Source organism: Paraburkholderia sp. 40, assembly GCF_050434105.1.
GTDB lineage: Bacteria > Pseudomonadota > Gammaproteobacteria > Burkholderiales > Burkholderiaceae > Paraburkholderia > Paraburkholderia tuberum.
This window is the reverse complement of record NZ_JBNPVY010000002.1, coordinates 2,417,405-2,530,842: the sequence shown is the minus strand read 5'-3', so window position 1 is coordinate 2,530,842 and position 113,438 is coordinate 2,417,405. Positions and strand designations below refer to the sequence as shown.

Annotated in this window: 106 protein-coding genes and 6 pseudogenes (2 of these 112 running past the window's edge); 51 read left to right on the top strand and 61 right to left on the bottom strand. The window is 63.3% G+C overall.

The window, feature by feature from the left end:
* The 6 genes from sdhD to OKW28_RS12965 form a co-directional block, all read left to right on the top strand.
* A protein-coding gene (sdhD, locus tag OKW28_RS12990) for a succinate dehydrogenase, hydrophobic membrane anchor protein (protein WP_429446040.1) crosses the window boundary here: on the top strand, positions 1-314 show its 3' portion. The gene continues 55 nt to the left of window position 1, outside the view; the window shows 314 of its 369 coding nt (coding positions 56-369); its start codon lies beyond the left edge, outside the window; the stop codon is at positions 312-314.
* 3 nt (positions 315-317) lie between these two features.
* Positions 318-2,093: a succinate dehydrogenase flavoprotein subunit gene (gene sdhA / locus OKW28_RS12985; protein WP_429446038.1), complete on the top strand. Its 1,776-nt coding sequence runs from the start codon at positions 318-320 to the stop codon at positions 2,091-2,093.
* A 30-nt stretch (positions 2,094-2,123) separates the two neighbouring features.
* Complete coding sequence (locus OKW28_RS12980; RefSeq protein ID WP_429446036.1) at positions 2,124-2,828, top strand: succinate dehydrogenase iron-sulfur subunit; 705 nt, start codon at positions 2,124-2,126, stop codon at positions 2,826-2,828.
* A gap of 1 nt (position 2,829) precedes the next feature.
* Complete coding sequence (locus OKW28_RS12975; protein WP_429446033.1) at positions 2,830-3,102, top strand: succinate dehydrogenase assembly factor 2; 273 nt, start codon at positions 2,830-2,832, stop codon at positions 3,100-3,102.
* A gap of 136 nt (positions 3,103-3,238) precedes the next feature.
* Positions 3,239-4,645: a class II fumarate hydratase gene (fumC, locus tag OKW28_RS12970; protein WP_429446031.1), complete on the top strand. Its 1,407-nt coding sequence runs from the start codon at positions 3,239-3,241 to the stop codon at positions 4,643-4,645.
* Positions 4,646-4,723: 78 nt separating this feature from the next.
* Complete coding sequence (locus tag OKW28_RS12965; protein ID WP_429446028.1) at positions 4,724-6,082, top strand: NAD(P)/FAD-dependent oxidoreductase; 1,359 nt, start codon at positions 4,724-4,726, stop codon at positions 6,080-6,082.
* Positions 6,083-6,171: 89 nt separating this feature from the next.
* Here OKW28_RS12965 and OKW28_RS12960 read toward each other — a convergent pair whose 3' ends face one another.
* On the bottom strand, positions 6,172-7,257 hold the full coding sequence (locus OKW28_RS12960) for a hypothetical protein (protein WP_429446026.1): 1,086 nt from the start codon (positions 7,255-7,257) through the stop codon (positions 6,172-6,174).
* Positions 7,258-7,645: 388 nt separating this feature from the next.
* On the opposite strand from OKW28_RS12960, the gene OKW28_RS12955 reads away from it, so the two are divergent.
* Positions 7,646-8,680 carry an FUSC family protein gene (locus tag OKW28_RS12955; protein ID WP_429446024.1) on the top strand — a complete coding sequence of 345 codons (1,035 nt, stop codon included), beginning with the start codon at positions 7,646-7,648 and terminating at the stop codon, positions 8,678-8,680.
* A 544-nt stretch (positions 8,681-9,224) separates the two neighbouring features.
* Complete coding sequence (locus tag OKW28_RS12950; protein ID WP_429446022.1) at positions 9,225-9,650, top strand: hypothetical protein; 426 nt, start codon at positions 9,225-9,227, stop codon at positions 9,648-9,650.
* Positions 9,651-9,929: 279 nt separating this feature from the next.
* Here OKW28_RS12950 and OKW28_RS12945 read toward each other — a convergent pair.
* Positions 9,930-10,115: pseudogene (locus tag OKW28_RS12945) on the bottom strand (BMP family ABC transporter substrate-binding protein); the annotation flags it as partial.
* 489 nt (positions 10,116-10,604) lie between these two features.
* Here OKW28_RS12945 and OKW28_RS12940 point away from each other — a divergent pair.
* The gene (locus OKW28_RS12940) at positions 10,605-12,017 is read left to right on the top strand and encodes a two-component system sensor histidine kinase NtrB (protein ID WP_429446020.1); all 1,413 of its coding nucleotides are present in this window, start codon (positions 10,605-10,607) and stop codon (positions 12,015-12,017) included.
* Between the two features lie 139 nt (positions 12,018-12,156).
* On the opposite strand, the gene OKW28_RS12935 is transcribed toward OKW28_RS12940, so the two are convergent.
* On the bottom strand, positions 12,157-12,543 hold the full coding sequence (locus tag OKW28_RS12935; RefSeq protein WP_429446018.1) for a DUF3331 domain-containing protein: 387 nt from the start codon (positions 12,541-12,543) through the stop codon (positions 12,157-12,159).
* Positions 12,544-13,144: 601 nt separating this feature from the next.
* Between OKW28_RS12935 and OKW28_RS12930 the strand changes: the two are divergent.
* Positions 13,145-13,354: pseudogene (locus OKW28_RS12930) on the top strand (response regulator transcription factor); the annotation flags it as partial.
* A 104-nt stretch (positions 13,355-13,458) separates the two neighbouring features.
* Entirely contained in the window at positions 13,459-13,848 is a 390-nt protein-coding gene (locus OKW28_RS12925) for a DUF6232 family protein (RefSeq protein ID WP_184072498.1), read from the top strand.
* Between the two features lie 113 nt (positions 13,849-13,961).
* On the opposite strand, the gene OKW28_RS12920 is transcribed toward OKW28_RS12925, so the two are convergent.
* Positions 13,962-16,415: a glycogen/starch/alpha-glucan phosphorylase gene (locus OKW28_RS12920; RefSeq protein ID WP_429446017.1), complete on the bottom strand. Its 2,454-nt coding sequence runs from the start codon at positions 16,413-16,415 to the stop codon at positions 13,962-13,964.
* A gap of 778 nt (positions 16,416-17,193) precedes the next feature.
* Between OKW28_RS12920 and OKW28_RS12915 the strand changes: the two genes are divergently transcribed.
* Positions 17,194-18,564 (top strand): MFS transporter, encoded by a 1,371-nt coding sequence (locus OKW28_RS12915; protein WP_429446943.1) that lies wholly within the window; start codon positions 17,194-17,196, stop codon positions 18,562-18,564.
* A 144-nt stretch (positions 18,565-18,708) separates the two neighbouring features.
* Here OKW28_RS12915 and ltaE read toward each other — a convergent pair whose 3' ends face one another.
* From ltaE to OKW28_RS12900, 3 genes are all read right to left on the bottom strand, one after another.
* Positions 18,709-19,716: a low-specificity L-threonine aldolase gene (gene ltaE / locus OKW28_RS12910; protein ID WP_429446015.1), complete on the bottom strand. Its 1,008-nt coding sequence runs from the start codon at positions 19,714-19,716 to the stop codon at positions 18,709-18,711.
* Positions 19,717-19,902: 186 nt separating this feature from the next.
* Positions 19,903-20,706 carry a peptidoglycan DD-metalloendopeptidase family protein gene (locus OKW28_RS12905; RefSeq protein ID WP_429446014.1) on the bottom strand — a complete coding sequence of 268 codons (804 nt, stop codon included), beginning with the start codon at positions 20,704-20,706 and terminating at the stop codon, positions 19,903-19,905.
* A 147-nt stretch (positions 20,707-20,853) separates the two neighbouring features.
* Positions 20,854-21,165 (bottom strand): cupin domain-containing protein, encoded by a 312-nt coding sequence (locus OKW28_RS12900; protein WP_090809381.1) that lies wholly within the window; start codon positions 21,163-21,165, stop codon positions 20,854-20,856.
* Positions 21,166-21,395: 230 nt separating this feature from the next.
* On the opposite strand from OKW28_RS12900, the gene OKW28_RS12895 reads away from it, so the two are divergent.
* Positions 21,396-21,716 carry a hypothetical protein gene (locus OKW28_RS12895; protein WP_184060543.1) on the top strand — a complete coding sequence of 107 codons (321 nt, stop codon included), beginning with the start codon at positions 21,396-21,398 and terminating at the stop codon, positions 21,714-21,716.
* 155 nt (positions 21,717-21,871) lie between these two features.
* Here OKW28_RS12895 and OKW28_RS12890 read toward each other — a convergent pair whose 3' ends face one another.
* From OKW28_RS12890 to OKW28_RS12865, 6 genes are all read right to left on the bottom strand, one after another.
* A complete protein-coding gene (locus OKW28_RS12890) occupies positions 21,872-22,207 on the bottom strand; it encodes a DUF4148 domain-containing protein (RefSeq protein ID WP_429446012.1) in 336 nt (111 codons plus the stop codon).
* 275 nt (positions 22,208-22,482) lie between these two features.
* Positions 22,483-23,892, bottom strand: coding sequence for an NADP-dependent phosphogluconate dehydrogenase (gene gndA / locus OKW28_RS12885; protein WP_184037125.1), 1,410 nt, complete (start codon positions 23,890-23,892; stop codon positions 22,483-22,485).
* 267 nt (positions 23,893-24,159) lie between these two features.
* Positions 24,160-24,768 (bottom strand): DUF938 domain-containing protein, encoded by a 609-nt coding sequence (locus OKW28_RS12880; protein ID WP_184010547.1) that lies wholly within the window; start codon positions 24,766-24,768, stop codon positions 24,160-24,162.
* A 56-nt stretch (positions 24,769-24,824) separates the two neighbouring features.
* A complete protein-coding gene (locus OKW28_RS12875) occupies positions 24,825-25,694 on the bottom strand; it encodes an NAD-dependent protein deacetylase (RefSeq protein WP_184010549.1) in 870 nt (289 codons plus the stop codon).
* A gap of 29 nt (positions 25,695-25,723) precedes the next feature.
* Entirely contained in the window at positions 25,724-25,999 is a 276-nt protein-coding gene (locus tag OKW28_RS12870) for an oxidoreductase-like domain-containing protein (protein WP_429446010.1), read from the bottom strand.
* A gap of 102 nt (positions 26,000-26,101) precedes the next feature.
* Entirely contained in the window at positions 26,102-26,866 is a 765-nt protein-coding gene (locus OKW28_RS12865) for an SDR family oxidoreductase (RefSeq protein WP_429446008.1), read from the bottom strand.
* A 271-nt stretch (positions 26,867-27,137) separates the two neighbouring features.
* On the opposite strand from OKW28_RS12865, the gene OKW28_RS12860 reads away from it, so the two are divergent.
* On the top strand, positions 27,138-27,971 hold the full coding sequence (locus OKW28_RS12860; protein WP_429446006.1) for a polysaccharide deacetylase family protein: 834 nt from the start codon (positions 27,138-27,140) through the stop codon (positions 27,969-27,971).
* Positions 27,972-28,006: 35 nt separating this feature from the next.
* On the opposite strand, the gene OKW28_RS12855 is transcribed toward OKW28_RS12860, so the two are convergent.
* Positions 28,007-29,419 carry a DUF2252 domain-containing protein gene (locus OKW28_RS12855; RefSeq protein WP_429446004.1) on the bottom strand — a complete coding sequence of 471 codons (1,413 nt, stop codon included), beginning with the start codon at positions 29,417-29,419 and terminating at the stop codon, positions 28,007-28,009.
* Between the two features lie 307 nt (positions 29,420-29,726).
* Here OKW28_RS12855 and OKW28_RS12850 point away from each other — a divergent pair, with 307 nt between their 5' ends.
* Both OKW28_RS12850 and OKW28_RS12845 read left to right on the top strand, forming a co-directional pair.
* The gene (locus OKW28_RS12850; RefSeq protein WP_429446002.1) at positions 29,727-30,410 is read left to right on the top strand and encodes a Pr6Pr family membrane protein; all 684 of its coding nucleotides are present in this window, start codon (positions 29,727-29,729) and stop codon (positions 30,408-30,410) included.
* Between the two features lie 181 nt (positions 30,411-30,591).
* Complete coding sequence (locus tag OKW28_RS12845) at positions 30,592-30,858, top strand: CsbD family protein (protein WP_013091250.1); 267 nt, start codon at positions 30,592-30,594, stop codon at positions 30,856-30,858.
* Positions 30,859-30,954: 96 nt separating this feature from the next.
* Here the strand turns inward: OKW28_RS12845 and xth are convergent, their stop codons facing one another.
* Positions 30,955-31,764 (bottom strand): exodeoxyribonuclease III, encoded by an 810-nt coding sequence (gene xth / locus OKW28_RS12840; protein WP_429446000.1) that lies wholly within the window; start codon positions 31,762-31,764, stop codon positions 30,955-30,957.
* Between the two features lie 383 nt (positions 31,765-32,147).
* On the opposite strand from xth, the gene OKW28_RS12835 reads away from it, so the two are divergent.
* Entirely contained in the window at positions 32,148-32,492 is a 345-nt protein-coding gene (locus OKW28_RS12835) for a zinc ribbon domain-containing protein YjdM (RefSeq protein ID WP_187628461.1), read from the top strand.
* Positions 32,493-32,581: 89 nt separating this feature from the next.
* Positions 32,582-33,418: a spermidine synthase gene (locus OKW28_RS12830; protein WP_429445998.1), complete on the top strand. Its 837-nt coding sequence runs from the start codon at positions 32,582-32,584 to the stop codon at positions 33,416-33,418.
* A 25-nt stretch (positions 33,419-33,443) separates the two neighbouring features.
* Here the strand turns inward: OKW28_RS12830 and OKW28_RS12825 are convergent, their stop codons facing one another.
* Together OKW28_RS12825 and OKW28_RS12820 are read right to left on the bottom strand one after the other, a co-directional pair.
* Positions 33,444-33,629 (bottom strand): CopG family transcriptional regulator, encoded by a 186-nt coding sequence (locus OKW28_RS12825; protein ID WP_090809355.1) that lies wholly within the window; start codon positions 33,627-33,629, stop codon positions 33,444-33,446.
* An 81-nt stretch (positions 33,630-33,710) separates the two neighbouring features.
* Positions 33,711-34,478, bottom strand: coding sequence for a YoaK family protein (locus tag OKW28_RS12820; RefSeq protein ID WP_429445996.1), 768 nt, complete (start codon positions 34,476-34,478; stop codon positions 33,711-33,713).
* Between the two features lie 250 nt (positions 34,479-34,728).
* On the opposite strand from OKW28_RS12820, the gene hyfB reads away from it, so the two are divergent.
* From hyfB to OKW28_RS12750, 14 genes and pseudogenes are all read left to right on the top strand, one after another.
* Positions 34,729-36,735, top strand: coding sequence for a hydrogenase 4 subunit B (gene hyfB, locus OKW28_RS12815; protein WP_429445994.1), 2,007 nt, complete (start codon positions 34,729-34,731; stop codon positions 36,733-36,735).
* Positions 36,729-37,679, top strand: coding sequence for a respiratory chain complex I subunit 1 family protein (locus tag OKW28_RS12810; RefSeq protein ID WP_429445992.1), 951 nt, complete (start codon positions 36,729-36,731; stop codon positions 37,677-37,679). Before hyfB ends, OKW28_RS12810 begins: the two co-directional genes overlap by 7 nt.
* Positions 37,680-38,339, top strand: coding sequence for a formate hydrogenlyase (locus OKW28_RS12805; protein ID WP_184010569.1), 660 nt, complete (start codon positions 37,680-37,682; stop codon positions 38,337-38,339). It abuts the gene before it with no gap.
* Positions 38,332-39,795 (top strand): hydrogenase 4 subunit F, encoded by a 1,464-nt coding sequence (locus tag OKW28_RS12800; protein WP_429445989.1) that lies wholly within the window; start codon positions 38,332-38,334, stop codon positions 39,793-39,795. Before OKW28_RS12805 ends, OKW28_RS12800 begins: the two co-directional genes overlap by 8 nt.
* A 3-nt stretch (positions 39,796-39,798) precedes the next feature.
* The gene (locus OKW28_RS12795; RefSeq protein WP_429445987.1) at positions 39,799-41,358 is read left to right on the top strand and encodes an NADH-quinone oxidoreductase subunit C; all 1,560 of its coding nucleotides are present in this window, start codon (positions 39,799-39,801) and stop codon (positions 41,356-41,358) included.
* Positions 41,358-41,867, top strand: coding sequence for an NADH-quinone oxidoreductase subunit B family protein (locus OKW28_RS12790; RefSeq protein WP_429445986.1), 510 nt, complete (start codon positions 41,358-41,360; stop codon positions 41,865-41,867). Before OKW28_RS12795 ends, OKW28_RS12790 begins: the two co-directional genes overlap by 1 nt.
* Before the next feature lie 268 nt (positions 41,868-42,135).
* Complete coding sequence (locus OKW28_RS12785) at positions 42,136-42,858, top strand: (2Fe-2S)-binding protein (protein ID WP_429445984.1); 723 nt, start codon at positions 42,136-42,138, stop codon at positions 42,856-42,858.
* 11 nt (positions 42,859-42,869) lie between these two features.
* Positions 42,870-43,871: an FAD binding domain-containing protein gene (locus tag OKW28_RS12780; RefSeq protein ID WP_429445982.1), complete on the top strand. Its 1,002-nt coding sequence runs from the start codon at positions 42,870-42,872 to the stop codon at positions 43,869-43,871.
* Positions 43,868-46,081, top strand: a complete 2,214-nt coding sequence (locus tag OKW28_RS12775) for a xanthine dehydrogenase family protein molybdopterin-binding subunit (protein ID WP_429445980.1) — start codon at positions 43,868-43,870, stop codon at positions 46,079-46,081. The genes OKW28_RS12780 and OKW28_RS12775 overlap by 4 nt, the downstream gene beginning before the upstream one ends.
* Positions 46,082-46,212: 131 nt before the next feature.
* Positions 46,213-46,800, top strand: coding sequence for a nucleotidyltransferase family protein (locus tag OKW28_RS12770; RefSeq protein WP_429445978.1), 588 nt, complete (start codon positions 46,213-46,215; stop codon positions 46,798-46,800).
* A gap of 89 nt (positions 46,801-46,889) precedes the next feature.
* Positions 46,890-47,050 (top strand): annotated as a pseudogene (locus OKW28_RS12765) (LysR family transcriptional regulator); the annotation flags it as partial.
* A gap of 55 nt (positions 47,051-47,105) precedes the next feature.
* Positions 47,106-47,369, top strand: a complete 264-nt coding sequence (locus OKW28_RS12760; protein ID WP_429445976.1) for an alpha/beta fold hydrolase — start codon at positions 47,106-47,108, stop codon at positions 47,367-47,369.
* 289 nt (positions 47,370-47,658) lie between these two features.
* Positions 47,659-48,366, top strand: a complete 708-nt coding sequence (locus OKW28_RS12755; protein ID WP_429445974.1) for a PIG-L deacetylase family protein — start codon at positions 47,659-47,661, stop codon at positions 48,364-48,366.
* A gap of 128 nt (positions 48,367-48,494) precedes the next feature.
* Positions 48,495-48,647, top strand: a complete 153-nt coding sequence (locus OKW28_RS12750) for a hypothetical protein (RefSeq protein WP_429445972.1) — start codon at positions 48,495-48,497, stop codon at positions 48,645-48,647.
* Positions 48,648-48,692: 45 nt separating this feature from the next.
* On the opposite strand, the gene OKW28_RS12745 is transcribed toward OKW28_RS12750, so the two are convergent.
* From OKW28_RS12745 to aepX, 3 genes are read right to left on the bottom strand one after another with little or no spacing between them, the layout of a single operon-like run.
* On the bottom strand, positions 48,693-49,760 hold the full coding sequence (locus OKW28_RS12745) for a 2-aminoethylphosphonate aminotransferase (protein ID WP_429445970.1): 1,068 nt from the start codon (positions 49,758-49,760) through the stop codon (positions 48,693-48,695).
* 23 nt (positions 49,761-49,783) lie between these two features.
* The gene (gene aepY / locus OKW28_RS12740; protein ID WP_429445968.1) at positions 49,784-50,947 is read right to left on the bottom strand and encodes a phosphonopyruvate decarboxylase; all 1,164 of its coding nucleotides are present in this window, start codon (positions 50,945-50,947) and stop codon (positions 49,784-49,786) included.
* Positions 50,944-52,674 (bottom strand): phosphoenolpyruvate mutase, encoded by a 1,731-nt coding sequence (gene aepX, locus OKW28_RS12735; RefSeq protein WP_429445966.1) that lies wholly within the window; start codon positions 52,672-52,674, stop codon positions 50,944-50,946. The genes aepY and aepX overlap by 4 nt, the downstream gene beginning before the upstream one ends.
* A 548-nt stretch (positions 52,675-53,222) precedes the next feature.
* On the opposite strand from aepX, the gene OKW28_RS12730 reads away from it, so the two are divergent.
* Together OKW28_RS12730 and OKW28_RS12725 are read left to right on the top strand one after the other, a co-directional pair.
* Positions 53,223-54,764, top strand: coding sequence for a methyl-accepting chemotaxis protein (locus OKW28_RS12730; protein WP_429445964.1), 1,542 nt, complete (start codon positions 53,223-53,225; stop codon positions 54,762-54,764).
* A gap of 321 nt (positions 54,765-55,085) precedes the next feature.
* A pseudogene (locus OKW28_RS12725) lies at positions 55,086-56,826 on the top strand (peptidoglycan D,D-transpeptidase FtsI family protein).
* Positions 56,827-56,853: 27 nt separating this feature from the next.
* Here the strand turns inward: OKW28_RS12725 and OKW28_RS12720 are convergent.
* Complete coding sequence (locus tag OKW28_RS12720) at positions 56,854-57,969, bottom strand: diguanylate cyclase (RefSeq protein WP_429445962.1); 1,116 nt, start codon at positions 57,967-57,969, stop codon at positions 56,854-56,856.
* Positions 57,970-58,314: 345 nt separating this feature from the next.
* Between OKW28_RS12720 and OKW28_RS12715 the strand changes: the two genes are divergently transcribed.
* Positions 58,315-58,569, top strand: a complete 255-nt coding sequence (locus tag OKW28_RS12715; protein ID WP_018424737.1) for a DUF2866 domain-containing protein — start codon at positions 58,315-58,317, stop codon at positions 58,567-58,569.
* Positions 58,570-58,578: 9 nt separating this feature from the next.
* Here the strand turns inward: OKW28_RS12715 and OKW28_RS12710 are convergent, their stop codons facing one another.
* Complete coding sequence (locus OKW28_RS12710) at positions 58,579-59,214, bottom strand: 2-hydroxychromene-2-carboxylate isomerase (RefSeq protein WP_429445960.1); 636 nt, start codon at positions 59,212-59,214, stop codon at positions 58,579-58,581.
* Positions 59,215-59,448: 234 nt separating this feature from the next.
* Complete coding sequence (locus tag OKW28_RS12705; protein ID WP_429445958.1) at positions 59,449-60,075, bottom strand: LysE family translocator; 627 nt, start codon at positions 60,073-60,075, stop codon at positions 59,449-59,451.
* 209 nt (positions 60,076-60,284) lie between these two features.
* On the opposite strand from OKW28_RS12705, the gene OKW28_RS12700 reads away from it, so the two are divergent.
* The gene (locus tag OKW28_RS12700) at positions 60,285-60,647 is read left to right on the top strand and encodes a GtrA family protein (RefSeq protein WP_429445955.1); all 363 of its coding nucleotides are present in this window, start codon (positions 60,285-60,287) and stop codon (positions 60,645-60,647) included.
* Between the two features lie 57 nt (positions 60,648-60,704).
* Positions 60,705-61,970, top strand: a complete 1,266-nt coding sequence (locus OKW28_RS12695; protein ID WP_429445953.1) for a glycosyltransferase family 87 protein — start codon at positions 60,705-60,707, stop codon at positions 61,968-61,970.
* Here the strand turns inward: OKW28_RS12695 and OKW28_RS12690 are convergent.
* The 16 genes and pseudogenes from OKW28_RS12690 to OKW28_RS12615 form a co-directional block, all read right to left on the bottom strand.
* Positions 61,942-63,003, bottom strand: a pseudogene (locus OKW28_RS12690) (glycosyltransferase family 2 protein); the annotation flags it as partial. The gene OKW28_RS12695 and the pseudogene OKW28_RS12690 overlap by 29 nt on opposite strands.
* An 8-nt stretch (positions 63,004-63,011) precedes the next feature.
* Positions 63,012-64,292 carry a glycosyltransferase family 87 protein gene (locus OKW28_RS12685; protein WP_429445951.1) on the bottom strand — a complete coding sequence of 427 codons (1,281 nt, stop codon included), beginning with the start codon at positions 64,290-64,292 and terminating at the stop codon, positions 63,012-63,014.
* A complete protein-coding gene (locus OKW28_RS12680; RefSeq protein ID WP_429445949.1) occupies positions 64,289-66,043 on the bottom strand; it encodes a hypothetical protein in 1,755 nt (584 codons plus the stop codon). The genes OKW28_RS12685 and OKW28_RS12680 overlap by 4 nt, the downstream gene beginning before the upstream one ends.
* Before the next feature lie 156 nt (positions 66,044-66,199).
* Positions 66,200-66,928 (bottom strand): TadE/TadG family type IV pilus assembly protein, encoded by a 729-nt coding sequence (locus OKW28_RS12675; protein ID WP_429445947.1) that lies wholly within the window; start codon positions 66,926-66,928, stop codon positions 66,200-66,202.
* Positions 66,916-67,434: a TadE/TadG family type IV pilus assembly protein gene (locus tag OKW28_RS12670; protein WP_429445945.1), complete on the bottom strand. Its 519-nt coding sequence runs from the start codon at positions 67,432-67,434 to the stop codon at positions 66,916-66,918. The genes OKW28_RS12675 and OKW28_RS12670 overlap by 13 nt, the downstream gene beginning before the upstream one ends.
* On the bottom strand, positions 67,431-68,240 hold the full coding sequence (locus OKW28_RS12665; RefSeq protein ID WP_429445943.1) for a tetratricopeptide repeat protein: 810 nt from the start codon (positions 68,238-68,240) through the stop codon (positions 67,431-67,433). The genes OKW28_RS12670 and OKW28_RS12665 overlap by 4 nt, the downstream gene beginning before the upstream one ends.
* 65 nt (positions 68,241-68,305) lie before the next feature.
* Positions 68,306-69,238: a type II secretion system F family protein gene (locus tag OKW28_RS12660; protein WP_429445941.1), complete on the bottom strand. Its 933-nt coding sequence runs from the start codon at positions 69,236-69,238 to the stop codon at positions 68,306-68,308.
* A 35-nt stretch (positions 69,239-69,273) separates the two neighbouring features.
* Positions 69,274-70,260 carry a type II secretion system F family protein gene (locus OKW28_RS12655; RefSeq protein ID WP_429445939.1) on the bottom strand — a complete coding sequence of 329 codons (987 nt, stop codon included), beginning with the start codon at positions 70,258-70,260 and terminating at the stop codon, positions 69,274-69,276.
* Positions 70,257-71,672, bottom strand: a complete 1,416-nt coding sequence (locus OKW28_RS12650) for a CpaF family protein (RefSeq protein ID WP_429445937.1) — start codon at positions 71,670-71,672, stop codon at positions 70,257-70,259. The genes OKW28_RS12655 and OKW28_RS12650 overlap by 4 nt, the downstream gene beginning before the upstream one ends.
* A complete protein-coding gene (locus tag OKW28_RS12645; RefSeq protein WP_429445935.1) occupies positions 71,672-72,313 on the bottom strand; it encodes an AAA family ATPase in 642 nt (213 codons plus the stop codon). Before OKW28_RS12645 ends, OKW28_RS12650 begins: the two co-directional genes overlap by 1 nt.
* Positions 72,294-72,899 (bottom strand): hypothetical protein, encoded by a 606-nt coding sequence (locus tag OKW28_RS12640; protein WP_429445933.1) that lies wholly within the window; start codon positions 72,897-72,899, stop codon positions 72,294-72,296. Before OKW28_RS12640 ends, OKW28_RS12645 begins: the two co-directional genes overlap by 20 nt.
* Positions 72,900-72,935: 36 nt before the next feature.
* The gene (locus tag OKW28_RS12635; protein WP_429292383.1) at positions 72,936-73,310 is read right to left on the bottom strand and encodes a CpaD family pilus assembly lipoprotein; all 375 of its coding nucleotides are present in this window, start codon (positions 73,308-73,310) and stop codon (positions 72,936-72,938) included.
* An 11-nt stretch (positions 73,311-73,321) separates the two neighbouring features.
* A complete protein-coding gene (locus OKW28_RS12630) occupies positions 73,322-74,683 on the bottom strand; it encodes a type II and III secretion system protein family protein (protein WP_429445931.1) in 1,362 nt (453 codons plus the stop codon).
* Between the two features lie 136 nt (positions 74,684-74,819).
* Complete coding sequence (cpaB, locus tag OKW28_RS12625) at positions 74,820-75,764, bottom strand: Flp pilus assembly protein CpaB (protein ID WP_429445929.1); 945 nt, start codon at positions 75,762-75,764, stop codon at positions 74,820-74,822.
* Between the two features lie 24 nt (positions 75,765-75,788).
* A complete protein-coding gene (locus OKW28_RS12620) occupies positions 75,789-76,316 on the bottom strand; it encodes an A24 family peptidase (RefSeq protein WP_429445927.1) in 528 nt (175 codons plus the stop codon).
* Positions 76,317-76,375: 59 nt separating this feature from the next.
* The gene (locus tag OKW28_RS12615) at positions 76,376-76,696 is read right to left on the bottom strand and encodes a Flp family type IVb pilin (protein WP_429445925.1); all 321 of its coding nucleotides are present in this window, start codon (positions 76,694-76,696) and stop codon (positions 76,376-76,378) included.
* 417 nt (positions 76,697-77,113) lie between these two features.
* Here OKW28_RS12615 and OKW28_RS12610 point away from each other — a divergent pair, with 417 nt between their 5' ends.
* The 4 genes from OKW28_RS12610 (at position 77,114) to OKW28_RS12595 (ending at position 80,326) form a co-directional block, all read left to right on the top strand.
* Entirely contained in the window at positions 77,114-77,695 is a 582-nt protein-coding gene (locus tag OKW28_RS12610) for an IMPACT family protein (protein ID WP_429445923.1), read from the top strand.
* Positions 77,696-77,844: 149 nt separating this feature from the next.
* Complete coding sequence (locus OKW28_RS12605; RefSeq protein ID WP_429445922.1) at positions 77,845-78,426, top strand: hypothetical protein; 582 nt, start codon at positions 77,845-77,847, stop codon at positions 78,424-78,426.
* Positions 78,427-78,535: 109 nt separating this feature from the next.
* Complete coding sequence (locus OKW28_RS12600; RefSeq protein ID WP_429445920.1) at positions 78,536-79,156, top strand: LysE family translocator; 621 nt, start codon at positions 78,536-78,538, stop codon at positions 79,154-79,156.
* Positions 79,157-79,348: 192 nt separating this feature from the next.
* The gene (locus OKW28_RS12595; RefSeq protein ID WP_018424732.1) at positions 79,349-80,326 is read left to right on the top strand and encodes a 2-dehydropantoate 2-reductase; all 978 of its coding nucleotides are present in this window, start codon (positions 79,349-79,351) and stop codon (positions 80,324-80,326) included.
* Between the two features lie 85 nt (positions 80,327-80,411).
* Here OKW28_RS12595 and OKW28_RS12590 read toward each other — a convergent pair whose 3' ends face one another.
* The 3 genes from OKW28_RS12590 to oxlT all read right to left on the bottom strand — a co-directional run bounded on the left by OKW28_RS12590 (position 80,412) and on the right by oxlT (position 84,319).
* Complete coding sequence (locus OKW28_RS12590; protein WP_429446941.1) at positions 80,412-81,863, bottom strand: aldehyde dehydrogenase family protein; 1,452 nt, start codon at positions 81,861-81,863, stop codon at positions 80,412-80,414.
* Between the two features lie 92 nt (positions 81,864-81,955).
* On the bottom strand, positions 81,956-82,939 hold the full coding sequence (locus tag OKW28_RS12585) for a LysR family transcriptional regulator (RefSeq protein WP_429445917.1): 984 nt from the start codon (positions 82,937-82,939) through the stop codon (positions 81,956-81,958).
* 30 nt (positions 82,940-82,969) lie between these two features.
* Positions 82,970-84,319, bottom strand: coding sequence for an oxalate/formate MFS antiporter (oxlT, locus tag OKW28_RS12580; protein ID WP_429445915.1), 1,350 nt, complete (start codon positions 84,317-84,319; stop codon positions 82,970-82,972).
* Between the two features lie 371 nt (positions 84,320-84,690).
* Here oxlT and OKW28_RS12575 point away from each other — a divergent pair, with 371 nt between their 5' ends.
* Positions 84,691-85,638, top strand: a complete 948-nt coding sequence (locus OKW28_RS12575; RefSeq protein ID WP_018424728.1) for a LysR family transcriptional regulator — start codon at positions 84,691-84,693, stop codon at positions 85,636-85,638.
* A gap of 96 nt (positions 85,639-85,734) precedes the next feature.
* On the top strand, positions 85,735-86,055 hold the full coding sequence (locus OKW28_RS12570; RefSeq protein WP_429445914.1) for a hypothetical protein: 321 nt from the start codon (positions 85,735-85,737) through the stop codon (positions 86,053-86,055).
* A gap of 90 nt (positions 86,056-86,145) precedes the next feature.
* On the opposite strand, the gene OKW28_RS12565 is transcribed toward OKW28_RS12570, so the two are convergent.
* The 6 genes and pseudogenes from OKW28_RS12565 to OKW28_RS12540 form a co-directional block, all read right to left on the bottom strand.
* Positions 86,146-86,904: an NAD(P)(+) transhydrogenase (Re/Si-specific) subunit beta gene (locus OKW28_RS12565; RefSeq protein WP_429446939.1), complete on the bottom strand. Its 759-nt coding sequence runs from the start codon at positions 86,902-86,904 to the stop codon at positions 86,146-86,148.
* A gap of 33 nt (positions 86,905-86,937) precedes the next feature.
* Positions 86,938-87,720 (bottom strand): annotated as a pseudogene (locus tag OKW28_RS12560) (fumarylacetoacetate hydrolase family protein); the annotation flags it as partial.
* A gap of 9 nt (positions 87,721-87,729) precedes the next feature.
* A complete protein-coding gene (gene frc / locus OKW28_RS12555; RefSeq protein WP_429445912.1) occupies positions 87,730-88,977 on the bottom strand; it encodes a formyl-CoA transferase in 1,248 nt (415 codons plus the stop codon).
* Between the two features lie 24 nt (positions 88,978-89,001).
* Positions 89,002-90,765, bottom strand: a complete 1,764-nt coding sequence (locus OKW28_RS12550; RefSeq protein ID WP_429445909.1) for a thiamine pyrophosphate-binding protein — start codon at positions 90,763-90,765, stop codon at positions 89,002-89,004.
* A gap of 457 nt (positions 90,766-91,222) precedes the next feature.
* Positions 91,223-91,942: a GntR family transcriptional regulator gene (locus OKW28_RS12545; RefSeq protein WP_013091210.1), complete on the bottom strand. Its 720-nt coding sequence runs from the start codon at positions 91,940-91,942 to the stop codon at positions 91,223-91,225.
* On the bottom strand, positions 91,920-92,138 hold the full coding sequence (locus OKW28_RS12540) for a hypothetical protein (RefSeq protein ID WP_184010619.1): 219 nt from the start codon (positions 92,136-92,138) through the stop codon (positions 91,920-91,922). The genes OKW28_RS12545 and OKW28_RS12540 overlap by 23 nt, the downstream gene beginning before the upstream one ends.
* Before the next feature lie 374 nt (positions 92,139-92,512).
* Between OKW28_RS12540 and shiA the strand changes: the two genes are divergently transcribed.
* From shiA to OKW28_RS12525, 3 genes are all read left to right on the top strand, one after another.
* Positions 92,513-93,832, top strand: a complete 1,320-nt coding sequence (shiA, locus tag OKW28_RS12535) for a shikimate transporter (protein WP_429445907.1) — start codon at positions 92,513-92,515, stop codon at positions 93,830-93,832.
* 414 nt (positions 93,833-94,246) lie between these two features.
* The gene (locus tag OKW28_RS12530) at positions 94,247-95,650 is read left to right on the top strand and encodes an L-lactate MFS transporter (protein ID WP_429445906.1); all 1,404 of its coding nucleotides are present in this window, start codon (positions 94,247-94,249) and stop codon (positions 95,648-95,650) included.
* A 10-nt stretch (positions 95,651-95,660) separates the two neighbouring features.
* Positions 95,661-95,789, top strand: coding sequence for an MFS transporter small subunit (locus OKW28_RS12525; protein ID WP_429445904.1), 129 nt, complete (start codon positions 95,661-95,663; stop codon positions 95,787-95,789).
* A gap of 74 nt (positions 95,790-95,863) precedes the next feature.
* Here OKW28_RS12525 and OKW28_RS12520 read toward each other — a convergent pair whose 3' ends face one another.
* From OKW28_RS12520 to OKW28_RS12510, 3 genes are all read right to left on the bottom strand, one after another.
* On the bottom strand, positions 95,864-96,898 hold the full coding sequence (locus OKW28_RS12520) for an SGNH/GDSL hydrolase family protein (RefSeq protein WP_429445902.1): 1,035 nt from the start codon (positions 96,896-96,898) through the stop codon (positions 95,864-95,866).
* A gap of 131 nt (positions 96,899-97,029) precedes the next feature.
* On the bottom strand, positions 97,030-97,455 hold the full coding sequence (locus OKW28_RS12515; protein WP_429445900.1) for a DUF3830 family protein: 426 nt from the start codon (positions 97,453-97,455) through the stop codon (positions 97,030-97,032).
* A gap of 300 nt (positions 97,456-97,755) precedes the next feature.
* A complete protein-coding gene (locus tag OKW28_RS12510) occupies positions 97,756-98,667 on the bottom strand; it encodes a helix-turn-helix domain-containing protein (protein ID WP_429445898.1) in 912 nt (303 codons plus the stop codon).
* A gap of 182 nt (positions 98,668-98,849) precedes the next feature.
* Between OKW28_RS12510 and OKW28_RS12505 the strand changes: the two genes are divergently transcribed.
* On the top strand, positions 98,850-99,851 hold the full coding sequence (locus OKW28_RS12505) for an autoinducer binding domain-containing protein (protein ID WP_429445896.1): 1,002 nt from the start codon (positions 98,850-98,852) through the stop codon (positions 99,849-99,851).
* 76 nt (positions 99,852-99,927) lie between these two features.
* Here OKW28_RS12505 and OKW28_RS12500 read toward each other — a convergent pair whose 3' ends face one another.
* From OKW28_RS12500 to OKW28_RS12485, 4 genes are all read right to left on the bottom strand, one after another.
* On the bottom strand, positions 99,928-100,689 hold the full coding sequence (locus OKW28_RS12500; protein ID WP_184037297.1) for an ABC transporter permease: 762 nt from the start codon (positions 100,687-100,689) through the stop codon (positions 99,928-99,930).
* On the bottom strand, positions 100,686-101,612 hold the full coding sequence (locus tag OKW28_RS12495; RefSeq protein ID WP_429445894.1) for an ABC transporter ATP-binding protein: 927 nt from the start codon (positions 101,610-101,612) through the stop codon (positions 100,686-100,688). The genes OKW28_RS12500 and OKW28_RS12495 overlap by 4 nt, the downstream gene beginning before the upstream one ends.
* 257 nt (positions 101,613-101,869) lie before the next feature.
* Complete coding sequence (locus OKW28_RS12490) at positions 101,870-103,564, bottom strand: tannase/feruloyl esterase family alpha/beta hydrolase (RefSeq protein ID WP_429445892.1); 1,695 nt, start codon at positions 103,562-103,564, stop codon at positions 101,870-101,872.
* Entirely contained in the window at positions 103,561-104,676 is a 1,116-nt protein-coding gene (locus OKW28_RS12485; protein WP_429445890.1) for an OpgC domain-containing protein, read from the bottom strand. The genes OKW28_RS12490 and OKW28_RS12485 overlap by 4 nt, the downstream gene beginning before the upstream one ends.
* Positions 104,677-105,060: 384 nt before the next feature.
* Between OKW28_RS12485 and OKW28_RS12480 the strand changes: the two genes are divergently transcribed.
* Positions 105,061-106,185, top strand: a complete 1,125-nt coding sequence (locus OKW28_RS12480) for an acyltransferase family protein (protein WP_429445888.1) — start codon at positions 105,061-105,063, stop codon at positions 106,183-106,185.
* Positions 106,186-106,386: 201 nt separating this feature from the next.
* Here OKW28_RS12480 and OKW28_RS12475 read toward each other — a convergent pair whose 3' ends face one another.
* The 3 genes from OKW28_RS12475 to OKW28_RS12465 all read right to left on the bottom strand — a co-directional run bounded on the left by OKW28_RS12475 (position 106,387) and on the right by OKW28_RS12465 (position 109,540).
* Positions 106,387-108,285: an ATP-dependent metallopeptidase FtsH/Yme1/Tma family protein gene (locus OKW28_RS12475; RefSeq protein ID WP_429445886.1), complete on the bottom strand. Its 1,899-nt coding sequence runs from the start codon at positions 108,283-108,285 to the stop codon at positions 106,387-106,389.
* A 587-nt stretch (positions 108,286-108,872) separates the two neighbouring features.
* Positions 108,873-109,199 (bottom strand): hypothetical protein, encoded by a 327-nt coding sequence (locus OKW28_RS12470; protein WP_429445883.1) that lies wholly within the window; start codon positions 109,197-109,199, stop codon positions 108,873-108,875.
* A 53-nt stretch (positions 109,200-109,252) separates the two neighbouring features.
* Positions 109,253-109,540: a hypothetical protein gene (locus OKW28_RS12465; RefSeq protein ID WP_429445881.1), complete on the bottom strand. Its 288-nt coding sequence runs from the start codon at positions 109,538-109,540 to the stop codon at positions 109,253-109,255.
* An 82-nt stretch (positions 109,541-109,622) separates the two neighbouring features.
* Here OKW28_RS12465 and OKW28_RS12460 point away from each other — a divergent pair, with 82 nt between their 5' ends.
* Complete coding sequence (locus OKW28_RS12460; protein ID WP_429445879.1) at positions 109,623-110,471, top strand: shikimate dehydrogenase family protein; 849 nt, start codon at positions 109,623-109,625, stop codon at positions 110,469-110,471.
* Positions 110,472-110,599: 128 nt separating this feature from the next.
* Positions 110,600-111,223: an ABC transporter ATP-binding protein gene (locus OKW28_RS12455; protein ID WP_429445877.1), complete on the top strand. Its 624-nt coding sequence runs from the start codon at positions 110,600-110,602 to the stop codon at positions 111,221-111,223.
* Between the two features lie 48 nt (positions 111,224-111,271).
* On the opposite strand, the gene OKW28_RS12450 is transcribed toward OKW28_RS12455, so the two are convergent.
* Positions 111,272-112,279, bottom strand: coding sequence for a zinc-dependent alcohol dehydrogenase family protein (locus OKW28_RS12450; RefSeq protein WP_429445875.1), 1,008 nt, complete (start codon positions 112,277-112,279; stop codon positions 111,272-111,274).
* Positions 112,280-112,407: 128 nt separating this feature from the next.
* Positions 112,408-112,722: an antibiotic biosynthesis monooxygenase family protein gene (locus OKW28_RS12445; RefSeq protein ID WP_184040496.1), complete on the bottom strand. Its 315-nt coding sequence runs from the start codon at positions 112,720-112,722 to the stop codon at positions 112,408-112,410.
* Between the two features lie 190 nt (positions 112,723-112,912).
* Here OKW28_RS12445 and copM point away from each other — a divergent pair, with 190 nt between their 5' ends.
* Positions 112,913-113,308 (top strand): CopM family metallochaperone, encoded by a 396-nt coding sequence (copM, locus tag OKW28_RS12440; RefSeq protein WP_429445874.1) that lies wholly within the window; start codon positions 112,913-112,915, stop codon positions 113,306-113,308.
* Positions 113,309-113,321: 13 nt separating this feature from the next.
* On the opposite strand, the gene OKW28_RS12435 is transcribed toward copM, so the two are convergent.
* Positions 113,322-113,438, bottom strand: the end of a protein-coding gene (locus OKW28_RS12435) for an MFS transporter (protein ID WP_429445873.1). It continues 1,125 nt past the right edge of the window; only the last 117 of its 1,242 coding nucleotides appear in the window; its start codon lies beyond the right edge, outside the window; its stop codon occupies positions 113,322-113,324.

Here is a 113,438-nt window from a genome sequence, read left to right as displayed (position 1 = left end):
GTCTGCGCGACTGGCTCGCGCAGCGCGTCACCGCGGTCATCATGGCGGTCTACACCGTCATCCTGCTCGTGTGGTTCTTCGGCGCGCAGGACTTCTCGTATGAAGGCTGGGCGTCGATCTTCGCGACGCAATGGATGAAGCTCGCCACGTTCGTCACGCTGTTGTCGCTGTTCTATCACGCGTGGATAGGGATACGTGACATCTGGATGGACTACGTGAAGCCGGTCGGCGTGCGGCTTACCCTTCAAGTGTTGTCGATCGTCTGGCTGGTCGCGTGCGCGGCTTTCGCCGCACAGATTCTCTGGGGAGTGTAAAGAATGGCTGCAATCAGGAATTCTCTGCCGCGTCGCAAGTTTGACGTGGTCATCGTCGGCGCGGGCGGCTCGGGGATGCGCGCTTCGCTGCAGCTCGCACGCGCGGGTCTGTCGGTCTGCGTGCTGTCGAAGGTGTTCCCGACGCGTTCGCATACGGTCGCCGCGCAAGGCGGCATCGGCGCGTCGCTCGGCAACATGAGCGAAGACAACTGGGAATGGCACTTCTACGACACGATCAAGGGCTCCGACTGGCTCGGCGACCAGGACGCGATCGAGTTCATGTGCCGCGAAGCACCGAACGCCGTCTACGAACTGGAACACATGGGCATGCCGTTCGACCGCAATGCGGACGGCACGATCTATCAGCGCCCGTTCGGCGGCCACACCGCGAACCACGGCGAAAAGCCGGTGCAACGCGCGTGCGCGGCAGCTGACCGTACCGGTCACGCGCTGCTGCATACGCTGTACCAGCAGAACGTTGCTGCCAAGACGCAATTCTTCGTCGAATGGATGGCGCTCGATCTGATCCGCGACGCCGACGGCGACGTGCTCGGCGTGACCGCACTGGAAATGGAAACCGGCGACGTCTACATCCTCGAAGGCAAGACCACGCTGTTCGCCACGGGCGGCGCGGGCCGGATCTTCGCGGCATCGACCAACGCGTTCATCAACACCGGTGACGGCCTTGGCATGGCCGCGCGTTCGGGCATCGCGCTGCAGGACATGGAATTCTGGCAATTCCACCCGACCGGCGTCGCCGGCGCGGGCGTGCTGATCACTGAAGGCGTGCGCGGCGAAGGCGGCATTCTGCGTAACTCGGACGGTGACCGCTTCATGGAGCGCTACGCACCGACGCTGAAGGACCTGGCGCCGCGCGACTTCGTGTCGCGTTCGATGGGGCAGGAGATCATTGAAGGGCGTGGCGTCGGTCCGAACAAGGATCACATCCTGCTCGACCTGTCGCACATCGGCGCCGAGACGATCATGAAGCGTCTGCCGTCGATCCGCGAAATCGCACAACGGTTCGCGAATGTCGACTGCATCAAGGAACCGATCCCGGTCGTGCCGACCATCCACTATCAGATGGGCGGCATTCCTACGAACGTTCATGGCCAGGTGGTCGGCACGTCGCAGGGTTACAAGGATCCGGTCAACGGCTTCTACGCTGTGGGCGAATGCTCGTGCGTGTCGGTGCACGGCGCGAACCGCCTGGGCACGAACTCGCTGCTCGACCTCGTGGTGTTCGGCCGCGCGGCCGGCAACCACATCGTCAAGCACGTGAAGGAAATCAAGGAGCACAAGCCGCTGCCGGCAGATGCCGCTGATTTCGCTCTGTCGCGTCTGGACAAGCTGGAAAAGTCGTCGTCGGGCGAATACACGCAAGTGATCGCGGGCGACATCCGCTCGTCGATGCAGAAGCACGCTGGTGTGTTCCGCACCTCGAAGCTGATGACTGAAGGTGTCGAGCAGATCAAGACACTGGTCGAGCGCGCGAAGCATGTGCATCTGAAGGACAAGTCGAAGGTGTTCAACACCGCGCGCGTCGAAGCGCTTGAACTCGCCAACATGATCGAAGTGGCGCGCGCCACGATGGTGTCGGCCGAAGCGCGTAAGGAAAGCCGCGGTGCGCATGCGCCGAGCGAGTACCCGCAGCGCGACGACGAAAACTGGCTGCGCCACACGCTGTGGTTCAGCGAAGGCGACCGCCTCGACTACAAGCCGGTTCAATTGCAACCGCTGACCGTCGCAACGGTTCCGCCGAAGCCACGAACCTTCTAGGCGACACTCCCGGACTTAAAGGAAACGACCATGGCAAAACGTACCTTCGAACTCTTCCGCTACGACCCGGATAAGGACGCAGCACCGCGCATGCAAACGTACGAGATCGAGATCAACTCGCACGAACGCATGCTACTCGACGCGATCGTCAAACTGAAAGCTGTCGATGAAACGCTGGCGTTCCGCCGCTCGTGCCGCGAGGGCGTGTGCGGTTCGGACGCGATGAACATCAACGGCAAGAACGGTCTGGCGTGCCTGACGAACATGAACGACCTGCCGCAGAAGATCGTGCTGCGTCCGCTGCCGGGGCTGCCCGTCATTCGCGACCTGATCGTCGATATGACGCACTTCTTCAACCAGTATCAGTCGATCAAGCCGTATCTGATCAACGACACGCCGCCGCCGGAGAAGGAGCGCCTGCAGTCGCCAGAAGAACGCGACGAGCTCGACGGCCTGTACGAATGCATCCTGTGCGCGAGCTGCTCGACGTCGTGCCCGAGCTTCTGGTGGAACCCGGACAAGTTCGTCGGTCCGGCAGGCCTGCTGCAAGCCTATCGCTTCATCGCCGACAGCCGCGACCAGGCGACGGGCGAACGTCTCGACAATCTGGAAGACCCGTACCGTCTGTTCCGTTGCCATACGATCATGAACTGCGTCGACGTGTGCCCAAAGGGCCTCAATCCGACGAAGGCGATCGGCAAGATCAAGGAACTGATGGTGCGCCGAAAGGTTTGACATGAACGAGACCCCACACCAGTCCGACCCGCTGCGCCGCGCGCGACTTCGCTGGCGCGCCCGGCGCGGCCTGCTGGAAAACGACCTGATTTTCGAGCGTTTTTTCAGCCGACACGAGCATGACCTCAGCGACGCCGACGTGGGCGCTCTCACGTGCCTGCTCGAGTTGAGTGACAACGACCTGATGGACTTGCTGCTCGCGCGCAAGGAACCGGAGGGCGACCTTGCCGACCCGGACCTCGTTCGACTGCTCGCGCTGCTGCGCTCCGCTTGAGTGCGTCGGTCTCGCATCAGGCGAGCCCACTGGTGACGGAGCCGATGTAGCGCCACTTGGCAGTTCAAGTTCAGTAGTCTGCCGGATTGCTTCATATGAACGGCATGGCCACGCTTTAAATGAAGGATAACTTACGATGGACAATTTTCGCACGGAGGCCGACAGCCTCGGAGAAGTCAGTGTTCCGGCCGACAGGCTTTGGGGCGCCCAGACGCAGCGTTCAATCGAGCATTTCAGCATCGGGCGCGAGCTGATGCCACGGGAAATGATTACCGCCTATGCCTTTCTCAAGAAGGCGGCGGCCAACGCAAATCACGCCGGAAAGCGTCTCGACGACCAGGCACATAAACTGATTACCCAGGTCTGCGACGAGATCCTGGCCGGCCAGCATCACGACATGTTCCCTTTGCACGTTTGGATGACGGGCAGCGGTACGCAGTTCAACATGAACGTCAACGAGGTGATCTCCAATCGCTGTTGCCAGCTCGCGGGCACACCGCTCGGCAGCAAGAAGCCGGTTCACCCGAACGATCACGTCAACATGTCGCAATCGTCGAACGACTCCTTTCCTGCCGCGATGTACATTGCCGCCGCGCTCAACACGACGCAACTCCTGATTCCCGCCGTCGCGGCATTGCATGGCGCGATCGCGGCCAAGGCTCACGAATGGGACGACATCGTCAAGATCGGCCGTACCCATATGCAGGATGCGACACCGCTCACACTCGGCCAGGAGTGGTCGGGCTATGCCGGCATGCTTGCAGACAATCTCAAACGCATCGATGCTGCGCTTGAGGGAGTGTATTGCCTCGCGCTGGGCGGTACCGCGGTCGGAACCGGGATCAATGCAGCACCGGGCTTCGCAGAAGCAGCCGCCGCCGAAATTGCAAGGCTGACGGGACTGCCGTTTGTCAGCGCGCCGAACAAGTTCACGGTGCAAGGCGCCCACGATGCGCTGGTGCAGCTTTCCGGCACGTTCCGTACGCTCGCAGGGTCGCTCTACAAGATCGGTAACGATATTCGCCTGATGTCGTGTGGCCCGCGCGCTGGATTCGCGGAACTGCTGATCCCCGAGAACGAGCCTGGCTCGTCAATCATGCCGGGCAAGGTCAACCCCACCCAGGTGGAGGCGCTGACGATGCTCGCCGTGCAGGTCATGGCGAACGACGTGGCGGTCGGCTTTGGCGGCGCCGGCGGATTTCTGGAGATGAACGTCTATAAGCCACTGATGATCTTCAATCTGACTCAGTCGATTACGCTCGTGACCGACGGCTGCACGAATTTCCGGCTCTTCCTGGTCGAGGGCACCAGGCCGAACTTCAGAAAGATCAAGGAATACGTCGATCGCTCGTTGATGCTGGTCACCGCGCTGGTGCCGGTAATCGGCTACGACCGCGCTTCAGCGATCGCTCACCATGCGGCGGAGCATGACCTGACGTTGAAGGCCGCCGCACTGGAACTCGGTTTCGTCGACGAACAGACGTTTGACCGCGTCGTCGACCCGGCCAAAATGGTCAGGCCATATGTCGCCACCGTAGGTTGAGGCCGCGAGCCTCGAACAGTATCGCTCGCCCACGCCTTCCGTTCCGGACGGCGAATTGCAAATACGGAGAGTCTACGCATGCATCGTTTCATCGTCGTAGGGGGAGGCGCGGGGGGGCTGGAGCTCGCGACGCGCCTTGGCGATCGTTATGGCAAGCGCAAGCGGAACAGGGAGCCGCGCGCGCTCGTCACGCTCGTCGATCGTTATCCCACGCATATCTGGAAACCGCTGCTGCATGAGGTCGCGGCCGGCAGCATGGATCCCTTCACGGAGGAACTCGCATATGCGGCGCAGGCGCGCTGGCACGGCTTCGAGTTCCAGCAGGGCGAGCTGGTCGGTCTTGATCGCGCGGCGAAACGCGTCACGCTCGCCCCCGTGCTGGATGATGATGGCGCGGATCTGCTGCCGCTGCGCGAACTCGAGTACGACACGCTCGTCATTGCCATCGGCAGCTCCACGCATTTTTTCGGCGTGCGAGGCGCCGAGGAGCATTCGTTCGCGCTGGATACGGTCTGGCAGGCCGAGCGTTTCCGCAAGCGTCTCGTTGCCGCCTGCATGCGCGCCGAGCACCAGCACCAGGAGACCGACGAGAGCGGGCCGGTTGTGTCGCCGCCAGGCGAACCGCGCATCCAGGTGGCCATCGTCGGCGCCGGCGCGACGGGCGTCGAGCTCGCCGCCCAGCTACGCAACACGGCGCAGGTGCTTTCGGCGTACGGCCTGCACAAGCTCGATCCGAGTCGCGACATCGGCATCGTCGTGATCGAGTCGGGGCCGCGCATTTTGAGCGCGTTGCCGGAGCGTGTGTCTAGCGCAACCTCGGGACTGCTGGGAAAGCTCGATGTGAAGCTCATGACGGGCGAACGGGTGGCGGAGGTCGCACCCGGTCTCGTGCGGACGGCGGGGGGCAAGACCGTGCGCGCCGATTTGACCGTCTGGGCGGCCGGAATCAAGGCGCCGGCCGTGCTCGCGAAGCTCGACGGGCTGCCCGTAACGACCCTCGGCCAACTGGCCGTGCGGCGTACGCTGCAGACGCACACCGATGACGATATCTTTGCGCTCGGCGACTGCGCGGCCTGTCCGTGCTCCGGTAACGAAGGCAATGACCGCAACGTGCCGCCGCGTGCCCAGGCCGCGCATCAGCAGGCGAGCTTTCTGGTGCGTGCGCTAGGCTACCGCCTGGACGGCCGACAACTGCCGGAGTTTACCTATCGCGATTCCGGTTCGCTCGTCTCGCTCGGCCATTTCAGTGCGGTCGGCAACCTGATGGGCGGGCTCGTCGGCGGCAGTATGCTCGTCGAAGGATTGCTCGCGCGTTTCATGTACATGTCGCTCTATCGGCTGCATATTGCCGGGTTGCACGGCTATCCGCGCATGACGCTCGATACCGTCGCGCACTGGCTGAGGCGCACCACGCTGCCGCGCGTCAAGCTTCATTAGTGTTCTGTGGCAACAGCACGTACCGATTAACGCAATCGCCGCGTAAGTGCTCGCGGCGACTGCGTCATTCGGCAAGCAACGTGAGCGCGTTATTGCTGCTCGTCCTCTTGCGCTACGAACGCCATGCCGTGCGGACTGACCAGGTTGGTCACTAACGGAAGGAGCGCCCCGCTGTGCAAATCCAGCTGGCCCACATAGCCCGGCACTGGCGATGCGGCAGTAGCTACGCCCGTGGACGCCGAGAATGCTGCGCCGCGCGGCCAGACGTTGGCGCTGATCTTGTAGATCGTGTTTGTCTTCGTATCGGCCACCAGCAGGAAGCCCCGTCGCGCAGTCGCGAACACCGTGTCGTCAACCAGCACCTGGCCGAGAAGCGGAAGATATTGCACCCGCGGCTCATCGCCCGAAGAGCGCAGCAGAACGAGCTGGCCATCTGCCTGATCATCAAGCAGGACATCACCCGACGGCGTCAGCGTCATCGAATCCGGATCGATCAGGTTGAGGTGCGCCACCGTGCCAAACGGGATGTTGCTGGCGTCCAGTGAGCCACGCAATACCGGCGTGACGTTGATCGTGTGAGTGTTTGCATCCACGTGCACAACGCGGACAATCGCGGGACCCGTATTCTGGCCGCTGCCGTTAAGGGTAGGATTGGACGCGCTGAAGTAGGTCTGACCGTCCTTGAACACAATGTCATCGTAACCGCCGCCGTGCAGCGTCTTGCCAAAGGAATAAGGTGCAGAGGCCTGGCCGGTCGCGGGGTTGATGATGACGAGGTTCGGATTTGCATCCTCATTCTGCATCGCCCAGATCTCACGAGTGTACGGATTGACCTTCAGGCCGTCGTTGTGTCCCGCCACTTCGTAACTCTTCACGATGTTGCCGTCCAGCGAGTACTCAACGATCTCGCTCCTCGCGCCATTCGAGCCATCCGGTGCGCCGAGGTTTGCATAGCCGACCCAGACATGATCATCGAGCACGGCCAGGGAGTCGGGTGCGTTGAACAGTCCTCCGGAACCTGTCGCGAAAACGCTCAGGCTGAAGCCCGGTGTGACCACCGGCTTCGCCGAACTTTGCGCATCGGCGCCGCCAGCGGCGAAACAAAGTACGGTGAACGCCAGCGCGGCGCGACTGACAACACGGCTTAATGCACAAACAGGTTGAATGCTGGGCATGTTTCTCTCCTGAAGCGTGTACGCGGGGAAGCGGCGGCACCGGCATGTGCTGAATGGCCGGTAATGAAACGCAATATATGGAAACACCAACGCATGACGTAACGGTGACGAGCATGGAGCCGCGCCGACCGTCGTACCGCTATGGACGGCGCTGATCTATGACGCCCGACTGTTATTCATAAAATGATATGGAGATCGCTATAACGCGTGCATTGCGTATATGCCGGTGGAAACCGATACTGCTTGCAGTGCTGTCTGACGCAGTAGTGGCCGATCAAACCTTAGGTCGTCAGGCGCGCCAAAGAGCCCTGATAGCAAAGACCCGCATCGACCGGATGCTGGTCCCGTCAGAAGAAGAGTTGTTCATCGACGCACAATTGCCACCTATATGTTCAACGGTCTAATCAATTTCCGGATGCTGTCGCGTGGCGCCATACTGCTTGCGCCGATTTTCATCGCGGGACTCGTGACAGGCGATCCAATGTGGTTTCGCGCTGAGATCGTCACGCTGTCCGTCTTCATTGCCGCGGAACGCTCGCGCCTTGCACCGGTTGGCGTGCTGCTGCATGCGCTCGCAATAGGGTTGGGCGTTGTGGTCATGACCCTGTCGCTTGGAAGACCGGAGACGTTCGTGATGGCGTCCGTCCTGCTCGCCATCGTTTGCGCGGGCATCGCTGCCGCGGGGCCAGGCATGCGCTGGACCGGCAGCTTCACTTTCATTCCTGTCCTCTACATTGCCTTTGCAACGGCGGACCATGCCAATGGACATCGATTAGGGCAGCTCGGTCTGGAGGTCCTCCCGTATCTGCTTTGCTCAGCGATTCCCGTCATCCTCGCTTCGAGCGCTTCCCGGCTTTCGAAGCAGTTAGCGGGCGGATCGGCCGGCCGTGGTTGGCTCGCGCTTCGGCAGGTGACTGAAGCGCCGGCGTCAGGATGTTTCGAAGGGATTGTCGCCGCTGCCCTCGCTGTTGGCGTGGCGGCATCGCTTGTCGAATGGCAAGGCATTCACTACGGGCAATGGCTGGTTTGGTCGGCGGCCAGCGTTGTCACGGGCGATCTCGCGACGGCGCGCGCCAAATGGAACGACCGGATGATCGGTGCAATCGTCGGCGTTCCCGCAGGGATGCTGGTGGGAGTCTTCATGCCCCACGCGCCAGTGTTCTTCGATGTACTGACAGCCGCTACCGTGTTGACGCTCGTCGCTTTCAACCGGTATGTCATTGCGTTCGGTACGAGATGCGCGCTGCATGCGGTCGCGATCATTGTCGCGGGGCACGCTGTTTTCCTGGCCGACTACCGGGCGATAGACGTCGTCGCCGGTAGCGTAATCGGCATCGTCTTCGTCTTGGGGACCCATCTGATTGCCGGCTCGCTCAAAGGCAACCCCACCGATGGCCGGCTCCGGCCCCGACGTATCGAGTGATATTCAACGGAACCCATCCTTTCATCAATTCTGGCGTTCCTGTAACGCGCACCTACGATTGCAGCCGCGGTTGAAGACTTCTTATTCCTGGGGGAAAGCGTGCAAGACCTTGCTGAGGGAGAACGCTTCGGGGTGGACGCTGAATATTATGCCGCCTGATCTGTGTTTTGGTAGGTCGGGAGAAAGTGCTAACGTCGTGAGCCGCAAAAAGACTCCTGAGAGCCTCAGCTTCCAACCATTCTCATGGCCTTCATCGTCCTGGCAACCCAAGTATATTCATGACGCGCTTGAGGTTGTGGGCTAATACCGACGTATGCCTCCGGCAAACAACTGTGGGCACAAGTTCAAACGCTCGAAGAATGGATTTGATACCAACTTTTCTCCTATCCTGGCAAGCATGGACGGCGCTGCTGCGAAGCCTCGTTTGCCTAAAGTCTTGAACGGCCCTGCTCTATTCGGAAGCGATGCGTCCAAGCGGTGCGCACCCGCTACTGCGCGCAGTCCGTGAGTCGTGTTGCGCACACACTCATATTCGTCGGAGCGAATGATGTCGCGGACATATCTTACTCACCAGCAGATTTTTGATCTGGCCGTCGTGCACCTTATCAGTCAGGGTCGCGCGTCACTGATGCCGCGCGGTGGCGGCGCTTACCGCGGCCAATGCGGCGGCTGCCCGGTTGGTGCGCTCGTGCGCCTGAGCGACTACCGGACGTCGATGGAGGGGGTACCTGTGCGCTTCGTTCTAGCCGAAGCCACGCAGATTCCCCCCTACATGGACGCCGGCGTTGCCGCACTAAAGCGTGCACTGCTGCGAGCCAGGGTGAACATCTCTTGCCGCGAGACGGTCGAGCTCCTGAGTTGCCTGCAGAACGTACATGACATCTTTGGCATTTGGGAGTGGAACGACCGCTTGCATTCGATAGCAAGGCAGTTCGGACTGTCGGCGCAGAGCTTGCAGCGCGCTGCTTGATATCAGCGACTGCAAGGCCGGACAGGATGGCTCCATATCGAATGCACTGGCGGTGTCGGGTGTAGACGCATGTCGCCCACGAGTCGCCGCACTGTGATGGCACGCCTAAGATCTACACGATGCCGAGAAGCTCGCCGACCGGCAAGTTCAACTGACGAACGGTAACTTGGCTTCCTGTGCGGCTGCAAGCATCGACAGGGTGATCTTGCGCGCCTCCAGTTTACTTTGCATGATACGAGCGCGCAGCAACAGGCACGCCTCGGCAAGCTTTGCAAGATCAAAAATCTCATGCGTAGTAATCGACGGATCGACCGACTGCGCGCCGAGCGGGAACGCCATTGATGTCGCGCAGCACCTGCGGAATCCGTTTGGCGGCGACGAAGCCGAGCTTCTTCGTCTTGTCGCTGTGACCGGCGACAACGCCAGATACTGGCATTGGTCGATATAACCGAAGCGGGACATCAAAAATAGTCACCGCAGGAAGCATGGATTTCCTGATTGTCCGGTTGCAATGAATCGGAAAGCGAGTGCGGTCCTTAGCCTGGTAGCTAACGACCTACCGCGGCGCACAAGTCACCAACAGGTGCAGCCATCGCGACGTGCACCATATCGCGGTCTTTTGGCCACTGTGGATGACCAGACTACTGCCGACGGATTAATTATGCGCCTCGTTACAAGCTGCCATTACCGGCATATGCGATGTTCTCCGCGCTGTCGGCGACCGTTGTCTTTGCGGCGCAAAGCGATCCGCGGAAACACGGAGCGAGCGACCGTGACCTGTCCGGTCACATGCCGCGCGATCTATACTGTCGCGACTAGACAGATTCATTCGTGCGCCCTCCTGAAGCGTCGATTGAGCGCTGAACCAACGCGGCTTTACGTCCGTCGGTGCTTCGCGCGTCCATCAGAGACCAGACGAAAATGAATGTCCTTCGTTTCCCTAACGGACGGGCAATGATCGCGATGTCGATACTGGCGTTGCTGATCTTCTTCGCCGATACCGTCACGGTTCTCGACATCGCCGTCGCCACGTTGTACGTGCTTGTTGTGCTGCTGTCGGCGAGATTCGGATCGACGCGCACGGTCATGCTGGTGGGCGCAGGCTGCATCGCGCTCGCGGTGATCAGTTGGGGGCTCACCCGCCCTGCCGGCCCCATCCTCGAGGGCATCGTAAATGAGGTGATCAGCAATCTCACGATTGCACTGGCGACCGTTCTCACTATCCGCAGCCTTCGCACAGAACAGCGGCACCGATATCAGGCCAGCCTGCTCGAACTGACGCGCGATGCTTTCTTTACGTGGGACATGAGCGGGAAGGTCCTCTACTGGAACCGTGGCGCCGAAGCACTGTACGGCTTCGACCGGGCAGCGGCCATAGGCAAGGTCGTGCACACATTGCTCAACACGCAATTCGTCGTACCGCTCGAGCAGATCGTTGACCGGCTTCATCAGCACGATAGCTGGGAAGGCCAGTTCGCCAGGCGTCGCGCCGACGGCGCCCCGCGCATCGTGAGTTGCCGTCTCACTTTGCAGCGGGATGCGGCCGGGCGCGCTTCCATGGTCCTCGAGACCAACAATGACATCACCGAGCGCGTACGGCTCGAGGACGCGCTGGAGCAGGCGCGGTCCGACCTGGTTCGAATGAATCGGGTGCTCGTCCTGGGCGAGTTGACGGCGTCGATCGCGCACGAGATGAAGCAGCCGATCGCGGCGATGATGACGAGCGCGACGGCGGCGCTGAACTGGCTCGATCACGACCCGCCGGCGATGCGAAAAGCTGCTCAGGCGATCGCCCGCATCGTCGATGATGGCAACCACGCGGTCGAGGTTATCGCTCGTGTGCGTTCGCTTGTCAAAAAGGCGCCGACGCGTGCTGAGCGCTGGGACGTGAACGAGGCGGTGGACGAAGTGATTGCACTAACCGGCTCCGACGTCGCACGCAACGGCATTCAGTTACGGCGCGAACTCAAGCAAAGGTCCCTCTCGATCAGCGGCGACCGCGTTCAGGTGCAGCAGGTGCTGATCAACATGGTCGTGAATGCCATCGAGGCAATGCATGGCGTCGTCGACAACCACCGCGTACTGACGGTTACGACCGGAGTCGACGGGCACGGCTATGCCTTCATACAGGTTCGCGACACGGGCGTCGGAATAAACGAAGCAGACCTCCCACACCTGTTCGAGTCGTTTTATACAACGAAAGCGGAGGGAATGGGCATGGGCCTTGCAATCTGCAGGTCGATTGCGGAGGCCCACGGCGGACGCATCGACGCTGAGCAAAACCAGCCTCGCGGAGCGGTTTTCCGGTTGACCCTGCCGGTCGAACGGCATGAATCTTCTGGGGCTGCTCCCGCGCATATGGCTTGACCCCCATACGGTCAAGGGTTTCCCCCAAACACTTATACTGCCGAATCCATCGTACGCGAGCCGCGGACACGCTATCCACGCCGCGCGGCCAAAATTGCAGCAGGCATCGTTCGATGCGGCAAAAAACGATGTGCGCGGTTCAGAGAGTCGCCGCGTCGTGCACCACGCAGGCCAGGATCATCGCTTCCGCATTGATGGGCGTTGGGCGTGAGGTCGGCTTGTAGACGGCGTCGCCGGGATTGATCGCTTGCCCGCTCATCGCGCAGAAGCCCGGCATGCGCGCGCGCGCCATGCGCCAGGCCTGGTCGCCGAAACAGCCGCGCGTCGCATCGCGCCAGGCAATCGTGGCCGTCGACGACGTCGGACGGTCGATCAGCGTCACCGCGGCGGTAAAGCATCCATCGGCACAGTGCGCCTTCTGACGGCGCTGCTCGGCCCCTTCCACAGCGGCCAACTGGCGCGAAGGCGTCCCCAGCAGACAGATGGTCTGCGCCCACGGATCCATCACGTTTGCGTTTGCCAGCATGTCGAAACTCCTTGCGAAAGCGATCGGGTTAGCATTGCTTCTGGACTTTGGGACGCGGCGAAGGGCAGCGCGCCGTTCTCCTCCCGCGACGGGCATGCTGGCGACTTATCCACCATTCACAGTCCGCGTCTCGTCAGTCGGTAACAGCGGCTGGCCGCGGCGTTCGTGATGCCAAGCATGCATCGGCCAGGCGCGAAGGTTGTTCTGCATCGTCTGCTGCGCGCCATTGCGCGCGCCAGGTCGGGCCGTGCGGGCCGCGCCTGGCCGCGGGCATAGAGATATGGTCTGAAGCACTCTTGCGATGCGAACGACATATTTCTCTCCATATGTTGCAAGCCAGTCCGGTTTTTATGCTCAACCGCTCGTGCGACTCTTCCAGACGTCGATTCCAGCATACGGATCCCTGCAAGCGGCTGCAAAGCTGCGTTTGGACATTGACCTCATACTTTGGGCTATGCCGTGTCATACTTCTGGGCGTCTCATTGCTTGTTTCGGCCGCGACGCGTCCCGATCGGGCAAGCGAAGGTCTGAACCTTCGGGCGCGCTCTTCACGGAATTTGTTACGGCTACCGATAGGCATGCGCCGCCGTTCACGAGCGGAATCCCCGGCTCCACAGTTTTCGTTGTGGACGACGAAGAGTCCATGCGTCTGGCGTTGCGTGACTTGCTGGAATCAGTGGGGTATTGCGTCGAGCCGTTCGGTTCCGTCCGCGAATTCCTGGATTTTCGCAAACCCGGCGGTCCTAGCTGTCTGATCCTCGATGTCAGGCTGAAAGGCGAGAGCGGGCTGGCCTTCCAGATTGGAATCGCTCTCCCTTGCAACACGGGCCTGAGAGGGGATAGAAAAGTCCGTAACTTTAGGAATTTGAAGGAAGTCTGCTACGCTGCGCGCTTCACCACCCTCGCATTGAAACGATGGAAAGCCCTTTCAACGATCGCGGCGTGTCGGTCACGCGCAACGCCCTCTCATCCGCAGGTCAGGTCTTCCCGCTGCGCGATATCGTCGACGTGCAGGTCGTGACCGTGCAGAAGAACAAGGTCGTGCCGCTCGTGATCTCGGTGGCCGGGCTGATCGGCGCAATCGTCGGGGGCGTGCTGCACTCGGCGTCGGGACTCGTATGCGGGGTGATGCTGATCGTGGTCGGTTGGCTTACGTGGGTGACCCAGGACATCACGCATCGGCTGATGGTCAAGACGGCCGACGGCGAGCGCGAAGCGCTGATGAGTACGGATCGCGAATTCGTCGAACGCGTCGGCGAGGCAGTGCATCGGGCGAAGGCCGCGGCTGCCGCGCCGAAGGCTTGACGCGGGGCGACGATCGAACATGACGAAGCCGTGCGCGACTGATCAGCACCAGTCTCGCACGGCTTTCGATCTGCTTGCCCGCAAGCAACGACTACGTTGCCGTCATCTCGCGCTCAGCCGAGACTGAGCGGACTCACGCGCCAGATATTGCGCGCATACTCGCCGATCGTTCGATCCGACGAGAACTGCCCCATCCCCGCGACGTTCTCGATCGCGCTTTCGGCCCACGCGTGCTTGTCGACGAAACGCGCATCCACTTCGTTCTGCGCCTTCGCAAACGCGTCGAAATCGGCGAGCACCATATAGTGATCGCCCCAGTCGACCAGTGTGTGAAAGATATCCGAGAAGCGCAGCGGATCGTCCGGCGAAAAGAAGCCCGTGCGAATCTGATCGAGCGCGGTGCGTAGCGCTTCGTTCTCCTCGTAAATATGCCGTGGCCGATAGCCGCTTGCGCGCAAGTCGTCCACCTCGTCGGCGGAGTGACCGAAGATGAAGATGTTCTCGCGCCCCACCGCGTCGCAGATCTCGATGTTCGCGCCGTCCATCGTGCCGATCGTCAATGCGCCATTGAGCGCGAGCTTCATGTTGCCGGTGCCCGACGCCTCAGTGCCGGCCATCGAGATCTGCTCCGACAGATCGGCCGCCGGAATGATCAGCTCGGCCACGCTGACGCCGTAGTTCGGCACGAACACGACCTTCAGCCTCTCGCCGACCAGCGGATCATGATTGACCTTCTCGCTGACGTCGCCGATCAGCTTGATGATCGTCTTGGCCATCCGGTACGCGGACGCGGCTTTGCCCGCGAACAGCACGACGCGCGGCACCCAGTCGCGCTCCGGATTCGCGCGAATCTCGTTGTAGCGTACGATCACGTGCAGCAAGTTCAGCAACTGGCGCTTGTATTCGTGAATGCGCTTGACCTGCAGATCGAACAGCGCGTCCGGATCGAAGTGCAGCCTCGTGTGATGCGCGAGTCGGTGCACGAGCCGCAGCTTGCTCTGTCGTTTGGCCTCGCGGAACGCTTCGACGAACTCGTCGTCCTTGCGCAGATTACGCAGCTGCTCGAGCTCGAACAGATTGCTGCGCCAGTGTGTGCCGATGCGCGCGTCGATCAGCGACGACAGCGACGGACTCGCCTGCGCGAGCCAGCGGCGCGGCGTGATGCCGTTGGTCACGTTGGTGAAGCGGTCCGGATAGATGCGCGCGAAGTCGGCGAAGATGTCGCGCGTCATCAGCTGCGAATGCAGCTTCGACACGCCGTTCACCTTGTGACTCGCGACGATCGCCAGATACGCCATGCGCACGCGCCGCTGCCCATATTCATCGACGAGCGAAATGCGGCGGATCATCTCGGCGTCGTGGCCCGAGTGCTCGCTGACGTGTTTCAGAAACTGCGCGTTGATTTCGAAGATGATCTCGAGATGCCGCGGCAGCAGGCGTGACAACATTTCGACATCCCAGGTTTCGAGCGCCTCGGGCATCAGCGTGTGATTCGTGTACGAGAAGATCTGCGTCAAGTGTTTCCACGCCTTGTCCCACGGCACATGATGCTCGTCGACGAGCAGGCGCATCAGCTCGGGAATCGCGAGCACCGGGTGCGTGTCGTTCAGATGCACCGCGACCTTCTCCGAGAAGCGTCCGAACGTGCTGTGCGTGCGCTGATAGCGGCGGATCAGATCCTGCATCGTCGCCGACACGAAGAAGTACTCCTGGCGCAGCCGCAACTCGCGGCCGGCCGGCGTCGAATCGTCCGGATAGAGCAGCCGCGACACGTTCTCCGACATGTTCTTGGTATCGACCGCGTTGCGGTAGTCGCCACGATTGAATGCGCCGAGGTCGAGTTCCTCGGTCGCGCGCGCGGACCATAGGCGCAGCGTGTTGGTCGCGTCGGTCGCGTAACCGGGGATCACGGTGTCGTAGGCGGTCGCGTTCACATGCTCGGTGTCGATCCATTCGGTCTTGTCGCCGCGCTGCACGGTGCGGCCGCCGAAGTGCACCATGTACTTGATTTCGGGTCGCGGAAATTCCCATGGGTTGCCGGCGCGCAGCCAATAGTCGGGCGCCTCGACCTGCTCGCCGTTGACGATTTCCTGACGGAACATGCCGTACTGGTAACGGATGCCGTAGCCGAAGCCCGGAATGCCGAGCGTCGCCATCGAGTCGAGAAAGCACGCCGCGAGCCGTCCGAGACCGCCGTTGCCGAGCGCTGCGTCGGGTTCGAGATCGATCAGCGCGTCCATGTCGACGCCGAGGCTCGCGAGCGCCTCCTTCATCTGATCGTGAATGCCGAGCGCGAGTAGCGCGTTGGTAAAGGTCCTGCCGATCAGAAACTCCATCGACAGGTAGTAGACCCGCTTCACGTCCTGCTCGTATTGCAGGCGGGTGGTCTTCATCCAGCGTGCGACGAGCCGGTCGCGCACGGCCAGCGCGGCCGCGTGCAGCCAGTCGTGCGGGTGAGCGGTGACAGCGTCCTTGCCGACGCCGTACATCATGCGATTCGAAATTGAGCGCCGTAGCGCGTCGACGGTACTGTTGAGCTGCTCGAATTCCAGATCGACGGCTGTCATCGAAGCCTCCGGGAAGTTCGACATGGCAGACGCGAACCGCACGGGAGACGGACGGGAGGCGCGTGCCTGTCGGAGCGGTTTAAAAAAACAGAGTAGGACATTTTAGGGATCGCGCCTACTGGCGCGCGAGCGGACGGTGACGCATACGGCGTGCCCGGCGAACTCGCCCGCTGCCGCGCGACCGAGCCGCGGCGGGCGCCCGGACGCGGTGCAAAGCCGCGTGGCAGCGGCACTCGGGGTGGGCATCGGCGCGCGTGAGTCGGGGGACGAAAGCGGGCTGGGGAAGACAAACGCCCGAAGCATCTGCGAGCCGCACATCGATTATTTTTCCGATGCGTGACGAGCGGATGAAGCTCCGAATAGCCTGATTTTGTGATCGAATCGGGTGGCCCGTTCTGCCGGGCGGTTCTGTCGTATGCGTGTTGGATTTGACACGGGGCGCGTACCGATTCGGAGATGGCGGGGCGGATTGGCGGTTAGTTGCGTTTCATTGAGATCAAAGCGCCTCATCTTCAAGCCGCCTCCCGGTCCCTGCCCGCCTCCCTGCACGATCGTGCCGTCTCTGCAACAATCGCGACGTTGCGCCGCACAAGCCGCCACACTGATCCGCCGTGGACCGACAGCGCGCGCCTCATCCACGACGAAACCGCCGCCCGAGCGCGTCGCCTCTCCGGAAGCGACCGACACCGGCATGCCCAACCCCGCGAGCCACGCCTTGTCCGATAAGCTCAGCCCCGCCGTCGGCGTCCTCACGCCGACTCTCCCCGCCGACGGCCCGATGTCGGCCGCCAACCGCCGCGCGATGGCCGCGATCATGCTCGCCGTCGCGCTCGCCACGCTCGATACCGCGATCGCCAACACCGCGCTGCCCGCGATCGCCGGCGACCTGCACGCGGCGCCGGCCGCCTCGGTCTGGATCATCAACGCATATCAGCTCGCGATGGTCGCTACGCTGCTGCCGCTCGCAGCGCTCGGCGATATCGTCGGACATCGGCGCATCTATATCGGCGGCATCGCGCTGTTCACGCTGAGCTCCCTCGGCTGCGCGATGGCGCCGACGCTGCCGCTGCTCGCCGCCGCGCGCATCGTGCAGGGCTTGGGCGCCAGCGCGATCATGAGCGTCAACACCGCGCTGATCCGCTATCTGTACCCGCCGCATCGGCTCGGTCGCGGGCTTGGCACCAATGCGCTGATCGTCGGCGTGTCGTTCGCGGTCGGGCCGACGGTGGCGTCGCTGATTCTGTCGGTCGCGACGTGGCCGTGGCTGTTCGCGGTCAACGTACCGCTCGGTGTGCTCGCGCTGAGCTTCGCGATGCCGGCGCTGCCGCATACCGCGCAGAGCCGGCACCCGCTAGATCCGGTGGCGGCGCTGCTCAACGTGGTCACGTTCGCCGCGCTGATCTTCGCGCTCGGCGAGGCGGCGCAACGCGCGTCGCTGCAGATCGTGCTCAGCGCCGCGGCGCTCGCCGGCGTGTTCGGGCTGCTGCTGATCCGCCGCGAGGCGGGCCACCCCGCGCCGATGCTGCCTGTCGATCTGTTCAAGCGGCCGGTGTTCGCGCTGTCGGCGGTGACGGCCGTGTGCTCGTTCGCCGCGCAGGGCCTCGCGTTCGTGTCGCTGCCGTTCTATTTCGAGGACGTGCTGCTGCGCAGCCAGGTCGAAACCGGCTTCCTGATGACGCCGTGGCCCGTCGTGGTCGCGCTCGCCGCGCCGCTCGCGGGCGGCCTGTCGGACAGCTACCCGCCGGGGCTGCTCGGCGCGATCGGGCTCGCGGTGCTGTCGGCGGGGATGGCCTCGCTGGCGATGCTGCCCGCCCATCCGCACGTGCTCGACATCGGCATCCGTATGGCGATCTGCGGCGCGGGTTTCGGCTTTTTCCAGTCGCCGAACCTGAAGGCGCTGATGGCGAGCGCGCCGCCGGAGCGCAGCGGCGGCGCGAGCGGCATCGTGGCGACCGCGCGGCTGCTCGGACAGGCGACCGGCGCGGCGCTGGTCGCGCTGTGCTTCGGCATTGCCGGCCGCCAGCATGGGCCGACGCTCGCGCTCGGCCTCGGCGCGTTCTTCGCCGGCGCGGCGAGCCTGGCGAGCGGCTTGCGGCTGCTCGCGCCGTCGCATCGCGCGGGCGTGCAGGCGAAGGCGGCGGTCAAGTGAGATATGCGCCGGACGGCGCGTGAGGCGGGGATGAAGCCTGAATGAAGCGCGGCTCGAACGAGCGCGCCGCACGAGTTGAAGCCAGTGCGGGAAGACGAGGCGGCAACCACGCGAGCCGCCTCGCTTACGACCCATGCGGCGCGATCAACGTGCCGCGAAATACCCCTTCACCGCGGCAATGAACGTGTCGATATCGTCGCGCGACACATCCATGTGCGTGACGAAGCGCGACGCATACAGCATCTGCGTGAGGATGCCGCGCTCCTTGAGCCACGCCTCGAGCGGCGCGCAATGCGGCTGCGGAAACTGCGCGAACACCATGTTCGTCGCGACCGACTGCACCTTCACCTGCTCGATCGTCTCCAGCCCCGCCGCCAGATGCGCGGCGTTCGCGTGGTCGTCGGCGAGCCGCTCGACGTTGTGATCGAGCGCATACAGGCACGCCGCCGCGAGCACGCCAGCCTGGCGCATGCCGCCGCCGAGCACCTTGCGCCAACGATGCGCGACGTCGATCAGCGCGCGGCTGCCGACCAGCACCGAGCCGACCGGCGCGCCCAGTCCCTTCGAAAAACAGATCGACACCGAATCGAACGGCTCGGCGAGCGCCGCGACCGGCTTGCCCGACGCGACCGCCGCGTTGAACACGCGCGCGCCGTCGAGGTGGGTCGCGAGGCCGCGCTCGCGCGCGAGCCGCGTCGCATCGGCGACGTACTGCGCCGGCAGCACCTTGCCGCCGATCGTGTTTTCCAACGCGAGCAACCGCGTGCGCGCGAAGTGATCGTCGATCGGCTTGATTGCGGCGGCGATCTTGTCGAGCGGGATCGAGCCGTCGGCGGCGTTTTCGAGCGGTTGGGGCTGGATGCTGCCGAGCACGGCCGCGCCGCCGCCCTCGTATTTGTAGGTGTGCGCGAGCTGGCCGACGATGTATTCGTCGCCGCGCGCGCAGTGCGCCATCAACGCGGCGAGGTTGCTTTGCGTGCCGCTCGGGAAGAACAGCCCCGCTTCCTTGCCGGTGCGCTCGGCCAGCGTTGCCTGCAGACGCAGGACGGTGGGGTCGTCGCCCCAGACGTCGTCGCCGACTTCGGCCGCCGACATCGCCGCGAGCATCGGCGGAGTCGGACGGGTAACGGTATCGCTGCGCAAATCGATCATTGTGTATCCCTGTGCGTCCATGAATGACAGCCTACGGCAACCGGCCGCCCGTGCGTTCCGGGAGGAACGCGCGCGCCGGCAAACGAGCCATACAGTGTATTCAATTCAGACGACGCTGAAAATTGGCGCATCCCCGAGAAGCGCGCCGGTCCGGCTGCGATGAGCCAACAGTCGCGACGGGGACGCTCAACCGCCAGGCTTCGGCAACCACTGGAGCGGATCGACCGGCTGGCCGTTCTCGCGCACTTCGAACTGGATCGACGCGACGCCGCGGCTATCGACACCGACCTCGCCGATCGTCTGCCCTTGCGCCACCGCGTCGCCTTCCTTGACGAGTAGCTGGCTGTTCTGGCCGTACGCGGTGATCAGCGAATCGTTGTGCTTGATGATGATGAGCGGGCCGTAGGCTTCGATGCCGGTGCCCGCGTAAACCACGCGGCCGGTCGCCGCGGCCTTGACCGGATCACCGGGTTGGCCGCCGATCACGATGCCGTTGGATTTGCCCGGCGCGAACGCGCGCAGGATCGGTCCGCGCAATGGCCATTGCAGCACGCCCTGCTGCGGCATGGCGGTAGGGGCCGGCGCACCGGGTACGGCACCCGGCGGCACGTTCGCCGTCGCGCCCGGCGCGGCTGGCGCACCCGGCGCCACCGCGACCGGCGGCGTGACCACGCTGCCCGAGGTCATCGGCGGCGAAACGCGCAGCACCTGGCCGGGCGCGACCGCCGCGTTGACCGGCAAGCCGTTCCAGGCCGCGATTTCCTGCGGCCTTCGTCCATAGGCCGAAGCGATGCCGGACAGCGTATCGCCCGGATTGACGCGATAGTAGCCGGCGGGCACCGGGACGGTCGCGAGGCTGGTCGTGCTCGACGGCGCGTTGCTGTAGAACGGCGTGCTTTCCCACGGCATCGTCGTGCAGCCGCCGATCGCCACGCCGAGCGCCGCCGCCATCAGCAGGCGGATCGCCGTCGGTTGCCATTGTTGTGTCATCTGATTTTCCTCGACGTGTGTCTCAATCCGATTCAATCGACGCCGTAGCAATTGCCGTGCCGTCATGCTTGCACGGTCGCGGCTGTCCGCTGCCGCCTGGATATTGTGCGCGACCGCCACACGCGCGCCGTCAAACTGCCGTGTTCTTCAGACGCTGCCCTGCTTTTCGACGACGAGCACGCGTGCCGCGCCCAGCGGATGCGCGACATGCTCGGTGCCGACCGAGGCATGGAACACGTCGCCGGTTTCGAGCACTGTCGTGCGTTCGACGCCGTCTTCGCGATAGCGCATTTCGACGCGGCCGTCGAGCACGGCGAATACCTCCTCGCCGTCGTTCACGTGCCACTTGTACGGCTGGTCGGTCCAATGCAGACGCGTGGTGATGCCGTTCATGTTCGCGATGTCGAGCGCGCCCCAGGCACGCGACGCGGTGAAGCTTCTGCTGCGGATGATCTTCATGGTCGGTGAGCAATTGACAAGCGCGCAAGCCCGGCGGGCGGCGCCGTGCGCCCACGGCGACGGCGCTCGCGCGGCTGGCCCTATTATAGGTCGCGTGGCCCGCGCGTCTGGGCGAGCAAGCCGCCACGGCCGTTCCGTCCGATCATTGCAGGCGATCGACCATCGCCTATACTCAGTCAAGCCGCGCGGAGCAGCTCACGACAACGTTGGGATTCTGGGAGGAATCGAGGATGAACAAAGCCACCTTTCTGGCCGTGCAACTCAACGTCGACGATGTGGCGGCGTCTGCCGGCCTCGTCGAACTGCTGAACACGCATCTGATCTTCGCCGCCGAAGTCGCCGAGGCCGCCGATGCGCTCGTGCAACTGGCGAGCATCGCGGGACTGTCGAGTGGGGTCGAGGCGAGCGTCGAGCTGCCTGCGGTGGCGCTCGAACGGCTGCGCGAGGCGCTCGACAACCTGAGCGACTACGACGAATCGTGGCTGCTCGCGCTGGAGCCGAGCCGCGCGCTGTTCGATGACATCGGCCGGCGGCAGCGAACGCTGCATTGACGGGAACGTCGCAGAACGGCGCCGTAAACGACAAAACGCCATCCGATCGAACTGGATGGCGTTTTTTCTTGCCCGCCGCGTTCGCGCTGTTCCACGAAACGGCGTATCTACAGCGCACTACAACTACCCACTACATCTGCGGACTTCTACTGCGATTAGTTGCCGAAGTACACCGAGTCACGGTCGGCCTTCGCCGGGATGACAGCGTGGCCAGCTTGCGACGTGCCGGCAGCCGGAGCGCCATAGCCGCTGGTGTCTGCGGGGTTGGCCGCGATGGCCGTGCCGCGTTGCGCATCGACGCGTGCTTGCGCTGCCTGGATGTCGGCCGGGTAGTTCACGTCGCTGGCGCTCGGGTTGTAGCCGGCCTTTTCGAGTTGAATCAGTTCAGCGCGAACCTGAGCACGGGTCACCGGCTGACTCGCTTGAGCGAACGATGCGACCGGAACAACGAGGGCGGCGGCGATAGCAACAGCGGAAATCAGGGTCTTCATGATTAACCTCCAAAGGACTTGTTGTGTGGTGCGCTTCGGGTTTCTGCTTATCCCTCAGCGATTGAAAACAAGTTTAGAGGTGTCTCGATCTAGGGAAAACCCTTAAACCAGTGAAACTCTATTGCCGCCGTCGCAATAATCATTTGGCATTCTTTAAGTCCGCGTTTAACCCGCGAGACATTTGGTAATAATGCGGCGTTTCCTTGCTGATCCAAACGGAGCAACGGCCCGGCGCGCCCTGTCACCATGGCGCGCCGGGCCGTTTTTTCAACCGCTCAGCTCCACTGCGCGTGGAAGCTGCCCGGCTTGTCGATGCGTTCGAACGTATGCGCGCCGAAGAAGTCGCGCTGCGCTTGCACGAGGTTCGCGGGCAGACGCTCCGAGCGGTAGGCGTCGAAATACGCGATTGCCGACGCGAATGCCGGCACCGGCACACCCGCGTTGACCGCGGCCACCACGACTTCGCGCAGCGCCGCCTGGTAGTTCTTCGCGATGTCGCGGAAGTACGGGTCGAGCAGCAGGTTCGCGAGCGCCTTGTCCTTCGAATAGGCGTCGGTGATTTTCTGCAGGAAGCGCGCGCGGATGATGCAGCCCGCGCGGAAAATCTTCGCGATCGTCCCGTAGTCGAGATCCCAGTTGTACTCTTCCGACGCGGCGCGCAACTGCGCGAAGCCCTGCGCGTACGAGATCACCTTGCTGAAGTACAACGCGCGGCGCACCGATTCGATGAACGCGTCCTTCGCGCCTTCGAGCGGCCTCGCCTGCGGACCTTCCAGCACCTTGCTCGCGGCCACGCGCTGCGTCTTCAGCGACGACAGCACGCGCGCGAACACCGCCTCGGTGATCAGCGGCAACGGCGCACCGAGGTCAAGCGCGTTCTGGCTGGTCCACTTGCCGGTGCCCTTCTGCGCGGCACGGTCGAGAATCACGTCGACGAGGTCCTTGCCGGTTTCGTCGTCCTTCTTGCCGAAGATCTTCGACGTGATTTCGATCAGATAGCTGTCGAGTTCGCCCTGGTTCCACTCGGTGTAGACCTTGCCGAGTTCCTCGTTCGACAATCCGACGACCTGCTTCAACACCGCGTAGCTTTCGGCGATCAGCTGCATGTCGCCGTACTCGATGCCGTTGTGCACCATCTTCACGAAGTGGCCCGCGCCGTCCGGTCCCATGTACGCGACGCAGGGCTCGCCGTCCGGCGCCTTCGCGGCGATCTCGGTGAGGATCGGCGCGACGAGGTCGTACGCGTCGCGCGGGCCGCCCGGCATGATCGACGGGCCTTTCAGCGCGCCTTCCTCGCCGCCCGACACGCCGGTGCCGATGAAATGCAGACCCGCCTTCGCGAGTTCCTGGTTGCGGCGGATCGTGTCGGTGAAAGGCGTGTTGCCGCCGTCGATCAGGATGTCGCCTTTTTCGAGCAGCGGCTTGAGCGAGGCAATGGTCGCGTCGGTCGGTTCGCCGGCCTTGACCATCATCAGAATGCGGCGCGGCTTTTCGAGCGAGTCGACGAACTCTTCCAGCGTGAAAGCCGGCACCAGTTTGCGGTCCGGAAATTCGGCGATGAGTTCGTCGGTTTTCGCGCGGCTACGGTTGTAGACCGACACCGCGTGGCCGCGGCTCTCGATGTTGAGCGCCAGATTGCGGCCCATGACCGCCAGCCCCACCACGCCGATTGCCTGTTTGCCCATTTGAATTCTCCAGAGTCCAAAAAAATGTCGTGGCGCCGCGCCATGAGAACGGCGGCGCGGCGTCGAGGGTGAAAGGATAAAAGAAATGCGCGCTTGCCGCTTGGGAGGGGGCAAGCACGCCAGTTGCTCGTGCTCCTGTCGTGCTCATGTTTGCGCGTGACGACAGGTATTGTGCGCGCGTCGGCGTTTGCGCGGCGGGTTCGGTTTGGGATCGGACAGAGGTTTGGCGGAAGGCGTGGACGAATGCGCGACCCGTCGGTGCACCCGCTACCCTGCCCGCTTCGTGAACACCAGGCTGAAGTTGTTCGCCGGCATCGCGACCACCCGTTCGCAGGTGAGCCCCGCCGTGTCGCCGAGCGCGACAACCGCTTCCATATCGCGCACGCCCCATTCGGGATCGCGGCTCTTCAACCATTGATCGAACGCTTCGTTGCTCGGCGCCGTGTGCGCGCCGCCGCGCCGGTAAGGACCGTATAGATAGAGCACGCCGCCATCGACGAGGCGCCGCCCCGCGCCGTCGAAAAGTGCCTGCGCCGCGCTCCACGGCGAGATGTGGATCATGTTGATGCAGACGACGGCGTCGAGCGCATCGACGCCCCAGTCCGGCTGATGCACGTCGAGCGCGAGCGGCGCGCGCACGTTCGCGAGCCCCGCGTGCGCGGTCCACGCGGCAATCGACTCGCGTGCTTCTTCGTCGGCATCGCTCGGCTGCCAGTCGAGACCGGGCAGCGCGCCGGCGAAGCAGATCGCGTGCTCACCGGTGCCGCTCGCGATTTCGAGCACGCGGCCGCTCGCCGGCAGCGCCTCGCGCAGCACCGCGAGGATCGGTTCGCGATTGCGTTCGGCGGATGGCGAATGTTGCCGGGAGTCGGTCATGGTCGGCCTTGCGTGTTCCTCAGGTTTTGACGGTAATGCGCGGAGTCTACTCATTCTCAATCGCCAGCCAGCAGACCGGCGAGCGCGCTCAAGGTATCGCCGCACGGCGCGGCCACCTTCAGCGACAGCAGCGGATCGGCGCGCGTGCGGCCGAGGTTGATCGCGGCGATCGGCTTGCCCTGGCGCTGCGCCCACACGCAGAAGCGGTAGCCGGAATACACCATCAGCGACGAGCCGGCCACGAGCACGGCGTCGGCCGCATCGAGCGCATGCGACGCCGCTTCGACGCGCGCCTTCGGCACGTTCTCGCCGAAGAACACTACCGACGGCTTCAGCAACCCGCCGCAGTTCGCGCATGCCGGCACGCGAAAACCGCCGAGATCGTGCCACTCGAGATGCGCGTCGCCATCGGCGGCGGCTTCGGCCGTGACGTCGAGCAGAGCGGGGTTGTCGGCTTCGAGCGTCTGCTGGATCGCCGCGCGGGAGTGCTGCATGCCGCAGTCGAGACAACTGACGCCGTCGATGCCGCCATGCAGCTCGATCACGTCGCGGCTGCCCGCGCGCTGATGCAAGCCGTCGACGTTCTGCGTGACCAGCGTCGGCACGTGACCGGCCGCTTCGAGCCGCGCGAGCGCGACATGCGCGGCATTCGGCTGCGCGCGCGCGACAAGCGGCCAGCCGACCATGCTGCGCGCCCAGTAGCGCTGACGCATCGCCAGCGTGCCAAGGAACTCCTGCAGCGTGATCGGCGGCGAGCGCTTCCATGCGCCGTTGTCGTCTCGGTAGCCGGGGATGCCGGAGTCAGTGCTGATGCCCGCGCCGGTCAGCACGAACAGGCGCGGATGACGCTGCACGAAGCGATGCAGATCGTCGAGCGTGTGCGGATCGGTGAGAGATTCGGTCGGCGTGAGCTGAAGGTCGGTCATAACGGGGACAGTGGACGATCGTGCGCGAATCAGCTGCGAGGGCTCGGTTTGCCGCGCGTGGGTGTCGAGCGACGCGCGTCCGTTTGCGGTTTCGACTTCGCGCCCTGCGTGTCCGGTCGCCGCGCTGGCCGCGCCTTCTGCGCCTGCCGCTTGTGCCACGCAGCCAGCGCGAGCTCGTAGCGCTCCAGCGCTTCATCGTAGAGATCGAACACACACTGCGTGCAGCCGCTATGACAGCAGTCGTCGAGATCGGGCCGCACGGGCGGCTGCGGCGGCGGGTCGTCGCTGGGTGTGGCGCGGGGCACGGCGGCTTGCTTTGCGTGGAAAGACGGCGGAGCGCCCAGTATAAGTTGAACGCGCGCGCCCCGCACCCCGCCCCGGCGTTGTGAGCCGGTGCTGCGCGCCGCTCAGCCGCGCCCGACGAACGGCATCTTGCTCGCCATGATCGTCATGAACTGCACGTTCGCCGACAGCGGCAGGCTCGCCATATGCAGCACCGCGTCGGCGACGTGCTGCACGTCCATCAGCGGCTCGACCGCGATCTCGCCGTTCGCTTGCGGCACGCCGCGTGCCATTCGCGCGGCCATCTCGGTCCCCGCGTTGCCGATGTCGATCTGACCGCACACGATGTCGTATTTGCGGCCGTCGAGCGACACCGCCTTCGTGAGTCCGGTAATCGCGTGTTTGGTCGCCGTGTACGCGGCGCTGTTCGGACGCGGCGCATGCGCGGAGATCGAGCCGTTGTTGATGATGCGGCCACCGCGCGGATTCTGCGTCTTCATCAGGCCAAACGCCGCGCGCGTGCACAGGAACACGCCGTTCAGATTGGTATCGACGATGGAACGCCATTCGTCGATGCTCACTTCGTCGAGATCGACGGGCGAGCCGTTGCGTCCCGCGTTGTTGAACAGCACGTCGAGCCGGCCGAAGCGCGCGCGGATCGTGTCAAAAAGCGCGGCGACGCTGTCGGCGTCGGTCACGTCGCACGACACCGCGAGCGCGTCGCCACGCAGCGCCCGCGCTTCCTGCGCGACCGCATCAAGCGCGGCCTGGCGGCGTCCGGCGAGCACCACGCTATAGCCGTGCTGCGCGAGCGTCAGTGCGCACGCGCGGCCGATGCCGCTGCCCGCGCCCGTCACCAGCGCCACTTTTCCGTTTCCTGTTTCCGACATCACGCATCTCCTGTTGTGTTGGGTAGCGACGCGAGTAATGTGCGGCGATCGGTCCGATTGCCATCGACACGCGCGACGCTTTTCGCCCCGCACCATACAACAGCGAATCGGCGATCGCAAACCGCGCGACGTCTTTCAGCGCGCTTTCACCGGATACTTGGCCGCCGAACGGCACGTCGACTAGCGCAACAGTGGTATCGTTCGCGGTTGCGCATCGCGCAAGATTCACGGCCTTCCCGGGACGGAGGAAGGCGTACTGGAAGCACGTTCGATGAATGAATGCCCGAACCCGCCGCGCCGCTGGCCGCGTAGCCGCAACTCCGCACTGCTGAACGGCACGATCGGCTGGCACGTGATCGTGCTGATCGGCGTGGCTGTCGCACCGGCCGCATGGCCATGGTGGCTCGCCACGATCGTCGCGAACCACGCGCTGTTCACGGTCGCCGGACTATTGCCGCGCACCACGCTGCTCGGGCCCAACTGGACCCGCCTGCCCGCGAACCCCCGCAACGCGGATGCAATCGCGTTGACCATCGACGACGGTCCCGATCCCGCCGTCACGCCGCAAGTGCTCGATCTGCTCGACGCGTTCGACGTGCGCGCGACGTTCTTCTGCATCGGCGCGAAGGTGGAGCGTTATCCGCAACTCGCGCGCGAAATCGTCGCGCGTGGGCATGGGCTCGAAAATCACTCGCAGGTGCACGTGCATACGTTTTCGGTCACGTTTCCGCGCGCGTTGACGCGCGAGATCGCCGCCGCACAACGCACGCTCGAAACCGTCAGCGGCGCGCGGCCGATGTTTTTCCGCGCGCCCGCCGGCCTGCGCAACCTCTTCCTGGAGCCGGTGCTGCGCAAGCTCGATCTGCGTCTCGCGGCCTGGACACGGCGCGGCTACGATACGCGCGAGCGTGACCCTCACGTGGTTGCGCGGCGGCTGCTCGATGGTCTCGCCGCGCGCGACATCCTGTTGCTGCACGATGGCAACGCCGCGCTGACGATCGAAGGCCAGCCGCTGATTCTCGCGGTGCTGCCGAGCGTGATCGAAGCGGCACGCGAGCGCCATCTGCGTTTCGTCACGCTGCGCGAAGCGCGCGCCGATGCGTGACGGTGCGCGTGAAGTGACACCACGCGCACGCAGCGTTACACACGGAAATCCGCCGCCATGTCCTCGTCGGTGCGCGCTTCGAGCTTGCCGTCGCGGCACGCTTTCATGAACCCGTCGTAGTCGCGCTCGACCTGATCCGCGTAGGCGCTCGCGTAGCCGCTCAGCGCTTCGCCGAACTGATCGCCGCGGCCGATGTACGCGCTGATCTCGATCGCCTGGCCGCTCGCCTTCGCATGCGCGCGCGCCATGATCCAGCCGCATAGCCGCGCATAGCCGTCGAGCAGATCGCTGTCGAACAGCTCGATATTCGCGGACAGCTTCATGTCGCGCAGTTGGCGGAAATAGAAATGCCGCCCGAGCGGCCCGGTCCCCCAGCCGAGGAAGACGTCGCTCGCGGCCTGCAGCAGCCGCTGTCCTTGCACGACGCGCTCGCCCTGATGCTTGACCGCCGGCGACTTGTAGAACTGCGTGATGACCGACGGCCGCGCCTCCTTCAATTGCAGGAGCAACGGCTTGCCCATGTGATCGACGAGCAGCACGACCAGACAACGCGTGCCGACGCTGCCGACGCCGACCGCCTTGAACACGACGTCGTGCCTCGTGAAGTGATCCAGCAGTTCGCGCCGATCGTGCGACATCGTCTTGCGGTACTCGTCCCACACTTGCTCGACCATCTTGTCGACGTTGCCGGTCCGGTAGGTTTCGATTTCCTCGGCCGTCAACAACGTGTTCGCACCGTGCACGTGAAACAGCGCGGGCGGCGCATCGTGGATGGTCCAGCGATTGCCGTCGAACGAGGCCATTTTTTCGAGCAGGCTTTCATGCGTGCGGCTCGCGGCCTTCTCCATGCTGCGCCGCACCGCGCGCCGGCGCTCGGGCGTCAGTGCGATCTCGGCCATGCGGTCGAACGTGATGCGGTCGTACCACAGGTCGAGCGCGCCGAACTGCGCGTATTGCGCGACACGATCGCGATACGAGCCGACCGCGGTCATCACAAGACTCTCGGCGGTGCCGCGGCTCAGGCGCATCTGGCGCGCGGCCACGACGAGGCTCGCGCACAGGCGTTTCAGGTCCCATTCGAACGGGCCGATCGAGACTTCATCGAAGTCGCTCAGGTCGAAGACCAGTTGCCGCTCGGGCGTTGCGAAACCGCCGAAATTCATCAGATGGCCGTCGCCGCAGATCGGCATGGTGAGGCCGGTGTCGTGCACCTTGCTCAGATCGTGCGCCTGCAGAATCGCGCTGCCTCGAAAGAACGAGAACGGCGAGGCAGCCATGCGCCCATAGCGCAGCGGCACCAGATTCTCGACGCGCTCCGCGCTGCTCTGTTTCAGCAGCTCGATCGGATCGCGGTGCAACTCGCCGACCGCCCGGTGACTCGAGCGTTTCGAATGCTCGCGCGCGGCGCGGCCGCGCGCTTCCCGTTCGGCAATGGTGCTGGCTTTCATGCTTTCTCTCCGTTTTGCGAGTCTTGAACCGGCGCTGACAGAGACTGCTTGCCGCGCACGGCGTCGTTAACATCGAGGGCTGCAGTCGCGATCATAACGGGTCGAAACACACGATGAATCGCCGCTAGTGAGCGCGGCGCTTGCAGCCGTGGCGGCGAGCTTGCAACCCGCTTTGCAACCCGCTTTGCAACCCGCTTGACAGCCAGCCAGTAGCTCGCGTAGTACGCCGTAGTATTTTGCCAACGCCGGCGCGCGAGGGCGCGAAAGCCCATGCAGCCGCGCGCGCACCGCGCGTAGAATCGAGCGCATGCGCCCTACCCTCGTTCCGCAGCGCGAGCCCGAGCTGCCGCTGCATACGCCCAGTGTGTCGTCGCTGACGTTGGCGGCGGTCATTGCGCTGATCGCGTGGATGGCGATCCTCGCGCAAGCCGACCTGACGATCGATCGCTCGCTCGCGCGCGGGCTCACCGTGTTGGACGCGCTCGCGCGCATGAGCAGCTACCTGACCAATCTGACGGTGCTCGCCAGTGCGCTCTGCTTCACCTGCATCGTGCTGTGGAAGCACCGCTCGCCGCTCGTGCGCTTTTTCCGGCAGCCCACGGTCGTGACCGCGGTGGTCGCGTACATCGTGTTCGTCGGCCTCGCGTACAACCTGCTGTTGCGCGGACTGTGGCCGCTGTCGCCCTACCGGCGCCTGCTCAACGAGTCGCTGCACAGCGTGCTGCCGATGCTCGCCGCGCTCTACTGGGTGCTGTTCGTGCCGCGTTTTCATCTGCGGTTGCGCCACGCTCCGCTGTGGCTCGTCTATCCGCTCGCCTATCTCGGCATCACGTTCTGGCGCGGCAGCCTGTCGGATTTTTATCCGTATCCGTTCATCGACGTCGAAACGCTCGGGCTGCGCCAGGTGCTCGTCAATGCCGCGCTGCTGTTCGGCGGTTTTCTGATGCTGCTGGCCGTGTTCGTCGGCATCAATTTCGGGCGCCGACGATGATGTTCCAGCACGTCCCGTTTGGCCGGATGCATGGCGTCCCGTCGCCGGGCGCACTTCTTGCACCCCTTTCGTCACTGACGCAGGCTTACGCCGCACTGGCACGGCTTGCGCGGCGCCCTTGTGCGAGCGCGTTGCAATTGCAGCGGGCCCGCACGTAAATATGACAACAGGAGCGATGCATATGGATACGAATTCAGCGGCAGGCGCGGTAAAGGAAGTCGCGGGCAAGGTGCAAAGCGCGGTCGGCGATGCCGTCGGCGACACCAGCGCGCAGGTGGCGGGCAAGGCGCGCGAATTGAGCGGCAAGGCGCAGCAGTTATGCGCGAATACGACGAGCCTCGTGCGCGATACGACGGCCGAAAACCCGTTCACGACGCTGGCCGTGGTTGCTCTCGCCGGGTTCGTGATGGGCGCGCTGTGGTCGCGCGGCGGTCGCGACTACGACTGAAGCAGGCACGGCGCCGGATCATAGGCGCCGATCAACAGGGCGCGGCAGTCGCGCCAAAGCGGGCGATCCGCCGCAAGCGGATCGCCCGCCGCTTCACTAGCCGCTCTTCTTCTTGCGGCCGGCGCCCATTTCCAGTTCGATCCACGTCGGCGCGTGATCGCTGGCATGCGGTTCGCCGCGTACCCAACGGTCGACGCCCGCATCGCGCAGGCGCGGCGCGAGGTCGGCGCTCAGCAGCAGATGATCGATGCGCAGCCCCGAATTCGTATCCCAATGACGGCGGAAATAATCCCAGAACGTGTACACGCGTTCGTCGCCGAAATGCGTGCGCAGCGCATCGGTCCAGCCTTGCGCGAGCAGCCTGCGATAACGCTCGCGGCTCTCCGGCTGCAGCAGCGCGTCCTTTAGCCACGAGCGCGGGTTGTAGATGTCTTCGTCGGTCGGCACGACGTTGAAGTCCCCAGCGATCACGACCGGGTGGCCGCTCTGGTAGAGCCGCGCCGCATGCGCAATCAGATGATCGAACCACGCGAGCTTGTAGTCGAACTTGGGGCCGGGCTGCGGATTGCCGTTCGGCAGGTACAGACACACGATCAGCACGCCGCCGACCGCGGCCTCGATGTAACGGCTATGCGTGTCGTCTTCGAAACCGGGCAGACCGCGCCGACGTTCGAGCGGTGCGTCGCCTTTGGCCAGAATCGCCACACCGTTCCATGCGCTCTGGCCTTGCCACACGGCGCCATAACCGGCGTCGCGCAATGCGTCGACTGGAAATGCGCTATCCACCGCCTTCAGTTCCTGCAGGCACACGACGTCCGGCGCCTCGCGCTCGAGCCATTGCAATAGCGCCGCCTGCCGCGAGCGGATACCGTTGATGTTGAACGTCGCAATGCGCAGCTTCGCCATGATCATCCCTCCCTCGCCTATTGCTCCGCGACGTCGCGATACCCGGTCGCCCGCGAACGCGCGCGGCAATCAGGGTGTTATCCCCGATCGGTTTTGCTCATAGCACCGACTCCATTTTGGCCCGGTTGGCCAGTTCCCAATTTATCACCCGCAAAGCGGACATTTTCCATCCAGTTCAAACCTGTCGACATCCGCGGCGAAGCTACCCGTAAGTCTGGTGAATGGGACTGAAAGTCCGATGATAATTGGACGGTAAGAGCATGTGTATTGCATTATAATTTTGTGCACCCACGAGCCACCGGCACGACGACCGGCTCAGGGCTGGCGGGTTGCTCGCCTGTTTTTTTACTGACTGACTCAAAATCGTTTCAATGGAAGCTGCAATGAACGCTGCCCCTTCATGCCCGCAATGCGCAATGGAAAACACTTACCCTGACGGCACGCTGTACGTGTGCGCGGACTGCGGTCACGAATGGTCGGCGAACGCTGGCGCCGACGCGAGCGATGAACCGGCGGGCAGCGTCGTCAAGGATGCGAACGGCAACGTGCTGTCGGACGGTGATTCGGTCGTGCTGATCAAGGATTTGCGCGTCAAGGGCTCGTCGATCACGCTGAAGATGGGCACCAAGGTGAAAAGCATCCGGATCGTCGGTGGCGATCACGAAATCGACTGCAAGACGGACGCCGGCAGCTTCATGCTCAAGGCCTGCTTTCTGAAGAAGGTCTGACGGGCCGTTCGCCGTTGGCGGCCCCGCCCGGAAGCGCGGTCCGCAGTGCATGATTCAATCGACTGTCTGGCTACCCGAGCATACCGAGAATGGCTGAGGATCGAACATCGTACGACGCGTTCGTCAAATTCATGTCCACGCCGATCAGCAATGAGCAACCGCTTGTGCTGGAGACGCAGCACGCGGTGTCGCTACACTTCGATCACTTCGCCACTCAGAGCTTCATGTCGCTCAGGAATCCGGAGAAGCTCACCCTCGGTTATACACGCGCGATGATGGGATTTCTGCTGCTGCAGCCAGCTCCCACGCACATCTGCATGATCGGACTAGGCGGGGGATCGCTGGCAAAGTATTGCTATCGGCATCTGCCAGAGGTCACGATCGACGCAGTCGAGATCAGCCCCGAGGTGATCGCGCTGCGTGACGTGTTCAGGATTCCGGCGGACGACGCGCGGTTCAAGGTGGTTTGCGCCGATGGCGCGGACTACTTGACGAAGGATCACATCCGCACGGACGTGATCCTGCTTGATGCGTTTGGTGCGGAAGGGATGGCGAGCCGGTGTGCGGACATCGCGTTCTTCGCCGCCTGTCGCGAGCGTTTAACCGAGACGGGCGTCCTCGTCATCAACTTTACGGACGATGATCCGGCCATACCGCGGCACCTCGAGCGGCTGAAATCGCTATTTGGCGTTTCCTATGCGATCGTTCGGTGCGGCGACGACAGCAACTTCGTCGCGTTTGCCTGGAAAAGCGGGCGTCGTTTGCCGCCCAGACAAGTCCTGTTCGAGCGCGCCCTCTCGTTTGCCTTTGCAGGCGAACTCAAGCTGTCCGTCACTGCTCGCCACCTGAAAGCGGGAGAGCGCCTCGATCCGAAGCGGCTGATCTGGCATGCGCAAGGGCAAGGGCACTGGGGAATCGGCGGTTGACCGGCACCACGCCTCGACCTGGGCGTTACTTTCCCCGCTTGGCGAGTGGGCTCTTGGTCTTGTAGGTCACGCCGTGACGCTCGAGATACTCGCGGATCAGTTGGCGGACGACTTGTGACGGCGTCAGATCTTGCGCCGAGCAGAGCATTTCAAATGCTTCTTTCTTGGCGGGGTCGATCAGGACGGTCAGGCGTGCGGTTTTGGTTTCCATTGCGAGGGCGGGTCGGCGAATATGCTAACCAAATTATAATGCATTTGCTTTCGACGAGGATTCACCCCGCCTCGTATGAGGTCAGTGCCTGCGCTCGAACCGATAGAGATAGGCCAGCACATCGTCGGCGACGGGGACGATCGCGAGTGTGACGAGCGCGCCAGCGAGCGGCACAGTCGACACGTAGCCCACATGCTTGAAACCGATTGCGCCGATCAGGCCGCCCACGAAAAACGACGCGAGCATCGTGCCGTGGATCTTCAGCTTCGCGCGGTTTGCGATGACCGCGTGCGCGTCGTCAATGAGCGCCGATCGATTCCAGTAAAAAAGCTTACCCAACTCAATTCCGAGGTCCGTGACGATGCCGGTCATGTGTGTGGTACGGATCTCCGCGCCCGACAGCTTGGTGATCATCGCATTCTGCAGCCCCATGATGAAGCACAGCAGGATCACGGTCACGGGGACGAAGAACGCTTCGCGTAGCGCGAGGTGGCTGCCGAGCAGACCGAACAGGAGCAGCAGCGCGGCCTCGACCGCCAATGGCAGCACGTACTGGCTTTGCAGGCCGCGGCGGCGCCCCCAGTTGACGAGCACTGCCGAGCACCCCGCTCCGACGACAAACGATGCCAGCGAACCGATGCCAGCCAACACGAGCCGGATGTCCCCGAGCGCCGTCTGGTCCGCGATCGCCGACACGATGCCGCTCATATGGGACGTGTATTGCTTGACCGCGAGGAAGCCGCCGGCATTGGTGGCGCCGGCCACGAAGGCAAGAGAAAACCCGAGCTGACGGTTCGCGCTCGTGCTGCGGTGTTTTCCCGTCAGGCTTCGAAAGTACTGCGCAGGCATAGGATCTTCACTCAATCGCTCGGAACAACAGCAAAGACGCGGCGAATAGACGCTTCGCGCACCGCATGCAGGCGAGCTGCGCACAGGGCCGCCGATTCGCTCGAACATGTGGCTCACATGATAATGCCATTATCATATCCTGTTATCCAGATTGGTTTTCTGATGTCATAATGCAGTTCGAGTGAGCCCGGCAAGCGGGAGCTCATTCCATGCTCCTCGTCCCAATCCGAGCGTACTGGAGACATTCCGGATGGCACCCTTCACGGTCGTCCATTTCGTCCTGCTGGTCGCGGCCGCCTGGCTTGCGACCGGCACGCTGGGTCTCGGAGTTCTGCATCGCACGCGATTCGTTGCACACGGGCTGTTTCCGCTCGGCGCGCTGGGAGGGCTGCTGCTGGGCGCGGCGGGACTCGCCGGCATCTTCTCCGAACCGACCACCGCGGTGCTGCCGATCGGACTGCCCGGGTTGCCGTTCCATCTGCGCGTCGATGGGCTATCCGGCTATTTCCTGTTCGTGCTTGGTGTCGTCAGCGCGGGGATCGGCGCCTTCTCCGCCGGTTATTTCCGTAAGGGCGAAGGGTCCGCGCCGGGACTCATCTGCTTCGAATACCACGTTTGCATCGCGAGCATCGCGCTCGTGCTCATCGCCGACGATGCGTATGTGTTCATGGTCGCCTGGGAAACGCTGACGCTGTCCGCGACGTTCCTCGTGATGACCAACCATCGGATCGGCGAGATCCGCCGCGCAGGTTACCTGTATTTCCTGATCTCCCACGTCGGCGCGCTCGCGCTGCTGCTTTGCTTCGGCATCCTGCAGGCGCGCACCGGTGACTACACGTTTGCCAATCTGCGCGCGCAGTCGCCCGACGCGTTGTGGGCATCGCTCGCGTTCCTGTTCGCGCTGGTTGGATTCGGTGCCAAGGCGGGCGTGTTCCCGTTGCACGTGTGGCTGCCGGACGCCCATCCCGCGGCGCCGTCCCCCGTATCGGCGCTGCTCAGTGGATTCGTCCTGAAGGTAGGCCTGTATGGCCTGATCCGGACCGTGTTCGACCTGCTGCACGTGCAGTTCGCCTGGTGGGGCGTGCTGCTGCTCGTGCTGGGTATCGGCACCGCGCTGCTCGGCGTGGTGTTCAGTACGATCCAGGTCGATATGAAGCGCCTGCTCGCGTATTCGTCGATCGACAACGTCGGCCTGATGATCGTCGCGCTCGGTCTCGCGGTGCTGTTTCGCGCGTACGGGATGACGGCCCTGTCCGCGCTTGCGCTGAGCGCGATGCTCTACCAGATCGTCGCGCATGCGGCCTTCAAGAGCCTGCTGTTCCTCGGCACCGGCGCCGTGCTGCACGCCACCGGGGAGCGCAATCTCGGCAAGCTCGGCGGCCTGATCCGTGTCATGCCGTGGACCGCCTGGGCCGTGCTCACTGGCGTCGCAGCCAGCGCTGGCTTGCCTCCGATGAGTGGTTTCGTCGCGGAGTGGCTTCTGCTGCAAAGCTTCCTGTTCACGCCGGGTCTGCAGAATTCCGTGCTGGCGATGACGGTGCCGATTGCGGCCGCGCTCGTCGCGATGACGGCAGCTCTCGCCAGTTACACGATGGTCAAGTTCTACGGCATCGTCTTCCTCGGGCAGCCGAGAGAAGCGAAACTGAGTCGCGCACACGACGCGAATACCTGGGAACGGCTCGCGTTCTGCTGGTTCGCGGTGGTCGGTGTACTGCTCGGACTGATGCCTACGCAGTTCGTCAAGGTGCTGGACCGGGTCACGCGCGTGCTCGTCGGTGCCGGGATCGGCGCGGAAAATCATGGCTGGCTGATCTTCGTGCCGGTGTCGACCGCGCGGGCGAGTTACATGCCCGTCGTGTTCATGCTGTTTTTCGTCGCCTGCTGCGGCCTTGCGTGGGTGCTGGTACGGCGCTTCTACCACGGTCGGCTGCGACGGGCCGCGCCGTGGAGTTGCGGCTTCCCGTTTACGACTGCGCGGATGCAGGATACGGCGGAAGGCTTCGGGCAACCGATCCGGGAGATCTTCGCGCCGCTGCTGCGCATCGAGCGGCAACTGCCGACGCCGTTCGACGCACAGCCGGCTTACCGGGTCTCGGTCGCTGACCGCACGTGGTCGATTCTCTACGACCGTATCGCGGCACTCACGCAACGCGCGGCGGAATGGGCGGGGCGGCTGCAGACGGGCAAGATTGCCGTGTACCTGACCTACAGCTTCGCCGTGCTGATCGTGCTCCTGATGCTGGTGAGACGATGGTGACCCTATCCGGCGTGCTATCGCAAACCCTCGAGATCGTCCTGGCGCTTGCCGCGGCGCCACTGCTCACGGGCTGGGTCGACCAGTGCCGCGCGTGGCTGCAGAACCGGCGCGCGCCCAGCATCTGGCAACCGTACCGGATGCTGCACAAGCTGTTCAACAAGGAATCAGTCGTCGCTTATGGCGCGAGTCCGGTGTTCCGTGGCGCACCCTATGTCGTGTGGGCGGCGATGACGCTCGCCTGTGCAATCGTGCCGACGCTGTCGACCGAATTGCCGCTGTCTCCCGCCGCGGATGCGATCGCGCTCGTCGGCCTGTTTGCGTTCGCGCGCGTCGCGCTGTCGCTCGCGGCGATGGATATCGGCACGGCGTTCGGCACGCTCGGCGCGCGCCGCGAGATGCTGGTCGGTTTCCTGGCGGAACCGGCCTTGCTGATGGTGCTGCTGTCGGCCTCGCTGATCACGCAGTCGACCCTGCTCACGAGCATCGTCGCGACGCTCGGACACAGCGAGCTGACGATCTATCCGAGCCTGGCGTTCGCCGGCATAGCGTTCACGCTGGTGTCGCTCGCCGAGAATGCGCGGCTGCCCGTCGACAACCCGACCACCCACCTCGAGCTGACGATGATCCACGAGGCGCTGATCCTCGAATATTCGGGGCGGCACCTCGCGCTGATGGAATGGGCGGCCAGCCTCAAACTGTTCGCCTACTCGTGCATCGGCATTGCGCTGTTCATGCCGTGGGGGATCGCCGCGGCGGGTAATCCGCTCGCGCTGCTGCTCGCGGTGCCGGCACTCTTCGTCAAGCTGATGGCGGGCGGCGCCGCGCTGGCCGTGGTCGAGACCGCCAACGCGAAGATGCGGATTTTCCGGGTCCCGGAGTTCCTCGCGACCGCCTTCCTGCTCGCGGTGATCGGCATGCTCGTTCACCTGCTACTGGGAGCATGAATGCACACCTACGCGACGCAACTGATCAATTTCCTCGCGGCCGTGCTGCTGATGCTGTCGTTCGCGATGCTGAGTCAGCGTCGGATCCTGTCGCTGATCCACCTCTATACGCTACAGGGTGTCGCGCTCGTTCTGGCCAACCTGATCCTCGGTTTCGTGACCGGTGATGCGCATCTGTACGTGTCGGCCGGACTGACGCTCGTGCTGAAGGTCGGCGTGATTCCGTGGCTCCTGTATCGCCTCGTGCGCAAGCTCGACATTCAGGCCGACGTCGAGCCGCTCATCAACATTCCGACGACGCTGCTGATCGGCATCGTGCTCGTGATCGTCGCGTTCAACGTCGCGTCGCCGATCAGCCAGCTCGCGACGTCGGCCGCGCGCGGCACGCTCGGGATCGCGCTTGCGTGCGTGCTGCTGTCGTTCATGGCGATGATCACGCGCGCGAAGGCGATTCCCCAGGTGATCGGCTTCCTGTCGATGGAGAACGGGCTGTTCTTCGCCGCAACGGCCGCCACCAATGGCATGCCGATGATCGTGGAACTCGGTATCGGACTCGACGTGCTGGTCGGGATTCTGATTCTGGGCGTGTTCATGTTCCAGATTCGCGAGCAGTTCGACAGCCTGGACATCCGTCACCTCGAGACACTCAAAGATGAATGACGCCCACGTCGTGCTCGCCGTGCTCGGCATTCCGCTCGTGGCGGCCGCCTCTCTTGCGGCCGTGCGACCCGCTCATGTCGCGCGCAACCTGAACGCCGGCTTCAGCGCCGTGACGTTCGCGGCGACGCTCGTGCTCGCCGCGCGTACCGTCGAACATGGACCGTCGTTCGCGTTCGAACGCGCATTCTTCGTCGATCCCCTCAACGTGTACCTCGTCGCGCTGACTGCGTTCGTCGGCTGGACGACGTCGCTGTTCTCGCGGCCGTACATGCAGGTCGAAGAGGCGCGCGGCCGGATGACGGCGACGCGCATGCGCCTCTATCACAGCATGTACCAGTTGTTCATGTTCGCGATGCTGCTCGCGCTGCTGACCAATAACCTTGGCGTGCTGTGGGTCGCGATGGAAGGCGCCACGCTCGCGACCGTGCTGCTCGTCAGCGTCTATCGGACCGCCGCGAGCCTCGAAGCCGCCTGGAAGTACTTCATCCTGTGCGGTGTCGGCATCGCGCAGGCATTGTTCGGCACGATCCTGCTGTACCTCGCCGCGAGCCGGCAACTGACCGACGGCGATGCGCTGCTGTGGACGAGCCTTGTCGCCGTCAAGACGCACCTCGACCCGTCGATCGTGTCGATCGCCTTCGTGTTCCTGCTGGTCGGCTACGGCACGAAAGTCGGACTCGTGCCAATGCACAACTGGCTGCCGGACGCGCACGCCGAAGGCCCGACACCAATTTCAGCGGTGCTGTCCGGGCTGCTGCTGAACGTCGCGCTGTACGCAGTGCTGCGCTGCAAGGTGCTGGCGGACGGTGCGCTTGGCAACGGCCTGCCGGGGCGATTGCTGGTCGGGTTCGGGCTCGTGTCGGTGCTGGTCGCCTCGTTCTCGCTGTTTCGGCAGAAGGACGTCAAGCGGCTGTTCTCGTATTCGTCGATCGAGCATATGGGATTGATGACGTTCGCGTTCGGCCTCGGCGGCCCGGTCGCGACGTTCGCCGGTCTGCTGCACATGACCGTCCATTCCCTCGTCAAGTCGGCAATCTTCTTTGCGGTTGGCCACGCGACGCAGAAGGCCGGTACGCAGGCGATCGAAGGCATTCGCGGGCTGCTGCAGGTCAGCCCGACGGTCGGCTGGGGCATGCTGCTCGGCGCGCTCGCGATTCTCGGCCTGCCGCCGTTCGGTGTGTTTGCAAGCGAATTCCTGATCCTGACGACCGCGATGAACACGATACCGTGGACGGCGCCGTTGTTGCTGCTCGGCCTCGCCGTCGCATTCGCGGCGATCTTCGCGCGCGTTCAGCAAATGGTGTTCGGTGAAACGACGACGGCCAAACCGCTCGAGCATCGCCCCGCGCCGCTGCCGGTATTCGTGCATCTGGGTTTGGGGCTGATGCTTGGGCTTTATGTGCCACCCTACCTGGCGACGTGGTATCGCCAGGCCGCAACGATGTTGTCGGGGTGACGGATGCGACTCGAATCGATGCAAATTGCCGCCATCCGCCTCACGCACCGTGCGGGCCAGATTCCAGCGCATGTGGTGAGCGCCGATGAATCAGTGTGGCTCGAGCTGGCGCGAACCGCGAGATCCGAGCAGCGGCGCCTCGTTGCAATGTGGGGCAGCGAAGCAGCCGAAGACGGTTTCTCGGTGAATGCCGCGTACGAATGCGATGACGGCATATTGTGGGTACGCCTCGCGATCGAGCGTAAGCAGGATGCTGATGGAGACTATCCCGATCTCGCCACCGTTTTCCCGTGCGCCACTCGCATGCAACGGGCGATCTTCGATCTGCTCGGCCTGCGGGCGCGTGGCGCCCAGGACACGCGGCCGTGGCTCAATCACGGCAACTGGCCCGAAGATTATTTCCCGCTGCAACGGCAGGCGACGGGTGTCGAAGACTTTGATTCGAGCGAAGCGGACTATCCATTCGTGCAGGTTGCGGGCGATGGCGTACACGAGATCGCTGTCGGGCCGATTCATGCCGGCATCATCGAACCGGGGCATTTCCGGTTCTCGGTCGTCGGCGAGAAGGTGTTGCGCCTTGAAGAACGTCTCGGCTATGTCCACCGTGGCGTCGAGCGTCTGTTCGAACGTACTCCTGCATCGCGCGGTCATCGGGTTGCCGCCAGGATTGCGGGCGACTCGACCGTCGCGTTCTCGTGGGCCTTTTGCATGGCGCTCGAGCAAGCCAGCGGCACGATACTGTCGAAGCGCGCACTGTATCTGCGTGCGCTTCTGCTGGAACGCGAGCGCGTGGCCAACCACCTCGGCGACCTCGGCGCGCTCGGCAACGACGCCGGGTTCGGCTTCGGACTCGCGCAGTTCTCGCGGCTCAAGGAGGACTGGATACGGATGAACGCCCGTACATTCGGACATCGGTACCTGATGGATCGGATCGTGCCGGGTGGCGTATCGATCGACGTTCGCCCCGACGACGCGGCGGTGCTGGCGGAGCAATGCGAACGCATCGAACGCGAGGTCCACGTCATGCGCAAAGTCTACGATGACCAGTCCGGGCTGCAGGATCGATTCCTCGGCACGGGCCGATTGACCCTCGCTGTCGTCGAGCATTTTGGCGTGCGTGGCATGGCCGCCCGCGCCAGCGGTCGAACCTTCGACGTTCGCGCCAACTTGCGGCCTGCTCCGTATGACGACATAGCAGTCAATGCGGTCAGTGACGCGCGCGGCGACGTTGCCGCGCGCGTCGCGGTGCGCTTCGCCGAAATCGATGAATCCCTGCGCCTGATCCGCACGCTGCTGTCCAATCTTCCGGATGGTCCGGTGGTCGTCGCCACGACGCCCGCAACGGCGCCCGCGCAAGGCATAGGCTGGGTGGAAGGTTGGCGGGGGGACGTATTCGTCGCCCTCGATCTCGCCCCCGGCGACGTCATCACCCGATGCCATTGCCACGATCCGTCGTGGCAGAACTGGCCGGCGCTCGAGCACGCGATCATCGGCAACATCGTTCCCGATTTCCCCCTGATCAACAAGTCGTTCAACCTGAACTACGCGGGGCACGATCTCTGATGTGGCAACTGATCCGGCAATTCGCGCGCACCGATTTTCCCGGCGAACCCGTACCGACGGCGGAACACGCGTGGCATCACGAGGAGCGACGCATTCGCGACGATATTCTCGATCTGCTCGGGCGGGCGCTGTGCATCCGGCAGATCGACGCGGGTTCATGCAACGGTTGCGAACTGGAGATCCACGCGCTGAACAACCCGTACTACAACATCGAAGGACTTGGAATCAAATTCGTCGCGAGTCCGCGGCATGCCGACCTGCTGCTCGTGACCGGGCCGGTGACGCTGAATATGCGAGCGGCCATGCTCGCCGCGTACGACGCGACACCCGCCCCGAAACTCGTCGTTGCCGCAGGCGAATGCGCGTGCACGGGCGGCATTTTTGCCGACAGTTACGCGGTGTGCGGCCCTGTTTCGTCGATCTTGCCGGTCGACGTAACGATCCCCGGATGTCCGCCGCCGCCGATCGATTTGCTGCGAGGCATCCTGGCAGCCTGCCGGGCGCGCTGAGCCCGGAGGTCGATTTCGCATTTTTCCCGTTGCAACGTGCAACTTTTGCCCGTGTTTGCGCGGCTCCAACCGGGCTCCATCGCGGTCATTGCGCATATTGGCCTGCCTTTATTGCGCAGATCGGCTTTGCGCTTGCAGCGAGTTTTTAATACCGTGTTAGCTGCAACGGCATTCAAATTGCTGCGCAATAGTTTTGTTTCAACGCGATGCGTTGGACATCGACGCGTCGTCAGCCTGCATTGACCTTTCAGTGGAGTCAACAGTCGTCATGACCACGCCTGGAGAATGTCAGCATTGCGGGGACGCCCCCGCATCAGAGTCCACCGCCGAGCCCACCGCCACGCCTTCCCAACTGTCACGACGCCGCTTCCTGCAATCGGCGGCGGCCGCCGCGACGATCGGTGCGGCGCCCCATCTGCGCGCGCAAACGCAAGCGCCGGCGCCCGCCTCACCCGCGCCGCCAAGCAACCCCGTGGTGCCGCCGCGCCCCGTCACGTTGACCGTCAACGGCCGCGCGTACACGCTGCAACTCGAACCGCGCGTGACGTTGCTCGACGCATTGCGCGAATACGCGGGACTGATGGGCACGAAGAAAGGCTGCGACCGCGGTCAATGCGGCGCCTGCACGGTGCTCGCCGACGGCCGCCGCATCAACTCGTGTCTGACGCTCGCGGTCATGCATGAAGGCGAGAACATCACGACCGTCGAAGGACTCGCGAGCAACGGCGCGTTGAGTCCGGTGCAGGCCGCGTTCATCGAACACGATGCGTTCCAGTGCGGCTACTGTACGCCCGGGCAGTTGTGCTCGGCGACCGCCCTGCTCGGCGAATTCCGCAACGGCACGGCGAGCACCGTGACCGCCGACGTGCGCGCGCGTCCCGCCGCGCTCACCGACGACGAAATCCGCGAACGCATGAGCGGCAACATCTGCCGCTGCGGGGCGTACGTGAACATCGTCGCCGCGGTCCGCGCCGCGCACGACAACGCCTGACGGAGACCGACATGGATGCGATCTCCTACGAACGCGCCGGCGACGTCGCCAGCGCGGTGCGCGCCGCGCAACAGCCGGGCGCGGTATTCGTCGGCGGCGGCACGAATCTGCTCGATCTGATGAAGGGCGGCGTCGCGCGGCCGGTGCGGCTCATCGATATCACGCACATCGGCGGCCTCGACTCGGTGACGACGCTGCCCGGCGGCGGCATCCGCATCGGCGCGCTGGTGCGCAACAGCGACGCGGCCAATCACGCGCTGGTGCGCGAGCAGTACCCGCTGCTGTCGCAAGCGCTGCTCGCGGGCGCCTCGGCGCAGTTGCGCAACATGGCGACGGTCGGCGGCAATCTGCTGCAACGCACCCGCTGCGGCTACTTCTATGACACCGCGTTCACGCAGTGCAACAAGCGCCTGCCCGGCAGCGGCTGCGCGGCGCTCGACGGCCATAACCGCGCGCATGCGATCCTCGGCGCGAGCCCGCAATGCATTGCGGTCAACCCGTCGGATATGAGCGTCGCGCTGGCCGCGCTCGATGCGCTGGTGCGCGTGAGCGGCCCCAGCGGCGAGCGCACGATCGCGTTCGCCGATTTCCATCGGCTGCCGGGCGACCGCCCCGATGTCGATACCACCTTGCAGCCCGGCGAGCTGATCACCGCGGTCGATCTGCCGCCGCCGCTGTTCAGCGCGCATTCGCACTATCTGAAGGTGCGTGACCGCGCCAGCTACGCGTTCGCGCTCGTATCGGTCGCGGCCGCGTTGCAGATGGACGGCGAGCGTGTTCAGAGCGCGCGCATCGCGCTCGGCGGCGTCGCGCACAAACCATGGCGCGCGAACGTGGCCGAGCAGATGCTGAGCGGCCAGCCGCTCAGCCAGGCCACGCTGAAGAACGCCGCCGCGGCCGCGTTGAGCGGTGCGCAGCCGCGCCACGACAACGCGTTCAAGGTGCAGCTCGCGCAGCGCGCGATCGTGCGTGCGGTCAATCAGGCAGCCGGCAATGCGGGAGGTGTCGCATGAATCTGATCGGACAACCGCTCGATCGCGTCGACGGACTGCTGAAGGTGACCGGCGACGCGCGTTATGCAGCCGAATTCCCCGGGGCGCGCCTCGCGCATGCGGTGCTCGTGACGAGCACGATCGCGGCCGGCACGATCGCGTCGATCGATGCGAGCCGCGCCGAGGCCGTGCCCGGCGTGCTGCTCGTGATGACCTACCAGAACGCGCCGCGCCTGCCGAATGGCGGCCGACCCGCGCTCGCGCCGCCGGCCGGCCGCCATCTGTCGCTTCTGCAGGATAACGAAGTGCACTACAGCAACGAGCCGGTCGCGGTGGTCGTCGCCGATACGCTCGAACATGCGGCCGATGCCGCTCGCCAGCTGCGCATCGCCTATCAGCCGGGCGCCGCGGCGCTCGACTTCGAGCAGGCGAAGGCGCACGCGCATGCGCCGGACAAGCCGCAGGGCCGCCAGACCGACACGCAGCGCGGCAGCTTCGAGGACGGCATGCAAAACGGCGACGTGCATATCGAAGCGACCTATACGACGCCGATCGAGCACCACAACCCGATGGAGCCCCACGCAACGATGGCGCAATGGGACGGCCCGCAGTTGACGGTCTACGACTCGACGCAGGGCGTGAGCGGCGCCGCGCAGGTGCTCGCGAAGACGTTCGCCATCCCTGTGTCCGACGTGCGCGTGATCTCGCCGCTGATCGGCGGCGGCTTCGGTTGCAAGGGCTCGTCGTGGTCGCACGTGTCGCTGTGCGCGATGGCCGCGCGGCAAACCGGGCGGCCCGTGCGGCTCGCCCTCGAACGCCCGCAGATGTTCGGCCCGGTCGGCGCGCGGCCGCGCACCGAGCAGCACTTCGTGATCGCCGCGCGGCATGACGGCACGCTGACCGCGATGCGTCACGACAGCATCTCGAACACGTCGATGATCGAAGACTGGACCGAGACCTGCTGCATGGTCACGCGCATGCTGTACGCGGTGCCCAACCAGATAACGACGCACCGGCTCGTGCAACTCAATGTCGGCACGCCGACCTTCATGCGCGCACCCGGAGAAACCACCGGCTCGTTCGCGCTCGAATCGGCGATGGACGAACTCGCCGTCGCGCTGAAGATGGACCCGCTCGCGCTGCGCCTGAAGAACTACGCGGACAGCGATCCGCAGGAGCACAAGCCGTGGTCGGGCAAGTCGCTGCGCGAGTGCTATCAGATCGGCGCCGAGAAGTTCGGCTGGTCGCGCCGCCCGCACGCGCCACGTTCGAGGCGCGACGGCAACACGCTGATTGGCATGGGCATGGCGACCGCGACCTATCCGGCCAACCGCAGCGAGGCGTCGGCGCTTGCGCAGATTCTGCCGGACGGCACCGCGGTGGTCGCATCGGGCACGCAGGACATCGGCACCGGCACCTACACGGTGATGACCCAGGTCGCCGCCGATGCGCTCGGCTTCACGCCCGAGCAGATCCACTTCGCGCTCGGCGATTCGTCGCTGCCGCGCGCGCCGGTGTCGGGCGGCTCGCAGTCGGCGGCCAGCGTGTCGCCCGCGGTGCGCGACGCGGCGAGCCAGGCGCGCAGCCAACTGATCGCGCTGGCGCTTGCCGATGCGGCATCGCCCGTGCATGGCCTGCCGCTCGATGACGTCACCGTCGCAAGCGGCTGGGTCGTGAGCCGCTCGCAACCGGGCAAACGCGATCCGGCCGCGGCGATCATCGCGCGCGCGGGCGGCAAGCCGATCGAGGCGAACGCGACCGTGAAGCCCGGCGACGAGAAGCAGAAGTACTCGTTCCACTCGTTCGGCGCGGTGTTCGTCGAGGTCCACGTCGATGCCGAACTCGGCACGATCCGCGTGCCGCGCGTGGTCGCGGTGTACGACGTCGGCCGCGTGCTGAACCAGAAGACCGCGCGCAGCCAGATGATGGGCGGCATCGTATGGGGCATCGGCGCGGCGCTGCAGGAGGAAAGCACGCTCGATGCGCGCTTCGGACGCTTCACGAACGCGAACCTCGCCGAGTATCACGTGCCGGTGAATGCCGATATCGGCACGCTCGACATCACCTTCATCGACCGGCCCGATCCTTATATCAACTCGCTCGGCGTGCGCGGTATCGGCGAGATCGGCATCACGGCCGTGGTGGCCGCGGTCGCGAACGCGGTGTACAACGCGACCGGCGTGCGGGTGCGCGATCTGCCGATCACCCTGGACAAGGTGGTGCGGACCTGAACCGGCGGCAGTGCCGGAATTGGAGTGAAAGCGAAAGCGGCGGGCGGCTTGCATCGGGCGTGCCTTGCCGCTTGCTTCGCACCCCGTTGCATCGCACAATCGGGGGCATTCCTGTCTACCGGTATCCGCCGATGGCCTACGCCTCGCTCGCCACTGGTGTGTTGCTCGCCGCCGGTCTCGGCTCGCGCTTCGATCCGCACGGGCTGCACAACAAACTGCTCGCACGTATGCCCGACGGCACGCCGGTTGCGCATGAAGCCGCGCATCGGCTGCTGCGGGTCGTGACGCGGGTGCTCGCTGTCGTGCGGCCGGGCTCCGACGCGCTCGCCCGCGCGCTGAACGATGCCGGCTGCGATGTCGTGTTTGCGGCGAGCGCCGAGCGCGGCATGGGCGCGAGCCTCGCCGCCGGTATCGAAGCGAGCGATGACGCCGAGGGCTGGATCGTCGCGCTCGCCGATATGCCGCGCATTGCGGTTCCGACGATCGAAGCGGTAGCCCGCGCGCTCGACAACGGCGCGCCGCTCGTCGCGCCGTTCTACGACGGCCAGCGCGGCCATCCGGTCGGCTTCGGCAGCAAGCATCGCGACGCGCTACTCGCGCTGGACGGCGACACCGGCGCGAAAGCGCTGCTCACGTCACACGCGCTGACGCGCATCGATGTCGACGATCCCGGCATTCTGCGCGACGTGGACACGCAGGACGATTTGCGCACGCTCTAGCCGCCAACATCAGCCTCGCCGAGACTCGCTGCCCGCAGCCGGTCGAAATCGAGAATCTTGCCGGACAAGGAAAGGAACACTGATACGGCATGAAGCCCCTGGATCTGACGCGTTTCGATCTCAATCTCTGGTTGTACTTGAGGCACTTTGGACCGAAAGGCACGTCGGCCGCGCCGCCGGACGACTGCATTTGTCCCAGTCCGCCACCAGTCACGCCTTATCGAGGCTGCGTACTGCCTTTGCTGATCCAGGGAGAGATACCCTGGTCAACCAGAAAGAGCCGCGACTTCCTTATCAGGGAGACGTTGCATAAGGCCTACGTCAATCGCATCCGCTCGATCGAGAAGACGGACTATACGGCCTTGCTGAAGAAGATCGACGTCCCCACGCTGATCCTGACTCCCGAGGAAGACAAGCTGATCGGCAAAGAAACCGCGGGGGTCCTGCTGAACGGCATCAAGGGTTCGCAGGAAGTCGTCATGCCGCGCACCGGTCACATGTTCAGGTTTTCGCACCCTGGCGCCTACTCTCTCGAGATCAGAAAGTTTCTGGAGCGAGCGTCGCTATAAGGACTCGTGTTCGGAGAATTCGCAAAGTACCCAAAAAACGTGCGCTTCAAGGGCCCCTGACGGCGGCGCGCGACGAGCCGGAAAGCCACGACCGTCACTGGATGGACGGATCGAGAGTTCGATTCGCGGTCTTTCAGGCACGCGCTTTGCGGCCGGCAAGTTTCGCGCGCAAGCCGCGCCGATTGCGCCTAAGCTGAGGTGACGTCACGTTTTTTGCGCACGCGGCGCCTTGACGACCGGCAGCCTCGATGCCTCATCCGTCCCGCCTCGAATCCCCACACGCAAGCCCATGAGCGAAACCACTCCACGCCTTTTCATCGTCTCGCCCCATTTCGACGACGCCGTCTTCAGTTGCGGCGCCTTGCTCGCCGCCCACCCCGACGCCGCCGTCTGCACCGTGTTCGCCGCGCCGCCCGAACACGACATGCACACGGAGTGGGACGAAAAAGCGGGCTTCGCGAACGCCCATGAAGCGGTCCGCGAACGCACGATCGAAGACAACCGCGCGCTCGAAGTGCTCGACGCGATCCCGCTGCGCATGCCGTTTCGCGACAGCCAGTACGCCGACTCGCCGTCGATCAGCCAGATGGCCGCGGCGCTGGAGGAAACGATTTACCGCACGACCGCGAACACGCTGCTGATGCCGCTTGGCCTGCATCACGACGATCACGCGCGGGTATTCGAAGCGTGCTGCGAGATCCTGCCGCGGCTCACGCATCTGGACTGGTTCGGTTACGAGGAAGCGATTCACCGGCTCACGCCGGGCGCGGTGCAGGCGCGGCTCGCCGATCTCGCGCAGCGCGGCATCGTCGCGACGCCGGCAACGCCGAGCGCGGGCCACACGATCGACGTGCAGCGCCGCGCGCATCTGAAACGCGAAGCGGTCAACGCGTACGCGAGCCAGTTGCGGGCGTTCGGCGCCGGCAACTACGACGACGTGTTCGCGACCGAGCGCTACTGGCAGCTCAGCGTCGGCCGTAAACGCGCGAAGAAATAGCAAAAAGGAGCGAGCAGGAAGCGCGGCGAGCGCCTACGCTTGAAGACAGATAGCCGACGCGGCGGCACACATCGGCGGTATAAAGCCGCTTCCGCCGGACCCGCGCATTTCAACCGCAGGGTGACGCAATGAGCTACGACATGCACACCAGCCCGATTCCCGACCCGAACGCCGATCCGAACCGCGACCCGGACGCCGACCCGCTCGTGCCGCCGTCGCCGGGGCATCATGTCGAGGAGCCGCAGCGGCCTGACGGGCCGCCGGACAAGGATCCGGTGTAAAGGAGCCGCGAGCGGCTCGGTCGCGGCGCGCCGCTCGGCGCAGCGTCAGCACATCAAGTCGCTGAAGCCCTGCAGCAGGCGGTCGATATCGGCCGCGTGAACGTTGCCCATCGTCGAGATGCGGAACAGCTCCGCCGACAGCCCGCCCTGCCCCGCATAGATCACGAAGCCGCGCGCCTTCAGCGCGTCGTGCAGGTGCGGATACGCGATACCGTTGGGCAAGCGGTACGCGTGCAACACCACCGACGACTGCCCGGTCGGCAACACACTGTCGATGCCGCGCGCCGCCAGCCCAGCGCGCACCTGCTCGGCAAGCGCCGCATAGCGCGCGTGACGCGCGCGCCAGCCGCCTTCGTCGGCGAGCTCGCGCAGCGCCTCGACCAGCGCGTAATACGCGTGCACCGACGGCGTAAACGGCGTATTGCGCTGATCCTGCAAACGCGCGAGCCGCGCGAGATCGAGGTAGTACGTGCGGCTCGCCGCGCGGGCGAGCGCCGCGCGCCGCACCAGCACGAACGACGCGCCCGGCACGCCATGCAGGCACTTGTTGGCGGTCGCGGCGAGCGCGTCGAGGCTCGCGTCCGCGAAATCGATCGTTTCGGCGCCGAAGCTGCTGACACCGTCCACCAGCAGACGCAGGCCGCGCTCGCGACACAAGGCGCCGAGCGCCGCGATGTCGTTCAGGCGCCCCGTGGTCGTTTCGTGATGAATCACCGCGACGTGCGTGAACGACTTGTCGGCGTCGAGCCGTTCGGCGATCTTCGCCAGATCGGGCGCGTCCATCCAGTCGTGCTTCAGCGCTTCGTGCGCGATGCCGTATTGCGCGGCGATCTGCGCGATACGCTCGCCGTACACACCGTTTTCGACGACCAGCAGTTTGCCGTTGTGCGGCACCAGCGCGGCCGTCATGCTTTCGACGGCGGCCGTGCCGGAGCCGGTCATCAGTACTGCCTGCCATTCGTTCGGGTCGAGCCCGTACACGTCGACGAGACGCGTGCGCGCCTCTTCCTGGAGATCGAAAAACTCGCTCTCGCGATGGCACAGATCCGTCTGCAACAGGCTGTTGCGGACACGTTCGGTGAGCGTCACCGGGCCGGGGTTGAGCAGCAGCATGGGCGCTCCTGTTGGCGTTGGGTTCAGATCGCGCCGATGTGGCGCATCAGGCGCGTCTTCACATCGGGCGGCGTAATGGTCGGGCGCGGCAGGCCGTCGGGCGTGCCGCGGCGGATCGTCAGGCGCGCGAAGCGCGGCCCGTCGAGCGGCGGCGCCGCGAACAGCTCGTCGATGATCGCAGGATCGTCGCTCTCGAGCGCCGACGCGTAACCGCACGCGGCCGCCACGCCCGCGAACGACACCTGCGACGATACCGTCGCCTGGCCGCCGGTCGAGTCGTGCGCGCCGTTATCGAGCAGCACATGCACGAGGTTCGACGGGCCGTACGCGCCGAGCGTCGCGAACACGCCCATGCGCATCAGTGCGGCGCCATCGCCGTCGAGCGCGACCACGCGCAGATCGGGGCGCGCGAGCGCGAGGCCGAGCGCGAACGGCGTCACGCAGCCCATCGAGCCGACCATGTATAGCTGGTTCGCGCGATCGTCGATCGCATAGAGTTCGCGGCCGCAAAAGCCGGTCGACGCGAGCACCACCGTCGAGTCGAGCGGCGTATGCGCGATCACCTTTTGCAGCGCGTCGTGGCGCGTCGCGAGTTCGTTCGCGGCGATGTCGCGGAACCGCGCGCGAGGCTCGACCGGCGTGCGCCGCCTGGGCGCGCCGCCGTCCCTCAGTTCATACGGCGCAACGCTGCCCTTCTGCATCACGAGCGCGTACGGACGGCCGGTTGCGTCCATGTGCGCGATCGCGCGATCGAGCGCCGGACCGATCGCGTCGGTCTCGGTCGGGAACGTCTCCCACGGAATTTCCATCGTGTCGAGCATCGCCGGCGTGATCGGGCCCATCAGCGCGTGCTGCGGCTCGTCGGCAACGCCGGGCTGGCCGCGCCACGTGACGATCAGCAGTTGCGGCAAGCGGAAGGTCCACGTCAGCGACGTCAGCGGGCTGACCGCGTTGCCGAGCCCGGAGTTCTGCATCATCGTGACGCCGCGCCGGCCGTTTTTCGCGCCGAGCGTAACGCCGGCGATCAGCGCGACCGCGTCGCCCTCGTTGGCCGCCGACACGTAGTGCAGCGATTCGTCCTGCAGCACGTAGTTGATGAACGGCGTCAGATACGAGCACGGCACGCCCGCATACCAGTCGAAACCGCGCTCGCGGGCCGCCTCGACGAACTGTGCTGCTTCGATCATTGCGCGCCTCCGTGTGCAGCGTTCGCCGTCGCCCCGCCGCCGACGGCCGTCGCGAACGGCGCCTGCGCGTGCGCGAAGTCGCCCGCGCGGCGGAAATCGTCGAGATCGTTGACGCCGCGCCAGTGGCCGTGCACGTATTGCACCTCGATCGACTCGCCCGCTTCGATCAACGCGTTCAGCAGCGCGGGCATGTCGAGCGACGCGAAATCGTCGCGCGTCCGCAACTCGCGCATGACCGCCCGCAGGCGCTCGCGACCCGCGCCGCGCACGTTCAGCAGACCCACCCAGCGGCCATGCGGCACTGGGGCGGCGCCCGCCGCCGACGACTGCTCCCGCCCGCTCGCGACATGCCGCAGCACGATCTTATTGCCGAACAGACCGCGGTCGTCGGCGGCCGAGCACCACGCGAAATCGCGCACGCTCGCGTTCTCCGCATCGGTTAGCGACGAATCGACGACCACGCTGAACGCGGCCTCGCTATCCACCAGATCACGCAGGATGTAGCTGCGAAACAGCAGGTCGCCGTACGAAATGACCGTGTCGCCGGTCAGGTGGTCGAGTGCGCACGCGAGCGAGGCAAGCTCGCCGGTCTGCGCGTGCTGCTCGTTGACCACGAGGCGGATGCCCGCGGTATCGATCGCGTCGGCGCGATAGCCGCCGACCACGGTGATGTCGTTGACGCCTTGCTTCTTGAACGCATCGACGAGCCAGCGCAGCAGCGGTTTGCCGGCGATCGGCAGCATCACCTTCGGACGGTCCCCGGTCACCGCTTCAAGGCCTTTGCCGCGGCTCGCGGCGAGCACCACGGCCGAGCCGGCCGCGCGGCCGCTCGACAGATAGCGGTCTTCGGCTTCCGAATATTCGTCGGCGTCCTGCAAACGGAAGATTTCGTTGACGGCCGCGATGCTGTCCTCGACGTTGACGAGCGTCTCGCTCGAATGGATTTCCTTCGCGACGGCCTGCATCGCCGAGGTCGCCGCGCGGATCAGATGGTTCGCCCAGATCACGGTGCTGATGCCCGCTTCGCGGAACACCTCGGTTGGCGTGCCGTAGTACTTGGTCGGCACGATCACGAGCGGCGCGCGCCCGGCCCATTCGCGCGCGAATTCGAGAATCTCGTCGGGGCGCGACAGCTTGCTGTGAATCAGGATCGCATCGGCACCAGCTTGGGCGTACGCTTGCGCGCGGCGCAGCGCTTCGTCCATGCCCCAGCCCGCGATCAGCGCCTCGACGCGCGCGACGATCGAGAAATGCTCGTCGTTCTGCGAGTCCTTGCCCGCCTTGATCTTGCCGCAGAATTCGTCGATATCGGCAAGCGGCTGCGCCTCGCCGTTGATGAAGCTGTTGGTCTTCGGAAACTGCTTGTCCTCGATGCACACGCCGGCGATGCCGCGCTGTTCGAGCTTGCGCACGAGGCGGCGCACGTTGTTGAAGTTGCCGTAGCCGGTGTCGCCGTCGAGCAGGATCGGCAGATCGCCCGCGTCGGCCATGAATTCGAGCGTATCAACCACCTGCGTCCAGCTCGCCTCGTTGTTGTCGCGCACGCCGAACTGCGCGGAGATCGCGAGGCCAGAGCCCCAGATCGCCTTGAACCCAGCTTCGCGAACGATGCGCGCGGACAGGCCGTTATGCGCCTCCATCATGAATTCGAGTTCGCTGCTGACGAGCATCTGGCGCAGGCGCGCGCTGCGGGACTGGGCAACGAAAGCGGGTTCGCGTGCATTCATTCTTCGGGACTCCTGGTGGCGGGCTTGTTGGCGTTCTTCTATGCCAGGCTGGCAATCGGAAAAAGGGCGACTATAGCGGAATTTTTTATGACGAGTCCTTGAAGGTCTCAACGATCTTTCGTGGTTGCGCTTAAGTGGGAAAATGTGTTGTTTTTTGCATGCGTGACCATTTAACGGGACTTTTGGATTTAATTGGCGTTTTGTGGGATGTTGGTGCGAGCCTTCCTGGATTGGGCTCAGCAGGTTCTACGCAGACCAGCGCCGGCATTTTTCATGTCGATTTTCTCCCGCATTTTTCAATCGCTGCGATTTACCGATAATCGCCGGTTAATTCACATTCGCGAGTAATGCACAAAAGCCCTTTCGAATTGCGCGCATGAACGCCGCTAAAACATTCAATAAATCCACCTATTAATCGGACGAATGGCGATGTCGAACAGCGGGTTTTCCCTGCCTCGATCAACGCCATTTCGTGCCGTAAACACAGCGAGCGGCATCCGACCGCAATTCAATGGATCCTACTGGCCAAAACGCCTATTCCCATCGCTATGACTCTGAACCGAAAACTGGCGTCCATGATCGCCGTTCTGTGGGTCGGCCTGATCCTGATCGGCGCGTTCGGCGCGTGGCACAACCGCGCATCGATGATCTCGGACCGACGCGAGCAATTGCGCTCGTTGATCGAAGAGGCAAACCACGTCGTCGGCCATTACTACTCGCTTGCCCAGCAGCATGCGCTGTCCGAGGACGACGCGAAAAAGCAGGCGCTCGCGACGCTCGGCGCGATGCGCTACGGCAAGGACGGCTATTTGTCGATCAACGACTCGCAGCCGGTCATGCTGATGCATCCGATCAAGCCCGAACTGATCGGCAAGAACCTCGCGCAGTTCACCGATCCGGCCGGCAATCATCTGTTCGTCGATATCGTCAACTCGGGCAATCACGACGGCGGCGGCTTCGTCGATTATTTGTGGGCCAAGCCCGGCAGCGAGCAGCCCGTCGCGAAGACCAGCTACTCGATGCACTTCGCGCCGTGGGACTGGTACCTCGTGACCGGCATGTACATGGACGACGTGCAAAGCGCGTTCTACCGCAACCTGCTGCGCTGGCTCGCGATCACCGTCACGCTCGGTGCGCTCTCTACGGTCGTGATGCTGGTCGTGCTGCGCAGCATCCGCCGCTCGCTCGGCGGCGAACTCGAAGTGGCCGTCGAGCACGCACGGTTGATGGCGCAAGGCAACCTCGCGACGCCGGTGCCGATCGAGCCGCACGACAACAGCAGCCTGCTGCATGCGCTGCGCACGATGCAGGCGGGACTCGTCGACACGGTCTCGCGCGTGCGCCAGGGCACCGAGAACATCAACGTCGGCGCGAACGAAATCGCGGCGGGCAACACCGACCTGTCGCAGCGCACCGAGGAGCAGGCGGCGGCGCTCGTGCAAACCGCGTCGAGCATGGATCAGATGACGGTGAACGTGAAGCAGAACGCGGACAGCGCGACCCAGGCCGCGCAACTCGCGAGCGACGCAGCGAACGTCGCGACGCGCGGCAGCCGCGTGGTCGACGACGTGGTGCGCACGATGGGCGAGATCACCGCGAGCTCGCGGCAGATCGGCGACATCATCGGCGTGATCGACGGCATCGCGTTCCAAACCAATATCCTCGCGCTGAATGCCGCCGTCGAGGCGGCTCGCGCCGGCGAACAGGGTCGTGGCTTCGCGGTGGTCGCGGCCGAAGTGCGCAGCCTCGCGCAGCGCTCGGCGACGGCCGCCAAGGAGATCAAGGCACTGATCGAAACCTCGACCGATACCGTCGAGACCGGCGCGTCACTGGTCGCCAACGCCGGCGCGACGATGGGCGAGATCGTGCAGTCGGTGCGGCGGGTCAACGAGATCCTCGAAGAAATCAGCCACGCGTCGCGCGAGCAGAGCGCGGGCATCGAACAGGTCAATCGCGCGGTCGGCGAGATGGATCAGGTCACGCAGCAGAATGCGGCACTGGTCGAACAGGCCGCGGCCGCCGCGCATTCGCTGAAGGACCAGGTCGGCGTGTTGCGCGACGCGATCGCGAGTTTCGCGTTGCCGGCTTGAGCTTGCCCCGCCGCGCCCGCAACGGGCGCGAAAAAAGAAGGCGCCCCACAGGCAGGAAGCGCCTATTCAACACGCCGCGTCGGAGTCGACGCATCAATCGAACGAATCAGCCGCGCGGATTTTGCAAGTCCGCGCGGCTTTTCGTTATCAAGCTTCGGCTCGGCTCGCCTTTGCTCCAGCTCGAACGCACCTCCTTTCACACTCCTCGCATTTAAATTACGTTTTATTTACAATCGGCCCGGCGACAGTCCTTGCCGCCAGGCCTCGTGGCTTTGGCGGCCTCGTTCAATCGAAAGTACGTGAGGTCCGCTGCCCGCCACCATGATCCGCCAGAAAAAACCGCCGTCGCCCGATCCCTATGCCTTAGCCGCGAAGAACCCGCTGCTCGATGCGCGACTACCCGCGTGGCGCTCGAAGTTCGTCGTGCTGCTCGTGTTCGCCGCGTTCGCGACGCTCGCGCTCCGCGCGTTCTGGGTGCAGGTCGTGAATCAGGACTTCTACGTCGACCAAGGGCAGAAGCGCTATCAGCGCCTGCTCGAACTCGACGCGACGCGCGGCCTGGATCGTCGATCGCAATGGTTCGATGCTCGCGGTCAGTCTCGCGAGCTACGAAATCTGGGCCACGCCGAAGCTCGTCGACGAAAGCGCGTTCGCGCCGCTGGCAAAGCTGCTCGATCTGCCGCTCGCGGACCTGCGTCGGCGTCTGAACGGCGAGCGCAGCTTCGTGCTGCTCAAGCGCCAGGTCGATGCCGACACTGCCGGGCATCTGTCGCGCCTCGGGCTCGCCGGGATCACGCAGATCGCCGACACCAAACGCTTTTATCCCGAGGGCGAGTCGGCCGCGCACGTGGTCGGCTTCACCGACATCGAGGACAACGGCCAGGAAGGCGTCGAACTCGCCGCCAATGCGCAGTTGCAAGGCGTGCCCGGCCACCGCGAGGTGATCCACGACCGGCTCGGCCGCGTGATCTCGGAGACGCGGCCGCTCGTGCCCGCGCGCAACGGCGCCACGATCCAGCTGACGATCGACCGGCGCATCCAGCAACTCGCATACACACAACTCAAAGCCGCGATCGCGCAGCACCGCGCCGAAGCGGGCAGCGTGGTCGTGCTCGATGCGCGCAACGGCGAGATCCTCGCGCTCGCCAACTACCCGAGCTTCGATCCGAACGACCGCACGCGCCTGTCCGGCCGGCAGCTGCGCAACCGCGCGGTGATCGACACGTTCGAACCGGGTTCGACGATCAAGCCGCTGGTCGTCGCACTGTCGATCGACGAAGGCAAGGTGCGGCCGCAGAGCATCATCGATACCGCGCCCGGCTGGTATCGGATCGGCCCGGCCGTGATTCACGACACGTCGAATCACGGCGCGATGACGGTCGCCGAGGCGGTGCAGAAGTCGAGCAATATCGCGCTCGCAAAGCTCGCGCTGAATCTGCCGGCCGAGACGATCTGGACCAAGTATCGGCAATACGGGCTCGGTCTGAAGCCCGAGCTGCCCTTCCCTGGCGTGGCAGCCGGCAAGCTGCGGCCGTATCAACGCTGGCGCCCGATCGAACAGGCCACGATGGCGTATGGCTACGGGCTGTCGGTATCGCTGCTGCAAATCGCGCAGGTCTACACCGCCTATGCGGGCGACGGCGCGCTGAGGCGCGTGAGCCTGCTGTGCGAGCCGCTCGACGCGGACGACCCCGCGTCGTTCGCCGACCGCGGCGAATCGGTCACGACGCCCGGCACCGCGCGCGCGATCCGCAACATGCTCGAAATGGCCACGGGCGACGGCGGCACCGGACGCGCCGCGACCGTGCCGGGTTATCGCATCGGCGGCAAGACCGGCACCGCGCGCAAGCAGATCGGCGCGGGCTACGCGAAGAACCGCTACCGCGCGCTGTTCGTCGGCATGGCGCCGATGAGCGATCCGCGCCTGATCGTCGCCGTGATGATCGACGATCCGGCTGGCAAGGCGTTCTATGGCGGCACGGTCGCTGGACCTGTGTTCAGCGGCGTGATGGGCGGCGCGTTGCAGCTGCTCGGGGTGCCGCCGGATGCGGCAGGAGTGTGACGCGTAGTTAGTGTTAGTTACGGTCGATCAGCCCTGCTCGTCGAGCGCATCGACCTGCGCCTCGATACGATTGCGGCCGTTGCGCTTGGCCTGATACATCGCGCGATCGGCCTCGTCCATCATCGCCTGACCGAGCGACATCGCCTCGGCCGGGCTGCCGGCGACCACGCGCCCGGCCACGCCGATCGACACGGTCAATGCAATGAGCTCGCCGTGCTCGTCGCGCACGTCGAGATTCTCGACCGCACGCCGCACGCGTTCCGCGACGGTCAACGCGTCGCTGCGATCGCCTTGCAGCAGCGCGGCGAACTCCTCGCCGCCATAGCGCGCGACGGTGTCGCCAAGCCGCACCTGCTGTCGCACGCAGGCGGCCACCGCCGCGAGCGCGCGGTCGCCGGTCTGATGGCCGTGGCTATCGTTGATGCGCTTGAAACCGTCGATATCGATGAAAAGACATGCGACCGGCGCGCGATAACGGGCCGCGCGCATCAACTCCTCGCGCAGCCGTTCGTCGAAATAGCGGCGATTCGCGAGGCCGGTCAGCGAGTCGGTCATGCCGAGCTGCCTGAGCCGCTCGCGATGCGCGACGTTGTCGAGACTCGCGGTGACAATGCTCGCGAAGCGCTCCAGAATGTCGGTGGCCATGCCCGCGCCGAAGCGCGCGGGGTCGTCGCTGCCGAGGCATAGATAGCCGCTGACCCTCGTGCCCGCGGCGAGCGGCAGCAGGATCGCGCTGGCCGGCACGTGAGCTGGCGCGGCACCGAAGAACGCGCGGCGCGTGTCGTCGTCGAGTTCGCCGGGGCGGCCGAGCCACGGCCGATCGTCTTCGCACAAGGATTGCGCGACGAGACCGCCCTCGCGCGACGTCTTCAGCTGCGCATGATCGAGCGCGCGCAGGTTGCCCGGCTCGAGCAGTTCGAGCAGCATTGGCGCGCGCTCGTCGAGCCACAGCACCACGTTCGCGAGCGAGAACTCCCGCGGCAGATGGCTGAACAACGTATCGAGAAACGATCCGAAATCCTGCGCGCCGATCAACCGCAACTCGACGTTCTGGAAGCGGCGCAACGTGCGCTCGTTGTGCTGCACGGTGTCGACGAGCGAGCGAAGGCGCTCGGAAAGCGGCGTTTGGGCGAGATTCGTCACGGTATCAGTAAGGCGGCCCTGAAGGCGAAGCGGGGTCGACGCCCCAACTCTACTGATAACGGCCGATCCGCCGGCGTCTTGAGGGCAGGCTCGCGACGTGTCGGCCGGCCTGCGAGCGTTAATGCCCACTGTTGTCAGCTCTCGCTTGCATTCACTTGCACTCGCTTACATGCAGTGAGATCCGTTTGCGTAATGATTGCGGTTCTTAAGTTTCGCTTAATTGTTCCCTGCAAGTATGTAGTACATCCCCTGTTGAGCCGCCAGAACATCGGCGGCGCTTTTTCTTGAGGGGTGCCAGAAGCGCGACCGAAAACGGTTACGCGCGTAAGAAGATGGAGGTAAATCATGGTTGAAGAAATGGTAGTCGAACACCTGCGTGCGATGCCCGGCCATGAATGGACTCGCCAGATTCATTCCTGCAAGGTCTCCGATCCGCTGCAACCGCCATGGGGCCGTTCATACCGGCTCGTCGAATGGACGATGAAGCATGCGCCCGAATCGAGTCGTCGCGTCGTTCCCGCCGAAAGTACTCCGCTCGAAATCGCCCAGGCCGTGGTCTCCCATGTGCCGGGCCGGCGCTTCTGTCAGCAGGCTGATTGAGCGCTGAATTCAACGTTCAATGGCGACCGCGATCGCGTCGCAGTAGTCCAACGCATCCTCCAGCCTGTCATTCCCCCAGAACATCTCGCCGCCGACAAAAAACGTCGGCGCACCGAAGATGCCTCTGTTCATGGCCAGTTCGGTCTGCTCGCGCAAGCGGAGCTTGTTCGCGTCGCTTTGCGCGGCGTCGATCACGCTCTGCGCGGGTAGGTCGAGAGAGTCGAGCGCTTCGCTAACGACATCGATTGAACCGATGTCGCGGTCGTCGACGAAATTCAGCTGAATGACCTTGCGGCACCACGCACCGATCCACGGCTCACTCGCACCAAGCACCGCGACGCGCATCGCGAGAAGCGCCGCACGCGGAAACGTGCCGGGACGTGTGAGCGCAATGCCGTATTTGCGGCATTGACGCTCCATGTCTTTCCACACGTACGCGCCTTTTTCTTTCTGCAGTGCGAACGGCGAGTTCTCGAAACCGAGCTGGCGAAATACCGGGCCGAGCAGAAACGGCCGCCAGACGATCGTCACATTGCGCTCCGCCGCCAACGCTTCGATACGCATCATGCTCAGATAGCTGTAGTTGCTGCCGAAGTCGAACCAGAACTCGATTGCGCGCGCGGTCGAATTTGCGTCGCCATTCATCGCTGTCTCCTGAATCGTGCGCGATGTGAATCGCGCGTGCCACGGCATCGCCGTCTTGCAAAGACTAACAGTCGCATCCAACGGTTCTGCCTATGATGGCCCTTTTCGCTTTGCACGCTTGGCCGGCCACCCCATGAGTTATCCGTACGACCTGCTCACCGCAACCTGTCTTTTCATCACCGTCGTTTCGTCGCTGATCCTGCAAGCGTTGTCCTGACCTCGCGCTCGAATGAATCAGCGCGTCTGCACGGCGACGCGCAGGCCGAGCGAAATAAACAGCACGCCGATAATTTTGTTCTGCCAGCGCATCAACCACGTCAAACGCTTCACGAGCTTGCCCAACGGCCGCATCGTCAAAGCGATCAGCGTCGTGTAAAGCGCGCTCATGGCGACGAAAATCAGTCCGAGCGTAGCGAACTGCAGAAACGTCGAACCATGTTCTGGGCGCACGAATTGCGGTAGAAACGCGAGGAAAAACAGCGCGGTCTTCGGGTTTAAAACTTCGGCGGGGATCGCCTGCAAGAACGCTTTCGAACCTGACAGCGGTGCGACGACCGGCAGATGCGCGCTCGCCTGCTTCTCGCGCAACGCGCGAATGCCCAGATAGACGAGATACGCGGCACCGACGAATTTCACCGCATTGAAGGCCAACGCGGACGTCATCAGCAGCGCGGAGAGGCCAACCGCGGCGCCCAGGGTGTGTACAAAATCGCCGGCTGCGATACCGAGGCCGGTCAGAATGCCGGCCTTGCGTCCGCCGTGCATGGTGCGCGTCAAAACCAGCAGCACGGCCGGGCCCGGAATCAGAAAGAGCCCGAGCACGACGACAACGAAGGTCCCCAACGTGGATAGGTCAAGCATGTCGTCTCCTTGCGACGCGCGGGATCGAAACAATGGGTACGCGTTCAGCGGACAATTGTAGACGAATGCACGAAACCTCCCTGCGCACGCCCCGCGCACGGACGCTCCATTACAATGACCGGCACCGCGCCGCGAACTACCATGACGCACCGCCTGGGTTCCGCTCTACCTGCGATAATGATGAAACCAGACTTTAGCGCGTTCCCCAAATGCCCAGGATCATCCGCTTCGCCATAGCCGGCGTCGTCGCCACCTGCACGCATCTGTGCGTCGCCTGGCTGGTTTTCAATCGGCTCGTTGCAGATTCAGCAATTGCCAATCTCGCCGGATTTGTCCTTGCCAACGTCGTTTCGTTCCTGCTACAAACACTCTGGAGTTTTTCGAGCAGGCCAACGTTCTCGAATTTTTCCCGCTTCTGCGTCGTCTCCTCCGCAGGCTTCGGTGTTTCAGCACTCGTGCCGCTGCTAGTAGGTCGACAGCATCTCTGGGCGCCCACGCTGATCGTCGTGTGCTGCATTCCAGTATGCTCATATATTGCCCACGCGCGGTGGACCTATCGGATGGAAGGTTGACGCGGTAGTCATTGCCGGACCGACCTGCGCACAGCACCCGAACGTTACACAACAACCATGACTACACAAGAGACGCGCAGGAAGGTAACCTCCACTTTCCAGTTCTTGCTGGTTTTCGTGCCGGGCTTCGTGCTCATCGTACAATTCATCCCGCTCGCCCTCGGCCTCGTCGCACGCTACGTAATCGGTATCGGCAATGCGCCCGCCATCGGGAACGACTTCGGAATTTTCTGGGCCGCAGCCCGTGTCGAGCTGGCCCACGGCGCGGCAGCGGTATATTCGCCTCGTTGGATGCAGCCGCTGGAAGCCGTGGTGCGCTCCTCGTCGCAGTATGATCCGTGTCCTTATCCGCCAACTTTCTTGCTCGCCATTCGGCCACTGGGCTATTTGAGTTACCCGTGCGCCCTCTTCCTGTTCCTGGCACTCGGCACGGGCATTTATTGCACTATCGCATTACGCATCGGCCGCCGCCTGGAACAAACACAGCGCCAGTCCATCTTGATCGCCGCGCTTGCCGGGATGCCGTTGGCAATCTATGCGGGACAGAATACCCTCTTCACCGCCGCCGCCGCTGCCGCGGCGCTTGTGCTGATGGAGCCGGCGCCGATTTGCGCGGGTGCTTGCCTCGCCGTGCTCTTGGTCAAGCCGCAACTGGGGGTGCTCTTTCCGATCGCCCTCGTTTGCGGACGCCGCTGGAAGATGTTGCTCGCCACTATTGTCTTTTGCTCGGCATTTATGCTGTCGAGTATCGCGATATCAGGAATTGAGGCGTGGTCTTCATTTTTCTCTTATCTTCCAGTATTCAGACAAGCCGCCTTGCTGGATGGCCGGGATCATCATTGGTTCGGTATGCCAACGTTATTCGCCACCGCTAGACTCGCCGGTATGCCCGTGGCGGTGGCCTACGCCGTTCAGGCGCTAGCGGCCATTCCCGCCGTGCTTGCCGTTGCCTATCTTTGGCTCGTGAGCGCACGGTACGAATTGAGGGCTGCAGCCTTGCTCGTCGCCAGCCTGCTCGTACAACCCTATTTGATGACCTACGATCTCGCCTGGCTCGGCTTTCCGGCGGCGCTTCTAATACACGATGCGGTAGCGGGCGAGCTAACGCGCTTGGATCGGCTCGCGCTTGGCGCGGTATGGTCTATGCCGGTGTACGAACTGATTGGCGCTACTTCTCGGTTGCCATTTCATCTGGCACCCGTCGCAATGATCCTGATGCTGACGGCGATCGTGCGACGGCATCGGACCTCGTATCGCCCCACGCAACGTCTTTCCGGGCTGGCGGATGAGCGCTCCGACCGTCTCGTCGAAACGCGCGGCTGATGCGCTTTTTCCGTTGGAATCCGTGTGCGCCCTCGACGAGACGTGCATCACGCACCGTTTGCGCAGCGCAATAACGTTGGCGAACGAGGTAAATCGGCCGTTGTTTCGACTCGTCATAAATCCGGCCGATGTATTCACCAATCACGCCGATACCGACGAATTGGATTCCACCGATGAACAGCACTGCCGAAAACAGCGATGCATAACCGGGTACGGGATTGCCGAACAGCAACGTGCGCACGACCATGAACCCGCCGTATATAAACGCGAGCATGGCAATCAATGCCCCGACGTAAGTCCAGGCACGTAGCGGAATCGTACTGAAGCCGGTAATGCCTTCGATCGCGTAGTTCCATAGGCGCCAACCCGAGAAACTCGAATGGCCCGCACTGCGCTGTGCTCTCTCGTAGTGGAGCGTTACGGCGGGAAAGCCTACCCACGCGAAGAGCCCTTTCATGAATCGACGCCGCTCCGGCAGCCGACGCAGCGCTTCGACTACCTGTCGGTCAATCAACCTGAAGTCACCGACATTGGGGGGGATCTTCACATTCGACAGGGCATTGTGAACGCGATAGAAGAGACTGGCCGTCACGCGCTTCGCAAACGAATCGGAACTGCGGTTGGCGCGACGCGCCAGCACGACCGGCGCACCGTCCTGCCAGCATTGGATCATGTCGGGAATCAGCTCCGGCGGATCCTGCAGATCGGCATCAATGACGATAACGGCATCGCCTCGCGCCTCGTCGAGTCCGGCGGTTAGCGCCGCCTCCTTGCCGAAATTACGCGTCAGGTCGAGCACGAGGATGCGCGCATCCTCGGCGGCAGCCGCGAGCAACTGGTCGAGCGTGCCGTCCTCGCTGCCGTCGTTGATGCAAACGATCTCGAAACGAAACGCATGAAGAGGGGCGATGACGTTTCGTATTTGCGTGAAGAACAGATTGACCGCATCGCGCTCGTTATGAAACGGCGCGATGATCGAAATCAGCGGAACCGGCGGCCGCTTCGACAGATCTCGGATGTTGATGGAGGACATCGTGTTCATCAGCAGATCCCCTTAACGAACGCGACACTGCTGCCCCCTTTCACGCCGCGCCTCTCCTTGCTTACGCGCGTGACGAGCACCGCGAGGGTGAGCAACGTAAGGATGGGCAGGAACTGGAAATGAACGCGGGGTACGACCAGAAGCCCCATTAGCGGAGCGAACCCGAGCAGTATCAGCCCCTCCCGCTCGTAACGCCGGAACCCGTGAGCCAACCCGAAGCGGCCATACCAGGCAATGACGAGGCCATACCAGGTCAGGTCGTAATCGTAAAGGTATGGAGTGAAGGCCAGCGTCGCGCAGACGAGCGTCGCCGCGCGCAATTCGTGGGCGGCCGGCCGGGACCAAACGTAGACAACCGAAGCGACGGCCAAGCACGCTGAAGCTGCCTGCAAGGCATAGGCGGCGGCTGCGGGCATGGACAACTGCCTTGCCAGCGCAAAAAACGTGGGAATGCGAGGCAGCAGCTTGCTGTCGGAAATGACGATGCCCTGGATTTCCCCGATGCTGTGCACGAAAGCGGCGAGTGTTTCCACACCGAACAATCCAACCGATAGCGCGCTCAGCACGGCTGCGATCGATCCGGTTACCACCAGAGTTCGCCACGAGCGCGAGCAGATCAGTGCAAGCGGAATCAGTACGGCGAGATGCGGCTTGATGCACAGCAGTCCTAGCGAAACGCCTGCCCAGACCGGACGCCGCGGCAATAGTGCGAGTCCGGATCCCATGAGTGAGGCGGTCAGCAGGCCGTTCTGTCCCGACAGTGCCGAAATGATCACTCCTGGGAAAGCCAGTGCGAGCAAGGTCGAAATCTTGCCCGGCACGATCGAGTTGATGGCTACGACGAACGCTATGAGCGTCAGTCCAAAAAAAAGCCAGGCCGAAGGCTCGTAAGGAAGCAGCGCTGCAGGGTAGAGAAACAACAGGAATGTCGGCGGATACAACCAGGGCAAGGTTCCCTTGAGATCAGGTAGCATGGATTTTTCCACCGCACCCAGCACCTTCGCGCTGTACGCATGGGCGGCGTGCCCTTGCAGCGCTAGCTGTGAAGCACTCCAGAACGCGATGTAGTCTCGTGCATTGTTGCCGAAAGACAATTGATGCTGCCAACTCTCGCGAAGTACTTGCACTCCTGGCGCAAGGATGTAAATAAGCAGCAATGCGCCTGAGTAGACGTACAGGCGTTGCCGCGTCAGCCAATGCCGCCGCTGGCTCGCGCGGTCGCTGGCATTCCTCTTCGGGACCGCTAGTTCTTCGATCGATGCGTTGTCCGATATCGTCATTGCTGGAGCCTCAGAATGCCGATGTTCGATGCGATCTGCTGGAAGACCGAATTTAGCGCCGAGTTGCTGGATGCGGTGTAGTAGTCGCCTGGCGACGCGCACGACTGCAACCCCGTGTTGGCCGCGGCCCCCGAGCCAAACGCGATCGTATAGATCGTGATGCCCGCATTTTTTATCGCGGTGCAGACGGCCGCCTGATAGGAGTTGATGTCCTTCAGGTTGATCGTGCCGCTCGCCAGCGTGCCGCTGCTGTAATCCGTGCTCGCCACGAATGGAGCGTGAAGGCTATTCGTGCCGACTCCGGACAACCCGTTGAAATGCGTGACCTCCTGGCCCGGAACGTAGCTCGCAGTGACGTCGTTCTCCCCGTCCGTCATCAGGATCAGCACGCGCTGCAGCCCCATCGTGCTCTCCGGCAACGGCAGTGGGGTGGTGATGGTCGAACGCTGGTTCCATGTGCCGGCCCAGTTCGAAGACAGCATGCGCCATCCCCACAATAGTCCCAACGGAATGATCGTATTGCCCGCTGGCTGCATCGCGTTGATTGCAGCGGTCAGTTGCGTGCTGTCGTTGGTCAGGAAGGTCACTGGCGTACCGATGCACAGATTGTTCTGGTTCAACGTATAAGCGCTATTGGTCGACGTCTGCTCCCATTGGCTGACCGGAAGTGTCGAACTAGTCGTGGTGCATGTGCCTTCTGTTCCTTTTTCGATTGTCGTGGGAATCTTCGTCACTGGGGAATTCGTCGTGCAGGTTTTGTTGCTTCCCGAGCCCGTTTGGGTATAGAGCGCGAGCCCTGCGGGCGGCACGTTATAGTAGTAAGGCGTGAACTGCAAATTGGGCGACGTCGATGACGCCGTCGTCGAGGACGGCGAATAGGCCAGCGCGGCCAGATTACCGCTGCTGTCCCGCGGCTCAGCGACACAACCGCCCCACCCGCTTCCACTCCACGCCCACGTCGAACTTGACAGGCTTACCGTCGGCGTGCCGCTCATTGACACATTGGCCGAGTTGTAGCTGAACGACTGCTTGAGCCACGTCCCAGGACTCAGCGATGCGGAAATCGTCGCGCCACTCGCTCCCTTCCATGACGGCGTCTTCCCGACATTGACGGTGCTGGCGAATGGCACGATTCCGATGTAGTACTGCGACGATCCCGACTGGCTGAACAGTTGCGACAACAGAGCATTGGCTGCGGTCTTCAGTCCAGAAATCTTTTCCGCCGAGAGGGTGGTCGTGCCACTGCCGCTTGGCGTCTGGGCCATCGACCCCGTGTTGTCCAGCACCAGCGCCAGTTCCAGTTCAGTTTGCGGATTACGCGCTACCTCGTTTGAAGCGGCGACCTGCATGTCGTTGCTACCGGTCGACCCGGTGCTGGTGCCGGTGTTCTTCGATGCCAGGAACGCCGGCATCATCAACGGCAATTCGCCCGTCGCGGAAAGCCGCACCAGTTGGCCACCGCCGCTGCTGCTCGGGTTATTCGCGCAGGTCGCATTGAAATTGCTGCTCGAAAGCAGCAGATCGAGATAGCCGTTCGGCATGTTCGTGCTGTAATACTTGAGCGCATCGTTCTTCCACGCGGCGAGGATCGTCGGACAGGCCGTGCTCGCATAGTGGCCCATGTCCATCGAAGCCGAAAGATTCGCCACGTCGAGTGCGGACTGCATACGAGCCTGCGAAATTGCGTAGCGTCCCAGGTCGATCGATATCGACAACGCACCGAGCATCACGCTCGCGCTGACGGCGAACATCAGCGAAACCGCTCCGCGATCTGCGCCGGCAAAAAATTCGCGGCATCGCGCAAACACGGCGGCATCGCGCAGGCGAGCGGTGCAAACAGCGGTAGCTAGATTCATGATTGTCCCCGGTACATCACGCGAGCGCTGGCTTATCGAAGGTGGCACCTGTCAGGAGCCCACGATGATCGTCGAGCCCGGACAGCCTGCCGACAAACCACTTCCCGCTGCAACGGCAGCGCCGGTCGTGTTCATCAACGACATCGAGGTCCAGTTCATCACGCGCTGCCGCGCATAGACGCGCCGGTAGAGCACGGTCGAACCCGGAGCGCCGGGCCAGAACGAGGAGACCAGAGGAAACGGGTTGTAGCGGTAGAACACCTCGACTATGAGCGCGGCGTCGCCTTGATAGAACGGCCAGGTGGACGGCAGAACATTACTGGTCGTGACCTGGGATTTCATGGTTGAGGTCGAGTTGGCCTCGGCCTGCCAGCAGATGGTCGGCTTACCACTCGTCAGCGACGGCGTGCCGACCACGTTCAAGCCGCAGTTGTTTTCCGAAGACGACTTGTCACAAACGGAAGTGACGATGACGTTGCCGTTCGCCGTCAATGTATCGGGACTGGCGAGCAGGTTCGCGTCCGCCCATAACGAGCCGAGGCTGTTCGCATTGGTCGTGCCGGGTTGATCCGTCACATTCTGCATCTGCCCGAGCGAATTGGCGAGCGCGAACGCCGCATGCTCCACCATGCTCACTGCGCGCAGGTACAGATACACCTCGGTGAAGCCGAATAGCATGAACATCATCACCGGCACGATGATGACCACTTCGAGCGCCGCCACCCCGCGTGAGCGGCGCCGTGCGAGCCCGGTTCTCCGGGCACTCGTTAACTTGTGCATTCTTCGTTCTGGACAATGTAGTTGCGCTGGAAATTCAGCGTGGGCATGCCGAACCACGATGCCAGCCCCGTAAAGGCCGGCATGGTGACCTGAATGGTGTACATCTCCACGTCGCCGCAGTTGCCCGGCCCGTTGGCCGCTTTGTAGGTGGACGAACCGAAGTTGCTGAAGGCCACGTAGTCGAGTTGGGTCACCGTCACGGTCGCGCCAACGTTCTTCCACGTCGCCAGGTACTGCGTCGCGATCTGCTCCGCCTGCGTCGCGCGCGTGCCCGTGGCAGGTGCGGACATCGTCAGTCCGGCTCGCGAAGCCGCTTGGGCCGCGATCTGCACGGTCACGTCGACGGTCATATCGAGCGCGAACTCGATCGTAGCGATGAACAGAAAAAATATGGGCAGCGAGGCGAGCGCGAATTCGATCGCGCTTGCACCGCGCTCGTCCCGCGGCAAAGTCCGCAGACGCCGCCAGGCAGAGAGGCAGGGCCAGGAGCGGACAGATCGCTTCATTGCGCCTTTTTCTCCGTCGCGAGGGGGGTTCTGCCCGGGCCCGACGGATTGCCTTGCACTTCGGCCAGACGCATGCGCTGCATCGCGTAATAGCGGAGATTGTCCTGCGTTGATTTTTTCGGCAGATCGGCGTCCAGAATTTTCTCGGCAGCTTCGTTGTTGCCGAGCATGCCGTAGGCCATCGCGAGATTCTGGCGCGCCTCGGCCGGAGCGGCGGGAAAACGTGTGACGTCGAGCAGCACGTTCGCACCCTCGCGCGGCTTGCCCGCCACCACCAGAGAGAGCCCCAGATCGGTCTCCAGCCGCGGGTCACCTGGATTGTCGAGCAGTGCGTTGCGTAAGACCGCCTGGGCTTCGTGGTGGTGTCCCTGCATGTCGAGCGCGGTTCCGAGCCCCGCTGCCGCCATCGGATCATTCGGCGACCGCGCGAGCAAGCGCCGGTAATCGGCAACGGCGTCATCCAGCCGTCGTTGCCGGATGGCCACGCGAGCATTGCCCGTCATGGCCGGCAGCGCGTTCGGATCGAGCAACAACGCCTTGTTGTAGTAGACATTCGCTCGCGTATAGTCGCCCTGCGCATACAGCGTATCGCCGAGGCCCGTCAGGCCCGGCACGGAATCCGGATTGGACTGGACGATCTGCATGTAAATGGTGGTGGCCAGATCGACATTGCCCGACTCCAGCGCGGCCTCTGCCACATGCAGTTCCCCTTTGAGGCTCAGCGTAGCCGGGCTGGAAACTGGCGCAACCGGCCCGAAACTTTGCTTGACCGTGGTCGTGCAGGCCGCCATTGCCAGCAGCGACACGGCGGCGCCAAGCCTGCACGCCGCGGCGCCGGAAATCAAAGCGGCTGGAAGTGAGCGAGTGAGTTTCATGTCAAGTGCTTGAGCGAAGTGGCGAGTTGCATGATGGCCGGCCCGGCGGAAATCGCGACGACGGCCGGCAGGATGAACAGCATCATCGGCACGACCATCTTCGGCGCGAGCTTGGCTGCGGTCTCCTCGATACGCACGATATGGGCGGTACGCTCGATTCGCGAGAGCGTGCGCAGTGCCTGCGAAATGGGCGTGCCATAGCGCATCGATTGGGTCAGCGTCGAGATCAGCGCGCGGACCGGCGGCACGTCGACACGGTCGGCCATGGCTTGAAGCGCGCGCGCGCTGTCGCCGGAAAGATGCAGTTCGTCGGCGGTCAGCGCGAGTTCCGATGCCAGCGCCGGGCAGATCACCGCCATCTCCTGGGCGACGCGACGCAGCCCTACACCGAGGCTATTACCCGCATTGGTGCAAATGACGAACAGATCGAGCGCGTCAGGAAAATACGCGAGGATCTGCTTGCGCCGCCGGCGCGCGTAGATGTCCAGCGCGTATTCCGGCACGATCATCCCGAACACGAATGCGGCCAACATCATCAGCACGCGGATCGCCACGACATGGCCGAGCGAGAACAGATCGGCTACCCACAGCACGACCAACGCGGCCCACAGCACGCCGGAGACAAATTTCAGTGCGATCAGGGTCGCCACGGCACCGGGACCGCGAAAGCCCGCCTTGACCAGATCCCGTGCCAGCTTCAGTCGCTGATCGGACGTGAAGAGCGGCATGCGTTCACCGAACCGGGTCAATGACGCCATGACACGGCGGACGAACAGGAAGCCATTTTTCGACGGGTCGTTGCTCGAGGAAACGGCTCCCGTAGCAGCGCCCACACTCACCTCGCGTACCCGTTCCGCAATCCGGCCTCGATACCCGCCCCGGTTAAACGCCCACCACAGGACGAGCGCACCCAGCAGCATCAGCAGCATCAACAGATTGACCAGCAGATCAATACGCATCGTGCTCATCGCGAGGTATCCAGGTTGGCGATCTTGTTGATGACTGCAACGCCCGAGATGATCGCCGTCACGGCGAACGTCAGTATGGAATGGCCGGTAGGCGTGGTGAACAGCAGCATGATGTAGGCGCGATTCAACATGTACAGCGACACCACGATGAGAACGGGAATGGCTGCGAGGATCTTGACCGTGATCCGCGTCTCCGCCGTCAACGCTTTGGTCTTCTGACGAATTTCGCGGCGGGCACGCACTATCCCAGCCAGGTTCTCGAGCGTTTCGCCCAGTTGTCCGCCCGTTTCGCGCTGCAGCAGCAAGCACACGCAAAAAAAGGAAAAATCGGCCACGTGAACGCGTTGTACCGCCGCGCTCAGCACTTCCTCCAGATCCATTCCGAGCTGGAGCGAATCGCCAATGCGCTTGAACTCGCCGGCCAGTGGGTGTGTGGACTCCTGGGCCACCATGGGCAATACCTTCACCACGGGAATCCCGGCGCGCACCGCACGCACGATCATGTCGATCGCATCCGGCAAGGCTGCCAGAAAGCCTTCACGGAAACGGTCGACGAACATCTGGTAGATGCGCTGCGCGGCGAACACAGGCAACGCGAGCGCAAGCAGGATCTGGACAATGGCTGGTGTCGACGTGAACCGCGGGATCGCCAGTGCCACACCCAATGCGACGATGCTGCCGGCTATCACGACTGGCAGCCCGCGCGGCGCGACCGTGCGCAAGCGGTCGCGCCGTGCACGAAGCCACGCGATCACGATATGTGTCTCTTCAGCGTGGCCTAACGCATGCCCTTTGATAATCGCTTGTACGTCGCTCGAAGCCGTCGCGCCAAACGCTGTTTCCGCAGGCATCGCCGCGATGCGTGCGCGGATCAACGCATCGGGGCGCTGATTGCGCAGGTCCTGCCAGACTATATGCATGATGCCGATGATCACCGCGCAAAGGAAAGCGGCGATAGTGGCGAGGTTGACGATCGCGCTCACGCAACGGCCGCCAGCAAGGCTTCGTCGAGGCCATAGTACGAGGCCCGTTCGGTGAATGCCGGCCGCAGGTGTCCGTTTTCGAAGTTGCCCTTCACCTCTGCTTCGTAGGCCGTGGCGTCGTAACGGAAGACGAACAGATCCTGAGTGATGATCACGTCGCCCTCCATACCCGCAACCTCGGTCACGCGTGTCAGCCGGCGGATACCGTCGCGCATCCGCTCGACCTGAACGATCAGGTGCAGCGCGCTTGCGATCTGCCGCCGGATCGACATCAACGGGAGATTGCCGTTGGCCATCGTCACCATGCTTTCGAGCCGGGTCAGGCTATCGCGCGGCGTATTGGCGTGGATCGTGGTCATCGAACCATCGTGACCCGTGTTCATCGCCTGCAGCACATCGAAAGCTTCCTCGCCGCGCGTTTCGCCGAGGATGATGCGGTCGGGGCGCATCCGCAGCGCGTTCTTCACCAGATCGCGCTGATCGACGCCACCCATCCCCTCGGTGTTTTCGGGGCGCGTCTCGAGGCTGACCACGTGAGGCTGCTGCAATTGAAGTTCCGCCGCGTCCTCGATCGTTACGATGCGCTCGCCGTGATTGATGAAATGCGAGAGCGCATTGAGCAACGTGGTCTTGCCGGAACCCGTGCCGCCCGAGACCAGCACGTTCAGGCGGCAGGTCACCGCGATCTTCAGCACGTGCGCCATGGCGAGGGACATGTTGCCCTGATTGACCATGTGCTGGAGAGTGAGCTTGCGCTTGGAAAATTTACGAATGGAGATCGCGGGCCCGCGCAATGCGAGCGGCGGCAGTACCACGTTGACCCGGCTGCCGTCCGGCAGCCGGGCATCCACCATCGGGCTGCTCTCGTCGACGCGTCGGCCAATCGCCGCCGCGATGCGCTGCGCCACGGTGGTCACGTGCGCATTGTCGCGGAACCTGTACGGTGTGATTTCCAGCTTACCGCGCCGTTCGATGTAGACCTGATCGGGGCCGTTGACGAGGATATCGGTCACCGTCTCATCGGCGAACAGCGGCTCGATTGGCCCTAGCCCGAACATGTCGTTGAGCAGTTCCTCGACGATCTGCCCTTGTTCGGAGAGCGGAATGTTCAGGCGCTCGCGCTCGATGATCGCGGCAACCAACGGCTCGAGTTCGGGCTTCAGTTGCTCGCGGCTATAAGTGAGCACTAAAGAGGCATTCATGGTCGACAGCACGGCATTGCGCACCGTCCTGTACGTTTCCGAGCGCACGAGCGACGTGTCGGAAGCTGCATCCGTGTCGTTCTGAACCAAGGCGGCGTGAGACCGTCGCAACGCGTTCTCGTCGAGCTGCGCCTTAGGTTCGAGCGCTTCGGTATCGCCCTCGACGGGCGCGGGGGCCGGTTCGGCGATGCGTTTTTGACCGAATTGCATCACTTCCTCGACTTGAGTCGTTGCCACAGGCCCGATTGCACAACCGTGTTCTGGTTGTTGCCGGTCAGATCGCCGGACAGATGCATGATGATCTGCTCGAACGCTTCGGTCTTGCCGGCGGCTACCGGCGCGCCGACATTCTCGGCAATCGCGAGCGCGCGGCGTTCGAACGGCACCTCGGCCAGCACGGGCCGGCCAATGGACGCCTCGAAGTCGCCCGGCTCGACCTTGCCCGCTGTCGCTATGTTCGGATTGTTTAGCAGAACAGACGTAGCGGGACTGCCGCTACTGCAGGCTTCGATATACCGGATCAGCCGGCCGGTCTCATGGACGGCATGGACTGACCGGTCCGCCACCACGTAGCTTCGCCCAGCGCGGCGAAACGCCTCGTGGGTCAGCGGATCGGCGCGCTCGCCGATATCGAGGAATACGTAATGGAAACTCGACACCAGTATGTCCAGCACTTTCTCTAGCGCGCCCTCCCCGAACGGGCGCTCGTCGTCCCATCCCATTTGGGCGGACAACATCAGTAGCCGCGAACTCTCCACGGACTGCATCGCACGCTCGAGATAGGCGGGGTCGAGCCGATTGACGTTCTGCAGCACATCGAGCAGACCGTTATTACTCCTCAGGCCAACCATGCTTGGGGCAGGCCCCACCGTGCAGGTTCAGGTCCAGATACACCACGCGACGTCGCGAGCGGGCCAGGTTGCGAGCGAGGTTGATCGCGATCGTGGTCGTGCCTACCCCACCGCGCGCGCCAACGAACGTGAGCACCTTGCCAGCCCGTGCTTGCGACACCGGCATCGCGCGCCCCTCGCGCAAGTTCAGCGTGCGCTTGAGCAGTCCGACCGTCAGCGGCTTGACCAGATATTCGCCCACGCCGATGCCGAGCAGGCTACGGTACAGGCCGACATCGTTGCGCTCGCCAAGCGCGATCACCTGTACCGACGGCTCGCAGACGCTGGCAAGCCGAGCCAGATCCGAAAGCGGCATTTCGGATCTTTGCAGATCGACGAGCAGCAGCTTCGGCGAGTGCTCCATGCTGGACAGGCGAGCGATGGCTTCCTCGATGCCGCCCTCCGCGATGAAGGTATGCGGCAGGGCTTCGTCCAGAACGAAGCTTTTCAGTACCTGCTCGGACTCGCGGTCAGCGACGAAGGCGACGAAGTCGGCGGCAACCCCGTCGGACCTGGCGGGCTTGATGAGGGATCCAATCATGCTCATGTGAAATCCGGGGGCGAAGTGGGTTGGGTCCTGTCGTTACTTCGCGTTGCGCGAAGATTGCTTGTCGAGCGGCGTGACCTTGTCCTGCTCGTAGCGGCGCATCGCATCGGCTGCCACGGCCGCATCGGCCGGCCCCATGGGTCCAGGCTGCTCCAGATCGCGTGGATGCGCGATCTGCGCGGCCAGGTTGGTGTAGGTCGCGCACCCCCATGCCACCGAGGGCTGCCGCAGGCCGCCGTCGGTCAGCCCGGATGGCACGGCAAGCTGCCTGCAATCCGGCGGCACGACCTGGCCATCGTCGTGGCGGATGACCGAGGCATCGGGCATATCGAACGGCGGCTGGAAACACCCGCCCAGCAGCGTGACGAGCAGACCGAGCGGAGCAAACAGCATCCTGAATCGCATTGTCATGGTCGCTCCGATCAATAGATGTATCCGGCCCGGCCCACCAGACGCGGCTGGGTGTCGGCGTCCGCGACGGGCGCCTTGGCGCCCGCCGAACCATAGGTGTGCTGGAAGCTGTACTCGAGGTCACCCACTGGCTGCATAACCGAATCCAGCGGGGTACGCAGTTTGTCCGGACTGACCGGATCGACCAGATACGGCGTCACGATGATGACCAGTTCGGTCTTGTTGTTCAGGTAGCTGTTCGACGAAAACAGCTTGCCGAGTACCGGAATCGAGCCGAGGCCGGGTATCTGCGAAATGGTGTTGCTCGTATTGTTTTGCAGCAAACCCGCGATGGCGAAGCTCTGACCGCTGCCGAGCTCGACCGTGGTATTCGCGCTGCGCACGCTCAGGCCCGGAATCGTGATGCCGCCAGTGGTAACGCTGACCGACGAGTCGATCTGGCTCACTTCAGGCCGGACCTTGAGGCTGATCCGATTGTCGTTGAGCACGGTCGGCGTGAAGTCCAGCTTCACACCGAACTGCTTGAACTCGACATCGATCGCGCCGTTGGTCTGCGAAACCGGAATCGGAAACTCCCCGCCCGCGAGAAAACTGGCGGTCTGGCCAGACAACGCCACGAGATTCGGCTCGGCCAGCATCGTCAGCAATCCTTCCTGATGGAGCGCGTCCAGCAGCATCTGGATGTTCCAGTGGCTCGTCGCGAAACCGGTCAGCAGCGAAAACGCACCGTTCGTCGCCAGATTGACAGGCGAACCGCCGTTGCTACTCGATCCAGTCGTATTGAGAATGCCGCGACCGTTAAACAGCCCTGTCTGCCAATTGCCAGGGAGGCCGAGCGATTGCCAGTTCACGCCTAGTTGCTGGGTGACGGTACGGTCGACTTCGGAAATGCGCACGCGTAGTTGCACCTGCAACGGATGCGCGATCGTCATGCGGTTCACGAGCACCTGTTTTTCCGCCAGGTACGGCGTAATCATCTGCACCACGGCATCCGCGACATCTGATCCCGACACTTCGCCCGAGACCTGCAGCGATCCGGGCCCGGCGTTGAGCCGCAGATTAGCGTCCGGGTAGCGCGCCGCCATCATGCGGCGCAGCGTGTCCAGATCGGCGCCGACCACAACGCTGCGCTTGAGCAACTGCACGCCGTTCGCCGTCAGCGCGAACAGCGTTGTCGTGCCGGCCTTCTTGCCGAGTAGCACCAGTACGCGCGGAGTCGGCATGTGCACGTCGGCCACGTCCGGATCGGCCACGAATACCGAACTGGCATCCTGATTGAGACGCACGAGCACCTCCTGCCCAGCTGTCACGCTCACGCTGCCGTCGGCGTCGGCATGCTCACTCGCGCGGATTGGTACGGGCTTCTGTGCCATATATGTCGGTGGAAGCTTTCTCACCTGCGCTTGCGCTCCGACAGCCATTCCCAGCCCGACGGCGAACACCACCGCGCGTGCGACCATCGGCCATTTCCCTGGCGCTACCCCAGTCAGATAAATTGCTTTCATATTCTTATTGCGGCATGGGCTGGGTCGGAAGCGGAGGGACATGACCACCGCCCGGTAACGGCACGCTCGAATCCTCGGCCAGATTTTTTTGCGAACCGCGATAAACCATCACGCTATGGCCTGGGACGGCACTCTGCGGCTTATTGCTCGCCGGTCGTGGCAGCTCGCGCACGGCACGCGAAATATCGCCGGCCCAGACGGGTCCGGGCGGAGCGGAAGCCGCGTCGGAGGAATCGGCGCCAGGATCGCGGCTGGCCACGGCAAAGCTGCGCAGGGCAAGCGACAAGCTACCAAGCCGCGCCGCCACGGACACCACCTCCGCCCTCTCCGGTGAGACTTCCAGCGTGACGGTGCGCGCCCGGTTACCCGAATCGGACGGATTGCCGTCTGCCTTCGGACGCTGAATGACCGAGCCGACGGCCAGCACGCGCACGTGTTGAACGATGGTTTCGCTCGCCACCGCCAGCACCGGCTCGTCGGTACGGTTGCTCATCTGTTGGGTCAGCAACAGGTCCACGTAGTCGCCCGGCTCAATCAGACCGGCATTGCCCGAGACATCGTCGATCGCAACCGACACCGCCCGCATTCCCGGTTTCAGCGTAGCGGCCAGAAAACCCGGCGCGCCCGGAAGGATGACCTCATCGGACAGGACCGCCTGGCCAGTCGACACGGCTTGACGTAACAGCGCGCCTTTCAGTTCGACTGTATTCGCCGTATCGCCGTCGATCACCGCACCGGCCGGCACGCTCGCCACCGGCGTGTCCTTCCAGGCGAGATCGGCCTCTCGCAGCAGCAGGCCGGCGGGAAGATCGGCGGCCGCTACGCGGACCCGTTTCATGGCAGGAGGCTGAACGTGCTGGGCTGTCGCGGTTTGGACAACGAAACGCACGATAAACGCCACAAGCAGTGCGCCCAGCAGCAGAGCTGCCAGCTTTATGATCTTGGACATATAGGCAGAGGCCGAAGTCGTTTTCTAGTGCTTCACAATGTGCGTTATCGCCCAAGGCAACCAGAGCGGTAACAGAATTGCCGCGCTGCCACCCGCAGCAAGCGCGACCCCATACGGCACCCCGCGCCGACAGGAAAAGAATGCAAGACCGCGCATTGATCCGAAGCACGCAGCGGGATCGAGCCGACGTGTCGCGAGGCCGAGCAGTGCAACGAGCAACCCGGTCACAGCAACCAGCATCAGCGTCGACGTCGCGACCAGCAGGTTGCTACCGACCCACAGGCCGATGGCTGCAACCAGCTTGACGTCTCCGCCGCCCAGCATGTTCATCAGGTAGAGTCCAACGCACAGCACACTTACTACAGCCGCAACCAGCACATGCTCCCCGGTCGCAGACAACGACATTTGCGCGAGCACCGCATCGGCAAAGAACAGAATGGCGACCGCGAGTACGCCCTTGTTGGGCAAACGGCGGTCGCGCACATCCATCACTGCAAGCCACCCCAGCGTTCCCACCGCCGCCAGCCGGACCACGAGTGAAAGCTCGGACATCGCCACCTCTTATTGAGCTCGCGAAACGCGGGTGAATTCGGGGGGGAACCTTAATTTAATTAGGTGGTTGCGCTAACAATCGTGCTGCTCAGATTCTGGAAGCCCGACTGAAGCCCGCTCGAAAGAAAAGCGACGCCGGCGACGACTGCCGCCACGATGATCCCTGCCAGAATCGCGTACTCCAGCGCGGTCACGCCGCGCTCGTCGCGCGCGAATTTTTTGACGAATTGACGAATTTTCATATAGCCCCTCAAAAACACAGTTGGTCGATAGCCAAAGATTTTCCGGTCGTTGCGGATCCGACCTGCACTTATCGTAGCCGCGCGAACCGGATACCCCCGGGCGAAAAAGACGGGAAAAACCGGCTCAATTCGGCTCATGGAATGCAACCAGGACTGAGTAAGAGCCTAACCGTCTCATCTGTTAACGGCCGGTATTCAGGGAACTTTACTGAATAAATCACTAGTGCATTCCCGAATCGCAAGAAGACCGGTGATCGATGCAGTTAAAAAAAGAATTTTTCCGCGCCGATTGGCGACCAAACGGGTCGGAATATTGGGCGAAAAATTTGATGAAATCGATCAATAATGCGTCACCGAATCGCAAGAAGACTGCACTCGATCTCGTGAAATGCGGCCCTTATTTCGCGCAATGATCGATAGGTTGATGTCCACGCATAATTGCCCCATCTGAGCCCGCAGTCCATATCGCACCCGGTCCATCCCTGGTCAACACAAGCGGGACGAAGTCACCCCGTCAACCAATTGATTTTATTGACATAACGGATCTCGACTAACGTGAGTCACACCGTCTCAACCACAGCGTCTGCGGAACTCGAGATTCGCAAGAGCCGCTTCATCGCCTATGCGATCCCGGTCGCCGATCGCGATGCCGCGATGGCCGAATTGCATCGTCTGCGCGACGAACATCCGGCCGCGACGCATGTGTGCTGGGCGCTGCTCGCGGGCGGCCAATCCGGCATGTCCGACGACGGCGAGCCGTCCGGCACCGCCGGCCGGCCGATTCTCGAAGTGCTGCGACATCACGATCTGGACGGCGTGCTCGCGGCCGTCGTGCGCTATTACGGCGGGGTGAAACTCGGCGCGGGCGGTCTGGTGCGCGCATACACCGATGCGATCGCGTCCGCGCTGCTCGACGCGCCGCGCGTCGAGAGGATTGCTCAGGTTTTGCTGGGCGTCGAAGTGAGTTATGCCGACGAAGCCAAAGTCCGTCGATGGATGGACGCCGAAGGCTATGCGCTCGTGGACAGCGCCTACGGCATGCTGGTGAAGATGACGATGCGCGTGCCCGCCAACGCACTCGACGACGCCAAAGCAACGCTGATCGATATCACGCAAGGAAAGGCGGGCTTTTTCTGAACGGCTCAGGTCCGGCCCTGACGCGGGCAATTCCGAAAACATCCGTTTGAAGGTTCGACGGTCCGGTTCGCTGCTACCATGCTGTTCTTCACCGGGATGACTCCACTGAAAAGGCAACTCCTCTGACTTCGACCGCCGCTTTCTCCCGCATGGCTGCTGCGCGTTCGCCGTTGAGATCCGTCGTGCTCAAGGGCTGCGGCGCCATACTGCTGCCCACGCTGCTGTCCGCGTGCTCCTGGTCATGGTTCGGCCTGAACAGCAGCGCCAGCGCAACGCACGCGAAGACCCACGGCACCGGCTCGCTCAGCGTCGCCCCTGGACGCGACTTCGCGTATCTGCCCGCGCGCGACGGTCACGTCTCGCCGAACCGCATCGAAAATACCGGGATGACCGGGCTCGTGCTGAAGGACGACGTCAGCCTCGTGGTGCGCAATGGCGTCGCGAATAGTCTGCGAGTGGCCGGTTTTCGTATCGACGACAACAAACGCGTGCTCAGCGGCAGCATCGAAACCTTCACGGTGGACGATAGGCGCTCGCCGGCGCTGTGGACGCTGAAGATGCACTACGTGGTTGTCGATGCGGCGACCCAAAAAGTCATGTACACGACCACGCGCACCGTGAAGCAGAAGTCGCCGAAATTCACCAACAACACGATCGCGATCGAAGACACGGTCAAGGTCAGCGTCGATACGTTGATTGGCGATCCAGGCTTTATCAAGGCGGTGAACTGAGCACGCGGCCGGCCGAGGCGCGGCGCGGTTTCGCTACAATCCCGGCAACGCATCGCGCGCGATCCTCCGCGCGATGCATCGTGATCTCCCGTTCGGAATGCAAGCCGTCATGTCCCTTACCGCCTGGCTATTCTTTTTACCCGCCTGCTTTGCCATCAACCTCGCACCCGGGCCCAATAACCTGCTTTCGATCAATGTGGCCGCGCGTCATGGCTTCATGAAAGCGTTCGTCGGCGGCAGCGGCCGGCTGCTCGCCTTCGCGATGATGCTCGCACTCGCCGCGACCGGTCTCGCGGTCGTGCTGCATGCGTCCGAGTGGATCTTTCTGGCGATCAAACTCGCGGGCGCCACTTATCTGATCTGGCTCGCGATCCAGTTGTGGCGCAGCGCCGCACCCGCAATCGATACGTCGCAACCCCAGGAGGCCGCGCTCTCGCGCATCGCACGGCACGAGTTTTTCGTGGCGGCGGGCAATCCGAAGGCGATTCTGGTTTTTACCGCGTTCCTGCCGCAATTCGTCGACGTCGCGCAGCCGATACTGCCGCAATTCGCCGCGCTCGGCGCGAGCTTTCTGGTACTCGAATGGGTCGCGATTGCATTGTATTCGTGGGCCGGCATGTATCTCGGCAAATGGCTGATGCGCGCGCAGATCCGCCGCTGGTTCAATCGCTGCTGCGGCGGATTTCTCGCGGCAATCGGCGTGAGTTTTCTGCTGGTTCGGCGCGGCTGAGGTATCGAGGCTCTCCGACAGTCGAAGCAGCATTCGCGTGCGGTCTTTTCATAACGAATAGCTAATACATCGACGGAGAAACTTTAACTATCAGCATTCGTCGCGCCACCTTATGCTCGAACCGTGACCGGCCGCGAATGACTGCAATGCGGCATTGGGCGAACGGCTTTTTCATCGTCACGGAGCGACATCATGAAGATCTGCATCTTCGGAGCGGGAGCGATTGGCGGTTTAATGGGCGTGCAATTGGCACGCGCCGGCGCGGACGTCAGCTTCATTGCGCGCGGCCCGCATCTGGCCGCGATGCGTGAACACGGCGCGCGCCTCATCATGGATGGCGAAACGTTCAGCGCGCCGGTGCGCTGCACGTCCGATCCACGCGAACTCGGCGTCCAGGACTTCGTCATCGTGACGCTGAAGGCGCATTCGCTGCCTGGCGTGGTCGATTCCATGCAACCGCTACTCGGCAAGCACACGGCGATCGTTACCGGCGTCAACGGCATTCCATATTGGTACTTCTATCAGCACGGCGGGCGCTTTGCCGGCACCCGGCTGACGAGCGTCGACCCCGACGGTTCGCAATGGACCAAGCTCGGACCCGAGCGCGCGATTGGCTGCGTACTCTATCCGGCGGCGGAGATCGTCGAACCGGGGGTGATCAAACATGTGTACGGCAAGAAGTTTCCCATCGGCGAACCCAGTGGCGAGCGCACCCCGCGCATTCAGCAATTGCACGAGATCATGCAGGCGGCCGGCTTCGAAGCGCCGATTCGCGACAACATTCGCGACGAAATCTGGCTCAAGCTATGGGGTAATCTGTGCTTCAACCCGATTAGCGCATTGACGCATGCAACGCTCGATGTGCTCACGAGTGACCCGGGCACGCGCGCGGTCTCACGCACGATGATGCTCGAAGCGAAGCGAATCGCGGATCAGTTCGGCGTGCACTTTCGCGTCGATGTGGAAAGGCGTATTGATGGCGCGGGTGCGGTCGGTGCGCACAAGACATCAACGCTCGTCGATCTCGAGCACCGCAGGCCGATGGAAATCGATCCTTTATTGACCGTCGTGCAGGAAATGGGGCGACTCGTTGCCGAACCGACACCCACTATCGACGTCGTGCTCGCACTGATCAAATTGCGCGAGAAGATGGCTTTACAGGGCAATTGACCGAGTACTCGTCAATTCCTTTTCGTTTTGCGACACGACCTGAAGGATCGGATGCCATGCATCCGATCCTTTTTCGCATTTGCCGCTATTGATCGATCGCCACCCACACCGCCTTCGGTTCCGTGAAGTTCTCGATCGCGACATCGCCATGCTCGCGACCGAAGCCCGAATCGCCAGCACCGCCCCACGGCAAACGCACGTCCGTATAGCCGTAGGTGTTGATCCACACCGTGCCCGCCTTCAGGTCGCGCGCCACGCGATGCACGCGGCTCAAGTCAGCGCTCCACACGCCTGCCGCGAGACTGTACGACGTGCCATTGGCGATTCGGATCGCGTCCGCTTCGTCGTTGAAACGGATCACGCTCGCCACGGGCCCGAAGATTTCTTCCTGCGAAATACGCATTTCGTGCTCGACATTCGCGAACACGGTCGGCTCGACGAAAAAGCCGCGATTGCCGACGCGCGCGCCACCCGTCACGAGCGATGCGCCTTCCGAGCGTCCCGTGTCGACATAGCTCAATACGGTCTTCATCTGCGCGGCCGAAATCAGCGGTCCCATCGACGTTTCGCGCAGCGAGGGATCGCCGACCTTGATCGACTTCGCGCGCGTGGCCAGACGCTCGACCACTTCGTCATACACATCGCGATGCGCGAGTATCCGCGACCCGGCGGAGCACACTTGCCCCGTATTGAAGAACACGCCCGACGCCGCGGCTCGCACCGCATTGTCGAGATTCGCGTCGGCAAAAATCACGTTGGCCGACTTGCCGCCGAGTTCCAGCGTCACGCGTTTGAAGTTGCCCGCCGCGCCCCGCAGGATGCCTCGTCCGACCGAAGGCGAACCGGTGAACGTGACCTTGTCGATACCGGGATGCGAGACCATTGCGTCGCCCACCACGCTGCCTTTGCCGGTGACGATGTTGAGCACACCCGGCGGCACGCCCGCTTCGAGCGCCAGCTCGCCGATGCGCAACGCGGTGAGCGGCGTGATCTCGGCAGGCTTGACGATCAGCGTGCAACCGCATGCGAGCGCGGGCGCGATCTTCCACATGCCGATCATCAGCGGAAAATTCCACGGCACGATTGCGGCGACCACGCCGACAGGTTCGCGCAACGTATAGGTCAATGCATCGGGACGCGTCGGCACCACCTGGCCGTTGATCTTGTCGCACCAGCCTGCGTAGTATTCGACGGTATCGATCGAGGCGGGCACGTCCTGACGCATCACCGCGGCAATCGGCTTGCCGCCGTCGAGACTTTCGAGCGCGGCGAGTTCTTCCATGTTCTCCCGCATCAGGCCCGCGAGACGTTGCAGGATGCGCCCGCGTTCGGCGGCCCGAATCGAATTCCATACTTTCAATGCGCCGCGCGCGGCGCGCACCGCGGCATCGACGTCGGCGGCGCTGCCTTGCGCCACCAGTGCGATCGGCTCCTCGGTCGCGGGATTGATGTCGACGGAATATTCCCCGGTGCCTGGCGGCATGCGCTTGCCGTCGATCAGCAGATCATGGTGGCTGAGATCGGTCTGGATTTCCATCATGAAGCTCCTTGAGTAGGACGTTATGTCGTTGACTGACGGCGCATCGATCGAATGCCGCGCGTCGCGCAAGCTTTTTGGTCGACCCCTGTCTAAGGTTCCGGCAACAGGCTTTGCCGCACGGACCGCCAGTTGAAGCTTGGCGTCGCGGCTGCGGCAGGCGCTTCGTTCGCGATCGGCGAATGATCAGTCGTAGACGCAACGAACTGCGCCCACGCAGCAGCCGCATTGGGACGAAGCGAGCGATTTCTGCGGTGCACGAGTACCGTCGTCAATGCCGTTTCGGGGACCAGCGGGCGGCTCACCAACGAAGCGCCCGGCGAAGGCCAATGCGCATCGACAGGCAATACGCCGACACCCAGTCCCAATTCGACCATGCGCGCTACCGTCGCAACGTGTCCGAGTTCCTGCAACGGTCGGCGCTTCGATCCGTTCGCGGCGAGTACCGGTGCGAGCGCGGCGCGCACGCCAGTATCGGCATTCAGCGTTATCAGTGGACATTCGCGCAACGCGTGCCATCCGATGCTGTCTTGCCGCGCTAGCGGATGCGCGGATGGAAGCACCGCATGCAGCGGCGTAGTGAAAAGTACCTGAGCGTGCAGTAGAGGACGATCGACAGGTGCAGTCACACAGACCGCGCCGAAATCCACCTCGCCCTGCTCGACACTGGCCAGTACGCTGCTTTGAGGCTGATCGTTGACCGATACGACCAGCTCGGGAAAAACCGACGCGCACTGCGCCAAAGCCTGCGGCACCCAGCCCGATGACAACACCGGATTACTCGCGAATAAGACGACGCCCGTGTGTCCGTCATAAGCAGCGCGCTCTTCGAGCAGCGTCAACTCGATTTCGTCGAGCAGCCGGCCAATTCTTCTCTCGAGACTCGCACCCGCATTCGTCAGTTCGACCTGGCGTGTCGTGCGATCGAACAGCTTCAATTCAAGCGCGTCTTCCAGTTCACGCACGCAACGGCTCACGGCCGACTGCGTCAGATCGAACTCGCGCGCCGCGCGCGTGAAACTCCGCTCGCGCGCGACCGCGACGAATACCTTGAGCTGCTGCAGCGAAACGTTCATGGCGTCGGTTCCGGGCGCGCGACGCTCACGTTATTCGCCAGACTGTTCGGGCCAGTGACTCATTCGCGACGCATTGCCATTGCCATGACCCGCGACGGCCAGCGCGCCCTGAGGTTCATTGTGCGATTCGATCCAACGCGCGCGCATCGGCTCGAGGATGAACTTCGCGGAAATGCCGGCTGCGATCGTGATGACGGCGGCAAAGACGAAGACAAGGCTCCAGCCGCCCGTCGCCGCGAGTACGGACGCGATCGGCACCAGCAACGAGGCCGTGCCCTTCGCGGTGTACAACGTGCCGGCATTGGCGGCCGCGTACTTGCTGCCGAACGTATCGGCGCAAGTCGCCGGGAAGATCGAGAAGATCTCGCCCCAGAACAGGAAGATCAGCGCGGCAAAGACCATGAACGCATACGGATTGCTGCCGAACTGCATCATGCCGAGCAACGCGAGCCCCTCGCCGATGAAGATCACGAACATCGTGTTTTCACGGCCGATCTTGTCGGAGATGAAGCCGCACAGCGGACGCGTCAAGCCGTTGAAGATATTGTCGATCGACAGCGTGAGGGTCAGCAGCGGCAACGTCGCGCCGAAGACCGTCATCGGAATGCGCGCTATGCCCCAGTCTTTCGCGATCGGGCCGATCTGCGCGGTCGCCATCAAGCCGCCTGCCGCGACCGCGACGAACGACGCGTAGATCACCCAGAACACTGGCGTTCTGATCATCTGGCGCGAGGTGAAATCGACCTTCGACACCGCGAAGCGGCTCTTGCGTACCCCTGGCTGACTCAAGAGCGGCCGCGTCAGGAGCATCGCGAGCAGCAGAATGCTGACGCCTTGCACGATGCCAAAGAACAGGAACGTCTCTTCATAGCCGCGGCGGGTAATCATGTTCGCAATCGGAATCACCGTCAGCGCCGCGCCTGCGCCAAAGCCCGCGGCCGTCAAACCCGCGGCGAGACCGCGCCGGTCGGGAAACCATTTGAGCGCATTGCCGACGCATGTTCCATACACACCGCCCGCGCCTATCCCGCCAATCACCGCGGCGAAATACAACATGCCGAGCGTGGTCGCATGCGAATTGAGAATCCACGACAAACCCGCGCATACCGCGCCGGCTGCCACCACCGGGCGCGGCCCGTATCGATCGACGAGCCAGCCCTCGAACGGCACGAGCCACGTCTCGGTCAGAATGAAGATCGAGAACGCGAGCTGGATCGACGCCTCGCTCCAGTGATGCCGCGCATGCATAGGAGCCACGAATAACGTCCACGCATATTGCAGATTCGCCACCAGCGCCATGCATACCATGCCGATGACGAGTTGCCACCATCGGTTACGCCAGGACATATGGGTCGTCGATTGCTGGGTGATATCGTTCATGAGCCTTGTCTCCGCTATATATTTAGTGCAGCCGGCTTACGCGCCGCGCTGGATGCGTCCCGCCTTATCGTTATGGCCCGAGAACTTCGCTATTCGGGAAAAATCTCAATTGACGCTTTTGTGTTTCCGCAGATCCCCCGAACTCGTCTTCTATAAAATTCTTGCTTTATTCCGACCAGAACCACGCTTCAGCCGGTAAGCATTACAGCTTATTCCCCGCTATTGAGTCCGCTACACCACATATCTATGCGTTAACCCGCGTATTACAGCGGCTATTCGGCTTGTTATAGATTTCATGCTAGGGTCATTGCTGAATTACTCATAATTAAAGTTTGTTATTATGTTGATTCACGTTTCCTTATACATCGACCATGACGATGCGCAATGCAACTCTGCGGCAACTGAAGGTCTTTGAAACGGTAGCGCGCCACCTGAGTTTTTCGCGCGCCGCGGAGGAATTGCATCTGACTCAGCCGGCCGTTTCCACCCAGGTCCGGCAACTCGAGGAACATGCGGGGCTGCCTCTGTTCGAGCAACTCGGCAAGAAGATCTATCTGACGCCGGCCGGCACGGAAATGCTCCACTACAGCCGCGCGATCATGCAGCAGTTCCATGAAGTCGACGAAGCGATGAGCCAGTTGAAGGGCGTCTCCGGCGGCAAACTGAATGTTGCAGTGATTAGCGCGGGCGACTATTTCTTTCCGCGCCTTCTCGCCGAATTCACGCGTCGCTATTCGGGTGTGGATCTCAATCTCGCGGTACACAACCGCGAAGAACTGCTTCATCAACTGGCGACCAATCAGACCGACCTCGCGGTCATGGTGCGTCCGCCGCACGAAACCGACGCGACCAATGAACCGTTCGCGCCGCACCCGTACGTGATCGTCGCGGCGCCCACTCATCCGCTTGCGCACAAGCGCAATATCCGCTTCAGTCAACTCGCGAACGAAGCGTTCATCGTGCGCGAACGCGGCTCGGACACGTGGAATTCGATGGAAGAAGGTTTTGCCGGCCGGCTGTCCAATCTGAAGATTGCGATGGAGATCAAGAGCACCGAGACGATCAAGCAGGCGGTCATCGCCGGCATGGGCATCGCGTTTCTGTCCGCCCATACGATCAGCCTCGAATTGCAACTGGGTCATCTGGTCGTGCTCGACGTCGAAACCTTTCCGGTCATGCTCAATTGGTATGTCGTGCATCGGAAGAACAAGCGTCTGCCACCGGTTGCCGTCGCCTTCAAACGCTTCCTGATGGAGGAAGGCGCCAATCTGATCGAAAAGATCACCCGCGTGAAGGAACTGAGCGTGCATAAGCCGTAGGCTATGGAAAGCCAATAAAACTTTAACTATTACAAATCGATCGCGACTTCTATGCTGCAAGCGAGTTCTTTCACTTGCGAGCCGAGGAGGCCGATCATGAACCACGCTCCGGTTGAATCCCCTATCAGTACACGCAACGCTCGCACAGCGGCGGCGGATCACGAAGACCAACCCGACGATGCGCACCTGAGCGCCTACAATGCCGCGTTCAGCGATCTTGGGCTGCGGTTTCGCTGGGACCGTGCAACGCTCGACATGCTGAAAGAGTTCAATGGCGAGTTGGCGCGAATCACCGCTTATATCGAGCGCTATTACAGCCACCTGCATCGGGCGTACGATGCCGACTTTCTCGCGCAACTGATTCTGCATAGGAAGACGCAGTACTACAGCGAATTCGCCGCGACCGTGGGCGAATAGAAGCATCGAAAAAGACTCGGGCGGCGGGATCATCGTCCCGCCGTCTTCGCTATTGGCAATCAGGTCTCCTGGCGGCGCATGCATCATTGATCAGCGACGTGTAGTGAAATGAACCGGCCGCTCGTGCGCGCATTGGCGTGCACAGTCCCGCTTGCGGCCATTGCCGCGTCTACCATCACGCCCATCCCGACCATCTGCAGAGGCGCTCACGCGCATCATCGCCGGCGTGACATCGCGAAGCGCCCACGTCTGCTCTTCCCCGCCATGCCACTCGATGTTCTCGAGCAGGCCCGGCTTGCCGATCGCCAGGCCATCGCTACGTGCGGCGAAGGCATACATGCGCGCTGCGCAACTGACGCGATTCGCCGCGTGAGCGGGATCGGCCGAGTACTCGCGACTCAGCATCAGATGCACGCCCATTGCCAACGCCAGCGCGCCCGTCGCGAGCAATGCCGCGAGTCCGAATGGCTGTGTCTGTTCAGTGACGAAGCCGTAACCGAGCCATCCGCACAAAAACAGCGCAAACAGATTGACGACGTGATGTCCCGGCCGTGCGACCGCCTCGAGTTGCAATGCGCCGCGCAGCTTGCAGAACGCAATCGCCGAGATCGCAAAGAGCAGCGCGCCGATCAACACGGCTGCAAACAGTTCGATGCGTTCGCTGTTCTCGCGCGCCGCTGCCAACAGGTAGCGCGTAAAGCCTATCGACGCGACCGCCAAACCGATGCCGCTGCCAAGCAATGCAAGCATCCGGGGCCTGCGTGTCAGATCGCGTTCGCGCACGCATGAATGCCGATGCGCCGAACGTCGGCCGAACTGTCGTCGCGAGAGCGCGGCCAACGCCACCATCAGCACCGCGTTCGCGATATCGCCCGATCGCCGTGGCTCGTCGTGCCGCGCCGCGCTCAAGGTATTGGCCAGCGTGCCTATCCCATCGATCGTGATCGAGACCGTTGCACCGTCCTTGATCGACCCCACGCCCACCGAGGTGCCGCACGCAATCACGTCGCCGGGTTCGAGCGTCAGATCCTGCGATATCAGACTCACCTGCTCGGCCGGCGAAAAGACCATATCGGCGAGCGGATAGTTCTGACGCTCGGCGCCGTCGAGCGTGGTCAGGAGGCGCGCCGCCCGCCAGTCGAAACCGGAGACGATGGCCGGACCCAGGCAACAGAAGGTATCGAAGCTCTTCGCGCGACACCACTGCCGAAAATGCGGATTCTCGTTAAGCAGATCGGCGGCGGTGACGTCGTTGACGAGCGTGTAGCCGAAGATCGCCGCCTCCGCCTGCTGCGCATCCGCGTCGCGGCAACGCTGGCCGATCACGATGCCGAGTTCGCCTTCGTAGACGATCTTGCCCGCGTAGTGACGCGGCCGGCGGATCGGCTCGCCCGCGCCGATCACCGACGCCGCCGGCTTCAGCAGAAACAGCGGATGCGTGGGCACGGGTTTGTCGAGCTTCGCCGCGAGCGCGTGATAGTTATTCCAGAGCGCGACGATCTTGCCGGGCGAGCACGGCGCCAACGGCGTCAATGCGCGCAGCGACAGTACTGCGCCGGTCGGCACCGGCTGCGCGAGACTTTCGTACTCATGCAGATAGGCGCCTTCGACACGGCCGAACACGATGCCGCCGTCGCCCGACATGAACCGCATCCACGTCTGCATGCCTCGCTCCTAGATTGCGCCCGCCGTGCGCAGCGCCGTGATCTGCTCGGCCGAATAACCGAGCTCGGCCATCACTTCATCGGTATGTTCGCCAAGCAGCGGCGAGCGTTTGACGTCGGTCGGGCTGTCGGACAGCTTGATGGGATTGCCCACTGTCAGATACTTGCCGCGCTTCGGATGATCGACTTCGACGATCGTGCCGGTTTTGCGCAGCGACGGCTCCTCGGCAATTTCCTTCATCGACAGGATCGGGCCGCACGGAATGTCGTATTTGTTCAGGATCTGCATTGCCTCGAACTTGGTCTTCGTCATCGTCCAGCGTTCGATTTCGGCGAAGATCTCCTTCAATCGCGGCAGGCGCGCGGGCGCCGTCGCGTAGTCGGGGTCCGTGGCCCACTCCTCCTTGCCGATCACGTTGCAGATCTTCGCCCACACGGGCGCCTGGGTGATGAAGTAGATATACGCGTTGGGGTCCGTCTCCCAGCCCTTGCACTTCAGAATCCATCCCGGCTGACCGCCCCCCGAGGCATTGCCCGCACGCGGCACCGCCTCGCCGAACGTGCCGTTCGGATATTGCGGATACTCTTTCATCACGCCGGTACGGTCGAGCCGCTGCTGGTCTCGCAGTTTGACGCGGCACAAATTGAGCACGCCGTCCTGCATGGCCGCGAGCACGCGCTGGCCGCGTCCGGTATGCGTGCGTTGATAGAGCGCAGTGACGATGCCGAGCGCGAGATGCAGCCCCGTGCCGCTGTCGCCGATCTGCGCGCCGGTCACGACCGGCGGGCCGTCGTCGAAGCCGGTGGTCGACGCCGCGCCGCCCGCGCATTGCGCGACGTTTTCATAGACTTTGCAGTCCTCGTAGGGACCGGGACCGAAGCCCTTCACCGAGGCGACGATCATGCGCGGATTCAATTCCTGAATCCGCTCCCACGTAAAGCCCATCCGGTCGAGCGCGCCCGGTGCGAAGTTTTCGACCAGTACGTCGCATGTCTGGATCAGCGCTTCGAGCACCTGCTTGCCTTCCGGATGCTTGGTGTCGATCGTGACCGAGCGCTTGTTGTGATTGAGCATCGTGAAGTACAGGCTATCCACGTCGGGAATATCGCGCAGCTGCTCGCGCGTGATGTCGCCCGCGCCTGCCCGTTCCACCTTGATCACGTCCGCGCCGAACCATGCGAGCAATTGCGTGCAGGTCGGCCCCGATTGCACATGCGTGAAATCGAGGATGCGCACACCGTCGAGTGCCTTGGCCATGTCGTATCTCCTGAACGATGAGGGTTATTTGTACATGGTCTGGTTCTTCGTGCCCGGTGCGTACTCGCGCGGGTCGACCCAGATGTTGACCACCGCCGAGCGGCCGGTGCGATGAATCGCTTCGCGCGCACGCTGTAGCGCGCTCGCGATCTGCGCGGGATCGCGCACTTCCTCGCCATAGCCGCCGAGCATTTCGGCGAATTTGCTGAACGGCACGTCGCCGAGCAGATTGCCGACGTTGCCGCGTTCTTCGCCGTACTTGGCAAGCTGGCCGTAGCGGATCTGGTTCATCGCCGAGTTGTTGCCGATCACCGCGAGATACGGTGCGCCGAAGCGGTTCGCGGTTTCCATGTCGAACGCGGTCATGCCGAACGAGCCGTCGCCGTAATAGCAGAGCACTTCCTTGTGCGGGTGCGCGAGCTTCGCCGCGAGCGCGAAGCCGGTGCCGACGCCAAGCGAGCCGAGCGCGCCGGGGTCCATCCACTGGCCGGGGCGGCGCGGGCGCACCGCTTGCGCGGAGATCGTCACGACGTCGCCGCCGTCGCCGATATAGACGGTGTCGTCGGACAGGAATTCGTTGAGTTCGTACGCGACACGATAGGGATGAATCGGCGTGCTATTCGAGCGGAATAGCGGCATCAGTTTTTCGGTTGCGGTCGCTTCGGCGTCGCGCAACTGCGCCATCCATTTGCGGCGCGCCTGACGCTTGTCGTCCTTGATACGACCGCTCGCGGCCTGCAGCACCGCGGCGAGGATCGCGCCCGGATCGCCGACGAGCCCCAGATCGATATCGCGATTCTTGCCGACGGTTCGATAGTCCATATCGATCTGCACCAGCGTCAATTCCTTGCTGATGCGTCGGCCGTAACCCATGCGGAAATCGAACGGCGTGCCGACCACAATCAGCACGTCGGCATTCGCGAACGCCTGCGAACGCGTGCGATCGAAATGATGCGGATCGCCCGGCGGCAGCAGCCCGCGGCTCGCGCCATTGAAATAGCCGGGAATCTCAATGCGGCGCAGCAGCGCAATCGCTTCCTCGTGACCGCGCGCGGTCCACACCTGCTGGCCGTACAGGATCGCGGGGCGTTCCGCATCGACGAGAATGTCCGCCAGTTTCTCGATGTCGCGCGGGTCACCGATCGATTTCGTCGACGCGCGATAGCGGCCCGATCGCGGCACGATCGCGCGCGACGCGTCGACTTCGCGGTCGAGCACGTCGCGTGGAATTTCCAGGTAGGCGGGACCGGGCGCGCCGTTGAAGCATTCGCGCGCGGCCATCGAGATCATATCCGCGACGCGTTCGGTGCTCGACACGCTCGCGGCGAACTTCGTGATCGGCGCCATGATGTCGACGTGCGGCAGGTCCTGCAGCGAGCCCATCTTGTGCTGCGTCAGCGCGCCCTGCCCGCCGATGTGCAGGATCGGGCTTTCCGAGCGGAACGCGGTCGCGATGCCGGTCACCGCGTTCGTGCAGCCGGGGCCGGCGGTCGTCACCACGCAGCCGAGCTTGCCGGTCTGGCGCGCGTAGCCGTCGGCCGCGTGTGCGGCGACCTGCTCGTGGCGCACGTCGATGATGCGGATGCCTTCGTCGACGCAGCCGTCGTAGATATCGATGATGTGGCCGCCGCACAGCGTGAAGATCGTGTCGACCCCCTCGTTTTTCAGCGCCTTTGCGACCAGATGGCCGCCCGACACGACGCCCGCGTCGCGGGTCTTCTGCTTGAGCGTGTCGTCGGCGGTCGTGGTGGCCGTGGCCGGACTCAGGGATGAAACAACTGCAGACATGGTCATCTCCTCATCAATCGGATGTGCAACGGTTATCGACGGACGCGTCCGCTTCGATATACGTCCGGTTGCACCGACGTCTCACGGCTCCGAAGATACCGTATGTGATATATCACATTCCTTCAAGGCCAATTTCGAGACATAGACGGCGCGAAGTTTGTGCTGCTCGAGCTTGCCAGCCGCAGCTTTGCGCCGAATCTACAAGGCTCTGCGGCAGTCATTTCAAGGGAAAACACCAGGTCGTGCGTTACACCGGTCATTGTTGATATATCACATACCATATTTTCAAGACCGTCAAGCAAGGTTCATCCCGCAGCGCGGCGGCGATCTCGTTTTGTTTGCCGTTCGCCGCCGCGCGACCTGCGCATCGCTCGAAGTGCGCGCACGCAAAAAAGCCCGCAGTGCTTGCACACGCGGGCTTTTCGAAATCAGCAGCCAGGCAGCGTCTACGCCGCCATCAATCGAGGAAATCGCAATTGGCTTCGACGAACGCCGCGAGATCGAGCGAATGCTGGCGCGTGAGCCGCTCGGCGAGTTCGGTATCGCGCTTTTCGAGCGCCTCGATGATGCGCAGATGATCGACGATAGAGCGCGCGGCCCGATCGCTCTGCGAGATGGTCATGCGCCGGATCGCGCGCACGTGGATGAAGATGTTCTTGATCGTGTCGAGAATGATCTGCGACTTCGACAGCTCGACGATCGCCTGATGAAACGCGATGTTCGCGTCCGAATACTCGGCGATATGCTCGGCCGGCGTCGTGTCGCGGAAATTGTCGAACATATGGCGCAAGCGGCCGATTTCCTCGTCGGTCGCATGCAGCGTGGCGAGCCGCGCGGCCATGCTTTCGAGCGCGGCCCACATCTGGATCATCTCGACGATTTCGCGTTTGCTCTTGCGCACGATGTAGATGCCACGCCGCGGCACCATGCGCAGGAAGCCTTCCTGCTCGAGCAGCGTCATCGCTTCGCGCACCGGCGTGCGGCTCACGCCGAGCGATTCGCTGAGCACGCGCTCGTCGAGACGGATTTCTTCGCGATTCTGGTAGATATCCGCGTCGGCGATTGCCTGACGCAGCATCGCATAGGCCTGATCGCGCAAGCTCGCACTCGCGCCGATTGGCTGCAACGACAGGGTCAACGGGGTGGCCACTGTTTCAGTTGGAAGTTCTGACGACATTCATCGCCTCTGCTTGAACACGCGCGCGATTCGGCGCCGCCGTTTTGCCGCGCTGCTCGCCCAGACCCACGAAGCGGCCATGTTGCGATGCAGGTGCAGCGACCGATTCGGGAATCCAGTCGGTCAGCAGAACGGTGGCGGCACAGCCCAACCCAACGACGGCCATGGCGAACAGCGCAAGAGGCACGAATTCCACGTGTAACTCCGGATGATTGAGAAGATTGATCCCTCAATCATATGCTGCAACGCCGCATTTTTCAATATTTCGTATGTAGTATATCAATGACTGTTGTTTTTAAGATTACTTTCACGTTAGCACGCCGCGCGCTGCGCGGGTTCGCCCACATCATTCCCCGCGACGGTTCTCCGTGGCGCTCGGTGTAAACACGCAAAACGCGCGCTATTCGCGCAGCCGCGAGCGATGATCGCGCATTTTTACCATCACGCCGATTGTGAATTCCGGGTCGCGTCATTAACCTTCCGGACATTCCCTCCGCGGATCGATCGCGTCGAAAGCCTTGCCCGGGCGGCGCGATCGATTAAAGCACATATCACATTGAAGGAGACTCGATGAGCACCACCCACCCGCAGGCCACAGTGGCCACTCACCGCAATGCGCGCAGTCGGGCTCGCAAGGCCGCGCTCGGCAGCTTTATCGGCGCCGTGGTCGACTGGTACGACTTCCTGTTGTACGGCATCGTCGCCGCGCTCGTGTTCAACGCTGAGTTCTTCCCGAACGTCGGCCCGGCGATGGGCACGCTTGCCGCGTTCGCGACCTTCGGCGTCGGCTTTCTGTTCCGGCCGCTCGGCGGCTTCGTGTTCGGCCATTACGGCGACCGGCTCGGACGCAAGCGCATGCTCGTGCTCACCGTGATGATGATGGGTCTGTCGACGGCCGCGATCGGTCTGCTGCCGGCGTTCTCGACGATCGGCTGGTTGGCGCCGGTGCTGCTCGTCACGCTGCGCGCAATCCAGGGCTTTGCGGTCGGCGGCGAATGGGGCGGCGCGGCGTTGATGGCCGTCGAAAGCGCGCCCGAGAAAAAGAAGGCCTTTTACAGCAGCGGCGTGCAGGTCGGCTACGGCGTCGGGCTCGTGCTGTCGACGGGACTCGTCGCGCTGATCAGCCGCTCGATGGACAACGCCGCGTTCCTCAGCTGGGGCTGGCGTCTGCCGTTTCTGTTCAGCGTCGTACTGGTGCTGATCGCGCTGTGGATCCGCTCGAGCATGGAGGAATCTCAGGAGTTCGTCGAGAAAGTCGGCCAGCATGGCGAGCGCCGTGTGCGCCTACCGATCGTCGAAGCGCTGCTGCGCCATCCGAAGGCCTTTTTGCTGATCATCGCGCTGCGGCTCGCCGAGCTGTTCACGATGTACATCGTGACCGCGTTCGCGCTGAGCTACTCGACCACGAACCTGCAGATGCCGCGCGAGTTTTTCCTGACGATCGGCTTCGTCGTCGGCGCGCTCAGCTGCGTGACGATCCCGTGCTTCGCTTGGCTCGCGGATCGCTTCGGCCGCCGTCGCATCTATATGATCGGCGCGCTGGTCGGCGTGTTCAGCGCGGTGCCGTTCTTCCTCGCGCTCGAAGCGCGTTCGACAATATGGATCGTCGTGTTCGCGGTGATGCTTGCCAACATCGCGCACGACATGGTCGTCAGCGTCCAGCAGCCGATGTTCACCGAGCTGTTCGGCACCGAGTACCGCTATAGCGGCGCGGGTGTCGGCTATCAGGTGGCGAGCGTGGTCGGCGGCGGATTCACGCCGTTCATCGCGGTCGCGCTGGTCAGCTTCGCGGGCGGCTCGTGGCATCCGGTGGCCGCGTATCTGGCGATCGGCTGTCTGATTTCGGTACTCGTTGCAGCACGCATGAAGACCGGGCGCAAGATCGATTGACACCGGCGGAACTCGCCGTCGATACACGACGGGCCGCCGCGGTGAAGAAGCCGCGCCGGCCCGTTTCTTTTTGTGCCGCGCGTCGTGCGCGTCTCGTTTATTGCTGACTTTGCATAGTGGCTCTAGTCGGAAGTACGAAGCAACCCGCCCGGAGCGTCCCACGATTTGCACGATCGCGTGAAGAATACCCGCGTTTCACCAGGTTCACACCTTATGTCCGCGCGCTTCATATTGCGAAGCCATCGTCCACGTCCTATTGTCGAGCCAGGCACGATTTTGGGTGCGTGGATCTGGCTCATATGAAATAAAAGTACATATAGCGATGACGCGACGACGTGCACAAGTTACACTCCGCCGCCTCAAGGTAAATGCACGAAGCGCCGATAAACAGAACAACTGTAAGGAGACCCACTAATGAGTAGCATCAGCGAGCCGGGCGGCCAACGAGGTTCAGCCCCATTTTTTTCCAAACAGGCCACCGTCGCACAGCCAGGCTTTTCGCGCTGGATGGTGCCCCCCGCGGCGCTCGCCGTGCATCTGTGCATCGGTCAGGCCTATGCGTTCTCGGTATTCAACGGACCGCTGACCAAAGTAATCGGGATCACGCAGTCCGCGCCCGATGACTGGTCGCTGACCGCGCTCGGCTGGATCTTTTCGCTCGCGATCGTGTTCCTCGGTTTGTCGGCGGCATTCGCGGGCAAATGGCTCGAACACGTCGGTCCGCGTCGCACCATGTTCACGGCAGCATGCTGTTTCGGTGGCGGGTTCCTGGTGTCCGCGCTCGGCGTCTACCTGCATCAGATCGTGCTGCTATATCTCGGTTACGGCGTGATCGGCGGGATCGGGCTGGGGCTCGGTTATGTGTCGCCGGTGTCGACGCTGATCCGCTGGTTCCCGGACCGCCGCGGCATGGCGACCGGCATGGCGATCATGGGCTTCGGTGGCGGCGCGATGATCGCGGCGCCGTTGTCGGTCGCGCTGATGAACCACTTTCATAGCGCAACGAGCGTGGGCGTCGCGGAGACCTTCGTCGTGCTCGGCATCGTCTACTTCATCTCGATGACGATCGGCGCGCTCGCGATCCGCGTGCCGCCCGCCGACTGGAAGCCGGCCGGCTGGACGCCGCCCGAAGTCACGCAGCACCGGCTGATCTCGCGCAACCACGTGCATATCGATCAGGCGTTGAAAACACCGCAGTTCTATCTGATCTGGTTCGTGCTGTTCCTGAACGTGACGGCCGGGATCGGCGTTCTCGGCCAGGCCTCGGTGATGATCCAGGAGAGCTTCAAGAACACCGTGACGGCGTCGGCTGCGGCCGGCTTCGTCGGATTGCTGTCGCTGTTCAATATGGGTGGACGTTTCGTGTGGTCGTCGGCATCGGACTGGATCGGTCGCAAGAACACCTACGCCATCTTCTTCATGCTCGGCGCGGTGCTCTACTACCTCGTGCCCAGCTTTGCCGCGAACGGACAGATCGCGCTGTTCGTGCTGACGTACTGCATCATCCTGTCCATGTACGGCGGCGGCTTCGCGACGGTGCCGGCCTATCTCGCCGACATGTTCGGTACGGCATTCGTCGGCGGCATTCATGGACGGCTCCTGACCGCGTGGGCGGCGGCGGGTGTAGCGGGTCCGGTGCTCGTCAATTACATCCGCGCATATGAACTCGCGAACGGTGTCGCCAAAGCGGACGCGTACACGATGACCGTGCACATCATGGCCGTGCTGCTCGTGATCGGCTTTATCTGCAACCTGCTGGTCAAGCGTGTGGATGAGAAGCACCACATGACCGATGCACAAGTCGCCAAGGGCGCATGAGGAGATCCGTATGTCGACCGTTCAAACCGTACATCCGACCAACAAGGTGATGCTTGCGGTGTTCTGGCTGTATGTGATGATTCCGCTTGCCTGGGGGGTGATCAATACGCTGACGCAGGCGATGAAGTTGTTCAAGTGATGACCTGATGGGGCGCGCACCCCGGCCTGGTTGAGGGGCGGGGTGCCGATAGCGCGCCCCGCCGTAGTATCCCCTCACCGCCCCAACCCACTACGCGCGATCTGCTGCTCGACGAACTGCGCAAACAACGCATGCATATGCGTCGTCGGATGCAAATCATCGGCGAACATGTAAGTCTGATCCGCATTGGCGCTCACATAGGTCGCCGGCGAACATAGCAGCGCGGTGTCATCGGGCGTTTTCTTCGGATCGCAGGCCTGCCCCGTATTCGACACGGTAAAGCCGTTCGCCTGAAAGCTTCCGATGACCTGATTCGTCCACGTGTACGAATCGACCTCGATCACCTTCGACTGCAGCCCATCGGTTTGCAACGCGGTGTTCAACGTAGCGTTGAAAAGCTGCGACAACTGCGTAAGGTTCGCGCCACCATCGGCCGAAGCGAGCCCCTTCGGCGACAGCCCGATATTCGGCAGATTGATCACCACCACATGCGCGCCGCCGTTCTGCACGATCTGCCCGACGAGCTGGGCGAGCGTCGTGGCCGCCGCCTGCACGATCGGCGCCGCGGCGGGCAGGTTGCCGGCGCGGAGCACATCGTTCGCGCCCACCCACACGAGCACGAGCTGATTGGCGTTGAAGCTGCCGTGAGCGCTCAGATAGCTCGACAGTTGCTGATTGACAGGCATTTCGATGTTGCCGATGACGTCGCTCAGATAGTCGTACTGGTTCGCCGGCGTCGCCACCGTCGAGCCGCCTTCCGCATAACCGAGGCCGCTCTGCGCACTCAGCTTATGCGTGAAATCGATCGTGAACGCGGCGCTGAGCGTATCGCCGTAGTATTGCGCGACCTGCTGGGCCCACACCTGGCCGGGATTGGTCGTGAAACGCCCGCCTCCCACCGCGCTTGCGAGCGGCGCATAAGTCCCGACGTCCGACAGGCTGTCGCCGAACGACACGACCTGCAGCTTGACGCCGCCAGCCGGCTCGGCCGCCGTGCTGCCGCCGCTACTCGACCCGCCGCTGCCATTACCGCCCCCGCCGCAAGCCGAGAGCAGCACGATCAACATGGCAAAAACTACAGCGCGGATCTTGTCATTTATGCCTCGCATTTGCTCCTCCTCGCCGGGCGGGCCAGCGGTGTCGAGTGCCTCACGTGCGTGGTCGGTGCCGGATCGGGACCTGACCGCACGCGGCTCTTCAAACAAGCATCGCGTATGCCCAGCAAGGAAATGCGGCCCGCTCAAAGCCTCTCGAACACCACCTCCTGGGCGCCTTCCCACAGCACCTTCGTGCCGAGCTCGCGCAGTTTTTCCTTGCCTTCGACGATCGTCAGAAAATGATTGCCCGCGAGTTGCCCCATCTTGCTCGCGAAGCAGCATGAGCCATATGCGAGGATGATCTCGGTCTCGCTATAGCCGCCCGGATAGAACAGGATGTCGCCGACCGATGGATGGCTCGTGTGATTCTCGAAGCCGACCGCGACGCCGTCGTTCTCGAGCTTGAATTCGCCGAGCGGCACCCAGCAGCCCTCACCGCTCCAGCGCACATGGATCAGCTTCTGCCGGTAGGGCAGCAGGTTCAGGAACGCGGCCACGGTCTGCGGCGCATCGGGATGGGTTTCGGCGATGAAGGTGTGGCCGCAGGCGGTCATCTTGAGTCGGGTCATGGCGCGTCATCCAGTGTGTGGGGTTCAAAGGCGGTTCGATTCTGTCGTCCTATGCAAGGTTTCGACAGATACAGTTATCGGCGCCGCGGTCAGTCCAGTTAGACCACGTCCGATCGCGGGCGGCCGGCCGAACCGCAAAGCCTTGCGCCACGTGCCATGCCAGTTTGCACCGCGCGCCGCCACGAAAGTTCGTAGTTTGCAAGCCGCGCAATGCAAAGCACACTGCGCAAGTGCGTGATTCCTACCGTAGAAAGGCGAGCCGTTACGGCGTGCGCAGGCAAGCATCAGCCGGCGTGCATCTCAAGCGCGCAGCCGGTAGGCGAGCGGCGTCGCACCATAGCCACGCTTGAACTGCACGGAGAAATGACTGGCATTCTCGAAGCCAACTTCGAGCGCGATTTGCAGGACGGTTCGATCCGTGGCGCGCAGCAGCCTCGCCGCTTCCTCGAGCCGCAAGCGCGTCACGAACTGATGCGGCGTCTCCCCGGTCTCGCGGCGAAACACCCGAGCAAAATGAAAACTGCTTAGGCCGGCCTGCTCGGCCAGTTCGGCGATCGCCAGATCTTCGGCGAGATTGGTGCGGATGTACTCGGTCACCCGGCGGATCCGGCGCGGCACCAGCCGTTCGGGCCGCGTCGCGTCGCCGCGCCGCGCGTCGTTGCCGCTCGAATAGTGCTGCAGCAGGTGCGCGGCGAGCGCGTGAGCCAGCGTATCGACATACAGACGCGAATCGGACGGATCGCGGGCGGCGCGATGCAGCGCGGCAAGCATCGCGGCGATCAGCGGATCGTTGAAGCGCATCGCGTCGCCGAGCGACAGTTCACGCGACGCGTCGAGCCCCATCTGTTGCGCGACGCTGTCGATCAAATCGCGCTCGATGTGCACGTGCAACGTAGACAACGGCTCGTCGCTGATCGAATGCCAGCGCCACGAGATCGGCGTGGGCGGCACGAACCACAGGTCGTTCACGCGCATATCGGCGCTTTCCCAAGCTCCGCCGAGGTTGCGTTCGAGATGCTCGGCGCCGCTCGCGAGCGTCATCAGCGTGAAGTCGCGCAAACCGGGCGCTTCGAGCAGGTCTTGCCGCACCGGCTCGAGATACGAGCGCAGCACCAGATGCCGCCACTCGCGATCCACGCTCGACACGAGTCGCTGGCCGGCCATGTAGCGGTCGTAGGCGAGCGTCGTCGTGAGCTTGGGAATTCGTGCCATCACATCCCCTCGAAGGAGGTGCCGTATGGAAGGAGAAACGCCGCCGTACCCGTATTGCCGGTCCACTGTCAGCGCAAGATCACAAAAATGATAGCAAGGAACCGGCTACCGACATTTCACGAAATCGCTAATCATTGAGGTTGTCGTCTTTCACGCGTTTAGAACGCCGGAGCTACCGTTTCATGGAACATGAATGCGATACGCTGCCGCAATGGCTGACCGGCTCGCCGCAAGGCGAAGCCGGGCACGCGTCGGCAGCACACCCGAGAGCGGCATCCGCCCAACCGGCTTACCCGGCCGGCGCGCGGCACGCCGCGAAATCAGCCCACGCGGCTGAAGCAGTGAAGATGTCTCCCCGCGCCGCGAATGGTGCGTGTCGCAGTGGCTTTCTGACTCTGTTCACCGAGGAAGAGATCGGCACGCCGTCGCCCGCGGCGCGGCGGGCCGCGCCGCTGATCGGTCCGCTCGGACGGTTCGGCAGCGCGCAGGACCGCATGGAGTTCGTGCGTCAGCGCATCAGGCAATTGGGCTTCGACTCGTTCAGCTATACCGCCACGCGCACGTCTTCGCATCACAAGACGATGTTCGTGTTGACGAGCTACGAGTCGCAGGCATGGCTCACGCGCTATTTCCGCGAGCGCTATTTCGAGCTCGACCCGCGCGTCGCGCTCGCGTCGCCGACCGGCATGCCGTTTCTGTGGAATACCGCCGACCTGCGCGCCGATCTGCCGCGCGCGCAGCTGCGCAGCGAGCGGCTCGGCGCGCTGATCGACATGCTGGAGGCGACCGGCCGCAAGAGCGGCATTCTCACGCAGATGCCGCTGCCGGAGCCGGAGCTGAGCGCGAGCCTGTGCTTCAATTCGGAGATCGGCAACCCGCGCTGGATGACCGAATCGATCGTCGCGGAAACGCTGATGTTCGCGCACTCGATTCATGAGTTCATCTGGATGCACGCGAAAAGCGTGATCGGCATCGCGCCCGCGCAGCAGCAGCGCGTCGTGCTCAGCAAGCTGCAGCACGCGGTGCTGAAGGCGGTCGTGCAGGGGCAGCGCGACAAGGAAATCGCGTATTTCCTTGGGCTGTCGCCGCATAACGTCGACTATCATCTGCGGCGCTTGCGGCAGCTGTTCAACGTGCGCAACCGCGTGCAGTTGATCAATGTCGCGCAGGCGTATCTGTCGTAGTCGGCGTCTCCGCGTATCGATGAAGAGGGCGCGACGGCTTTTCGCTGTCGCGCCCTCTGCTAATCGCGCGGTCTTATCAGCTTTTCAATCGATAGCCGGTCCTGAAGATCCAGCCGACGATCACGAGGAACACCGCGAGGAACAGCAGTGTCATGCCGAGACTCAGGCCGACGCCGACGTCGCCCAACTCGTAGAAACTCCAGCGAAATCCGCTGACCAGATAAACGATCGGATTGAACAGCGTGACGGCGCGCCAGAACGGCGGCAGCATGTCCACCGAATAGAAGGCGCCGCCGAGAAACGTGAGCGGCGTGACAATCAGGAGCGGCACCAGTTGCAGCTTCTCGAAGCTGTCCGCCCAGATGCCGATGATGAAGCCGAGCAGACTGAACGTGACGGCCGTCAGCACGAGAAACAGCACCATCCAGAATGGATGCATGATCTGCAACGGCACGAACAGCGCGGCGGTCGCGAGAATGATGAGCCCAAGCAGGATCGACTTGGTGGCCGCCGCGCCCACATAGCTGACGACGATCTCCAGATACGATACGGGCGCCGACAGCAGCTCGTAGATCGTGCCAGTGAAACGCGGGAAGTAAATCCCGAACGACGCGTTCGCGATGCTTTGCGACAGCAGCGACAACATGATCAGACCCGGCACGATGAACGCGCCGTAGCTGATGCCCTCCACTTCCTTGATACGCGAGCCGATCGCCGAGCCGAACACGACGAAGTACAGCGACGTGGAAATCACCGGCGCGATGATGCTTTGCATCAGCGTGCGCCACGTGCGCGCCATTTCGAACTTGTAGATCGCGCGCATTGCGTAGATGTTCATGGGTTCCCCCGCAGCAGACTGACGAAAATGTCTTCGAGCGAACTCTGCGTGGTGTGCAGGTCCTTGAAGCGGATACCGGCGTCGTCGAGCGATTTCAGCAGCGCGATGATGTCGGTGCGCCCGCCCTCGCCTTCATAGGTGTAGGTCAGTTCGTTGCCGCCGTTCGCGACCGCGAGCCCGTAGCCGGCGAGCGAAGCCGGCACCGTGTCGAGGGGGCTCTCCAGTTGCAGCGTCAACTGCTTCGTGCCGAGCTTGCGCATCAGCTCAGTCTTCTCTTCGACCAGCATGATTTCGCCCGCGTTGATCACGCCGATGCGGTCGGCCATCTCCTCGGCTTCGTCGATGTAATGCGTGGTCAGGATGATCGTCACGCCGCTCGTCGCGAGCGAGCGCACGAGCTTCCACATGTCGCGCCGCAGCTCGACGTCGACGCCGGCGGTCGGCTCGTCGAGAAACAGCACGCGCGGCTCGTGCGACAGCGCCTTCGCGATCAACACGCGCCGCTTCATGCCGCCCGACAGCGTGATGATCTTGTTGTTGCGCTTCTCCCATAGCGACAGGTCGCGCAGCACTTTCTCGATGTAAGCGGGGTTCTTCGGCTTGCCGAACAGGCCGCGGCTGAACGACACGGTGGCCCAGACCGTTTCGAACGCGTCCGCGGTCAACTCCTGCGGCACGAGGCCGATCAGCGAGCGGGCCGCGCGATAGTTGGAGCCGATGTCGTGGCCATCCACCGTCACGCCGCCTTCGCTCGCGTTGACGATGCCGCAGACGATGCTGATCAGCGTGGTCTTGCCCGCGCCGTTCGGCCCGAGCAGCGCGAAGATTTCTCCACGGTGGATCGCCAGATTGATGTTCTTCAGTGCCTGAAAACCGCTGGCGTAGGTTTTCGACAGATTCGTGACCGAAACGATTGGCTGCATGGACTCGATGATGGCCGACACCGCTGTTGAATGAGAGGAAACGGCGCGAAGGAACGCGCCGCATCCGCAATGTAATGGAAAGTGCGAAAGCGTGCAGCGCACGCGAGCGGACGAACAGATCGTGCGGTTGCGGGCGCTACGTGCGCGAAAAGGCGGTGGCGCTCGGGCTCTCGGCTCGTCGGGCGTGAGCCCCGGCTCGGTCCGCACGCTTTCTTGCGCGGCTCGCCGGTCAAACAGGCGCTGCGACAACTCAGACCTCAGGGCTGCGCACAGACAAAACTACTCGCCAGATTTACATTGCCTCGGCCGAGATAGCGCGGAAACCCGGGATAGCGGCACAGCGGTCGCGAGCGTCCATTCGTCGCCACGGCGAGATCTGTGGCCATCAGCGTTTCGGGTGCGACGCCGCGCGTGACCCACGCGTCGAGCGCGCCGAGCAGATCGACCGATGGAATGAACACGCCGTTGCCATGCTGAAACCCCGGCACCATGTACAGCCGCATGAAGCGATCGACCTCGTCCTTGCCGAAACGCGCGACTAGCGCGTCGTGATATGCGATCGTCTGGTTCGGGCTGATCACTTCATCGGCGAGACCCTGCAGCGTGATCAGCTTGCCGCCGTGCGCGATGTAACGCGACAGGTCGGGGTTCATCGCGCCGATCGTGCCCGACAGCGCGATCAGTTGCGCGCGATATTTGCCGGGGCGTTGCGGATCGAACGTCAACGAATCGAAGTCCGCGTCGCGCGCGACGAAGTAGCGCAGATAGCCGTCGCCTTGCGCGAACAGATAACCGTTTGCATAGAACGTCGGTACCGGTTGACGCCGCGGCTGATGCGCGAGCCCGAGTGCGCCGGTCAGTTGCGTGCCCTGGAACACGTTGTAGCCGCGATAGCCGCTCACCTCCCACGCGAGCCGATACGGCAGCGACAGCCCGTCGCGCATCGCCAGCAAGGTGGCCAGTTGTGCGTCGGTCAGACACACATCGTCAGATGAAGGGCGCAGCGCGCAACGCAGCGAATCGACAATTTGCGCTTCGTGCGCGCGACATGCTTCGACGTCGCTGACGATGCCGTCCGCCATGCCGTCGAGCCGGTCGCATACCTCGAGCGTGCGTTGATAAACGCGTTCGAGCAGCGCCGGCGGCACGAAGCCGCCCGGCGTACCGTACTCGGCCTGGCCGAGCTTCACGCCGATCAGCCGCACGCCGGAAAAATTCAGCGCGGGCGCATTGGCGATTACGCCGTCGTAGTCGTCGGGGAAGCGCTGCATCACCGTGTAGCCTTCGCGGCCCCCCGTCGAGCCGCCGGCAAAATACATGCGCTGCGGCGGCCTGCCGTACGCGTGCGCGATCAACGCGAGCGCGACGTCATGGGTTTTCTTCAGATGTGCGTAGCCGAAGTTCGTCACCGCTTCATCGACGAGACCAAACTCCGCGAGCGACGAATCGCCGACATGCCCCGAGTCGTCACCGAACGTCGCGTAGCCTTGCGCGAGCGGCGCGCGATCCGGCGAGAACGGCATCACGCCGGTGCCGCTGACAACCACGCCGTTGTACCCGCCGCCGCCGATCTGCAACGCACGGCCATTCCAACGACGCGGCAGATTCAGATCGAAGCGGATGTCGGGCGTCGTCCGATTCAGCGCCTTGATGCGGCCCGTGATGCGGCAATACTCGCCGCCTTGCTGATTTCCCGGCGCGGTCGCGCCGATCATCGCCGCGCTTTCGATCAGCGCGCCGGCCGTCGGCATCTCGATCAATTCGGGCGACAGCACCGCGCCCGCGAACTCCGCGCAGTGCATCGCGAACGGTGTCTCTTTGGCCTGCGCGGCCGTGCGATGCATCGCGAGCCACGCGAGCACGACGACGCTCATCACGGTTGCGAGTCCAACGAGCTTGCGCGTAGTGCGCATCGTGGTCGTGATGCGCCCGCGGCGCTCGCGTCGTGTCATCCGCAACCCGCGCCATTCGCCTGTGCGCCCGACTGCTGCCCTTTCCAGCCGCTCCAGCCGCGCGCGATCATCAGCAGCGCGCCGATCGCCGCGAGGTCGCCGCCGAGCCCGACCAGCACCGCGCGAAAACCGTGAAACGTGTGCGGTGTCGCCGTGTCGATGATCAACGACACCAGCGTGCCGGTCACGAAGCACACGAGTCCGGTGCGCCCCACCGTCACGACGGCGGGCAGCCGCCTCGCTAGCCACGCGATACTGCCCATCCGCACGAACTGGGCGGCGAGCCACGCGATGACGATGAAATTGATCACACGTTCCACTGAAAGATTCTGCTTGTGCGTGCCGGGCAAAGGCTGCGTCAGCACGAAAAGTTTGACCATCGCGAAGCCAAGCAACGCGACCACCGCGACGCGCGTGAGCCACTGCGCGGCATAGCTCGCATGAAAACGTTCGCTGATCGGCTGGACGCGGCACAGCATACCGAGCACGAACATCAGTTGCCACGCAAACGGATTAAAAGCCCAGTCGGCGACGGCGTCAATGCTGAATAACGCGGCGAGCGGCCGCGCGACGGCCCACACCGCGACGCTCACCGCGAGCGCGAGCGATGCAGAGCGGCGCGCGAGCGGCATCATCATGGGCACGCATAGCGCGAATAGCACGTACATCGGCAGCACGCTGGACAGATACGGTTGCCGGCGCAACAGCGCGATATCGAATGCTTGACGCCATGGCTGCAACGCGAACGGCGGCCAGCCGGTCATTTCTACCATCGGCCGATTCAGATCGAGCAGCGCGAGAATCGCGCCGGACACGAGCGTCAGCATCGCCGTCAACAGATACGCGCGATAGATCTCCCCGCAGCGTTTGACGAAGCGCAGCTGCGCCGCGTGTTCGCCGCGATGCGCAAGCACCGCCGTATACGCCGCCGCCGATGCATAGCCGCCGAGAAATACGAACACCTCGGCCGAATCGCACAACGCGTACGCGTGCAGCATCAGGTGCGATAGCGTGCTGCCGGGAATGTGATCGAGCACGATGACGATCAGCACGATACCGCGAAAGAAATCGACTTCGACCGATCGTCCACGGCCACGGCCCGGGGTTTCCATTCGTCTTCTCGAAGAATGCGCGCTGGCGGCACGCAAGAACGTTAATGGCCACGCATCAGCGTGCCAACCTGTGCGAACGACAAAAGACTCGATCGTTCAATGCATCACCTATGACGCAGGCGAAGGCGCTGACGATCCGCCTCTAATGTTCGCTTTCACAACGGCTTTCTGAAATGGAGTCGTTGGCGACTGGTAATACTCGGCGCGTCTTTAGCGAACACGCGGAAAGTTTTGCGGTTTTTCATGCGCGAAACAGGGACACCCGTCTTCATGGATGGACGCGAGCCTCGAAAATAAATCATCGAACGCGCGCTGCGATTTTTTTCGCATTTTTTCCCCGTACGATGTTTTCGTGCTTTTCCGCCGCTTTGCGAATAGAGGTTTATGAAAAACAGAATTGCCGGATTCGATGGATTGCGCGCGATCGCTGTGCTGATGGTGTTTCTGCAGCATCGACTCTTCGGCGACATCGGCGAAATCGGGCATCTCGGCGTGTGGATCTTCTTTGCGCTGAGCGGCTTTCTGATCATCGGCATCCTGTCGTCGCGGCGCGCGCGCATCGAAGAGGGCGACAGCTGTTTCCGCACCGAACTCGGGCGCTTTCTGTTTCGTCGCACGGTGCGCATCTTTCCGATCTATTACCTGATGCTCGTCGTGATGTGCGTGCTGATGGCATTCGGCCTCGCGAATCCGGAACTGGCGAGCGGCATGCCGTTTCACTTCGCGTATCTGTCCAACTTCTGGATCGGCTCGGTGCTGCGTTACTGGCCGGGCCGCTATTCGCACTTGTGGAGCCTCGCGATCGAGGAGCAGTTCTATCTCGTCGTTGCGCCGTTTTTGCTGCTGCTCGCGACGCGGCGACATCGAGCGGCATGTTGGGCGATCGTGGCGCTCGGCCTTGCCGCGCTGTTCGCGATGCGCGCCGCGCACTGGGATGAGATCACGATTTATACGCACCCGTTGAGCAATGTCTGGTTGCTCGCGTTGGGCGGCATCGGTGGTCTGGTGATCGAGGACGATCGCGGCCGCGTGCGTGCCTGGCTCGGTCATGGCCTGACGCTGTTCGCGCTGAGTCTGGTCGTGATCGGCTTGTGCGCGGCCGAGCCGAGGTGGAACATGCTCGACGATCCCTTGCTGTTTACCGCGATCAGCGCAACGTACGGGATCGGTATCGCGGCGCTGGTGGCTTCGATCGCGTGTTGCCGCAATGCTGCCGTGATGGGTCTGCTACAGACGCGTTGGCTCGCCGGTCTTGGGCGTATCAGTTACGGCTTCTATCTGTATCACAACCTGATCCCCGATCTGACGCGTAACCGTCACGCCGAGGCGTTGTTTGGCGGCAGCGTGCCGATGTGGGCACATACGCTTGGCATCGTCGCGTCGTTTGCGATTTCGCTTGGCATTGCGGTGCTGTCGTGGCGGTTGATCGAGGCGCCGATTTTGCGAGTGAAGACGCGCGGCGAATCGGTATTGAAAGGAGAGGAGAACGTCGCTTCCGACGTAGCCTGAAAGATCGAACCGGGTCGCCGATCTATCCGGCTACACGCCTCACGCTATCATTCGGCCTCACCACCCGGTCGCCCCTCATCTGACGCACTCCACGGGACCGAACCGGCCAAACGAAAGAAGAACACGATGCGCGAGGCGCTTTCCCGCGATGCCGACCGACCCGGGATCGTCGGTCTTCGCGTAGCGCATCATCAGCGCCCGTCAAGCCGCCGCAGGCTCGTGCACGATCTTCAGCGTGCTCTTGTGCTCGGCGATGAACCGATAAACGGTGTCCCCGGGTACGGTCTCGTGCTCGAGCAACTGGTCCGAAATGTCGCGCAGTACCGGCTCGTACGCGTGCAGTAGCCCGTAGCAAAGTTCGTTGAGCTCCTTGAGCAGCACGTTCGCATGCTCGATTGCGCTCTTCATTTGCAGGCCCGCGTACTGCGACGGCAGCGCCGCGAGACTGAACAGATCGCCGTCGCTGTTGAAGCCGAACTTCGACACCATGTCGAGGCTGATACGCGAGGCCTCCTGCAAGTCCGATGCGGCGCCGCTCGATGCTTCGGAGAACATCAGAATCTCCGCGTTGCGTCCGCCGAGCAGCACCTGGATCTCGTTGCGGATTTCCGTTTCGCGGTATAGGTGCTTGTCCTGCGCCTTCGTGATCAGCGCGACGCCAAGCGCGCCGCCACGCGGCAGAATCGTCACTTCCTCGAGCACGCCGGTGCCAAGCAGCGCGGCGACCAGACCGTGACCCGCCTCATGCACCGCGATGCGCTTGCGCTCGTCCTCGGTGAGCGCGCGCTCGGCGCCGCTCACGTCGCCGATGCGCGCGATCTTGATCGCTTCCATGAAGTGCTTCGCGGCGATTTCGTTATCGCCCGCCTTGCGCGCGATCAGCCCCGCCTGATTCACGACCATCGCGACGGTGGCCGGTGACAGTCCAGTCGTCAAACGCGCGAGCTGGTCGTAGTCGATATCCGCCGCTTTCGACTTCAGCCGCTGCGCGTAGAAACGGAAAATCTTGGCGCGGTCTTCGCGATCCGGCAGACGCACCTGCACCGTGCGATCGAAACGGCCGGGGCGGCGCAATGCTTCGTCCAGATTGTCGGGATGGTTGGTCGCGGCCACGACGATCACGCCCTCGTTCGACTCGAAGCCGTCCATCTCCGCGAGCAGCTGGTTGATGATCCGGTTGCTTTCGGCTTCGACCGGACCACCGCCGGTGTCGGTTCGTTTCGCGAGACCGTCCGCTTCGTCGATGAAGATGACCGTCGGCGCGTTCTTGCGCGCGAGTTCGAACAGGTGCCGCACCTTCTGGATACCGACACCGTAGTACTTCGCGCTGAAATAGCTGCCCGTGATCGAAATGAAGTTCGCGCCGCATTCGCCGGCCAGCGCCTGCGCGAGCCGCGTCTTGCCGACGCCGGGCGCGCCGACCATCAGGATGCCGCACGGCGCGCGCACGCCCAGCGACGAGAACTGCTTCGGATCGGACAGGTAACCGCGAATGTCGGCGAGCGCGGCCTTCGCTTCGTTCGCGCCGATCACGTCGTCGAAACGCAGCGTCGGTGTTTCGCTGAGCAGCTTCGCGCCGCCCTTCATCTCGCGTCGCATGAACCACGCCATGCCGCCGATCAGCGCGAGCGGCAGCAGCACGCTCAGCGCGTCGCGGAACTGTTCGAACAGCTGGGTCCAGCGTGCGCCGTCGCTGTGGATGTCGACGTCGGGCAGCCATACGAGCTGATACGCGGCGGCGTCGGAGCGCTCGCCAAGCAGCAGCGCGTGCGAGAAGGTTGCGTTGTGATCGGTGACGAAGTACTTCGAGCCGTCACGCAGCGACACCAGAATCGCGTTGGGACTCACGCCGATCGCCGCGACGTTGGTGTCGTGAATGTCGCGCAGCATCGTCGACGCATCCTTCTCCGCATGCGTCCACGCGGATGCATCGTGGCGCATCTGGCTCGCAATGCCGCTCAGCGCAGGCGCCTGCGGCTCGGCGCGATGCTGGATATGCCAGACGCCCCAACCGACCAACACCGCGATCAGCACCGCCACAGCCGCCACCGCAATTTTGCGTGCGCGCTTTTTCCCAAGCGAATTATTTCCCGGCTTCATGAGTCATTTCCAAAATGCGGACTTGAACAAGCCCTTACTTAATCAAGCTCTCTGTCGAACTTACCTGTCGAAATCGGAAGGCGGAGTCTGCGGAAAATCGGCTGGGGGCGAAGCGCCACACGGCGAGGCTCAAAGGACAATTCAGAAGGAGGACGATCTGTGCCCCGGTGAGCCGCGTTAGCCGAAGGCAGTATTGCCGGCGGTACGAGTCTGTCAAAGCCGCGGAAAAGGCCTATTTGTACCGTCTATCCGGCCATCGACACGCCGGAAGGGAACGCGGCAAGCGCGCGCAGGGCGTCGCCGCCTTGGGCACACAGTTTATCAGCGTAAAAAGCGGCGCGTGTTTTTAAATGTCTATATCTAACCGCTCCCCAATTAAAATCCGTCAGAATTACTGACAAAGGCGCAATTTAGACAGACCTGAATGATCTGAAAAATAGGCCACGATTAAGTCAGGATTTTGGAATCAGCTGGGCAATACCGGCGGATGAGCGACGGGTCTCTGTGGACCCGTTCGCGTCATCGTCACTTTTCTCTCAGGTTCTGCTTTTTGGGTGCCGGCGCCGAGCGGCATCGACGGTTCTTTCCTACGCAGCACTTCTTTCGGTCTTCGCGGACGACCCCGACCTCTCAGGCCGCCGTGCGCCGCTGGCCCGAGCCTGCAAGCGCAACATGTCGCGCAGCTTCGCGATGCGCGTGCGCTGATTCTGGATCAGATGATGCGTGTCCTCGAGCGCGCGAATACGCCGCTCCCAATAGACGTGGTCGAGTTCACCGGATTGCGCGGCGCCCTTGCGCGTCACGAAGCCAAGCACACTCTCGAGATGCTGCAAGTGGCCATCCGCGACATCCGCGAATCTGGCCGGAAGCCGCCCGCCGCGTTGCGCGGCTGCTTGCCTGTTGGTGAGGCTCATCTTCGCTCTCCCGCGTCCTGCCTGTTGGCCTGATGACTTCGCCGCATCGATCGCTAAAGTCGAAAGCGATCTGCAATCTGACCGTTTGACCATAGCGCAGTTTTTGGATGCGGCTTGACCGTGCGTCTCAAAATAGGGCGCGGGCGTGAGAAATGCCGACTGATATGGCCCGTCTTTGCGTGCTGAAACAGCTCGTCGCGCGGGATTGCCGCACTCGCATCGCGGCGACGAGGCGTGATGCCGGGCCCAAGGTAGACACCACCCATCACCGATTTTTCGTTCTGCTGCCCGTTCTGACTCAGCGTGATGCCGTCGATCGCGCCGCTTGCATTCGTGCGCAACGCTTCGAGCCGACTACAGGCAACACATGGCGCCCGCCATCGGGCACGATGCATAGGGGCACCCATTTCAGGAGATTCGACCATGCAGCGGGCTGAAACCCCTTCGTTCGCGGCGTCGCTCGACGCGGGTCTGAGCGGCGCGACGCGCGTGTATTTCATCGTCGGCGATCCGATTGCGCAGGTGCGCTCGCCGTCCGGCGTGACCGCCGCGTTGCGTTCGGCCGGCCGCGATGCGCTGGTGGTCCCCGCGCACGTCGCGCCAGCCGATCTGCCGGCTTTTTTCGCGGGCATCGCGCCGATGCGCAACGTCGACGGCGTGATCATCACGGTGCCGCACAAATTCACCGCGGCGAGCTATTGCGCGACGCTCGCCGAAGAAGCCGCGTTCCTTGGCGCGGTCAACACGCTGCGCCGCAACGCCGATGGCGGCTGGCATGGCGGCATGTTCGACGGCACCGGCTTCGTTGCGGCGCTCGTCGCGGCGGGCTGCGAACTACAGGGCAAGCGAGCGCTGCTGGTCGGCGCGGGCGGCGCGGGCTCGGCGATCGGCCATGCGCTGATTCAGCGCGGCGTCGGCTCGCTCGACGTGCGCGACAACGACGTCGAACGCACCGGCTCGCTGACCGCACGGCTCAATGCGCTCGGCCGAGGCACGGCGCGCGGTGCGGCGGCCGACCTCGACCCGAGTCCGTATGACGTGGTCGTCAACGCGTCGCCGCTCGGCATGCGCGCGGGCGATTCGTTGCCGATCGACGTCGCGCGCTTGCCGGCCACGACTTTTGTCGGCGATGTCGTAACGAAACCGCCACTTACGCCGCTGATCGAAGCGGCACGCGCGCGCGGTTGCCCGACCGTGACGGGCACGCAGATGTTCGAACGCGTGTGTGATCGGATGGTGGAGTTCTTGCTGGAGACGCCGACGTCTGCGTAACGGCGCGAAGGAACCAGGCGCGCGCTGCTACACTGGCGCGAAATTGCCGTGCCGAAGATCCCGCACGGCATGCACGAGGCGTGACGCAATCCTGCGCCGCGTTCACATCGCCCTCTGCGCGCCAACCCATGCTTCGATTCGACAACCTCAGCAAGCGATATAGCGACCGCGTCCTGTTCGAAGGACTGCACTTCGACGCGACGTCCGGCTGCGTCGCGTTGAACGATGAATCCGGCAGCGGCAAATCGACGTTGCTCGCCATCCTCGCCGGCGCGCTCGAACCCGACACCGGCGACGTATGGCTCGGCGGTCGTTCGCTGCGCGCCGCGCCGCATGCCGCGCAAGCGCTGCTCACATATGTGCCGGAAGACAGCATGAGCTGGCCCGATCAGACCGGCCGCGATTATCTGCGGCAGGTTGCGGCGGCGCGGCACACCGCGCTGACCGACGACGTGCTCGCGCTCGCCGAACGCTTCGGCCTCGCGCCGCATCTGGACAAACGTTTCGAGCAGATGTCGTATGGCAGCCGCAAAAAGGTGTTTCTGACGGCGGCCGCGCTCGGCGAAACCCGCGTGCTGATCGCCGACGAACCGGCCGGCGGACTCGACGCGTCAGCGCGCGCGGTGCTCGCCGAGCTGTTCAGAACGCTCGGCACGACGCGCACGCTGTTTTTCACGAGTTACGACGAAGGGTTCACGCAGGCCTGCGAGGCGACGGGTGTCTGTTTCGCGGACCTCGCGAGGGGCATTTGAGCTAGAGCGATCCCGGGGTCATGCGGATCGGGCGCGAGCGTTGAATCCTCAGATCGCCACACAAATCTTGCCGAAGTGCGCACCCGATGCCTCATGCCGGAACGCGTCGGCGAGCTTGTCCAGCGCGAACGTGCTGTCGATCACCGGCTTGATGCCCGTGGTCTCCAGCGCGCGCACCATGTCGATCTGATCCTGCCGGCTGCCGACGATCAGCCCTTGCAGACGCTGTTGCCGCGCCATCAGATGCGCGGTCGGCACCGGACCCGCGCGGCCGGTCAGCACACCGATCAGCGCGATGTGCCCGCCGATGCGGCATGCGGTGATCGACTGCGGCAATGTGCCGGGACCACCCACCTCGACCACGTGATCGACGCCGCGCCCGTTGGTGATGTGCCGCACTTCTTTGCCCCACTCGGGATTGTCGCGATAGTTGATCGTATGGTCGGCACCCAGTTCGCGCAGCTTCGCGAGCTTCGCATTCGACGACGACGTCGCGATCACCGACGCCCCCATCACCTTCGCCATCTGCAAGCCGAAGATCGACACGCCGCCGGTGCCGAGCACGAGCACGCTGCTGCCTGCCTTCAACTGACCATCGACGACCAGCGCGCGCCACGCGGTCAGCCCCGCCGTGGTCAGCGTCGCCGCTTCGGCGTGGCTGTAGCCGGCCGGCGCGCGCGTGAAGTAGTGGCTCGGCAGCACGACGACTTCGCGCGCGTAGCCGTCGACGCCGTCGCCGGGGGTGGTCGCAAAATCGCCGATCGCGGGCGAACCGTTTTCCCAGTGTGGGAAGAAGCAAGACACGACGTGATCGCCGGCCTTGAATTCGCGCACGCCTGCGCCGACCGCTTCGACGACGCCCGCGCCATCGGCCATCGGGATGCGGCCCGCTTCGGCCGGCAGATTGCCGCAGACGACGCCGTAGTCGTGGTAGTTCAACGAACTGGCGCGAATGCGCACGCGAATCTGCCCGGCCTCGGGCTGACCGGGATCGGCGAGATCGACGACCTGCAGGCTATCGACTGTGGCGGGTGAACCGATTCTGACGGCTTTCATGTTTTCGATCCTTGGTGAGTGGTGCGCTGCCGTGAACAGCTCGATGTCCACGCGCGATGCGCGTCGGATGTGCATGCGCGATGCCCACGCGAATGCGAACAGGCATGCAGGCGCCGCGCGAGACCGCGTTATTTGACGGTCTGGATGACTTCGAAGCCTTCGAATTCCGGGTGGCCGAGATACAGCACGCGGTTTTCGTTACCGGCACTGCGATGCGCGGCACGAAACGCGTCGGACTTCGTCCATGTCTCGAACGATGCATGGTCGCGCCAGATCGTATGGCTCGAATAGAGGACGTGATCGTCCTTGCGCGGTCCCTTCAGCAAATGGAATTCCACGAAGCCTGGCACCTCTTTCAGATGGGTGTCGCGGGTGGTCCACAGATGTTCGAAGGCGTCCTCGGAGCCGGGCGCCACCTTGAAGCGGTTCATCGCGATGTACATGCTGTCAGCCTCGTTGAGTGAGTGATGCTGCCAATGATGCTGGCTTGGTCATCCAGTCGCGTTTCATTATAGGCGTGCGTTGCTTTGCCTCCGCTTGACCTTACCACGGTAGGAAGCTCCACGATGTCCGACGTGACCGTTAGAATCGCGCGGATCACGTCGCCACCCTCTTCAACAACCGAAAATCAATATGAAAAACCTTCGCGCGTTGCGCGCTCTCTGTGTGTTCGGCGGTTTGGCATTCGCGGCGGCGGCACTGTCCGCTCACGCGCAACATCAGGGGATGCCCGGCATGGACATGCCGGATTCGGCGCATACCGACGCGGGCGCATCGACGCAGGCCTTCAAGGCCGCCGACGAGCGCATGATGCATGACATGAGCGCCCCCGAATACACCGGCGACGCCGACCGGGATTTCGTCGCGCACATGATCCCGCATCACCAGGGCGCGATCGAGATGGCGCAGGCGGAGTTGAAATACGGCAAGGACCCGGAGATCAAGCGGCTCGCGCGCAACATCATCAAGGCGCAGCATGACGAGATCGCGTTCATGCAGCGCTGGCAGGAAAAGCACGGCGGCAAGTAACGCACCGCGAGCATCACCAGCGTGGCTGCTTGCGCAACAGCGGCGACATCGCGATCAGACCGATGATCGGCCCAGGCAGCAGCAGCCATGCGACGCGCACGTCGAGCGCGTGAAATGCGCTGGTCGACCA

Bases quoted from the DNA above. Each gene is read 5' to 3' on its own strand.
- aepY (WP_429445968.1), bottom strand. From the start codon at position 50,947: ATGATCGAAGCAGCACAGTTCGTCGAGGCGGCCCGCGAGCGCGGTTTC.
- OKW28_RS12585 (WP_429445917.1), bottom strand. From the start codon at position 82,939: ATGAACGTTTCGCTGCAGCAGCTCAAGGTATTCGTCGCGGTCGCGCGC.
- OKW28_RS12705 (WP_429445958.1), bottom strand. From the start codon at position 60,075: ATGCTTGACCTATCCACGTTGGGGACCTTCGTTGTCGTCGTGCTCGGG.
- OKW28_RS12890 (WP_429446012.1), bottom strand. From the start codon at position 22,207: ATGAAGACCCTGATTTCCGCTGTTGCTATCGCCGCCGCCCTCGTTGTT.
- OKW28_RS12570 (WP_429445914.1), top strand. From the start codon at position 85,735: ATGAACCACGCTCCGGTTGAATCCCCTATCAGTACACGCAACGCTCGC.
- OKW28_RS12615 (WP_429445925.1), bottom strand. From the start codon at position 76,696: ATGAGCCGAATTGAGCCGGTTTTTCCCGTCTTTTTCGCCCGGGGGTAT.
- frc (WP_429445912.1), bottom strand. From the start codon at position 88,977: ATGGCCAAGGCACTCGACGGTGTGCGCATCCTCGATTTCACGCATGTG.
- OKW28_RS12635 (WP_429292383.1), bottom strand. From the start codon at position 73,310: ATGACAATGCGATTCAGGATGCTGTTTGCTCCGCTCGGTCTGCTCGTC.
- OKW28_RS12865 (WP_429446008.1), bottom strand. From the start codon at position 26,866: ATGTCGGAAACAGGAAACGGAAAAGTGGCGCTGGTGACGGGCGCGGGC.
- OKW28_RS12495 (WP_429445894.1), bottom strand. From the start codon at position 101,612: ATGCAGCCAATCGTTTCGGTCACGAATCTGTCGAAAACCTACGCCAGC.
- OKW28_RS12685 (WP_429445951.1), bottom strand. From the start codon at position 64,292: ATGACGATATCGGACAACGCATCGATCGAAGAACTAGCGGTCCCGAAG.
- OKW28_RS12775 (WP_429445980.1), top strand. From the start codon at position 43,868: ATGAATCTGATCGGACAACCGCTCGATCGCGTCGACGGACTGCTGAAG.
- OKW28_RS12855 (WP_429446004.1), bottom strand. From the start codon at position 29,419: ATGAAAGCCAGCACCATTGCCGAACGGGAAGCGCGCGGCCGCGCCGCG.
- gndA (WP_184037125.1), bottom strand. From the start codon at position 23,892: ATGGGCAAACAGGCAATCGGCGTGGTGGGGCTGGCGGTCATGGGCCGC.
- OKW28_RS12900 (WP_090809381.1), bottom strand. From the start codon at position 21,165: ATGAAGATCATCCGCAGCAGAAGCTTCACCGCGTCGCGTGCCTGGGGC.
- hyfB (WP_429445994.1), top strand. From the start codon at position 34,729: ATGGCACCCTTCACGGTCGTCCATTTCGTCCTGCTGGTCGCGGCCGCC.
- OKW28_RS12715 (WP_018424737.1), top strand. From the start codon at position 58,315: ATGGTTGAAGAAATGGTAGTCGAACACCTGCGTGCGATGCCCGGCCAT.
- OKW28_RS12460 (WP_429445879.1), top strand. From the start codon at position 109,623: ATGCAGCGGGCTGAAACCCCTTCGTTCGCGGCGTCGCTCGACGCGGGT.
- OKW28_RS12550 (WP_429445909.1), bottom strand. From the start codon at position 90,765: ATGTCTGCAGTTGTTTCATCCCTGAGTCCGGCCACGGCCACCACGACC.
- OKW28_RS12850 (WP_429446002.1), top strand. From the start codon at position 29,727: ATGCGCCCTACCCTCGTTCCGCAGCGCGAGCCCGAGCTGCCGCTGCAT.
- OKW28_RS12820 (WP_429445996.1), bottom strand. From the start codon at position 34,478: ATGCCTGCGCAGTACTTTCGAAGCCTGACGGGAAAACACCGCAGCACG.
- OKW28_RS12710 (WP_429445960.1), bottom strand. From the start codon at position 59,214: ATGAATGGCGACGCAAATTCGACCGCGCGCGCAATCGAGTTCTGGTTC.
- OKW28_RS12950 (WP_429446022.1), top strand. From the start codon at position 9,225: ATGATGTCGCGGACATATCTTACTCACCAGCAGATTTTTGATCTGGCC.
- OKW28_RS12975 (WP_429446033.1), top strand. From the start codon at position 2,830: ATGAACGAGACCCCACACCAGTCCGACCCGCTGCGCCGCGCGCGACTT.
- OKW28_RS12505 (WP_429445896.1), top strand. From the start codon at position 98,850: ATGGAACATGAATGCGATACGCTGCCGCAATGGCTGACCGGCTCGCCG.
- OKW28_RS12730 (WP_429445964.1), top strand. From the start codon at position 53,223: ATGACTCTGAACCGAAAACTGGCGTCCATGATCGCCGTTCTGTGGGTC.
- OKW28_RS12745 (WP_429445970.1), bottom strand. From the start codon at position 49,760: ATGCTGCTGCTCAACCCCGGCCCGGTGACGCTCACCGAACGTGTCCGC.
- OKW28_RS12680 (WP_429445949.1), bottom strand. From the start codon at position 66,043: ATGTTCGCCGTCAGCGCGAGCGTGATGCTCGGTGCGTTGTCGATATCG.
- oxlT (WP_429445915.1), bottom strand. From the start codon at position 84,319: ATGAACGATATCACCCAGCAATCGACGACCCATATGTCCTGGCGTAAC.
- OKW28_RS12905 (WP_429446014.1), bottom strand. From the start codon at position 20,706: ATGACACAACAATGGCAACCGACGGCGATCCGCCTGCTGATGGCGGCG.
- OKW28_RS12880 (WP_184010547.1), bottom strand. From the start codon at position 24,768: ATGACCGACTCCCGGCAACATTCGCCATCCGCCGAACGCAATCGCGAA.
- OKW28_RS12470 (WP_429445883.1), bottom strand. From the start codon at position 109,199: ATGAGCCTCACCAACAGGCAAGCAGCCGCGCAACGCGGCGGGCGGCTT.
- OKW28_RS12695 (WP_429445953.1), top strand. From the start codon at position 60,705: ATGACTACACAAGAGACGCGCAGGAAGGTAACCTCCACTTTCCAGTTC.
- OKW28_RS12960 (WP_429446026.1), bottom strand. From the start codon at position 7,257: ATGCCCAGCATTCAACCTGTTTGTGCATTAAGCCGTGTTGTCAGTCGC.
- OKW28_RS12485 (WP_429445890.1), bottom strand. From the start codon at position 104,676: ATGGAAACCCCGGGCCGTGGCCGTGGACGATCGGTCGAAGTCGATTTC.
- OKW28_RS12525 (WP_429445904.1), top strand. From the start codon at position 95,661: ATGTCGACCGTTCAAACCGTACATCCGACCAACAAGGTGATGCTTGCG.
- cpaB (WP_429445929.1), bottom strand. From the start codon at position 75,764: ATGTCCAAGATCATAAAGCTGGCAGCTCTGCTGCTGGGCGCACTGCTT.
- OKW28_RS12980 (WP_429446036.1), top strand. From the start codon at position 2,124: ATGGCAAAACGTACCTTCGAACTCTTCCGCTACGACCCGGATAAGGAC.
- OKW28_RS12700 (WP_429445955.1), top strand. From the start codon at position 60,285: ATGCCCAGGATCATCCGCTTCGCCATAGCCGGCGTCGTCGCCACCTGC.
- OKW28_RS12445 (WP_184040496.1), bottom strand. From the start codon at position 112,722: ATGTACATCGCGATGAACCGCTTCAAGGTGGCGCCCGGCTCCGAGGAC.
- OKW28_RS12790 (WP_429445986.1), top strand. From the start codon at position 41,358: ATGTGGCAACTGATCCGGCAATTCGCGCGCACCGATTTTCCCGGCGAA.
- OKW28_RS12450 (WP_429445875.1), bottom strand. From the start codon at position 112,279: ATGAAAGCCGTCAGAATCGGTTCACCCGCCACAGTCGATAGCCTGCAG.
- OKW28_RS12530 (WP_429445906.1), top strand. From the start codon at position 94,247: ATGAGTAGCATCAGCGAGCCGGGCGGCCAACGAGGTTCAGCCCCATTT.
- OKW28_RS12545 (WP_013091210.1), bottom strand. From the start codon at position 91,942: ATGTCGTCAGAACTTCCAACTGAAACAGTGGCCACCCCGTTGACCCTG.
- OKW28_RS12935 (WP_429446018.1), bottom strand. From the start codon at position 12,543: ATGCTGGCAAACGCAAACGTGATGGATCCGTGGGCGCAGACCATCTGT.
- OKW28_RS12835 (WP_187628461.1), top strand. From the start codon at position 32,148: ATGAACGCTGCCCCTTCATGCCCGCAATGCGCAATGGAAAACACTTAC.
- OKW28_RS12600 (WP_429445920.1), top strand. From the start codon at position 78,536: ATGTCCCTTACCGCCTGGCTATTCTTTTTACCCGCCTGCTTTGCCATC.
- OKW28_RS12520 (WP_429445902.1), bottom strand. From the start codon at position 96,898: ATGCGAGGCATAAATGACAAGATCCGCGCTGTAGTTTTTGCCATGTTG.
- OKW28_RS12825 (WP_090809355.1), bottom strand. From the start codon at position 33,629: ATGGAAACCAAAACCGCACGCCTGACCGTCCTGATCGACCCCGCCAAG.
- OKW28_RS12605 (WP_429445922.1), top strand. From the start codon at position 77,845: ATGGCTGCTGCGCGTTCGCCGTTGAGATCCGTCGTGCTCAAGGGCTGC.
- fumC (WP_429446031.1), top strand. From the start codon at position 3,239: ATGGACAATTTTCGCACGGAGGCCGACAGCCTCGGAGAAGTCAGTGTT.
- OKW28_RS12620 (WP_429445927.1), bottom strand. From the start codon at position 76,316: ATGTCCGAGCTTTCACTCGTGGTCCGGCTGGCGGCGGTGGGAACGCTG.
- OKW28_RS12645 (WP_429445935.1), bottom strand. From the start codon at position 72,313: ATGGTTGGCCTGAGGAGTAATAACGGTCTGCTCGATGTGCTGCAGAAC.
- OKW28_RS12780 (WP_429445982.1), top strand. From the start codon at position 42,870: ATGGATGCGATCTCCTACGAACGCGCCGGCGACGTCGCCAGCGCGGTG.
- OKW28_RS12595 (WP_018424732.1), top strand. From the start codon at position 79,349: ATGAAGATCTGCATCTTCGGAGCGGGAGCGATTGGCGGTTTAATGGGC.
- xth (WP_429446000.1), bottom strand. From the start codon at position 31,764: ATGGCGAAGCTGCGCATTGCGACGTTCAACATCAACGGTATCCGCTCG.
- OKW28_RS12630 (WP_429445931.1), bottom strand. From the start codon at position 74,683: ATGGCACAGAAGCCCGTACCAATCCGCGCGAGTGAGCATGCCGACGCC.
- OKW28_RS12565 (WP_429446939.1), bottom strand. From the start codon at position 86,904: ATGGTGGCGTTGGCCGCGCTCTCGCGACGACAGTTCGGCCGACGTTCG.
- OKW28_RS12895 (WP_184060543.1), top strand. From the start codon at position 21,396: ATGAACAAAGCCACCTTTCTGGCCGTGCAACTCAACGTCGACGATGTG.
- copM (WP_429445874.1), top strand. From the start codon at position 112,913: ATGAAAAACCTTCGCGCGTTGCGCGCTCTCTGTGTGTTCGGCGGTTTG.
- OKW28_RS12640 (WP_429445933.1), bottom strand. From the start codon at position 72,899: ATGAGCATGATTGGATCCCTCATCAAGCCCGCCAGGTCCGACGGGGTT.
- OKW28_RS12770 (WP_429445978.1), top strand. From the start codon at position 46,213: ATGGCCTACGCCTCGCTCGCCACTGGTGTGTTGCTCGCCGCCGGTCTC.
- OKW28_RS12800 (WP_429445989.1), top strand. From the start codon at position 38,332: ATGAATGACGCCCACGTCGTGCTCGCCGTGCTCGGCATTCCGCTCGTG.
- OKW28_RS12500 (WP_184037297.1), bottom strand. From the start codon at position 100,689: ATGAACATCTACGCAATGCGCGCGATCTACAAGTTCGAAATGGCGCGC.
- OKW28_RS12455 (WP_429445877.1), top strand. From the start codon at position 110,600: ATGCTTCGATTCGACAACCTCAGCAAGCGATATAGCGACCGCGTCCTG.
- OKW28_RS12830 (WP_429445998.1), top strand. From the start codon at position 32,582: ATGGCTGAGGATCGAACATCGTACGACGCGTTCGTCAAATTCATGTCC.
- OKW28_RS12845 (WP_013091250.1), top strand. From the start codon at position 30,592: ATGGATACGAATTCAGCGGCAGGCGCGGTAAAGGAAGTCGCGGGCAAG.
- OKW28_RS12755 (WP_429445974.1), top strand. From the start codon at position 47,659: ATGAGCGAAACCACTCCACGCCTTTTCATCGTCTCGCCCCATTTCGAC.
- OKW28_RS12750 (WP_429445972.1), top strand. From the start codon at position 48,495: ATGAGCTACGACATGCACACCAGCCCGATTCCCGACCCGAACGCCGAT.
- OKW28_RS12920 (WP_429446017.1), bottom strand. From the start codon at position 16,415: ATGACAGCCGTCGATCTGGAATTCGAGCAGCTCAACAGTACCGTCGAC.
- OKW28_RS12490 (WP_429445892.1), bottom strand. From the start codon at position 103,564: ATGACACGACGCGAGCGCCGCGGGCGCATCACGACCACGATGCGCACT.
- OKW28_RS12475 (WP_429445886.1), bottom strand. From the start codon at position 108,285: ATGAAGCCGGGAAATAATTCGCTTGGGAAAAAGCGCGCACGCAAAATT.
- OKW28_RS12575 (WP_018424728.1), top strand. From the start codon at position 84,691: ATGACGATGCGCAATGCAACTCTGCGGCAACTGAAGGTCTTTGAAACG.
- OKW28_RS12915 (WP_429446943.1), top strand. From the start codon at position 17,194: ATGTCGGCCGCCAACCGCCGCGCGATGGCCGCGATCATGCTCGCCGTC.
- OKW28_RS12660 (WP_429445941.1), bottom strand. From the start codon at position 69,238: ATGCTGCTGATGCTGCTGGGTGCGCTCGTCCTGTGGTGGGCGTTTAAC.
- sdhA (WP_429446038.1), top strand. From the start codon at position 318: ATGGCTGCAATCAGGAATTCTCTGCCGCGTCGCAAGTTTGACGTGGTC.
- OKW28_RS12670 (WP_429445945.1), bottom strand. From the start codon at position 67,434: ATGAAGCGATCTGTCCGCTCCTGGCCCTGCCTCTCTGCCTGGCGGCGT.
- OKW28_RS12650 (WP_429445937.1), bottom strand. From the start codon at position 71,672: ATGCAATTCGGTCAAAAACGCATCGCCGAACCGGCCCCCGCGCCCGTC.
- OKW28_RS12795 (WP_429445987.1), top strand. From the start codon at position 39,799: ATGCGACTCGAATCGATGCAAATTGCCGCCATCCGCCTCACGCACCGT.
- OKW28_RS12940 (WP_429446020.1), top strand. From the start codon at position 10,605: ATGATCGCGATGTCGATACTGGCGTTGCTGATCTTCTTCGCCGATACC.
- OKW28_RS12875 (WP_184010549.1), bottom strand. From the start codon at position 25,694: ATGACCGACCTTCAGCTCACGCCGACCGAATCTCTCACCGATCCGCAC.
- ltaE (WP_429446015.1), bottom strand. From the start codon at position 19,716: ATGATCGATTTGCGCAGCGATACCGTTACCCGTCCGACTCCGCCGATG.
- aepX (WP_429445966.1), bottom strand. From the start codon at position 52,674: ATGAATGCACGCGAACCCGCTTTCGTTGCCCAGTCCCGCAGCGCGCGC.
- OKW28_RS12805 (WP_184010569.1), top strand. From the start codon at position 37,680: ATGCACACCTACGCGACGCAACTGATCAATTTCCTCGCGGCCGTGCTG.
- OKW28_RS12965 (WP_429446028.1), top strand. From the start codon at position 4,724: ATGCATCGTTTCATCGTCGTAGGGGGAGGCGCGGGGGGGCTGGAGCTC.
- OKW28_RS12515 (WP_429445900.1), bottom strand. From the start codon at position 97,455: ATGACCCGACTCAAGATGACCGCCTGCGGCCACACCTTCATCGCCGAA.
- OKW28_RS12785 (WP_429445984.1), top strand. From the start codon at position 42,136: ATGACCACGCCTGGAGAATGTCAGCATTGCGGGGACGCCCCCGCATCA.
- OKW28_RS12675 (WP_429445947.1), bottom strand. From the start codon at position 66,928: ATGCACAAGTTAACGAGTGCCCGGAGAACCGGGCTCGCACGGCGCCGC.
- OKW28_RS12590 (WP_429446941.1), bottom strand. From the start codon at position 81,863: ATGGAAATCCAGACCGATCTCAGCCACCATGATCTGCTGATCGACGGC.
- OKW28_RS12810 (WP_429445992.1), top strand. From the start codon at position 36,729: ATGGTGACCCTATCCGGCGTGCTATCGCAAACCCTCGAGATCGTCCTG.
- OKW28_RS12860 (WP_429446006.1), top strand. From the start codon at position 27,138: ATGAATGAATGCCCGAACCCGCCGCGCCGCTGGCCGCGTAGCCGCAAC.
- OKW28_RS12955 (WP_429446024.1), top strand. From the start codon at position 7,646: ATGTTCAACGGTCTAATCAATTTCCGGATGCTGTCGCGTGGCGCCATA.
- OKW28_RS12510 (WP_429445898.1), bottom strand. From the start codon at position 98,667: ATGGCACGAATTCCCAAGCTCACGACGACGCTCGCCTACGACCGCTAC.
- shiA (WP_429445907.1), top strand. From the start codon at position 92,513: ATGAGCACCACCCACCCGCAGGCCACAGTGGCCACTCACCGCAATGCG.
- OKW28_RS12480 (WP_429445888.1), top strand. From the start codon at position 105,061: ATGAAAAACAGAATTGCCGGATTCGATGGATTGCGCGCGATCGCTGTG.
- OKW28_RS12925 (WP_184072498.1), top strand. From the start codon at position 13,459: ATGGAAAGCCCTTTCAACGATCGCGGCGTGTCGGTCACGCGCAACGCC.